Here is a 100,150-nt window from a genome sequence, read left to right on the forward strand (position 1 = left end):
GGCCGCAAGGTCAACGAGCTTTCCGGCGGCATGCAGCAGCGTGTCGGCCTTGCCCGCGCCTTTGCCACCGGCGCCCCGATCCTGCTCATGGACGAGCCTTTCTCGGCGCTCGACCCATTGATCCGCACCCGCCTGCAGGACGAGCTCCTGGAGTTCCAGCGGCGGCTGAAGAAGACCATTCTTTTCGTCAGCCACGATCTCGACGAGGCCTTCCGCATCGGCAATCGCATCGCCATCATGGAGAGCGGCCGCATCATCCAGTGCGGAACGCCCCACGACATCGTCAAGAACCCCGCAGACCAGTATGTCGCCGATTTCGTGCAGAACCTCAATCCGATCAACATGCTGACGGCGGCCGACGTCATGCAGCCGGGCCTTGGCCAGACTGCCGCCGGCATGAGCGTCAGCGCCACGGCCCGCGCCGCGACCCCGCTCATCGATATCCTCGATGCCCTTGCCCGCCAGCCAGGCAGTATCGGCATCGTCGAGAACGGCGCGATCGTCGGCACCATCTCGGCTCAGGATATCGTTGCCGGCCTCACCCGCCATCGCCGCAAGCAGGAAGCTTGATGTTTTCCATCCGCTTTGTCACAAAGTGGATATGAAAGATCAGCCCTCGCCCCTACGCGAAACCGACGACAATGCCCGAAAGCTCGCCCGCGTGCTTCTGCGCTCCGCCAGGCACGCGGCGATTGCCGTTCTCGCCCCCGAGACCGGCTTTCCCTTCGCCAGCCGCGTGCTCGTCGCCACCGATATCGACGGCATCCCCGTCATCCTGGTTTCGCAGCTGTCGGCTCATACCAAGGCGCTCGCCAGAGACCCGCGCGCCTCGCTCCTGACCGGCGAGCCCGGCAAGGGGGATCCCCTTGCCTATCCCCGTCTGACGACCCAATGCCTGGCAGAACCCATCGAGCACAGCAATCCATTCTACGCGCGGATCCGCGCGCGTTTTCTCGCTCGCCACCCCAAGGCGAAACTTTATATCGACTTTCCTGATTTCCTGTTCTTCCGTCTCAAGCCTGAGCAGGCCAGCCTCAATGGCGGTTTCGGCCGCGCCTACCAACTCGATGGGAACGATCTCGTAATCCAGTCGGCCGCGAATGAGGAGATTGCCGCCAGGGCAACAGAGACAGTGCGAGATTTAGTAGAACGCCACCCCGATGTGGAGGAAAGCCTTGCTACTAGGCTAAAGGCGCCGGAATCGGGCTCTTGGCGCATTTGTGGTGTGGATTCCTCAGGTTTCGACATGATTTCCGGCGATTTTCTGCTGCGATACGAGTTCGAAACCCTCGCTGTGGATGCCGATCACATTTGTTCAAACATATCTAAAATAGCATACTCGATACCTTAAATTTAGGTATATACAATCTTCGAGCCCAGTTGCTAATTTTTGATGTCAGTCAAAATCCCGGCTGGCGGCCTGCGCCAACACACTTGATGTACGTTTCGCATTAGGAAGATAACATATGGAAACCTCTGATTTGGCCGATCACACGAACGTGGCGGCAGCTTTATTGTCGGCCATGGCAAACCCGAAGAGATTGCTGATCTTGTGTAGCCTCGTGAAGGGCGAAGTGGCCGTCGGCGTGCTTGCGACGCAGGTCGGGCTCAGCCAGTCGGCTCTCTCTCAACACCTGTCGAAATTGCGCGCTCAAAAGCTGGTCAAGACCCGTCGGGACGCACAGACCATCTATTATTCGAGCACCTCCGAGCCGGTCATGAAGATCCTTGCAACGCTCGAAGATATCTACCTCGTGCAGAACCGGAACAGATCCGCCGCTTAATGATAGCGCTGACATGAAGTCGGCCGATGCCATGCCGCAAGGGAATGTTCCCGGAGGCTTGGCAACGATATTTCAGCACGTGAACCTTATGGCACGACCGGCAAATTTGCGATTTGCCGGTCGTGCCTTTGCGCGCCCGGTCTTTTGCTCCTTTCGCCGGCGGGGAAAGAATTGCAGCCTGATCGCGCTGAAGCGCTCGCCCCGTGATCGACCCAGACAAGTTGAGCCTCCCGTTAGGAACCGTTCTCGGGACTTTTCCCGTTGACGCCTTGGGAAGCCCTGATAATTTGACCGGGCAGTAAAAATATGGGCGTAAAGCCCCCGGGAAAGGGCCGACAGCGGCCAGGAGAACAGCATGTCCAATCGCCTCAACGCACCGAACGATCTTCGCGCCTTCTGGATGCCGTTTACGGCAAATCGCCAGTTCAAGAAGGAGCCGCGTTTGTTCGTTGGCGCCAAGGACATGTACTATACGACCCATGACGGCCGTCAGGTGCTGGACGGCACCGCTGGCCTCTGGTGCGTCAATGCCGGCCACTGCCGCCCGAAGATCACCGAGGCGATCCGCGAGCAGGCCGGCGAGCTCGATTACGCGCCGGCCTTCCAGCTCGGCCATCCCAAGGCCTTCGAACTGGCAAACCGCCTGGTCGACATTGCCCCGGAAGGCCTGAACCACGTTCTCTATACCAACTCCGGTTCCGAATCCGTCGAGACCGCGCTCAAGGTGGCGCTCGCCTATCACCGGGTGAAGGGCAATGGATCACGGTTCCGCCTGATCGGCCGCGAGCGCGGCTATCACGGCGTCAATTTCGGCGGCATCTCCGTCGGCGGCATCGTCACCAACCGTAAGATGTTCGGCACGCTTCTAACCGGCGTCGATCACATGCCGCACACCCACCAACCCGGCAAGAACAACTTCACCCGCGGCGAGCCCGAGCATGGCGGCGACATCGCCACCGAGCTCGAGCGTATCGTCACCCTGCATGACGCCTCTACCGTCGCCGCCGTCATCGTCGAGCCGGTGGCAGGCTCCACCGGCGTCTTGATCCCGCCCAAGGGCTACCTGCAGAAGCTGCGCGAGATCTGCACCAAACACGGCATCCTTCTAATCTTCGACGAGGTCATCACCGGCTTCGGCCGCCTCGGCGCCCCCTTCGCCGCCCAGTATTACGACGTCAAGCCCGACATGATCACCGCCGCCAAGGGACTGACCAATGGTGTCATCCCGATGGGCGCCGTCTTCGTCACCTCCGAGATCCATGATGCTTTCATGAACGGCCCGGAGCACATGATCGAGTTCTTCCACGGCTACACCTATTCCGGCAACCCGATCGCTTCCGCCGCCGCACTCGCCACGCTCGACACCTATAAGGAAGAGGGGCTGCTGACACGCGCCGCCGAGCTTTCCGACTACTGGGCCGACGCGCTGCATTCGCTAAAGGACTGCCCCAATGTCATCGACATCAGGAACACCGGCCTGATCGGCGCGATCGAACTCGACCCGATCGCCGGCGAGCCGACCAAGCGTGCCTTCACCGCTTTCCTGAAAGCCTATGAAAGCGGCCTGCTGATCCGCACCACAGGCGATATCATCGCGCTCTCGCCGCCGCTGATCATCGAGAAGCACCATATCGACGAGCTCTTCGACAAGCTGCGGACCATCCTGCAGAACAACATCTGAGAAGCTCTGAAATTTCCGGCAAAAGGGCATGCAGCACGTCAAAGTGTTATAGCGCCGCGCGTCTGAAAGGACGCGCGGCGCTATAAGTCCACGCAGGCCGGTTTGTTGCCAAGCTGGATAGACCTCAGGTCACGGCGGCGACGGAAAGGCAGAGGGCGAATTTCTTCAACAGCCGGCGATCGAAATGCCCTTCGTTACCAAGCATCCATTTCAGTGCTTGGCTCGCGCTCCATGGCGCCCTGTACGGCCGCACCGAGGTGATGGCGTCGTAGACGTCGCAAATCGCAGCAATACGCGCATGGAGGCTGACCTGCGCCTCGGAAAGTTTGCGGGGGTAGCCTTTGCCGTCGATACGCTCATGATGGTTGAGGCATACGTCGAGAACAATTTCCGAAATGCCTTCCTGGCGCGACAGGATTGCGTGTCCCTTTTCCGGATGGTCGCGGATCATCTTGATCTCGTCCTCGTCCAGGGGGCCCTCCTTGTTGAGTATCTCGAGCGGAATTTCGAGCTTGCCGACGTCGTGCAGCAATCCTGCTGTGCCGAGCATCTGAACAGTTGTCTCGTCAAGTCCGAGATGACGGCTGAAAAGGATCATCAGCGCGCTCACCGAAATCGAATGCAGGAACGTCGCCTCGTCCTTGGATTTCAGACGCGTAACGCTCAGAAAGACCGTGGGATTCTGATCGATAGACTTGGAGACTGAGGAAATCACCGGCGCCACCTGATCGACGCTGATCTCATCGCCATGCTGGAGTCGACCGAAAACGCTTTCCAGCACTTGCATGGATTTCTGGATGGTCTCGCGTGCCGCCTTGGTGTCGATCTCGATGTTGCCACCTGGCAGGCCGTCAATATCCAGGCCTCTGCTGGTGTTGATGATCACGCCTATCATGCCGTTCTTGCGAAGCTTCTGGGCATCGATTTCACGGCGCAGAAGAAATCTGCGCTTGGACAGAAAGGGATCGTGCCATGCACCCTCGATGGCCTCTACAAACATTCCGGTGCGCACCTGCCTGGCTTCGACCCGCTTGAGCATCCAGCTCTCTATTCCTGAAATAACTCTCTGTTTATTGTCGACCGTTCTTTTGCATCGCAGCAATATATGCGCGAATAATGGTTCTACCCTAATTGGTAGAATCAAATGTTAATCTCGAAACAGAATTCGAATATTCAGAAAGACGAAGAGAGCCTCCGCGAAATTCGCCAGGTTTCATCGGCGCATCGCTGACGCGGGGTACCGGCACCCTCTAGAAATCGGCAGACGGCGTCAAAATCGACGATTTCGGACGATTTCGCACGGGATCGGCTCAATTCTCGTTTCATTTTGCTATCAACTTGCGAAATCTCACCAAAATTCCTAGAAATCTTGCCGTTGCACCCATTCGAGCCAAATATGGCCGGAGGGCGCATTGATCGCGCCGATATCGATCGTCCTTGGCACGGCCTTAGGGCCGTTGAACGATCYGGAAAAGCCGGCGCGACGCTTCATCGCGGGTCGAATGACCCCATCCAAGGAGACAGACAATGACCCTCAAGACTTTGACGGCGACCCTCGTCGCGTCACTCGCCTTTGCGCCGCTTGCCCACGCCGATATCACCATCGGCCTGATCGCGCCGCTGACCGGCCCCGTCGCTGCCTATGGCGACCAGGTGAAGAACGGCGCTCAGACAGCAGTCGACGAGATCAACAAGAAGGGCGGGATTCTCGGCGAGAAGGTCGTCCTCGAACTGGCCGACGATGCCGGCGAGCCGAAGCAGGGCGTTTCCGCCGCCAACAAGGTCGTCGGCGACGGCATCCGTTTCGTCGTCGGCCCAGTGACCTCAGGCGTCGCCATTCCCGTTTCGGACGTGCTTGCTGAAAACGGCGTGCTGATGGTCACCCCGACCGCGACCGCCCCTGACCTGACCAAGCGCGGTCTCACCAACGTGCTGCGCACCTGCGGACGCGACGACCAGCAGGCCGAAGTCGCCGCCAAATATGTGCTGAAGAATTTCAAGGACAAGCGCGTCGCCATCGTCAACGACAAGGGCGCCTATGGCAAGGGCCTCGCCGACGCCTTCAAGGCGACGCTGAACGCCGGAGGCATCACCGAAGTCGTCAATGACGCGATCACGCCCGGCGACAAGGATTTCAGCGCGCTCACCACCCGCATCAAGTCGGAAAAGGTCGACGTGGTCTATTTCGGCGGCTACCACCCGGAAGGCGGCCTGCTCGCCCGCCAGCTGCATGACCTCGCCGCCAACGCGACGATCATCGGCGGCGACGGCCTCTCCAACACCGAATTCTGGGCAATCGGCACCGATGCGGTAGCAGGCACCATCTTCACCAACGCTTCGGACGCCACGAAGAGCCCGGATTCCAAAGCCGCAGCCGACGCGCTCGCCGCGAAGAACATCCCGGCCGAGGCCTTCACGCTCAACGCCTATGCCGCCGTCGAAGTGCTGAAGGCCGGCATCGAGAAGGCCGGCAGCGCCGAGGATGCGGAAGCCGTTGCGACCGCGCTGAAGGGCGGCGAAGAAATCCCGACCGCCATCGGCAAGGTCACCTACGGCGAAACCGGCGACCTGACCTCGCAGAGCTTCTCGCTCTACAAATGGGAAGCCGGCAAGATCGTCGCCGCCGAGTAAACCATCGCGGACCGTCGACCACCGGGCGCCCCTATGGCGCCCGGTTTCGTTTTGCGGCACTCGCTTGTGGCGGCAGATCGGTTATAAGTTTCGGAATCGGTTGTAATGTGAGCAATACCATGACCACCAAGCTCGAACGTCTCATCGACCAGGGCGTCGGCCGCGTGCCGGCCGATATCGTGCTGAAGGGCGGCCGTTTCTTCGATCTCGTTACCGGCGAACTCGTCCTGTCGGACATTGCGATCGGCGCCGATCGCATCGTCGGCACCTCAGGCGATTATGATGGCGAGACCGAAATCGATATATCGGGCAGGATCGTCGTTCCCGGCTTCATCGACACGCATCTGCATATCGAATCTTCGCTCGTCACACCGCATGAATTCGATCGCTGCGTTCTGCCCTACGGCGTGACGACCGCGATCTGCGATCCGCACGAAATCGCCAATGTGCTCGGAACCGCCGGCATCGAATTCTTTCTGGAATCGGCGCTGGAGACGATCATGGACATCCGCGTCCAGCTCTCCTCCTGTGTTCCGGCGACGCATCTCGAAACCTCCGGCGCCGACCTGCCGATCGAGCGCCTCCTGCCCTACCGCCACCACCCGAAGGTCATCGGCCTTGCCGAATTCATGAATTTCCCCGGCGTGATCCACAAGGATCCCGTCTGCATGACCAAGCTTGATGCCTTCCAGGGCGGCCATATCGACGGTCACGCGCCGCTACTGTCCGGCAACGACCTCAATGGCTACCTCTCGGCCGGCATCCGCACCGAGCACGAATGCACGACTGCCGCCGAAGCGCTGGAAAAGATCCGCAAGGGCATGCATATCCTTGTGCGCGAGGGTTCGGTATCCAAGGATCTCGCGGCGCTGATGCCTATTATCACCGAGCGGCTTTCCCCTTACCTGGCACTCTGCACCGATGACCGCAATCCGCTCGATATCGCCGAACAGGGCCATCTCGATCATATGATCCGCACGGCGATCGCAAGCGGCGTCGAGCCCCTGGCGATCTACCGCGCCGCCTCGATTTCGGCCGCCCGCGCCTTCGGCCTCAGGGACCGCGGCCTGGTCGCGCCGGGCTGGCGCGCCGATCTGGTGGTTCTCGACAGCCTGGAAAACTGCCGCGCCGACATGATCTTCTCCGCCGGTCGCCGCGTCACCGATGCGCTCTTTTCTTCGCGCAGGCCGGTTGCCCCGATCGGCCTCGACAGCGTCAAGGCCAGGCCCGTCAACGCCGCCCATTTCGGCGTCCCGGTCGCCGAGGGCGAGACGCCTGTCATCGGCGTCATGCCGGGCAAGATCATCACCGAGCATCGCCGCTATCGCCTGCCCGTCAGGGGCAACGAGACGACGGTCGATCTCGCCAACGATATCATCAAGGTCGCCGTCATCGAGCGCCACGGCAGGAACGGCAACCATGCCAACGGCTTCGTCCAGGGCTTCGGCCTGAAGAAGGGTGCGATCGCCTCGACCGTCGGCCATGACAGCCACAATATCTGCGTGGTCGGCGTCAGCGAGGACGACATGGCCTGCGCCGCAAACCGCCTTGGCGAGATCAAGGGCGGCTTCGTCGTCGTCGAAGACGGCAAGGTCACCGGCGAAATCGCCCTGCCCATCGCCGGTCTTATGAGCCTCGAGCCCTACGAGACGGTTCGCGACATCCTCCACCATCTGCGCAAGGCCGCCTTCGCGCTCGGCGCCACGCTGGAAGAACCTTTCCTCCAGCTCGCTTTCCTGCCGCTGCCGGTCATCCCGCACTTGAAGATATCCGACCGCGGCATGGTGGATGTGGACAAGTTCGCGCTCATCGGGTGATGCGATTGAAACAGGGCTGGCTCGGTGGTGGACAACCTCTCGGCGGTCGCCTTCAGAGACACAGCAGTCGAACATCAAACCCGCGCGCAAAACCCGTCGAGCGCCGCAAGCTTCACTGACCCCGCGCCCGCTACCGCCTCGAAGCCCGGCATATCAAGCGGTTCCCCGAGCACGATGCCACCAGGCAGGCGGAATTCCGCCGGTTTGCGCGTCAGGTTGAAAACGAAGAGCAGTTTTTCTCCGTCCTTTTCGCGGGTGAAGGCGAGCAGGTCCTGGTTGGTGCCGATGAAGGCCATGTCGCCGTCGACCAGCGCCGGATGGCTCTTCCGGAATGCAAGCGTCTTGCGGTAGTGGTGCAGCACCGAGCTATCGCTCGCCTCCTGCGTATCGACGGAAAGTGCTGCCTGCTCGTAAGGCACCGGCAGCCAGCTCTTTTCCGCGGATGTGAAGCCCGCATGCGCCTTGCCGGCTTCCCAGGGCATCGGCGTGCGGCATCCGTCGCGGCCCTTGAAGGCCGGCCAGAAGCGGATGCCGTAAGGGTCGCGCAGATCCTCGAAGGCGAGCTCTGCCTCGGGCAGGCCGAGCTCCTCGCCCTGATAGAGGCAGATCGAGCCACGTAGCGCCGCAAGCACCGAGACCGCCAGCTTGGCGATGACAGGCCGTTCTTCCTCCGTCCGCGCGAAACGGCTGACATGGCGCATGACGTCATGGTTGGAAAAAGCCCAGCAGACCCAGCCGTCCGTGACTGCCTTGTGGAAGGCCTCGACGCAGCCGCGAATATGCTCGGCGGTGAAATCCGGCCCGAGCAGATCGAATGTGTAGCACATGTGCAGCTTGTCGCCGCCGCTCGTATAGGCGCCAACCGTCTTCAGCGAACGCGCGCCATCGCCGACTTCGCCGACAGTCGTGCGATCCTCGTACTGATCGAGCAGCGCCCGGAAGCGCTTGAGGAAATCGACATTTTCCGGCTGCGTCTTGTCGTAGAGGTGGTTCTGCATGCCGTAGGGATTGCTGTCGGGCGCATCAAGGCCTGCGTCATCTTCATCCGGCTCGTGCGGCGGATTGCTCCTGAGCAGCTTGTCGCAGAAATAATAGTTGACCGTATCCAGGCGGAAGCCGTCGACGCCGCGGTCGAGCCAGAACTTCACCGTCTCGAGGACCGCATCCTGCACGGCCTTGTTGTGGAAGTTGAGGTCCGGCTGCGAGGTCAGGAAATTGTGCTGGTAATATTGCCGGCGCACGCCATCCCATTCCCAGCCCGGCCCGCCGAAAATCGACAACCAGTTGTTCGGCGCTGTACCATCCGGCTTCGGATCGGCCCAGACATACCAATCCGCCTTGGGATTGGTCCGGCTCGATCGGCTCTCGACGAACCAGGGATGCCGGTCGGAGGTATGCGAGATCACCTGGTCGATAACAACCTTGATGCCGAGCCTGTGCGCTTCGGCCATCATCTCGTCGAAATCGGCGAGCGTCCCGAAGATTGGATCGACGTCGCAATAATCGGAAACGTCGTAGCCCATGTCGGCCATCGGCGACTTGAAGAAGGGCGAGAGCCAGATCGCGTCGACGCCGAGGCTGGCTATATGCGGCAGCCGGCGGGTGATTCCCCTGAGATCGCCAAGACCGTCGCTGTTGGTGTCCTGAAACGAGCGCGGATAGACCTGATAGATCACCGCGCCGCGCCACCAGTCCGCACTCCCGCCTGCCTGCAATGCCATCGGCTACATCTCCTGCCTCGTTTGCGCTCGCCACACTAAAGCGGACAAAACAAAAGACAACCGGGTGAAGCCGTGATGAGAGCGTGGCGGATGTCACGGCGCGTCGTCGCGATCCGACAAGGGGGAGACGTATATAGGCTTGTCCACAACCCGTTTCCACACTCCGGATTTGGGGTTGCAACGCAAAGCCTTTGCGATAATGTGCGCGCTGACCTGCACGTAAGAGGTCAAACACCGGGAACAAATGTCTAATAAAGGCGAAAAGCCTAGAAAGGTGGACCCACCATGAACCATTTCGCGAAAAAATTTCTCGCCTCGGCAATGCTTGGCACATTGCTGGCGTTTTCGGCCCATGCGGCCACGCTCAACATTCACAATGGTGGCGACCCGCAGTCGCTCGATCCGCAGAAGCTTTCCGGAGACTGGGAAAACCGTATCGCCGGCGACATTTTCGAAGGCCTCGTCACCGAGGACGCCAAGGATAATCCGATCCCCGGCCAGGCCGAAAGCTGGACGATTTCGCCTGATGGCAAGGTTTACACCTTCAAGCTTCGCGACGGCATCAAATGGTCAGATGGCCAGCCGGTAACGGCAGGAGACTTCGTCTTCGCCTTCCAGCGCCTCGTCGACCCGAAGAACGCCGCCGACTATGCCTATCTGCAGTTCACCATCAAGAACGCCGAAAAGATCAACAAGGGTGAGATCACCGATCTCAACGAACTCGGCGTCAAGGCGATCGACGACAAGACGCTCGAAATCACCCTTGAAAACGCCACCCCCTATTTCATTAATGCCCTGATGCATTACACCGCCTACCCGCTGCCGAAGCATGTCGTCGAGGCGAAGGGCCAGGATTGGGTCAAGATCGGCAACATCGTCACCAACGGCCCCTACAAGCCGGTCGAATGGGTTCCGGGCTCGCATGTCACCACAGTTAAGAACGATCAGTGGTATGACACCAAGGACCTGAAGATCGACGGAGCGAAGTTCTTCGTGCTCGAAGACCAGGAAGCCGCGCTGAAACGCTACCGCGCCGGCGAATTCGATATCCTCACCGACTTCCCGACCGACCAATACGAGTGGATGAAGAAGAACCTGCCGGGCCAGGCGCATGTCGCCCCCTTCTCCGGCCTCTATTATTACGTCGTCAACTCACAGAAGCCGCCCTTCAGCGACAAGCGCGTCCGCCAGGCTCTCTCCATGGCGATCAACCGTGAAGTCATCGGCCCGCAAATCCTCGGCACCGGCGAGCTGCCGGCCTATTCCTGGGTTCCGCCGGGCACGGCGAATTACGGCGAGCCGGCCTATGTCAGCTGGAAGGACCTGCCCTATAGCGAGAAGGTCGCCGAAGCCAAGAAGCTTCTGACCGAAGCCGGTTTCGGCCCGGACAAGCCGCTGCACGCCGTGCTGAGCTACAACACCAACGACAACCACAAGCGCATCGCCGTCGCCATCGCCTCCATGTGGAAGCCGCTCGGCGTCGATGTCGAGCTCGTCAATGCCGAAACCAAGGTGCATTACGACCAGATGCAGCGTGGCCAGGTCGAAATCGGCCGCGCCGGCTGGCTCGCCGACTATAACGACCCGGACAATTTCCTGAACCTTCTGGTGACAGGCGTCCAGATGAACTACGGCCGCTGGTCCAATCCCGAGTACGACAAGATGATCAAGGAAGGCAACGCCGAGACGGATCTCACCAAGCGTGCCGCGATCTTCAAGAAGGCCGAACAGCTGGCGCTGGATGAATCCGCCGCCCTGCCGATCTACTACTATGTCTCGAAGAACGTCGTTTCGCCGAAGATCGAAGGCTTCGTCGACAACATCCAGGACATCCACCGCACCCGCTGGCTGTCGATGAAAGAGTAAGGGAAAACGGTCCTTTCCGCGCGTTGCGGAAAGGACCGGCCCACGACCATGATCAAATACGCACTCCGTCGCCTTCTGTCGACGATCCCCGTCATGTGGATCGCCGTAACAGCCTCGTTTTTTGTTTTGCGCCTTGCCCCCGGCGGCCCTTTCGATGGCGAAAGGCCATTGCCGCCGGTGATCCTGAAGAACCTTGCGATCCACTACAATCTCGACAAGCCGCTCATCMAGCAGTACCTGATCTATGTCGGTGACCTGCTCCGGGGCGATCTTGGCCCCTCCTTCGCCAGCGAAGATTTCACCGTCGCCCAGCAGATTATGATCGGTCTGCCCTACACCTTCACCATCGGTACGGCTGCCTTCCTGATTGCCATCATCGTCGGTGTCGCCGTCGGCTGTCTTGGGGCGCTCTATCAGAACAAGGCACCGGATTATATTCTGGGCGCGCTCATTCTGATCGGCGTCGTGCTACCGAACTTCCTGATCGCGCCCATCCTGCAGCTCGTCTTCGGCATCCATCTCGCATGGTTTCCAGTCGGCGGCTGGGGTGACGGCTCGATCAAATACCTCATCCTGCCGATCGTCGTTCTCGCCCTGCCGCATGCCGGCCGTATCTCGCGCATTACGCGCGGCTCGATGATCGAGGTGATGAACCAGAATTTTATCCGTACCGCCAAGGCAAAGGGCATCGGCCCTCGACTGACGGTCATGCGCCACGCGCTGAAGCCCGCCTTGATGCCGGTCGTCTCCTATTTGGGTCCGGCAGCAAGCTATCTTCTCACCGGCTCGCTTGTTGTCGAGAGCATCTTCGGATTGCCCGGCATCGGCCGCTATTTCGTCAACGCAGCGCTGAACCGTGATTACGGCATGGTTCTCGGCACGGTCATCTTCTACATGGTGCTGATCGTGTTCCTGAACCTTCTCGTTGATATCGCCTATGCGTGGCTCGATCCGAAAGTGAGAAACAGATGATCCTCAACCCCGCAAAACGCGAGCTGCTCGCCCAGGAGCTGCTGGCGGCGGAAGGCCTGGCACCCGAAAGCCGCTCGCTCACAAAGGATGCGTTGCGCCGCCTCGGCCGCAACAAGGCAGCCGTCCTGTCGATCGTCGTCCTGACGCTGCTGATCCTCGTCGCCTTCATCGGCCCCTGGTTCATTCCCTTCAACTATGAGGATCCAGACTGGGCGGCCTTCCGGATCCCGCCCTCGTTCGAGACCGGTCATTATTTCGGCACCGACCCGAACGGCCGCGACCTTCTCGCCCGCGTCCTCTACGGCACTCGCGTCTCGCTGGCCGTGGCGCTGACGGCGACCGTCGTCTCCGTCTTCATCGGCGTGCTCTACGGTGCGGTATCGGGATATATCGGCGGCAGGCTGGATGCGATCATGATGCGCTTCGTCGATATCATGTATGCGCTTCCCTATATCCTCTTCGTGATCCTGCTGATGGTGATCTTCGGCCGCAACGTCTATCTGCTCTTTGCCGCCATCGGCGCGCTGGAATGGCTGACCATGGCCCGCATCGTTCGCGGCCAGACGCTATCGATCAAACATCGCGAATTCATCGAAGCGGCCCGCGCGTCCGGGCAGCGGCCGTTCAAGATCATCATCAAGCACATCATCCCGAACCTCGTCGGACCCGTGGTCATCTTCGCAGCATTGACGGTGCCTGAAATCATCGCCACCGAAAGCTTCCTTTCCTATCTCGGCTTCGGCGTGCAGGAACCGCTGACCTCGCTCGGCACGCTGATCGCCGARGGGACCGATGCCATGGAAAGCATGCCTTGGCTGCTGGTCTTCCCGGCAAGCTTCCTCGTGGCCCTGCTGCTCAGCCTGCTGTTCATCGGCGACGGCCTGCGCGACGCGTTCGACCCGAAGGATCGTTAAATGACGGATACCCTCCTCGAACTCAAAGACTATTCGATCACCTTCAAAACGCCCGACGGTGAGGTGAAAGCAGTCTCGAACATGAACCTGACCGTCAAGCGCGGCGAGCGCATCGCCATCGTCGGCGAATCCGGATCCGGCAAGAGCCAAACCTTCCTCGGCATCATGGGCCTGCTCGCCAAGAACGGCAAAACGACGGGACAGGCGTTGCTCGAAGGCAAGGACGTGCTGGCGCTGAAACCGCGCGAGCTCGACCAGATCCGCGGCAAGGACATGGCGATGGTCTTCCAGGACCCGATGACCGCCCTCAATCCGTCGCTGAAGATCTCCCGGCAACTGACGGAGCAGCTCGAGGTTCACGGCGGGCTGACGGCGCGCGCGGCATCCGCCGCCGCACTCGACATGCTGAAACGCGTCGGCATCCCCGATCCGACACGACGCTTCCATCTCTACCCGCACGAGCTCTCCGGCGGCATGCGCCAGCGCATCGTCATCGCCATGGCGCTGCTCACCCGGCCGAAGCTTCTGATCGCCGACGAACCGACGACGGCGCTCGACGTCACCATCCAGGCGCAGATCCTCGATCTCTTCAACGACCTGACGGCGGAGATGAACACAGCGCTCGTCATGATCACCCACGATCTCGGCGTCGTTGCCGGCCTCGCCGACCGCGTCGCCGTCATGTATGCCGGCCGCATCGTCGAGGAGGCTCCGGTCGACGAACTCTTCGACAATCCGGCCCATCCCTACACCGCAGCACTGCATGCCTCGATCCCGCGCCCTGACCAGGATGTTGACGACCTCGTCGTCATCCCCGGCCGTCCGCCAAACCTGAAGCACCTGCCGAAGGGCTGCAATTTCTCGCCGCGCTGCTCGCAGGTCCAGGACGATTGCATCGACCGGCCGCCGCCGCTCGAAACGCTGGCACCGCACCATTGCGCCGCCTGTTACCACCCCTTCCCGCGTCGCGAGGAGCTGTTGAACCATGGCTGAACGATCGCTTCTGAGGGTCGAGAACCTGACGACCCAATTCGAACTGCCGGCAAAAGGCCTCTTCAAGCCGCCAATCTTTCTCACAGCCGTCAACAATGTCAGCTTCGACCTCAGCGAAGGCCGCACGCTTGGCATCGTCGGCGAATCCGGCTGCGGCAAGTCCACGCTCGGCCGCTCCATCCTGCGGCTGTTGAAATCGCAGAAGGGCCGCATCCTCTGGCAGGGCCGGAACCTGCTCGACCTGTCGGATGAGGAAATGCGCGCCGCGCGCCGCGACATGCAGATCATCTTTCAGGATCCGATCGCCTCGCTCGACCCGCGCATGACGGTCGGCGACATCATCGCCGAGCCGCTCACCGTCTTCGAGCCGAAACTCTCCAAAGCCGAGCGCACCGAACGTGTCCGCGAGATCATGACCGCCGTCGGCCTGGTGCCGGAAATGATCAACCGCTATCCGCACGAATTCTCCGGCGGCCAGGCGCAACGCATCGGCATCGCCCGCGCGGTCGTCACCAAACCGAAGCTCATTATCTGCGACGAGCCGGTTTCGGCCCTCGACGTCTCGATCCAGGGTCAGGTCATCACGCTCCTACGCAAGCTGCGCAAGGAATTCGGCCTGACGCTGATCTTCATCAGCCACGACCTCTCCGTCGTCCGCCTGATCTCAGATGATGTGCTGGTGCTCTACCTCGGCAGGGTGGTGGAAGCCGGCGACTGCGCCACCGTCTTCGATCATCCGGCCCACCCCTATACGCGGGCGCTCTTTTCCGCCGCGCCGATTCCCGATCCGAAGCTTGCGCGCCTGCGCACCCGCATCCGCCTGCAGGGTGACCCGCCCTCGCCGCTCAACCCGCCGAAAGGCTGCGTCTTCTCACCGCGCTGCTGGAAGGCGACCGACATCTGTCGCACCGAAATGCCGCCGACCGAGGAGGTCCGCCCCGGGCAGAAGGCCGCCTGCTATCATATGGACAGGCCATGAACGGAAAGACGGCCGCCCAGGCGGCCCTCGCCTTGAATGTCCGACCACCGTCCATCCCGGGACGAGGCGGACTATTTTTGGATCTAAAGTCCCCGATAAGAAAGATTTTATGAGCGAATGCTATCCCATTTCGGCCTAATCGCAAGCCAGGGGAACGCATACATGAAATCGAAAATATCAGCTTTGATCGCACTCGCCGCCACGATGATCGCCGCCTCCGCGGTTTCGTCGCATGCCGAAGATCTGAACTTCAAGCTCACCAACGGGACGAACTCCGTCCTGACACGTTTCTACAGCTCGCCGACCGGCGTCGGCGAATGGGAAGAAGACGTCTTCGGTGACGACGTTCTCAATCCGGGCGAAAGCATCGATATCACCATCGCCGATGGCCGCACCGTCTGCAAATACGACATGCGCTTCGAATTCGAAGAAGGCTCAAACCTCGCAACCACGGAAGATACGCAAGATCTTTGCGCGATGGGCAGCTACACCATCCACGAATAGGCGTCCTTCTGAAAGCCCGCCTTCGCCTCGCCCGCGAAGACGGGCTTCATCTCCCGTAATATCGACGCTTGTCACTCTGCCCGGCTCCGCGTATCAGCGAATGAAGACCTGCGGATAATCCGCCAATTCAAAGTGATAGAGTGTCCCTAGCGCGTCCTGTTGGATCCGCAGCGCTCTAATGCCGGGAGGACAAGGTGAGCAGACGGTTTCTATCGATCGGTGAATGCATGGTGGAACTCTCGCAGGCAGGCGACGGCCTGCTGCGCAAAGGCTTTGCCGGCGATACCTTCAACACCGCCTGGTATGCCCGCGCCTGCCTTGCCGCCGACTGGTCGGTCGATTATTTCACCGCCCTCGGTGACGACGCCATGTCGGATGAGATGCTGGCCTTCATCGACACATCAGGCATCGGCACGAGCCTCATCCGCCGCATCAGGGGCAGGACGCCCGGCCTCTATATGATCAATCTGAAGGACGGCGAACGTTCCTTCAGCTACTGGCGTGACAGCTCGGCAGCCCGCAGCCTGGCGGCTGATCCGGACCGCCTGCGTGAGGCGGTGGAGAGCGCAGCCGTCATCTATTTCTCCGGCATCACCCTTGCCATCCTGCCACATGAGGATGCCGAGACTTTGCTTGCCGAAGTCCGTCGCGCCAAGGCCGCCGGCAAGCTCGTCGTCTTCGATCCGAACATCCGGCCGCGCCTCTGGTCGAGCTACGACGTGATGCACACGACAATCAGCGAAGGCGCCCGCTCATCCGTGCTCGTCATGCCGAGCTTCGACGACGAGGCGGCCCATTTCGGCGATGATTCCATTGAGGCAACGATCCACCGCTATCGCGCACTGGGCGCCGTCGATATCGTCGTCAAGAACGGCGCTGACGGTGTCACGCTGAATTTTGCCGGCGAGCAAACCTTCGTTCCGGCTGAAAAGGTGAAGAAGGTGGTCGACACCACCAGCGCCGGCGACAGCTTCAACGGCGCCTTTCTCGCACGATACCTCGAAGCAGGCGATGCGCCTGCCGCCGCCCGCTTCGCAGCAAAGGTCGCTGCCCGCGTCGTCAGCGAACATGGTGCATTGGTCGTAAGGGAAAAGCTCGGATTGGATGGCGGCTAGCCGCACATGCTGACGCGGTACGTCCGCCATGCACAGGCGCTTCCCGCCTTGTCGGCATCGTTTGCTCTGCTGATCCCCCTCAAATCGATTCCGATTTCAGGGTTATACGAAATCAGGACTTCGTCGGCCGATCGGACTCGCGAACTGCCTCGTCATGGTACCAGCAGCTGTCGAGCGCAGCATCGCAGACGTCTGCTGCCTCGCGCTCCATCAGCCTGGCGCGTTCGAACCGGTTGGCGTTTCGTATCGCCTTCACGGGAAACTGGTAGATCGTTGCGGATTCACGATGGAAACCGGTGGGCATGAGATCGCCTCCATTCAGTTCGGCGCATCAACATTTCAGGACCATCTACATAGCACAATGCACATAGTTTATGCAAATTGCATAAAATAAGGGCAATGTTACAATTGTGATCGGTCGGCATGCTGTCTCGGCTAAAAGCTTCCGATAATTTGTTTAACACTTCATCATTTCAGCCTAACGCCGCAATTTTCATCCAGTTCCAGATGGGAAAAGTGCGTTTTGATGGGCGTTACCGCCTGTGAGCGTTAAAAACAGCCCGATTTTCCAAAAGAGAAAAAATCGGCCGGCACGCTGATTCGCGATTTTTCTTTTGCGTGGCGCCAAAACTGGCACGCTACGTGCTTTTAAAGCGTCATCCCTGGCGGTCGGATGCGCTTGCGCGCCGAGATCACCTCCGGATTTGCTCACCTTCGTAGCATTGAGAGAGTCACGATGACAAAATATAAGCTCGAGTATATTTGGCTCGATGGGTACACTCCGGTACCGAACCTGCGTGGCAAGACGCAGATCAAGGAATTCGACGCATTCCCGACGCTGGAACAGCTTCCGCTCTGGGGCTTTGACGGCTCCTCGACACAGCAGGCTGAAGGCCGCAGCTCCGATTGCGTGCTGAAGCCGGTCGCCATCTATCCCGACCCGGCCCGTACCAACGGCGCTCTCGTCATGTGCGAAGTCATGATGCCGGATGGCGTCACGCCGCATGCATCGAATGCCCGCGCTACCATCCTCGACGACGAAGACGCCTGGTTCGGCTTCGAGCAGGAATATTTCTTCTACCAGAACGGCCGCCCGCTCGGCTTCCCTGAGCAGGGCTACCCCGCTCCGCAGGGCCCGTACTACACCGGCGTCGGCTATTCGAACGTCGGCGACGTTGCCCGCGAAATCGTCGAAGAGCATCTCGACCTCTGCCTCGCTGCCGGCATCAATCACGAAGGCATCAATGCCGAAGTGGCCAAGGGCCAGTGGGAATTCCAGATTTTCGGCAAGGGCTCCAAGAAAGCCGCCGACCAGATCTGGATGGCACGCTATCTCTTGCAGCGCCTGACCGAAAAATACGGCATCGACATCGAGTATCACTGCAAGCCGCTCGGCGACACCGACTGGAACGGCTCGGGCATGCATTGCAACTTCTCGACCAAGTACATGCGCGAAATCGGCGGCAAGGCCTATTTCGAAGCGCTGATGGCGCAGTTCGAAAAGAACCTGATGGACCACATCAACGTCTACGGTCCTGACAACGACAAGCGCCTGACCGGCAAGCACGAAACGGCACCGTGGAACAAGTTCTCCTACGGCGTTGCCGACCGTGGTGCTTCGATCCGCGTTCCGCACTCCTTCGTCAAGAACGACTACAAGGGCTATCTTGAAGATCGCCGCCCGAACTCACAGGGCTGCCCCTACCAGATCGCTTCGCAGGTTCTGAAGACGATCTCGGAAGTTCCGACTGCAAGCTCGGCTTCCGCTGCCGCTTAACCTCCCAAACGGCGCCGGTCCTGGACCGGCGCCGTCATTCTTTATGCATGAAAACCGCCGCCCGCCGCCGACATAATCGAGGCGATCAGGCCAGCGAAAGCCCCTGCAATCCTCGCAATATGGGCTGTAATATTTCCATCATGGTCATGCCTCAAAATAAGCAAGCGGGAATCGCCGTTCCGGAACCCCGCTGAGGGGTTGAGCGTTGCCAGATCACTGCGACGCGGATGGAAATCGTGACATGCTGCAACGTCCGGCAAACACTTATAGCGGCGAGAGCTGGGCCAATGCCGCAGCCGCCGGAAACCTGCCCGAAAGGCTGGTGATCGTTACCGATGCCTGGCACCCGCAGGTCAACGGCGTCGTGCGCTCGATCGAGAACACCAATCGCGAATTGGCGAAGATGGGCGTCGAGGTTTCGATGGTGACGCCGGAGCGCTTCAACAGCATCCCCTGCCCGACTTATCCCGAGATCCGCCTATCGATCGCCAATTACCGCCGCATCGCCCGCGAGATCGAAAAGCACAATCCCTCCTACGTGCATATTGCCACCGAAGGTCCGCTGGGGCTGACCGCCCGCCGCTGGTGCCTGAAGAACCGCATGCCGTTTTCGACGAGCTACCACACCCGCTTTCCGGAATACGTCTCCGCGCGCCTGCCCATACCGAAGAGCTGGCTCTATTCCTTTGTCCGCTGGTTCCACAATGGCGGCGCAGGCTGCATGGTGGCGACACCGAGCCTTGCCCGCGAACTGTCGGAAAAGGGCATCCGCAACCTCATGCCCTGGAGCCGCGGCATCGACGCCACGCAGTTCCGTCCGATGGCGCTCGAGGAAAACCCGTTCGGCCTGCCGCGTCCGATCTTCATGACCGTCGGCCGCGTGGCGCTGGAAAAGAACCTGCCGGCCTTCCTCGATCTCGACCTGCCGGGTTCCAAGGTCGTCGTCGGTGACGGTCCGGCCCGCGCCGAGCTCGAAAGGCAATATCCCGACGTCTTCTTCGCCGGCGTGCAGTTCGGCGAGGATCTGGCGAAAGCCTATGCCCAGGCCGACGTCTTCGTCTTTCCCTCGCTCACCGACACCTTCGGCAACACCATCCTCGAAGCACTGGCATCGGGCGTGCCGGTCGCAGCCTACCCGGTCACCGGCCCGCTCGACATCATCGGCGAGGACAGTGACGTCGGGGCGCTCGACGCCAACCTGCAAGCCGCCTGCCTTGCCGCCCTCTCCGCCTCGCGCAGCAAGGCGCGTGAACTCGCCATGCAATATTCCTGGGAAGCGGCGACACTGCAGTTCATCAACAATATCCGCGCCGCCAACGGCGTCATCACGCCGAAATGGAAGAAGGCCTGGCAGTTTGCCAAATCGCTTCCAAGAAGCAGAAAGCCCGGCGAAACCGCCGGGCCCCTCCCGTCCGCAGACTGATTGGTTTTACTTGTGAAGCGCGCTGCGAAGCGTGTCGTTCGCGACCGCAATCGCGCTGCGTGCGGCAGGCGTTTCGGCAATGGCGTTTAGCAGCACGAAGTCATGGATCGTGCCGTTGTATCGCATCGACGTGACCTTCACGCCAGCCTGGCTGAGCTTGCGGGCATAGGCCTCGCCCTCGTCACGCAGCACGTCGTTCTCGTCAACGATGACGAGCGCCGGCGGCAGGCCGTTCAACTGCTCCAGCGATGCCTGCAGTGGCGAAGCCATCGGCTCCTTGCGCTTGGCTTCGTCGGGCAGATAGGCGTTCCAGAACCACTTCATCGCCTCCTTGGTCAGCCACGGGCCATCGGCGAACTGGTTGTAGGAACCATTGTCGAAATTGGCGTCGGTGACGGGGTAGAACAGCACCTGCTGATCGATGGCAGGACCGCCGCGTTCCTTGGCAAGCAGCGTCACCACCGTCGCCATGTTGCCGCCGACGCTATCGCCTGCGACCGCGAGCCTGGAGGCGTCGACCTTGAACTCCTTGGCATGCTCGGCGACATATTTGGTCGCAGCGTAAGCCTGCTCGATGGCAACGGGATAGCGGGCTTCCGGCGAGCGCTCGTAGTCGACGAAGACGACAGCGGCATCGGCGCCGTTGGCGATCTCGCGCACCAGCCGGTCATGCGTATCCGCATCGCCCAGCACCCAGCCGCCGCCATGGAAATAGAGAATGACCGGCAGCGTGCCCTTGGCATGTTCCGGGCGGACGATGCGCAGCTTGATGCTACCTGTCGGACCAGCCTTGATGACCCTGTCCTCTTCCTTGGCGGCAAGTTTCTTCACATCGCCCTTCTGCGCGCCAGCCAGGACATTGCGGGCATCGGCCGGCGACAGCGTGTAGATCGGCTTGCCGCCGGCAAGCCCGTCGATGAATTTCTGCGTTGTCGGCTCGAGTACCGGATCGGCAAGCGCGCCAACGGCGGAGGCTGCGAGCAGTGCTGCTGCGGAAACTACGGTCTTGATGGTCGACATTGTCTTGTCCTCTCGGTTATGTTCGTTGTGAACACTGACTTTATATCGCGCACGATTGTTTATCGCGCAATTTATATTTCTGCATAGCTACCATGCATAAAAAGCGGCTACGATTATTTATCGCACGATGTAAACTTGTGTGATTTTGGAGATTTTCCATGCAGGATCAGTTGAAGCTCGACAATTTCATCTGCTTTGCCGTCTATACGGCAAGCCACGCACTGAACCGCGTCTACAAGCCGCTGCTCGAGACGCTCGGCCTCACCTATCCGCAATATCTGGCGATGGTTTCGCTCTGGGAACACGACGGCCAGACCGTCGGCGGCTTGGGTGAAAAGCTCTTCCTCGAATCGAGCACGCTGACCCCGCTGCTCAAACGCCTTGAAACCGCAGGTTATGTCAGACGCGAACGCAGCAAGGACGACGAACGCGTCGTGATGCTTCGATTGACGGACGAAGGCAAGCGCCTCAAGGAAAAGGCGATCGGCATCCCCGGCTGCATCGCCGCTGCCAGCGGTCGCGATGCAGTCGACCTCACCCGCCTGCAGGCCGAGATCGTGGCGCTGCGTGAGGCGCTGAATCGAAGCGTGGTTTAGCGGCTAACCGGACTGGGTATCACAGCGCTTGTGGTACGCCCCTCTGCCTGCCGGGCATCTCCCCCATGAGTGGGGAGATCAGCAGGAGGCGAACGCTTCGTCCCTCTCTGTCGATATTTTAATCGCCAAGCGGAGTTGTTTTGGGAAGCCTCAACGCCCATCCGATCTCCCCTTGTGGGGAGATGCCCGACAAGGCAGAGGGGGTGTTCCCACCACGGCCCCTGAACCCTACGTCCGCCTCTTCTTGCCTTCGAACGGATTATCAGGCGAGCGGAAATGGATGCGGATCGGCACGCTCGGCATGTCGAAATCGGCGCGCAACCCGTTGATTAGATAGCGTGTATAGGATTCAGGCAGCGCATCCGAGCGGGTGCAGGAGATCATGAAGGCCGGCGGGCGGGCCTTGACCTGCGTCATGTATTTCAGCTTGATGCGGCGGCCGGAAACGGCCGGAGGCGGATGCTGAATCTGCTGCGTCTCCAACCAGCGGTTGAGACGCGCCGTCGAGATGCGCTTGTTCCAGACCCTGTCCGTGTCGATGATCGACTGCATCAGCTTGTCCAGTCCCCAGCCGGTCTGGCCGGAGATCGGCACGGCGCGGATGCCGCGCGCCTGCGGCAGCAGGCGGTCGGTCTTTTCGCGCAGATCCGCAAGCACCGCCTGCCGGTCTTCGATCATGTCCCACTTGTTGAAGGCGAGCACGGCGGCACGGCCCTCGCGCAGCACGAGGTCGACGATCTGCAGATCCTGCTTTTCGAAGGGGATCGTCGCATCGAAGACGATGACGACGGTTTCGGCGAAGCGGATTGCGCGCAGCGCATCGGCAACCGAAAGCTTCTCCAGCTTCTCGATCACCCGCGCCTTGCGGCGCATGCCTGCCGTATCGAACATCTTGATGGTGCGACCGCGCCAGTCCCATTCGACCGAGATGGAGTCGCGGGTGATGCCTGCCTCCGGCCCGGTCAAAAGCCGGTCCTCGCCGAGGAAACGGTTGATCAGCGTCGATTTTCCTGCATTCGGCCGGCCGACGATCGCCACCCTGAGCGGCTTCGTCTCGTCATAGGCCGGCTCTTCGTCCGCGTCGCTGTCCTCGCCTTCCGTCTGTGGAATGTCGACATCCGTAACGGCGACATCCTCCTTGGCGGGATAGGCTCGGTCCTCGCCGATTGCGGCAACGATCGCATCGCGCAAGTCGAGCATGCCCTGCCCATGTTCGGCCGAAATCGGCGTCGGCTCGCCGAGGCCGAGCGTGTAGGCGTCATAGAAGCCGCTGTCGGAGCCCCGCGCTTCGGATTTGTTGGCGACAAGCACCACCGGCTTGCCGCGCCGGCGCAACATTTCGGCAAGGTCGGTATCGACGGGCGTCAATCCGCTCTTGGCGTCGACGATGAAAAGCGAAAGATCCGCCTCGTCGATCGCCGCTTCCGTCTGCGCCCGCATCCGGCCCTGCAGGCTTTCCGCGTCGGCCTCTTCCAGACCAGCTGTGTCGATGATCGTGAAGGTCAGGCCCATCAGCCGCGCATCGCCCGGCCGGCGGTCGCGGGTAACACCCGGCGTGTCGTCGACAAGCGCCAGCTTCTTGCCTACCAGCCGGTTGAAAAGTGTCGACTTGCCGACATTCGGACGACCGACGATGGCGACCGTGAAACTCATATCTTGTCCTTAACGCGATCAGCCCTGAGCGGCGGGCGCCTTGCCGGATGCGGTAATCAGATCAAGCATCATATGGGCGCGATTGGCAACATTGCGTGGGCTGTCGGTATCGTCGACGATCGACTGGAACCACTGCCGCGCCTGCGCCATGTTGCCGGCTTTGTAAGCGGCAAGGCCGAGTGCCTCGCGCGCCGAATGACGGAAGGCGTTTCCGGGAACGGCCATTTCCTCGATCGCGGCCGAAACCTGTTCGTAAGCGCCGTTCTCGATGAGCAGCCAACCGGCACGCATCTTGGCGGCATCGCGCACGGCGGCCGGAACGGCATTGTCCTTGCCGATCTCGTTGAAGGCGGCGATCGCCGCGGCGGTATCACCCATCTGCACCTGGACGGTCGCGGCCCGCATCCGCGCCAGCACCGGATAGGCGCCATGGCCTTCCTTCTCGAGCTTGTCGAGCGCGGCCAGCGCCTGGTCGTTCTTGTTTTCGTCGGCAAGCTTCATCGCCGCCAGGAACTGGTCGCCGGTGCCGGAGGAACGGTTGTCGTCCCAATACTCGTAGAGAACCTTGCCGGCTGTGCCGACGACGATCAGAATGGCGACGACGATGATATAGCGGCCGAACCGGCGCCAGACGCCCTTCATCTGGTCGGATCGCAATTCCTCATTGACTTCACGGATGAAGCTGTCGTCGTTGAATGCCATTCTCGTCTCCGGCCGCGGAAATACCCATACACAATGCAAAACGCATATTATCGGGCCTTCTACCCCATTTTGCAGCCGTTGTAAGGGGGATGTGAAAGATTAGAGCGCCGCGCGTCCAACAGGACGCGCTAAGGACGCTCTAACACTTTGAATCCGCGCATAATCCTTCCCGAAAATCGGAATCGAATTTCGGGGTTATGCGCCGGTCACATGACGAGCGGCGAAACCCCGATCAACCATTCGTGCAGCTTCCAGATGATCAGCGCCCAGACGACGATGCCGGTGACGACGGCATAGAGGTCGTATTTGGCCGAGACGAACGGCCGGAGTGTGATCTCACCCGCCCGCTGCCGCCGTTTCAAGGAAATGCGCAGGATGACGCCCCAGGCGAGAAAGGCGGCAAACAGCAGGACCGACGACGTCTCGCCATTGGCGAGCAGGTGTGCCAGCGCCCAGATCTTCACCGACAGCACCATCGGATGTTTGGTCTTCGTTGCAATATGCCCCGCCGGCAGCAGCGAGGCCACGAGACAGATCATCGCGATCAGCATCAGCGTGATTGTTATATGCGCCATCCAGACCGGCGGATTGTAAAGCATGCCGGTCACATCACGCGCCTGCCCGAAGCCGTAGATCAAAAGTATCAGTGTGGCGATGCTGGCGATCGAATAGGCTACCCGCCAGCCTTTCTCGCCGAGGCTTGCGATCATCGAACGGCGGAAGCCGGGGGACACCACCCGCACCAGATGCACCCCGAGGAAAAGTATGATGCCGACGATAAGCAATGTCATTGCGGATCCCTTCCGTACCGTTTGTCACATCTGACCAGGAAAGGCTCTAACGGCTGGCGTGAAAAAATGCCAGAGAGACCGCAGCTTCGCCGCAATTCTGTCGGAGGGAAACCGCGAACAAATTGTCGCGGTGTCCATGTCCCGTCTTCTCCTCTCCACCTGTCTGGCTGCCTCGTTCCTGCTCCCGGCAATCGCCGAGGCGGCCGACCGGCCGAAACAGCTCGTCATCATTTCCTTCGACGGCGCCCACGACAACGCGCTCTGGCTGAAGAGCCGCGAGATGGCGGCGAAAAACGGCGCCCACTTCACCTATTTTCTCTCCTGCACCTTCCTGATGAACGAGGCGGCGAAGAAGGCCTATCAGGCGCCGCACCAGAAACGCGGAAAATCCAATGTCGGCTTCGCGCAGAGCGACGACGAGATCCGCGAGCGCCTCGGCAATATCTGGCACGCCCACCTCGAAGGACACGACATATCGAGCCATGCCTGTGGCCATTTCGACGGCCGCCTCTGGAGCGAGGCCGACTGGTCGGCCGAATACGCAACCTTTCATGCGACGTTGAAAAACGCCTGGAAGAGCGTCGGCCTGCAGGAGCCGACCGGTTGGCAGGATCTGGTCGATCACGGCATCAAGGGCTTTCGCGCCCCCTATCTCTCGGCAACCGCGGGCTCTGACATGATCGCCGCCGAAAAGAAGGCGGGCTTCACTTATGATGCGAGCCTGGTCACCAAAGGGCCTGCCATGCCTGTCGAGGAAGACGGCATCATCCGCTTCGGCYTGCCGCTGATCCCCGAAGGCCCGAACGAGAAGCCGATCATCGGCATGGACTACAATCTCTTCGTCCGCCATTCAAAGGGTGAGGAGGATACGGCCGATTCCGCGGAATTCGAGGATCGCGCCTATGCCGCCTTTTCCCAGGCCTTCGATCGCCAGTACAACGGCAACCGCATCCCCCTCCAGCTCGGCTTCCACTTCGTCGAAATGAACGGCGGCGCTTACTGGCGCGCCCTCGACCGCCTGGTCAGCGACGTCTGCCACCGGCCGGATGTGGCCTGCGTCAGCTACTCGGAAGCGATCCCGATGATCGAGACGCGCGGGAAGTTGGTGCAGACGTCGGGGCTTTGACGGGGCGTTGCCACATCAGGATTGATGGCGACTGCAGGTAAAGTCCCCGAGACGGCAATATGTCCCCTGGCTTTATTGGACGAAACGGCATGCCGTGCCGCCCCCCTCATCCGCCCTATCGGGCACCTTCTCCCCGCTGGGTAGAAGGGGGAATCGCAACGCCGCAACGAATCTCTTCTCCCCTCGGGGAGAAGGTGCCGGCAGGCGGATGAGGGGGGCGCCGCAAACGCCAACCTTCCGATGGCTGGCACCCCCCGCGCATCAACCGTCGGCGTGAACAACACCCGCCTCACGCTCTAGATAACGCTGGTCGATGTCAGGCAGCGGCTCGTCGTCGATCGCCGCTTCGAAGGCCTTGAGGCGTTTGTGGATGGAGAGCAATTCGATGATCGTTGTCCAGGCATTGACGAGATACTGGAACGAGTTGCTGACCTGGCCGAAGGCGGTCGAGATCTGCTGGAAGATACCGTAGGTGATGGCCCCTGCCACGATCGTCGGCACCAGCATGAAGACCACGAAGAGCGCGTCGGCCTGACTGTAAAAATTGCGGGCGACGTTGAAATACATGTAGTGGAAATACATGCGGTAATAATTGCGGCGGACGTTACCGAAGAGCTCCCTGACTGTCAGCGGCTGGGCGCGCTCAGCATAGTCCTCGCCATAGACCAGTTCCTTGCGATAGGCCGCTTCGACGCGCTGATTGCGGAAATTCAGGCCCGGCAGCTTGATGCCGACGACCGCCAGCAGGACCGTGCCGAACGCTGACCAGAACAGCGCCAGCCAGAAGAGTGAATTCGCGACCGGCCCGATCAGGGGCAGCGACGTAACATAATGCGACAACGACAAAAGAATCGGCAGGAAAACGACGAGCGTCATGACCGAATTGATGAGGCTGATACCGAGCACTTCCAGCGTGCTCGCAAAACGCATCGTATCTTCCTGAACGCGCTGTGATGCGCCCTCGATATGGCGAAGCTTCTCCCACTTCGACATGTAGAAGTTGTTCATCGCCGTGCGCCAACGGAAGATATAGTGGCTGGTAAAGAAATCTGTCATGATCGATACGAACATGGCTAGGAATGCTATCTGGCAGAAAATCCACATTAGGTCGTAGAAATTGTCGACCGTGATACCCGGCTTTTTGTTCAGTGCGTCCTGTAGGAGATCGCCGAACGGCCGGCGCCAATTGTTGATCACGACGCTGATCTGGACGCCAAAATAGGTCACGAAGATGATCAGCGCCGAACCCCAGATCGACCAAAGCTTCCAGGGATGGTTCCGCGCGATCAGATGCCACGCAGCGCAGAAGATCGCCGCCGACAGCAGGAAATAGCCGTAGAACCAGATATTTTCGGGCAGCAGGAAGAACGAGAGATCGATCGGCTGCTGCTCTTCCGGAACCGGCACAAAGCCGAGCGACGCGCCGAGACCGGCAGCGAAAAAATACCAGCCAAATATTGAAATTAGCGTCCACACGGCAAGCGAAATGAAGAACGCCTTTGGCTGCGGAAAAAAGGAATGAAACACGGGAGGCTTTGCTTTCCTGAACTGTGAGTCTCGGGAGTGTCGTCGAACACTGATTGTGCCGGAAACTAAGGCAGTTCGAAGGACGCAGCAATGGGTTCGGCCGATTGTTACGGAGATGTAACCGGTTAAGAGATTTTCTTGACCACTGGCATCACCAGCGCCGCGCAGGCGACGAGTGCCACGGCGGCGATCACCGTCGGGACGGTGAAACTGCCGCTACGCTCGGCGATCCAGCCGGCAACAACGGGCCCGACGATCTGGCCGACGCCGAAGGCGGCCGTCATCATCGCCAGGATCCGCCGCGGACTGTCAGGCGAAAGCTTGCGGCCGATCTGCAGCCCGTAAGCCGTGATCGCCAGGAACGTCGCCCCGAACAGCGCCCCGCCGATCAGCGGTGCGACGGAAGGCGGCAGCGCTACGGTCGCAAGCACACCGGCGGCCTCGACCAGAAGCGCTGCGATATAGACCCCGCCAAGCCCGAGCGGCTTGACCAGCGGCTTCCAGGCAAACAGCGCAACCGCCGCCGTCAGGCCGGCGATGAACCAGCAGAGGAATTCGACGAAGGGTCCTGTTGCAGAAAGGCGCGCGATGGTGACGAGGAAGGTCGCGGTGATGACGTAACCGAAGCCGAACACGCCGTAAGACAACGTCAGAAGCACCATTGGCCGGTTCCAGGTGAGCGCCGGCTCCTTGCCCACCTGCGCCGATTGCGCCGGCGCCGACGGCAATAGCAGGAAGACGACGACAACGCTTGCTGCGCAATAGAGCGCCCCGCCGATCCAATCGGCCCGCCAGCCGCCCGGCCCGTCGTGAAAGCCGAGGCCGATCAGCAGCACCATGACCGAAGACAGCGCGATACCCGCACCCGGCCCGCCGAAATGCGCTGCTTGCACATGATCGTTGCCAGCGGCAGCCCCGTGGCTGAGCACGATCGACGAGGTGAAGACCATCGCAAAGGCGCTGGCGACGCCGGCCAAGAAACGAATAATGGCAAAGACGGCGACGGAATCGGTGGCAGCCATGGCGGCAAGCAGGATCGCCGTTGCCAGCAGCGACAGCAGCGCCACCAGCCGCTCCCGCCCTGCCGCCCAGCCATAGGCTGCAAGCACGGCGCCGACGAGATAGCCGACGAAATTGGCCGACGCGATGAAGCCTGCATCCGCTGCCGAAAGCGRCACGCCGCTGATCATCCCGGGCAGGATCGGCGTGTAGGAGAAGCGCCCGAAGCCCATGGCCGCGGCCATGGCAACGGCGCCGGCAGCGGCGGTGGAGACAAGGTTCGGCGGGGAGTGACGGATGCGCTCGAGCATGCCGCGTTTATCGCGCTGCAGCACCGGCATCACAATCAAGTAATTCTGATCGATCGATCAATTTCCAGAAACGTCAAAAATTTTCGGTCGCGCTTGAAAGCAATATCTTACGATATATATTTTACGACATAGCTAACGATACTTCTAACGATGAAAGGAAGAATCATGAGAGGTTTTAAAGGCGGCATGTTCGGCGGAGATTTCCGCATGGGCCGCAAATTAGCGGCCGGCGATCTACAACTGGTCATCCTGGCGCTGCTCGCTGAGCAGCCGCGCCACGGCTACGAATTGATAAAGATATTGGAAGAGCGCTCGGGCGGCTTCTACGTGCCGAGTCCGGGCGTCATCTATCCCGCCCTCACTTATCTCGAGGAAACCAGTCTTGCCGAGGTGGAGGCTGAGGGCGCCAAGAAGCTCTATCGCATCACCGAGGCCGGCCGCCGCCGCGTCGAGGAAAACCGTGCCATGATCCTGCATACCTTCGCCAAGTTGGAACGCATCGGCGAGAAGATGGCCCACGTGAAGCGTGTCTTCGAAACCGATCGTCACGGCGCCGACGACAGTGATGACGGCGACTTCATGCAGGACGGCGGCGATATCCGTGCAGCCCGTATGCTGCTGCGCTCGGCGATGCGCATGCGCTATCCCTGGTCGAAACCCGAAGCCGCCCGCATCGCCGGCATCCTCGAACGCGCCGCCACCGAAATCCTGCAAGGCGGCAGGCCGGAAACGCGGAGCTGAGACGAAGACTGTACGGCGGGATTTGAGACAGAGTCAGCTCCCGCCGCCTTTCTTCATTGTTCAGTACCGGTCTTACGCCCGCTCATCCGGCAAGGTCAGAACCACCGGCCCGTTGCGCGTTGCGACCACCGTATGCTCATATTGCACGGTCGGCGCCTTCGGATCGGCATAGAGCGTCCAGGCATCGTCGCCGCCTTCGGCCCATGTTGCGCCGAGGGAGAGAAAAGGTTCGACGGTGAAGACGAGACCTTCCGTCATCATCCGTTTTTCCGAAGGGTCCGGCCAGGTCGAGAGCTCGGCCGGCTCCTCGTGCAGCGAGCGGCCGACGCCGTGGCTCGCCAGATTGGCGACCAGCGTATAGCGGTTCTTCTGCGCAAAGGCGCCGACGGCGGTGCCGATCTTTGCCAGTGGCTCGCCCGATTTGACCTGGTTGAGCCCGACCCAGAGTGCCCGTTTGCCGTCGCGGCAGAGCCGCTCGATCTTTGGCTTGATCGGCGGCACCGCGAAGGAAGCGCCAGTATCGGCAAAGAAGCCATCCTTTTCCGCCGAGACGTCGATATTGATGAGATCGCCGGCGCGGATGACGCGCGGGCCGGGAATTCCGTGGGCGATTTCCTCGTTGATACTGATGCAGGTGGCACCGGGAAACTGGTAGCAGAACTCTGGCGCCGAGCGCGCGCCCGAATCCTCGAGCACCTTGCGGCCGATCTGGTCGAGCTCCAGCGTCGTCATGCCGGGCTCCATCGCCGCTGCCATCACTTGGATGGCGTTGGCGCAGATCCGGCCGATCTCCTTGAGCTTTACCAGTTCGTCGTCGTTTGCGATAACCATTCGTCTGTTCCGGCCTTGCGCAGGACGGCCGCGGCCGCCTCAGAGCATGATGCCGAAACGTGTGAGCGGTTTTCGGACAACATGATGCTCTAACTATCTAATTTAGAACCGGATTCAAATTTTAGGCCGACCCGGTCTAAAATCATCCTGTTCTAGACCGCCGCGCGTTCGACAGGACGCGCGAAGGACGCTCATCACGTTGAAGTGGCGCACAATCCTTTTTCGAAAATCGATTCCGATGTTCGACGTTATGCGCTCGTCAGGCCGTGGCTTTCGCCTCTTCGCCCCTTTCAGTCAATGCCTTTCTGACGATCGGCGCGACTTTCGTGCCGTAAAGCTCGATGCCGCGCATGATCTCGGCATGCGGCATCAGGCCGATCGCCATCTGCAGCAGGAAGCGGTCGTTCTTGAAGAGGGCGTGATGGGCGATAATCTTTTCGGCGACCACCTCGGGATCACCGACGAAGAGCGCGCCATTCGGCCCGCGCGACATGTCGAAATGCGCCCGGTTCGTCGGTCCCCAACCGCGCTCACGGCCGATGCGGTTCATCACCTCGGCTTGAGGCCCGTAGAACTGATTGGCCGCCGCCTCCGTTGTATCGGCGATGAAGCCATGGACGTTGATGCTGGTCTTCAGCTTCGCCGGATCCTGCCCTGCCCGGCGCGCCGCCTCGCGGTAGAGATCGAAGAGCGGCGCAAAACGACGCGGCTCGCCGCCGATGATCGCCAGCGCCACCGGCAGGCCCAGCGCGCCAGCGCGCGCCAGCGACTGCGGCGTGCCGCCGACGGCAACCCAGAGCGGCAACGGATCCCGCAGCGGTCGCGGATAGACGCCGCGCCCGTTGATCGGCGCGCGAAGCTCACCCTTCCATTCCACAACCTCGTTGTCGCGCAGCGCCAGCAGCAGATCAAGCTTCTCCTCGAAAAGCTGGTCGTAGTCTTCGAGATTGTAGCCGAATAGCGGGAAGGACTCGATGAAGGAGCCGCGCCCTGCCATGATCTCGGCCCGGCCGTTGGAAAGCAGATCGAGCGTCGAGAACTGCTGGAAGACGCGCACGGGATCGTCGGAGGAGAGCACGGTGACGGCACTGGTCAGCCGGATACTTCTGGTCTTGACGGCGGCCGCGGCCAAGACGACTGCGGGAGCGGATGCGGCATAGTCCGGCCGATGATGTTCGCCGAGCCCGAAGACATCGAGCCCCACTTGATCGGCAAGCTCGATCTCCTCGATCAGGTTCTTCAGCCGCTCCGCCCCTTCGACGCCTCTGCTGCCGGCAGGGTTGGGATTGACGTCGGCGAATGTGTAAAGCCCCAGTTCCATCATCTGCATCCTGTTGAATTCTCGGCTGAGATAAGGATGCCGGGGATAGAGCGCAAATACAAATTCTGGAAAGGAATGTTCGAGAATTTCGATGGGCGGCATGATGTCTTTGGGGATCCGGAAGATCGATCGGCGACCAATTCGAATCTGAATTCAACGACTTCGAAGCGCCGGCGGAATCATCTTTCGAACCGTCTTAGACGATGCTTCAACTGCCAGGACGACGCGGTCTCGCCGCGCCGCCTCGCCCCCGCTTACATCTTCGCCAGCAGTTCCGCCAACTGGTCCGCTGCCTTGCCCCATCCTTCGTGGAAGCCCATCTTCTCGTGCGCTTCCTTGTCCTCGGCGCGCCAGTGCAGCGCCTTGGCCGTATATTTCGTCCGGCCGTTGCCGAGATCTTCGAGCAGGATGACGCCCGTGAAGAAGGGTTTCTCGGACGGCACCCAGGCGCTTGTATAGGCATCGGTGAAGACGATCTTCTCGTTCTCGATGATCTCGAGATAGACGCCGCGGTTTGGGTACTGGTTGCCCTCGGGGTCATGCATGACGACCACACTGGAACCGCCGGGGCGGACGTCGAGCGTCGCTTCCGCCACCCCCCAGGGACGCGGCACGAACCACTGCTTCAGCAGATCAGGATTAGTCCATGCCTTGTAGATCTTCTCGCGTGGCGCGTCGAATTCGCGAACGAGGACGAGTTCATGTTGCGTGCTGGCGGTCATGTCGACATCTCTCCATTTGAATGAAACCTGTCTCCTGTCAGGTTGTTACGAGGACGTGTCGAAGTTCGGCATTCCGACAGCCCGCAGGCCCTATCGCATTTTATTTTGCGATCGGCTGCGTGGTCTCTTCCTGCATCTTGTCGATCTGCCGGCGGATATGGGCTGCCTCAGCCGCCGAATGGGCCAGTGCAATGGCGCGGTCGAAGGCTTCTCGCGCCTGGCTGGTCAAGCCAAGCTGCTTCAGGAGCCCGCCCCGTAAGCCGTGATAGTAGAAATAACCGCCGAGTTTTTCGCCAAGCGGATCGATGAGGTCGAGCGCATCCTGCGCACCCTGGAGCTTGGAGACGACGACGGCCCGGTTGAGCGTTATCACAGGCGACGGCTGGAGACGCTCCAGCGCGCGATAAAGCAGGTCGATCTCTACCCAGTCGGTATCCCCAGCGCGTTTTGCGCGGGAATGAACAGCAGCGATGGCCGCCTGAATCTGATAAGGGGCAGGCTGACGATGGCGCAGCGCCTTGTCGAGCAGCGCTAAGGCCTCATTGATGAAGGGCTGGTTCCACAGCGACCGGTCCTGATCTTCGAGCAGCACGATCTCGTCCCCGGCGTTGAAGCGTGCCGGCCGGCGCGAGATCTGCAGAAGCATGAGCGCAAGCAGCCCCATCAACTCCGGTTCGGATGGGAAGATATGCAGCATCAATCGCGCCAGCCGGATCGCTTCGTCGCTGAAGGCAGCCGCCTCATGCCTGGGATCGGCCTGGCTGTAGCCCTCGTTGAAGATCAGATAGATCATCGTGCTGACGATCGAGAGCCGTTCGGCCCTCTCCTGCGGGCTCGGCGTTTCGAAAGGCACGCCGGCCTTGGCGACGCGCGCCTTGGCCCGGGTGATGCGCTGTTCCATGGCGCTGTCGGAAACCAGGAAGGCACGCGCGATCTGCGGCACCGAAAGACCGGAGACGATGCGCAGCGCCAGCGCGATCTGCTGGGTCGCCGGTAGATCGGGATGGCAGCAGATGAACAACAGCCGCAGAATATCGTCGCGATAATGGGAATCGTCCAGCCGCTCGACGATGTCGCTTTCGGCATCCTCGGTATCGGAGATGACGTCCTCATCCGGCAGAGCCTGGATCTTCGCCCGCTTGCGCACCGCATCGATGCCGCTGTTTCGACCGACGAAGATGAGCCAGGCTGTGGGATCGCGCGGTGGCCCTTTCTCCGGCCATGTTCGGATCGCCCTCAGACACGCTTCCTGAAACGCCTCTTCCGCGGTATCGAGATTGCGGAAATAGCGCAGCAGCGCGCCCAGCGCCTTCGGGCGGGCCGATGCAAGCGCGAGGTCGATCCAGGCAATGTCTGTCATGATGAAGCATCTCCGGGCCTGAAGACGTAGAAAGGCCGAATTTCGTAAGAGGTGGAACCTGGATTGACGGATGAAAGCTGCTTCGAGAAGGTGATCGCCTCGTCGAGCGTTTCAAAGTCGACGACGTAGAAGCCGAGAAGCGCCTCTTTCGTTTCCGCAAAAGGTCCGTCAATGACCAAGGGCTCGTCCTTGCCCTTGCGCACGGTGGTCGCAGCCGTCGTCGGCATCAGCCGGCCGACGGGGCCGAGTTTGCCGGATGCGGCAAGCGGCTCCTGCACGGCGTAGAGTTTCTCCATGACGGCAGCTTCTTCCTCCTTGGACCAGGCGAAGACAGTTTCCTCATGGGCGTAACAAAGGATTGCATAAAGCATCGCTCACTCCTCTTTTTGAATGACGAAGGAGTAACCGCTTACCCGACAGGCCGCATCAAAAAATTATTGACCGGAAATTCGTGATCTTCCGGAGTACGGACGGCGTCATAGCTGAAGAAATGGCTGGGCATCTCCCGGGACGAGCGGAGCTACATGACGGCTCCGATCGCCCCTTACCCCTCGCTCAGCGTCCGCTTGACCGCATTCTTCCAACCCTTGAGCTTCGCCGCCCGCACCTTCTCGTCCATGTCTGGCTCGAACCGCCGATCCCGTTTCCAGGTCGCCGAAAAACCGTCCCTGTCCGGCCACACCCCTGCCCGGCTGCCGGCGAGCCAGGCAGCCCCCAGCGCCGTTGTCTCCAGGATCATCGGGCGATCGACCGGCGCATCGAGCAGATCGGCAAGGCGCTGCATCGTCCAGTCGGAGGCGACCATGCCGCCGTCGACGCGCAACACTGTGTCCTCAGTGYCGTTCTTCCAGTCCTTCTGCATGGCGTCGAGCAGATCGCGGGTCTGATAGCAGACGGCCTCCAGCGCCGCTCGGGAGAGTTCCGCCGGGCCGCTGTTGCGCGTCAGCCCGAAGATCGCGCCCCGCGCCTTGGCATCCCAATGCGGCGCGCCGAGACCGGTGAAGGCGGGCACCAGATAGACCTCCTGCGTCGGATCGGCCCTTTCGGCAAGCGCGTTGGTCTCCGCCGCGCTGCCGATGATGCCGAGCCCGTCCCGCAGCCATTGCACGGCGGCGCCGGCGATGAAGATCGAACCCTCCAGCGCATAGGTCGTCTCGCCGTTCAGGCGATAGGCGATGGTGGTCAGCAGCCGATTTTTGGAGCGCACCATGTCGGCGCCGGTGTTGAGCAGCGCGAAACAGCCAGTGCCATAGGTCGATTTCATCATGCCGGGCGCAAAACACGCCTGGCCGATGGTCGCCGCCTGCTGGTCGCCGGCCACGCCGAGGATGGGGATAGCAGCACCGAAGATATCAGGATCGACGGTGCCGAAATCCGCGGCGCAATCCTTGACCTCCGGCAGCATCGCGGCGGGGACCCTCAGAATATCGAGCAGATCCTCGTCCCACGCGTTTTCGGCAATATTGTACATCAGCGTGCGCGAGGCATTGGTGGCATCGGTGACGAAGCTCTTGCCACCCGTCAGCCGCCAGATCAGGAAAGTGTCGATCGTGCCGAAGCAGAGATCGCCCCTGGCAGCGCGCGCCCGCGCGCCCTTCACGTTTGCAAGCATCCAGGAAAGTTTGGTGCCGGAAAAATAGGGATCGAGGATCAAGCCGGTCTTCTTTGTGAACAGCCGCTCGAGATCCTGCCTTTTCAGATTGTCGCAATAGCTTGCCGTGCGCCGGTCCTGCCAGACGATGGCATTCTGGATCGGCCGACCCGTCTCGCGTTCCCAGACGACCACCGTCTCGCGCTGGTTGGTGATGCCGAGTGCTGCAAGATCCCTAGCCTCGATCCCGGCATCGCGCAGCGCCATGTGGACGGTGGAGACGACCGAATCCCAGATTTCCTCGGGATCGTGCTCGACCCAGCCGGAGCGCGGGTAGATCTGGGTAAATTCCTTCTGGCCCTTGCCGGCGACATGCATGTCGCCATCGAAGACGATCGCCCGCGTCGACGTCGTTCCCTGATCGATCGCCAGAACATATCCGCTCATGAAAACCCTCCCTCAGCATGTCAATTGTCGAAGCAAATCAATAGGACACGGATGGGAGCGAGAAAAGCGAATAAAGCGGAATTGCCAGCCCGCCGGCTTTGGGCATAACCTCGCAGCTAAGCGCTGCACCGCAGCATCGCCATTTCAGGGAGAACAGCATGAGCAGAACAGTCGTCGTCACCGGTTCCACCAGCGGCATCGGTCTTGCGATCGCCACTGCCTTCGCAGAAACGGGCGACAACATCGTCATCAACGGTTTTGGAAAGGCTGATGAAATCAAGGCGATCGTCGAACGGCTTGAATCATTATCCAAAGGCCGGGCGCTCTATCATCCGGCCGACATGACCAAGCCCGCCGAGATCGCCGACCTGATCGAAACGGCGGCCAAGACCTTCGGCGGCGTCGATGTCCTGGTCAACAATGCCGGCATCCAGCATGTCGAGAAGGTCGAGGATTTCCCGATCGAGAAATGGGATCAGATCATCGCGATCAATCTGTCGAGTTCCTTTCATACCATGCGCGCCGCGATCCCGCTGATGAAAGCGAAGAAGTACGGCCGGATCATCAACATCGCCTCGGCCCACGGGCTCGTCGCCTCCCCTTTCAAATCCGCCTATGTCGCGGCAAAACATGGTATATTAGGCCTGACGAAGACGGCAGCGCTGGAGCTCGCCGAATTCGGCGTGACCGTGAACGCCATCTGCCCCGGCTACGTGCTGACGCCGCTCGTAGAGAAGCAGATACCGGATACCGCCAAGGCCCGCGGCATGACCGAGGAACAGGTGAAGAGCGAGGTCATACTCAAGGCGCAGCCGACGCATGAATTCGTCAAGGCCGAAGAAATCGGCGCACTGTCGCTCTATCTCGCCAGCGATGCCGCCCGGCAGGTGACGGGAACGCACATCTCGATTGACGGTGGCTGGACGGCGGCTTAACCATTTGGAAAACAACAACAGGAACATCATGAACGACAGCATCCGCTTCATCCTGAATGGCGAGGACGTCACGCTTACCGATGTCAGGCCAACCGAGACGCTTCTCGATTTTCTGCGGTTGAAGCGACAACTGACGGGCACCAAGGAAGGATGCGCGGAAGGCGATTGCGGCGCCTGCACCGTGCTCGTCGGCCGGCTGGCCGACGGCAAGCTCGCCTATGAATCCGTCAATGCCTGCATTCGTTTCATGGGTTCGCTGCATGCCAGCCATGTGGTGACCGTCGAGCATCTGGCCGGCAAGAACGGCGCGCTGCATCCCGTCCAGCAGGCATTGGTCGATTGTCATGGCTCGCAATGCGGCTTCTGTACCCCGGGCTTCGTCATGTCGCTTTACGGTCTCTGGCTCGCCAAGGAAAAGCCGAGCCGCCAGGAAATTGAAAAGGCGCTACAAGGCAATCTCTGTCGCTGCACGGGCTACGAGCCGATCGTCAAGGCCGCCGAGCAGGTGAGCCTGGTGCGGCCGAGTACGCTCTTCGACCCGCTGGAACGGACGCGCTCGGAAATCGTCGCGCGGCTTTGGGCAATGCAGGCGAGCGGCACGATCAGGATTGGGAATGGCGAAGACCGGCTGATCGTGCCGGCTTCTGTCCAGGCGCTGGCCGAGGTCCTTTCGCAGGAACCCGACGCGATTATCGTCGCCGGCGCGACCGATGTCGGCCTCTGGGTGACGAAGCAGATGCGCAGGCTGAGCCCGGTCGTCTTCATCAATCACCTCAGCGAATTGCAGTCGGTTACGGAAGGCGAGGACGGCGTCACCATCGGCGCCGGCGTCAGCTACACCAGGGCCTTCGAGGCGATCTCCAAGAAAATCCCGGCGCTCGGGCGGCTGATCGATCGCATCGGCGGCGAGCAGGTGCGCAACATGGGCACGATCGGCGGCAACATCGCCAACGGCTCACCGATCGGCGATAGCCCGCCACCGCTGATCGCGCTCGGCGCGACGCTGACGTTGCGGTCCCTGCAAGGCCAGCGCAGAATGCCGCTCGAGGATTTCTTCATCGCCTATGGCAAGCAGGACCGAAAGCCCGGCGAATTCGTCGAGAGCGTCTTCGTGCCCTACCCCGCAGCAATGAGCCGCTTTGCCGCCTACAAGATCACCAAGCGCCGCGATGAGGACATCACTGCCGTGCTCGGCGCCTTCCTGCTGACGCTCGACGATGCCGAGACGATCACCGATATTCGCATCGCCTTCGGCGGCATGGCGGCGACGCCGAAACGCGCCCGCACGGTGGAGGCCGAGTTGATCGGCAAACCATGGACGGAAGTGACGATCGAGGCAGCCCGCCCCGCCTTCGACGCCGATTACCAGCCGCTGACCGACTGGCGCGCGACGGCGGAATACCGCCAGCTGACAGCGAAGAACCTGTTGACGCGGTTCTATCTTGAGACCGTCGGCGCGCCGGCCGAACTGAAGYGGTTCGAGGAGGTGGCGTGATGGAAAAATCGATCTTCAGCCTGATCTCCAAGACCTGGTGGCAAGCTTCGATGGGAACGGTCGCGGTCGCCTCTCCTCACTCCCTTCGCGGAGGGAGGCGCTAATGGACAAGTCCACCTTCGAAGACCGCAAGGCCATCATCGCAGGCCCGATGCACGGCTCGCAGCGACATGATTCAGCGCATAAACATGTGACCGGAACCGCCGATTATATCGACGATATTCCGGAACCCGCAGGTCTACTGCACGGCGCCCTCGGCCTCTCTGACCGGGCACATGCCGAAATCGCCGCTATCGATCTCTCCGCGGTCGCCGCCTATCCCGGCGTCGTCTGGGTCTTCACCGGCAAAGACGTGCCCGGCGTCAACGACGTCAGCTCCAACGGCAGCCATGACGAGCCGCTGCTGGCCGAAACTTTAGTTCAGTTCCACGGCCAGCCGATCTTTGCCGTCATCGCCGAGACGCGTGATGCCGCCCGCTGCGCCGCGCGGCTGGCAAAGATCGACTATCGCGACCTGCCGCATTGGAGCGATATCGACGGCGCGCTCGCCAATGGCAGCCCGCTCGTCATCACCCCGATGACGCTGCGGCGCGGCGAACCGGATACGGAAATGACGAATGCCGCCATGCGTGTGAAAGGTCAGATGCGCATCGGCGGACAGGAGCATTTCTACCTCGAAGGCCATATCGCCGTGGCGATCCCCGGCGAGGACGACGAGGTCACCGTCTGGTCCTCGACGCAGCATCCAAGCGAGATCCAGCACATCGTCGGCCATGTGCTCGATATTCCCTCCAACGCCGTGACCGTCAACGTGCGCCGCATGGGCGGCGGCTTCGGCGGCAAGGAGACGCAGGGCAATCAGTTCGCAGCACTTGCGGCGATTGCCGCCAAGAAGCTCGGCCGCGCGATCAAATTCCGCCCGGACCGCGACGAGGATATGAGCGCTACCGGCAAGCGCCACGATTTCCTCGTCGATTACGAGCTCGGCTTCGATGCCGAAGGACGCATCCACGCGGTCGACGCGACCTATGCGGCACGCTGCGGCTTCTCCTCCGACCTCTCAGGGCCGGTAACCGACCGTGCCCTCTTCCATGCCGATTCCAGCTATTTCTACCCGCATGTGCATCTGACGTCGAAACCACTGAAGACGCACACCGTCTCCAATACCGCCTTCCGCGGCTTCGGCGGGCCGCAGGGGATGCTCGGGGCCGAACGCTTCATCGAGGAAATCGCCTATGCCGTCGGCAAGGATCCGCTCGATGTCCGCAAGCTGAATTTCTACGGCCAGCCGGGCTCCGGGCGCACGCTCACCCCCTACCATCAGGAGGTCGAGGACAATATCATCCCCCGCATCGTCGAGGAGCTGGAGGAAACGTCCGAATACCAGGCACGGCGCAACGCCATCATCGCCTTCAACCGCGACAGCCGCTATATAAAAAAGGGCATCGCGCTGACGCCGGTGAAATTCGGCATCTCCTTCACCATGACTGCCTTCAACCAGGCCGGCGCCCTCGTCCACATCTACCAGGACGGCTCGATCCACCTGAACCATGGCGGCACCGAAATGGGCCAGGGCCTCTATACCAAGGTGGCGCAGGTGCTGGCTGACAGCTTCCAGGTCGATATCGACAGGGTGAAGATCACCGCGACGACGACGGCCAAGGTGCCGAACACCTCGGCCACTGCCGCCTCCTCCGGCTCGGACTTGAACGGCATGGCCGCCTATGACGCTGCTCGCCAGATCAAAGAACGGCTGGTCGCCTTCGCCGCCGAGAAGTGGGATGTTGGGCCTGCCGACGTCGTCTTCCTGCCGAACCGCGTGCGCGTCGGCGAAATCGAGATCCCCTTCCCCGATTTCATCAAGCAGGCCTATTTCGCCCGCGTCCAGCTTTCCGCCGCCGGCTTCTACAAGACGCCGAAGATCCACTGGGACCGCAAGGCCGGCCGCGGCACGCCCTTCTATTATTTCGCCTACGGCGCCTCCTGCACCGAGGTGTCGATCGACACGCTGACCGGCGAATATCTGATTGACCGCACCGACATCCTCCACGATGTCGGCCGCTCGTTGAATCCGGCGATCGACATGGGCCAGGTCGAAGGTGCCTTCGTCCAAGGCCTGGGCTGGCTGACGACGGAGGAACTCTGGTGGGACGACAAGGGCCGGCTCCGCACCCATGCCCCCTCGACCTACAAGATCCCGCTCGCTTCCGACCGTCCGAAGATCTTCAACGTGCGCCTCGCCGAATGGTCCGAGAACACTGAGGCCACCATCGGCCGCTCCAAGGCCGTCGGCGAACCACCCTTGATGCTGGCGATCTCGGTGCTGGAGGCACTGTCGATGGCGGTAGGCAGTGTCGCGGATTATCGGGTCTGCCCGAGGCTCGACGCACCGGCGACACCGGAGCGGGTGCTAATGGCGGTCGAGCGGATGAAGCGGGTGTAGCAGATGCGAATGCGTCCGGCTCGTTTGTTGGCCTCGGCGGCGAACCCATCGGTCAGCCACCCATGACAGACATCCGCCGCTTCCTCGCCGCCCACCCGGACTGCATCCTCATCGACATCACCGGTACGCAGGGCTCCACCCCGCGTGAGGCCGGTACCTTCATGCTGGCATCGCAAACCGCGTTATGGGGCACGGTCGGCGGCGGCCAGTTCGAATTCATGGCGATCGAGAATGCGCGGGACATGCTCGCGGGAACCGGTGGGATGGCGGAGATGGATATCCCGCTCGGCCCTGACATCGGCCAGTGCTGTGGCGGACGCACGCAGCTGCGGTTTCGCCGGGTGACAAAGGCGGTTGCTGAAGAAATCGAAGCCAGGCTAACCAGTGAGATCGAGTGTCTGCCGGAGGTCTATCTTTTCGGTGCCGGCCATGTCGGCCGGGCGCTGGCTGCGGCCTTGGCGCCGCTGCCGCTGTTGGTGACGGTCGTCGAAACGCGGCAGGAAGAGCTCGCCAACCTGCCGGCAGAGACGAAGGCGCGGCTCGTGCCGATGCCCGAAGCACTGGTCAGGGATATTCCGGCCGGCGGCGTGGTCGTCATCCTGACGCACGACCACGCGCTGGATTTCCTCATCGCCCGCGAGGCGCTGGAAAAGACCGACCTCGCCTATACCGGCATGATCGGCTCGGCGACCAAGCGCGCCACCTTTGCAAGCTGGCTTTCCCGCGAAGGTGGCGGAGAGCGCGGCTGGATGGAGCGGCTAACGCTGCCGATCGGCGGCTCGGCGGTCAGGGACAAGCGCCCTGAGGTGATCGCCGCCATGACCGCCGCCGAAATCCTGACGGCGCTCGCGGCCTACCGCATGCGCTCGTCCTCGTAATAGGGATCGCGTCCGTCGAGAAAACCGAGATCGCGCTTGACGCGATCCGGCACCGTGTCGAGATCGAGGCTGGGCATGCGCCAGATCCGCGCCAGCCGACCGCCGATGCGCCGGAAAATTCCGATGGTCTGCTGCGGCGGGCTCTGTTCGATAGCATAGCAATCCATGACATCACCTCGATGGCTTGATGGTATGAGTTGCAGTTTGACGGTAAAAATGCTGCAATTCCAATCGAACGACCGTCTGCCTGCATCAAGAGAACTTATCCATGAAACTCTCCAAGCAATTCCCGCTGAATGCGCTGCGCGTCTTCGAGGCCGCTGCACGGCTCGGAAGTTTCACCAAGGCGGGCGACGAGCTCGGCATGACGCAGACGGCCGTCAGCTACCAGATCAAGCTGCTGGAGGAGAATGTCGGCGAGCCGCTCTTCCTGCGCCGTCCTCGCCAGATCGCACTGACGGAGACCGGCGAGCGGCTGGCGCCGAAGGTAACCGAAGCCTTTGCCATGCTGCACGACGCGATGGCGACGGCGCGCGACAGCGTCGAAGGCACGCTCGCCATCAGCTCGACCCATACCTTCGCCTCGAAATGGCTGGCGCCGCGCCTCGGCTCCTTCCACTTGAAACATCCGGCGATCGCGGTGCGCTTTCAGGCGAGCTCTGATATCATCGACTTCGCCCGCGAGCAGATCGATGTCGGTATCCGCTGGGGCGACGGCAACTGGCCGGGGCTGACGCTGCACCGGCTGATGGGCCTGGAGTTCACCCCGATGCTGAGCCCAAAGCTGGCGGAGACGGCAGGCGGCATCAGCGAGCCGCGCGATCTCCTGAAGTTCGATCTCTTCGACGCCGGCGACATCTGGTGGAAACAATGGTTCGAGGCAGCCGGCGTCACGGAGACGGATCTCGATCGGCGCCCGCGCAACCAGCTTGGCTCCCAGGCGGTGGAAGCCGATGCGGCGATCGCCGGCCATGGCGTCGCCATTCTCCATCCGGCCTTCTATGCGGCCGAGATCGCGCTCGGCCGGCTCTACCAGCCCTTCGAACTGACCCGTAGCGACGGCAAGGCCTACTGGCTCGTCTACCCCGAAAACCGTCGCAACGTGCCCAAGATCAAGGCCTTCCGCAACTGGATCCTTGAGGAGATGAAGGCAGCCGGAAATTGATGCATGCCGCCTGAAACTGTACAGCGGTTTTCGGACAACGACATACCGGACCCGGTTGGTGAGCCGGGTCCGGTGCTGTGGTCCGCCTTCAATATCCCATTTCCGGCGCATAGAAACAGCGCGGCGTATCCTCGTTCGGGAACAGACAGAGATGATAGTCGTTATCGCCGGATTGCATTGCCTTCGTCATTGGCAGCAGGAAGACATGAGCATGCGTCACCAACCGGTGGTCTCCCGGCATCAGCGTCACACGATATCCGCCTGGCGTCACCGCCACGCTTTTCGAAGGGATCATCTGACAATCGCCATTATGACTGTCGCCGTTGCAACAATAGGGGTCATAACTCCACCCCGAAGGTGCGTCGTGAGCCGTCGCCAACGACGCATACGCAATCATCACACACGTCAGAATGCTGCGCATGGGCATCTTCTCCGTCGATGAATGCGCCGCCGATGATCTAAGGGTTCTTATTTTATTCCGGCGGCCTGCAAAAATAACTGTAATCGAGTCGTCGCAGTTCCAGATCTGCTGAATTAGCAGATTCAGTATAAGGCTGAGATAATGCACAGCCTTCTCGGCAGCTTTTAGGCACGCGACAGCAGATCGGCGATCCGTCCGCGATCGGCAGCTTCGGCAAAATTGCTGAAGATCTCGACGAGCGCGGTGATCATTCCATTGCTCCTTTGGCCGCGCCGGTCGTCGCGCGTGTGCAGTTCTTCAATCTCCTCTTCCCTCCCCGCCAAAATTTCCGCAATGTCACGAGTCGGAGGAAGATAGGGGAACTCGATGTATGAATATGCCATAGCATGGGAATGGCTCGCCTTCGCGGCGCGCTGGTTCCATGTCATTACCGCGATCGCCTGGATCGGGTCGTCTTTTTATTTTATCGCGCTCGATCTCGGACTGGTGAAGCGCCCGCATCTGCCGCCCGGCGCCTATGGCGAGGAATGGCAGGTTCATGGCGGCGGCTTCTACCATATCCAGAAATATCTGGTGGCGCCCGCCCAGATGCCGGAGCATCTGACCTGGTTTAAATACGAAAGCTATTTCACCTGGATTTCCGGCTTCCTGATGCTCTGCATCGTCTATTATGGCGGCGCCGACCTCTTCCTCATCGACCGGCATGTGCTCGATATCAGCCCGCCCGTCGCCATCCTGATCTCGCTGGCGTCGCTTGCCCTCGGCTGGATCGTCTACGACCTGCTCTGCAAATCCCCGCTTGGGCGGAATACCTGGGGGCTGATGGCGGTGCTCTATGTCGTGCTCGTCTTCATGGCCTGGGGCTATACGCAGCTTTTCACCGGCCGCGCCGCCTTCCTGCATCTCGGCGCCTTCACCGCCACGATCATGTCGGCCAACGTCTTCATGATCATCATTCCGAACCAGAAGATCGTCGTCGCCGACCTTATCGCCGGACGGGTTCCCGATCCCAAATACGGGCAGGTCGCCAAGCAGCGTTCGCTGCATAACAACTACCTGACGCTGCCCGTCATCTTCTTCATGCTGTCGAACCATTATCCGCTGGCCTTCGGAACGCAGTTCAACTGGTTGATCGCCGCCCTGGTCTTCCTGATGGGCGTCACCATCCGCCACTGGTTCAACACCACGCATGCCAGAAAGGGCCGGCCGACCTGGACGTGGATCGTCACCGTCATCCTTTTCATCCTGATCATGTGGCTTTCAACCGCGCCGAAGCTGCTGACGGGCGAAACGGATGCGGCGGCGGTCGCGCCCGCCTTCCAGCAATTCGCCGGCGATCCGCATTTCCCCGCCGTCAAGCAGCTAGTCTCGACGCGCTGTTCCATGTGCCACGCGGCCGAGCCCGTCTATGAGGGCATCGTACGGCCGCCGAAGGGCGTGCTGCTCGAAAATGACGCGGAAATCGCCGCCCATGCCCGCGAAATCTATATACAGGCGGGCCGCAGCCATGCCATGCCGCCCGGCAACATCACCGACATCACGCCGGACGAGCGCAAGCTGCTCGTCGCCTGGTTCGAGAGCGCAGTCGAAGGCAAGACACAATGACGACGACAGTCCTGCGCGGCCGCCTGCTTTCCTTCCATCGCGCGCCGCTAAGCCTTACCGACAGCCAAAGCTATCTCTACGAGGAGGATGGCGGCCTGCTGATCGAGAATGGGCTGATCGCGGCAGTCGGCCCCTATGCCGACATCAAGGCAAAAACAGGCGAGGACATGGTCGAGATCGACCACCGCCCGCATCTGATCATGCCCGGCTTCATCGACATGCACCTGCATTTTCCGCAAATGCAGGTGATCGCCTCCTATGCGGCCAACCTGCTCGAGTGGCTGAACACCTACACCTTTCCCGAGGAATGCCGTTTCGTCGAAAGTGCGCATGCTGAAAGGATCGCCACGCATTTCTATGACGAGTTGATCCGCCACGGCACGACGACGGCGGTCGCCTATTGCTCCGTGCACAAGACCTCGGCCGACGCCTTCTTTGCCGAGGCGCTGAGGCGCAATATGCGCATGGTCGGCGGCAAGGTGATGATGGACCGCAATGCCCCGCAAGGCCTGCTCGACACGCCCGAGATGGGCTATGATGAGACCCGCCAGGTGATAGCGGACTGGCACGGCAAGGGCCGTAACCACGTCGCCATCACTCCGCGCTTCGCCATCACCTCCACGCCGGCGCAGATGGAGGCGACATCCGCGCTTGCCCGCGAATTTCCCGACCTGCACATCCAGACGCATCTTTCGGAAAACCACGAGGAGATCAAATTCACCTGCGAGCTCTATCCCGACGCGCTCGACTATACCGACATCTACGCCCGCTACGGCCTGCTCGGGCCGAAGAGCCTCTTCGGCCACGCCATCCACCTGTCCGAGCGCGAAGCCGATGCCATGAGCGAGGCGGGTGCCGTCGCCGTCCACTGCCCTACCTCGAACCTCTTCCTCGGCTCAGGCCTGTTTCCGCTGAAGGCGCTGGCGCGGCGCCAAAAGCCGGTTCGCATCGGCGTGGCGACCGATATCGGCGGCGGTTCCAGCTATTCGATGCTGCGGACGATGGACGAGGCCTACAAGATCCAGCAGCTGCTCGGCGAACGGCTGAACCCGCTGGAAAGCTATTACCTGATGACCCGCGGCAATGCCGAGGCCCTGTCGCTGGCGGACCGGATCGGCACGCTGGAACCCGGCACCGAGGCCGATTTCGTCGTTCTCGATGCCACGGCGACACCGGCCATGGCGCTGAAGATGGAAGTGGTGAAGACGCTGCCCGAGGAGCTTTTCCTGCTGCAGACGATGGGCGACGACCGGGCGATCGCCGAGACCTATGTGGCCGGCGTTGCGTCGAAGAAGGAGCTTCAATGAGACGCCCTGTCACCCTTGAAATCGGACCATGAAAGCTGCCCGGCACGGCCAGTTTCCCGTAACACTCCCACGAAATTCATGTTATGGCCGATAGCCGCATTCAGATGTGAAGGTTCAATTCATGGCCGCTCCGCTCACCATCGCTGACCTGAAAAAGCTTGCACAGCGCCGTGTGCCGAAGATGTTTTTCGACTATGCGGATTCGGGCGCCTGGACGGAATCGACCTACGCGGCAAACGAGAGCGATTTCAGCCAGATCAAGCTGCGCCAGCGGGTGATGGTCGACATGACCGACCGTACGCTGGAAACGACGATGATCGGCCAGAAAGTGTCGATGCCGGTGGCCCTGGCGCCGACCGGACTGACCGGCATGCAGCATGCCGACGGCGAGATGCTGGCGGCACGCGCCGCCGAGGAGTTCGGCGTTCCCTTCACGCTCTCGACTATGAGCATCTGCTCGATCGAGGACGTCGCATCGGTGACGACGCGCCCCTTCTGGTTCCAGCTCTACGTGATGAGGGACAAGGATTTCGTCCTCAACCTTATCAATCGCGCCAAGGCCGCCAAATGCTCGGCGCTGGTGCTGACCGCCGATCTGCAGATCCTCGGCCAACGCCATAAAGACCTGCGCAACGGCCTGTCGGCGCCGCCGAAATTCACGCCGAAACATGTCTGGCAGATGGCGACCCGGCCCTTCTGGTGCCTGGATATGCTGCAGACCAAGCGCCGCACCTTCGGCAATATCGTCGGCCACGCGAAGAATGTCTCCAGCATCGCCTCGCTCTCCGCATGGACGCACGAGCAGTTCGACCCGCGGCTGTCCTGGGCGGATGTCGCCTGGATCAAGGAACAATGGGGCGGCCCGCTGATCATCAAGGGCATACTCGATCCGGAGGATGCAAAGGCGGCCGCCGACACCGGCGCCGATGCGATCGTCGTCTCCAATCACGGCGGGCGCCAGCTTGACGGCGCTCCCTCCTCGATCAGCATGCTGCCGAAGATCGTCGATGCCGTCGGTGACCGTATCGAGGTACATCTCGACGGCGGCATCCGCTCCGGCCAGGACGTGCTGAAGGCCGTGGCGCTCGGCGCCAAGGGCACCTATATCGGCCGCCCCTTCCTCTACGGCCTCGGCGCCATGGGCAAGGAAGGCGTATCGCTGGCGCTCGGCATCATCCGCAAGGAGATGGACATCACCATGGCACTCTGCGGCAGGCGCGACATCAATGACGTAAATTCGTCGATCATCGCAGGGCGGCAATGACCTGCTTGAGAAGCCAGCTTGGGAGAGTCACCAATCCCGGAATCGCCGTCGCGATTGCTGAGTCATTGAGCACACGATTCTGAAGAGCATGCTGTCCGGGCGTCCGTTTCTGGTATTCCACCTCGAACGCCAGATAACAGCAAAGAGGCTCAAGGAGAGAAATCGGCACTGGCTGAACGTCCCTGATGGCGTGGGCAAGACCTGCCAGACGCATGCCGGAGAGCACCCGCATCTATCGCCTGCCGTCGTATTCAGCAGAGCGGCTGCCCATCGATCGCATCGAGCAGAAGGATCGCGAAAATCACGAGAGAGACGGCGAGCGCAAAACGCTGCCGCCAGACGATGCGGCGCGATCCGGCAATCCGCCTCTCGAGGTCAGGCGGTATCCCGTCAGGCTTGCGAAGCTGCATTCGGGACAACAGGTCGTCGACGGCGGCAAGACCGGCCGTCTCGGTCTCGTGGCTCGCCGCGAGCCGAAACAACAGCGCATCGAAGAGGAGATGGATCGCCAGCGCAAGAACAATCACGCAGAAAACGAGCATCAAAAGCCAGCCGAGCGGTGGAGCGAGGCCTCGATATCCCACGGTGACCGGGCCGACAATCAGTGGCAACAGCGCTGTCAGCCCGCAGAAGATTGAATTGCGGCCGAGATTTCGCGCAGCCGCCGAGGCCGTGGTATTCCACTGCGTCATTGCACGCCCTCCGCTATGGCATGGATACTTTCCGCCGGCAGATGAACGCGCCACCCCGCCCGTTCGATCAGCCGCAGTGCTTCGGCTGGATTTTCGCAATGTCGGCTGATGAGCAGCCAGCCCACGATGACGCAGGCGCTCCGCTGGAAACCTAGCGCACAGCAGACGAGGATCGGTCCCTGCTGGCGCGCATCCTCGACGAGGTTCGCTGCGGCGAGCGTCTGGATCTTGTCGAGGGCTGTAAGATCAAGGGTGGGAAAGCTGCACCAGCGCGCGCGTGTCCCGCCGGGGCGCAGAAGTTCGCCGGTAATGTCGATCACCGTGGCAAAACGGTCGGCCTCGTGGCGACGCGGAAAACGACCGAGATGGACGCCGTCAGCGATCACAACAGAAGCCGGCATTCTCCGGGTCCAGAGCCGAATGTTGATGAGAGCGCCGAGCCGGTAGGGTGCCAATAGCCAGCGGCTGGCAAGCGTGGCCCGGCCACCGACGCGTTTCTGGAATATCTGCGGGCCGGCGCCGAAATATCCGACTGCGACGATCGCCTGCGCAACAGCCGGCCAGAGCAACAGAAGCGCTGCGGCCGATAGAGGCGTGCAGAGCGCTCCAAGGCCGAGAAATGCGACGGCACCGCACAGATAATAGATGCCGAGACGGCGCGACTTTGGATCGCCGCTCATCGTAAAGTTCGCGAGAGGCGACCCGGCATCGCGCGGAAAAAGCCAGACGGCAGACAGACCGAGCAGCATGCCGGTCGGTATGTCGATGACGTGATGCTGCCACGTGGTCAACACGGAGACACCGATCAGGAGGCACCAAAGGTGCCAAAGAAGCCGTGCCTTCCGCGGCAACCGGCCGCGCAGATGATCCCAGATCACCACCAGGAGTGCGATATGCAGCGACGGCGCCTGGTTGAACGGCTTATCGAAGCCGCCGAGGACGGCGAACATGAAACCGGGCAGGCCGCTCGTTGCCGGCCGCACGAAAGTCGCTTCGAGCGGAAACGCGACGAAGCAGGCGACGGCTACTATCTGGATCGTCAGATAACGTCGCGCGAGCATATCCACGTCGCGCGGCGTCGTGTTGATGAACAGGCAGAGTGCATAGAACAGATTGATCGACCAATATGGAATAATAGTCCATCCAAGGAACGGAATGGCGCTTTCCCATGCGAAGGCGACGTTCGGCACATGAGCGCGTTGCGATGCCAGCCAATTGGCGCCGCCATAGCTCAGATAGAAGAACGGTCCCAGGAAGACGAGCCAGAGCGCCGCCCGCTTCGGGACCGGTGCTGCCGCGGAAAAAGTAGAACGTGCCCTCTCCACGCTTTGCCCTCAGACTCTCTCGGCCAGCGAGACAGTGAAAATGCCCCATTGATCGATGCGCTGTTCGATCTTGCGGAAACCGGCTGCGGCGACCAGTTGGTCCATTTCCTCTTGCGTCCGCCGTCGCATCACCCACGCCTCGCCGCCGCGGTGGGAGGTCAGTGCGCGGGCGATCATCTCCAGTTGTGGATGCCATGGCTGGTTGGTGTAGACAAGCAGACCACCGGGCAGCATCGCGCGGGCGATCCCGTTGAGCGACGCGGCGATCATCGCATTGTCGGAAAACAGTTCGTAAAGGCCGGAGACGATCGCGAGATCCGGAGCCGGCGTGATTGCAGCCAGCCCCTCGCAGTCAAAGGCATCCTGCTGGCGGAAGCTGACGAAATCACTCAGTCCACGCGCCGCAATGCTCTTGCGGCCGGCATCGACGTTGATGGAGGAATAGTCCTGCAACCGCGCACTATCGGGACGCACGGCAGCTGTCTCGATCGCATCAAGGACATAACGGCCGTGCCCGGCCGCTATGTCGAGCATGTGGGTATTGCGGCCGACTGCTTTCAGGCGCTGCAGCGCGCGGTCGATCAGTTCCTGCAAGTGTAGCTTGCGCTGCCTGATGCCGCGCCAGCCGATCGCATCGAGGAACACCTTGTCGATCAATCGCCCGCCGGGACCGAGCCCGCGCGGCTTGTTCTCGTAGACGTAATCGAGGGTCGAGCCGGAATCAAAACCGGTCTTGACCCCTGTCTTTATGCCTTCAGACACCAAAGCACCGATCTTGATGTTGAGGCGGCTGAGCGCCCAGTGGATGCCACGTGGGGATGTGGCGTCCAGCGGGCTCGCGAGCCGGTCGGCCTCGTCCTTTGTATAGCCCTGGATATGGGCGGTGCAAAGGTTGGCAGGCGCCCGGGGCTCGGCGAAACGCGCGTCTATAAAACGGCGGACTTCGGCCAGGGCAATCGCGCGCTCCTTTTCGCCAAGCGTGTCATGGTAGAAGCCGGCAAGCACATGCCGTTCCTTGATCCGGCTGCCGAGATTTTCGTAAAACCGGTGCTGCGKCGCGTGTCGCACCACCCAGTCGCTGCCGGAGATCAGCAATYGGGTCGGGACGGTGATGGCGCGGGCGTCGCCGACAACGCGGGCTGCCGCCTCATAGAGCTGCAACAGGATGTTGGAGGCAATTGGCCTAGATATCAATGGGTCGGATTCGTACGAGGCGATGCGCTCGGGGTCATGCGTCAGGAACCTCGCCTTGACATAGGAATTGACGAAGAATGTCCCCTTAACCTTTTCCCAGAGTGCAATGCCTTCTTTGGCGAAAGGCACGTAGAGCTTGACGCTGAAGGCCGGTGAGGCAAGCACGAGCGCACGGATCGGCGGCGCATAGTCATGCACCCAGGTGGCGGCGAGGACCGCGCCGACGCTCTGCGCAATGACGGCGATGTCTTCGACAGCAGTACCGCTTGTCTCGCTGACATGGCGGACGAAACAATCGAGATCATGCGCCGAGGCAGCAAAGGATGGCGAATAGCCGCGCTCTCCCGGCGAGCGTCCATGGCCGCGTGCGTCCCAGGCGTAGAAGGAAAAATCATCGAGGCCGAGCTCGGTGGCAAGGTGGGTGACGCGGCCGCTATGCTCGTGGCCGCGATGGAGAAGAATGATTACGCCCTTCGGTGCAGCGCCCGTCGAAGGCCACGCCCGATAAAAGAGTCGAGTGCCATCATGCGATGCGAATTCGGATTCATGCATTGGTCTGGCCGTCGAGGACGGTTGCCCACTATCGGCAGTTTGCAGCACGGTCTTCTCCAATTCTGATTGGTGGGTGGGTTACAACCATTGGCGGGAACAGTGATTTGCCTGCATTGCAAAAGTCTAGTTGCAAATGTAAGTCCTTTACGAGAACCGATATGAAGTGTGGCTTTCCTCATAAGTACGATGATCTGCACCCGCGAGAGGCGGGGATAGACTATTTCGATGCACGAAATTCCAATGAGGTAGCATGTCTGTCTATCAATTGAAGTCCCGATTTCAGAATATTCTTCGCCCTCTGGTGCGTTCCCTCGCGGCGCGAGGCGTCACCGCCAATCAGGTGACTTCAGTTGCCGCCGCCGTCTCGGTTGCATTGGGCTTTTTTCTGAGCGTCGCCCCTCTGCCGCATTGGTTCCTGCTGGTGCCAGTATGGTTTCTCCTGCGCATGGGTCTCAACGCCATCGACGGCATGCTCGCGCGCGAACATGGGCAGAAGAGCATTTTAGGCGCGTATCTGAACGAGATCGGTGATGTCGTGTCGGATGTCGCCCTGTATTTGCCGTTTGCGCTCATCGATCCGAACGGCTTGGTGCCGGCGATGGCGGTCATATTCCTCTCGGCGCTGACGGAATTTACCGGCGTTCTGGGTCAAACGGTCGGGGCAAGCCGGCGTTACGACGGGCCGCTGGGCAAGAGCGACCGCGCGGTCCTTTTCGGCGCGCTCGGCATCTTTGTCGCGGTTGGTGGTACATTTGCAGCATGGACTTCGTGGCTCTGGGCGGTGGTGGCTCTACTTCTCATATGGACCACCATCAACCGTATCAGCGCCGGTATTCGCGAGGCGCATACGGCCGCCCGATAGGGAACGGAGCCGATCTGCTGCCGGTTCTTTCATCGGCACATGTGATTTGGAATTGTGTCGAGGCTTTTGTTGCCGGTCACGCGTTGGGCTTCAAGAGTCCGTGACTCTTTTCACAAGGCTGCTCACTGCCGCCAGCTCGCGACATCTCTCGATAATGGACACTGCCTCAGTCCTTCTAACCGCACGTTAAGCCTAGGTTGTATTTTTATCGCCACCCCTTGAAAGCACAAAAGCGGTGCTTTATGTTTTACCTATGGTTATCACAGGCAAGACACCGCATCCATCGCTGCTGCGCTACACGCTGGCGCCTGACGACAACGCCCGGCAGGCGCTGGACGACACCATTGCCGCCTATCTCAGGATGATCGAAATCCTGACTGGCCTCGTCTCCGACAGGACGGGCGCCAATCTCGTCGTGCTGCATGACCTTGCCTATGAAACCGTCCGCGAGCAGACGGGGTTGCCGGCAAGGCTGGTCACGCTCGGCCTTCGCGATTTCGCCGCCAATCGCGGCGTCACCGCCGATCCGCCGCAACTGCCGCTCGATGACAAGCTCTTCGCCATCAAAGGCCCCTCGGACCTGACGATCGCCACGGTGCACGGACGTGTTGCCGTGCCCTTCGATGTCGCGGGTTATTCCAGGGGATGGGAGAGTATTTTTCCGGCCTACCTCGTTGCAGGCCAGGATCGCTACGAGATTCACATCGGCGTTACGCCGAATTCCGCTCGGATGGAGGAAAACATGACGAACGAAGGCATTCTCTCACGCATGGGCCGTCTGATCGCGGGCATCGCGAATGCGGCGATCGACAAGGCGGAAGGCGTAAACAAGATCGCCGTCATCGAACAGGCGATCCGCGAGATCGATGCAGCGGCGGATGAGGCCCGCACCGATCTCGGCAAGGCGCGCGCGGAGGAATACCGCATCCAGAGCCGCAGGGACGAAATCGTCGAAGACCTGAACGCGCTCGACCAGAAGATCCGCATCGCCGTCTCGTCAGAGCGGGATGACCTGGCAAAGGCCGGCGTTGCCCGCCAGATCGATCTCGAATCCCAGATCGCAGCGCTCGACAAGGCGCTGGCCGATGCCAGGGAACAGGTGGACGAAGGCCAGAAAGCCTTGCAGGCCGTCCTCGCCACGCGCCGCGAGGCGGACGCTCGCCTTGCCGATTTTAAGCGCAGCATCGCCCGGCATCCCGAACACGCCGCGACCGGCCACAGCCAGCCCGCACCGGGTGCAGATGCTGCCCGCGCTGCCGCGGCAGTCTCCCGGCTGACCGGGGTTCCCGCTGGCGAGCATGCCCATAGTTCCGAACTGGACGAACTCGACCGGTTGCACCGCGAACAGGYGATCGAGGCGCGCCTCGCACGCTTCAAGGCGGATAACCGGTAACGCCGATGGCCCTTCTCTTCGCTCCCGAATGCGCTCCCTTTGCCATTGCCGCCGCCGTGCTTGCAGGTCTGACCGCGATCGAGATGCTTGCGATGGTCATGGGGTTTTCGATGACGGAATTTCTGGGAAAGCCGGAGGCTCATGGCCATGACGGCATCCTGGCATACCTGTCCTGGCTCAATCTCGGCGGTGTTCCCCTGCTGATTCTTCTGATGATGACACTCGGCTTCTTCGCGATGACGGGGTTTGCCTTGCAGGCCGTCGCCAGCGCCCTCTGGGCGCCGCTGCCGAGCTTCATCGCCGTCATACCTGCCGCGCTCGCAACCATCCCCATGGTCAGGGCATCGAGCAGAACTGTGGCGCGGCTCGTACCGCACGACGAAACCTATGCCGTCGATCTCGACGCCTTCCTCGGCCGGACCGCCGAGGTGTCGATCGGCCCGCTCGATCAGGGACTGCCGGGCCGCGTCCGTGTCAAGGATCAGCACGGAAACTGGCATGTGCTTCGAGCCCGAGCCGCCAAGGGCGAGGGTCCGCTTGGGATCGGCGCTTCGGTTCTTCTCGTCGATCACAAGGCCAATGTGTTTATCGCCATTCCCGCGCCGGTCGACCCCACCGATGCGAACAATCAATCTTTCAGGGAGCAGCAATGATGTACGACGTTATTCTACCAGCCGGCATTGGGATTGTTCTGATCTTCGGCATCGGTTTTGTCCTCGCCTCTCTTTACACGCGCTCCAGCCGCGATGAGGCCTATGTGCGCACCGGTCTCGGCGGCCAGAAGGTCGTGCTCGACGGCGGTTCGGTCGTCCTTCCGATCTTCCATTCGACCGCGCGGGTCAACCTGAAGACGCTGCGGCTCGAGGTTCGCCGCGGCGAAGGCGATGCACTGATCACCAAAGACCGCATGCGCGTCGATATCGGCGCCGAGTTCTATGTGCGCGTCAAACCCGATGCCTCCTCGATTGCGCTTGCAGCGCAGACACTCGGCAATCGCACCAATGACGCCGAGGCCCTCCGCATCCTGATCGAGGCGAAATTCGTCGACGGTCTTCGCTCGGTGGCCGCGACGATGAATCTCGACGCGCTGCAGGAACAGCGCATGGATTTCGTCAAGGCCGTGCAGGAAGCTGTCGGCGCCGATCTCCAGTCGAACGGCCTCGAACTCGAATCCGTGTCGCTGACACGCCTCGACCAGACCGATATCAAGCATTTCAACGCCAACAACTTCTTCGACGCGCAGGGCCTGGCGGCATTGACCCGCATCACCGAGGGACGCAAGAAGGAGCGGAACGAGATCGTTCGCGACACCGAAGTCGCCATCGCCCAGAAGGATCTCGAGGCCCGCCAGCAATCGCTGACCATCGAGCGGACGAAGCGAGAGGCCGAACTCAGCCAGGAAAGAGACATCGCCAACAAATCCGCGGCGACACGCGCCGAAACCGCGCAGCAGGAGCAGGCCGCAAAACGCGCCGAGGAGGAAGCCCGCATCGCCTCCGAACAGGCGATCGCCGAACGCGAGGCATCCGCCAAGCAGGCTCGCGAAAGCGCCAACATCGACGCCGCCCGCGCCGTCCAGCAACGCGAAACCGAAGCCAAGCGTGACCTCCAGATCGTGGCACAGGAGAGCGCGATCGCCGTTGCCAACAAAAGCCGTGAAGAATCCGAAGCGAAGGCGGCTGCGGAAACGGCCCGCGCCCTGGCGATCGCGGCAGAGGAAAAAGTCGGCACAGCCAAGGCGATCGAGATTGCCGAACGCGAGAAGCAGATTGCCGTGATTGATGCGCGCAAGAAAGCCGAGACGGAAGCAACCGCCGTCACCGTCGGCGCGGAGGCCGAAAAGCAGGCAGCAAGCGACCAGGCCGAGGCCATCAAGACGCTCGCAACCGCCGAGGCGGATGCGGCGATCATCAAGGCCAAGGGCATTCTCGAAACCGGCAAGGCCGCGGCCGAGAGCGAAGCATTGCTCAACGACGCTCGCAACAAGCTGAGCTCTGCTATCATCGAGTTCGAGATCACCCGCGAACGGATCCGCATCATTCCGCAGGCGCTCGCCGAGGCGGTCAAGCCGATCGAGAAGATCTCCGATATCAGGATATTCGATACCGGCGGCATGCTCGGCCGCGGAAACGGAGCGACCGGCGGAAACGGCATCGGGCTCGGCGAAGGGCTGGCCAGCCAGCTCCTCTCCTATCAGGCGAATAAACCGATCCTCGACAAATTGCTGAAGGAAGCCGGCTTCGACGGCGACGATGCCATCTCATCACTTCTTGGAAATCTCGATGGCGCAAAACCGGCAAGACCGGCAACCGCCGCAGCCCCGGCAAAGCCGGCAACACCGGCCCCAGCCCCGACACAAACGATCATCCCTCCGGCCGCGAAGCCGGCACCAAAGAAGGACTGATCACCGCGCAAGCGGGTCTGGACTAGAACAGGATGATTTTAGGCCGGTTCGGCCTAAAATCTGAATCCTGTTCTAAATTAAATAGTTAGAGCATGATGTTGCCCGAAAACCGCACATACTTTTCGGCATTATGCTCTATCTCACCCAACCCGTTGCCAGCGCGCCTGCCCAGTCGGCACGGCCCTTTTCGGCGGCCAGTGCCGACATCGCCATATGGTCATAGGCGACGGTTCGGAACTGCCATATCCATCCGGCCGCCGTCTTTTCCAGAATGGCGTAGCTCGCCAGCGGGTGGCCGACTTCCACCTTGTGGTAATAGGGCAGCTCGTCGTCATAGGCCGCGCAGCCGACGCTGCCGGGGTTGACGATGAGACGGCCGTCGGAAAGCCTGATAGCGCGGGGGATGTGGCTGTGGCCGCAAAGGATCAGCGGCAGGTCGATGCCGTCGGCCAGCGCCTCGATTGCCTCGATCGGCTTCAGGAAGACGAAACCCTCCGGCGAAACGGATTCCAGCCAGTAGAGATTGTCGTCCTTCGGCGTCGCATGGCAGAGATAGACCTCATCGCGATAGACGGTATCGAATGGAAGACTACGGATCCAATCGAGATGGGCTGGCGACAATTGGTGATAAGCGGCGGCATCCGAAACATGCAGCGCCGCCGGATCCTGTTCGATCAGGTAGCGGTCGTGATTGCCGCGGATCGAGGTCAGGCCGAGCGGCATCAGCAAGTCTGCCGTCTTGCCGGCTTCGAGCGGCCCGCTGAAGAAATCGCCGAGATTGACGATCTCCTCGATCCCCTGTGCACGAATATCCGCAAGCACCGCCTCGAGCGCCAGATGGTTTCCGTGGATATCGGCAATTGCCGCAAACCGCATTTTTTAGCTCCCTCGATAGGTAGAATAGCCATAGGGCGAAATCAGCAGCGGCACATGGTAATGCGCCGTGACGTCGGCAATGCCGAAGCGGATCGGCACGAGATCGAGGAAGGCCGGATGCGGCAGCGGCGTGCCGCTCGCCCTCAGATAATCGCCGGCGTGGAAGACCAGCTCATAGGTACCCGCTCGAAAATTTTCGCCAATGAGGATTGGGCCGCCATCAACCCGGCCGTCGGCATTGGTCTCGACCGTCTTCAGATGCCTGCGGATCTCGCCGTCGAGCTGGAAAAGATCGATCCTCAGGCCCTCGGCCGGCTTGCCGAGGGCGGTGTCGAGAACATGCGTGGTCAGTCCGGTCATGGGGCTGGCTCTTTGATGATAAAAGGGGTTTGGAAGAAGAATTCTTCCAGATTGTTGCCTGGCCCGTCGCGGTCGACGACCAGGAAGTCTGAGGCTTGGTCGAGCGCCATCAGCGGATGATGCCAGACATTGGGGCGGTAGTTTACGCCCTGGTCGCCGCGCGCCAGAAACACCTGCGGCCTGCCCGGGCGGCCGTTCTCGTCCTCGGAGACGATGACGAGAAAAGGACGGCCCGAGACCGGCGAGAAACTCTGGCTGCCGAGGGGGTGGCGCTCCATCATCCCGACGTCATAGGGGAAGCTGCGCGGCTGTCCGCGAAAGAGGTTGATGATGACGCGTGCGCCCTCGCCCGTCGCATCAGCGGTGGCCAGCGCATGAAAACGCTCCGTCGTGCCGCCATTGATGAACCGCATTGAGGCCGGATCGGCCTCAATCACCTCGCCGAAGGGAGCGAAGGCGGATTTGGTGAGCGGGCGGATCTCGAGAAATTCGGACATGGCTTCATTCGCCTTGGGCATGCCAGTAACGGACAGCATCGATCGCGGAAAGAAGCTCCGGCAGCGTGCGATAGGTCGCCTCCCATATGTTCGACGGACTGAGATCGAAGACTTCCTCGAGGATACGGTTACCCATGCCACAGATTCTCGTCCATGGCAGATCGGGATGCTCAGTCGCAAATTCCGGATGGTTGACGAGCAGTCGGGACGCCGCCGCACCGATGGTGAAGTGGCAGAAGGCAACAGCCTTGAAGGTGAGCTTGTCCCCGGCGAACGCCGCCTCATCCATTCCGCCGACGAAAGACAGCGCTTCGGATGCCGCCTCATACATTTCATTGAGATAGTCGATGGCGCGCCGCTCTTTCATTCAGCCTCCGGCAGCATCGATGTCAGCCGCAGCAGCGCGATCCGTTCGACCTGCGCCGTCGCGGTCACAAATTCCTCATGCCGATCATTGCCGATCCGTGTTTCGAACGCCGACAGGATATCGACCTTGCCAAGCCCCTTGACGGCGATGATGAAGGGAAAGCCGAATTTTCCGACATAGGTCGAATTGAGTTCGGTGAAGCGGGCATGCTCGGCTGGGCTCAAGCGATCGAGACCGGCGCCGGCCTGCTCCTTCCGGCTGTCCTCGGTGAGTTCGCCCGATATCGCGAGGCGCCCGGCAAGGTCTGGATGGGCACGCAGCACGCCGAGACGCTCCTGCGGGCTTGCCGCCCGGAACGCGGCGGTTAGCGTCGCATGCACGCCGGCCGCCGTCAGCGGCTCCGTCACGGGGCCGGCGTCATAGGCGCGCTCGGCGATGAAAGGCGAATGTTCAAAGACGCCGCCGAAGCGGGAGACGAAATCCTCGCGCGACACCATCAAAGCGCTTCCGGCTGATGGTGCTTGTGCCAGTGTTCGGCAATCTCGATGCGGCGTGGAATCCAGACATTGTCGTGCTTCAGCACATATTCGATGAAGCGCTTCAGCGCCGCTGCCCGACCGGGACGTCCGACGAGGCGGCAATGCAGGCCGACTGACATCATCTTCGGGCTGCCCGCCTTGCCTTCCTCATAAAGCGTATCGAAGGCATCCTTCAGATAGGTGAAGAACTGATCGCCGGCATTGAAGCCCTGCGGCGTCGCAAATCGCATATCGTTGGTTTCGAGCGTATACGGAATGATCAGGAAGGGTTTCCCGTCGACGCCCTTCACCCAGTAAGGCAGGTCGTCGGCGTAGGAATCGGAGGAATAAAGGAAACCGCCCTCCTCCTGCACCAGCCGAAGCGTATTGTCGGAAGGCTTGCCCTGATACATGCCGTAGGGCCGCTCGCCGGTGAGTTCGGTGTGCAGGCGCACGGCTTCGAGGATATGCTTGCGCTCCAGATCTTCGGGAAAATCCTTATATTCCAGCCAGCGGTAACCATGGCTGGCGATTTCCCAGCCGGCCTCTTTCATCGCGGCGACGGCCTCGGGGTTGCGGGCCATCGCCAGCGTCACGCCGTAGACGGTTGCCTGCACCTTGAGGTCGGTGAACATGCGCCAGAGCCGCCAGAAGCCGGCACGCGAACCATATTCGTAGATCGATTCCATGTTGAGGTTGCGCTGCCCTGGCCAGGCGGCCGCACCGACGATCTCCGACAGCAGGTTTTCGGAAGCCGGATCGCCGTCGAGGATCGAGCTTTCGCCGCCCTCCTCATAGTTGATGACGAACTGCACGGCGACGCGTGCCTCGTCCGGCCATTTCGGATCAGGCGTCAGACGCCCGTAACCAACGAGATTGCGCGGATAAGTCTCGGATACCATCAAATCACCTTCTGAAAAGACGGGGAACGGTAGCATCCGCAGCCGGAATGTCGAGACGGAAACTGCTCGACCGGATTTTGCCTTTACGGCACAAGCCTTTAGCTCATCAGCAGATTCAAGCGATTTTGCGCGCGCTGACCTTGCCCATCGGATGCAGCGAATGAACGCGGAAAGGACCGCCCGTGCCCTCCTCAATCATCAGCGCCACGTTCGAAACCGTGACAGGCTCGGTGAGGACAGGCTCGAAGATCGTCCGCAACACCGGCTCGATGCGCGGCATGTCGATCGCGTTGACGGGACCCGTCACCGGCATATGAAAGCGGAACTCCTCCATCACGTAAGGGTTACCCCAGCGATGCAGATTGGCAAATTGCGTCGCCGACAGCCCGTCCGGATCGCTGCGCTCGATCTCAGCCTCGCTGAGCGGCGCGCGGAAACGATCGAATTCCTGGACGATCGCCGAAGCGAGATACTGGATCTGCTCGCAGGGAGTGCTCGGCAGCAGGCTGTAGAAATTGCCGAGCCGGGCGACTTCGATACGCGGAATCTGGAAGGGAACAAAGGTCCCGGAAAAACGCATCAGATCGCGCAGGAGTTGCGATTCGGGCATGTCGCGGGACAAGTGGAACGGCGCCTTCAAAACGCCGTGAAATCCGTAGCGCCGCGGCACGGCGGTATGGAAGGCGATCTCGTGAATGCCGAGGCCACGGACGGCAGGAGGCTCCATCATATCGCCCGAAAACACGTTTCGGCCAAGCCAGTTGGCGGCCACGAGCGACAGCGGATCGCTCGCCGGAGGCGTGAAGCAAATGGCATAGCGCATGCAATTTCCTCCATCAAGGAAGTGAGCGCCGGTGAGATCCGGCGCTGTCGATGCGCAAGCAGATAGGTGATTTGCATGACAGAATAACGAAACGCAGCGCCGCCTAATTCACGTTTAACGTGAAGCCGTCGCAATGTGGCTTGAAATTGCGAAGCTTTCCGGCAGCAAAAATCCGCAGTCTGTATCGCCTGCGATACATATCGCCGCCTCCGCCAGCCGGTGGGCGAGGCCGAAGCTGACCTTGAAGCCGCCGGTCAGCGCGATCAGGCGCCGGTGATCGGGATGGCGGCCGATCATTGGATCCCGGTCGATCGCCTTCGGACGAAGCCCGGCCCAGCGCTCGACAACGGGAGCGTCGCGAAGCGTCGGCACGATGCCGCGCGCCGCCTCGATCAGCACGTCGAGCTGGGCGTCGGTCGAGCTGGGATCGTCAAAACTGTTCTCGCTGGTGCTGCCGATTGCCGCGTGCCCGCCCTCATGCGCGATGACATAGAGCCCGTCGAGAAAGATGGTCGGTAGCGCCGGGTCGATATCGGCTTTCAATAATGCTGCCTGCCCTTTGACCGGCTGGCCGAGCGGTTGTTTGAGCCCAGGCGTCAGTTCTTGCAACAGCGGAAAGGACTGATAGCCGGCGGCGAGGATGCAGCGGCTGAAAGCCAAGGTTTCACCGCCTATGTCGGCCGTGCCGCGATCGGGATCGAGGCCGGCAACTCTAGCATGCTCGATGATGCGCACATGTTTTGCCCGCCGCAGGAAGGCGGTGAGCGCCGCGATTAGTAAGCGGGGCGCAACACGGGCGGCGAGCGTGTCGTGCACGAAGCCGCTCTCGCCGGCGGATGCCTCGATCCAGCCATCGACCGGCGGACTATCGAGCACATGCCAATGGAAGCGGCGCTCGCCCACCCGCCAATGGCGCTCGGCGTCTTCGAAATGGCCGCGCGCTATGCGGTTGAGATGCGGCTTCGGCAGCGGGATCAGCCGTCCGGACCTGTTATACCCGGCGGAAAGCCCGGTCTCGGCTTCGAGCGCTGTGATTTCGGCTTCGAGCGAGACCAGTGCATCGAACTGGAACTGCTTCTTCTCCGACCATCGGTCCGGCATATGCGGCATCAGCGCGCCGAGCAGGCCGCCGCTTGCACCTTCGCCCAACCTGCCGGCGTCAGCAACAAGAGTACGGATGCCCCGGCGCTCGGCATGGACGGCCGCCCAGAGCCCCATGATGCCGCCGCCGACGATCAGCAATTCTGAGGACGATTGACCTGAGACCGGCTGAGGACTATCGGCTTTTTCCATGAGAGACGTGAACCCCGATCAGATTGGCGCGGGCGCGCCGCAGCCGCTCGAATGGCGCGACGGCGATATGCCCTATTCCACCGCCTTTGGCGATCATTTTTATTGCCAGACCGATGGGCGGCTGGAATGCGGCCACGTTTTTCTCGCCGGTAACGGCCTGCCGGAACGCTGGAACGGGCAGAGATTCCGGATCGGAGAACTCGGCTTCGGCACCGGCCTGAACTTCGCCGAAACTTGGCGGCAATGGAAGCTCCACCGTGCCGACGGCCAGCACCTGCATTTCACCTCCTTCGAACTCCACCCGATGCGCGGCGAAGAAATCGGCCGGGCGCTGTCGCACTGGCCGGAGATCGATGCCGAACGTCAGGTGCTGACGGCGGCTTGGCCGGAAATACCGGCCGGTATCGTGCGACTCGATCTCGACGCCCAGACGACGCTCAGCGTCGTATGCGGCTATGCCTTGGACGGCGTCGCGGCAGCCGAAGACGACTTCGACGCCTGGTATCTCGACGGCTTCGCCCCGTCGCGCAACAGCGATATGTGGTCGGAGGAACTGATGCGGCTCGTCTGTGAGAAAAGCGCAGCCGGCGGCACTTTCGCCACCTATGCGGCGGCCGGCTTCGTGCGCCGCAATCTCATCGCCGCGGGTTTTGCCGTCGAGCGCCGCCAGGGCTTCGCCGGCAAGCGCGAAATGCTCTGTGGCATCAAGGCATCCCCCAGTCAGCGCGCAGATCAGTAGCTGGTGCGCTCCGGCTGCTGCTCGCTCGTTCCGAGCCACTGRCGGATTTTTTCCTCGAGCAGCTCGGGACTGATCGGCTTCGACATGTAGTCGTCCATGCCGGCATCGAGGCAGAGCTCGCGGTCGCTTTCGAGCGCATGGGCGGTGACGCCGATGATCGGCACCCGGTGCCCCTGCCCGTTTTCGCGCGCGCGGATCGTCTGGGTCGCCTGATGGCCGTTCATGACGGGCATTGAGACGTCCATCATGATAATGCGCGGCGTATACCGCTCCCAGGCGGCGACCGCCTCCTCGCCATTGTCGACGACGAGGAAGGAAAGACCCGTGCCTTGCAGGATCTGTGTGAAGACGATCTGGTTGACCTCGTTGTCCTCGGCGACGAGCACGTCGACGAATTCAGCGGTTCGCTTCTGCGGCGCAGGCGCGGGCGCCTGCACGGCCACTTCCGTCTGCAGCCGGGCAATCTCGGCCTCGGATGCCTGCTTGACGCGGCTGGCGCGCACCACCTCGACGACCGTGTTGCGCAGCACGTTGGCGCGCGCCGGCTTCATCAGATGCGCGTGGCCGTTCAGCGCCGCGAATTCCTTTTCCGTGCCGGAAATATCCATCGACGTCAGGAAGATGATCGGCAGTTCGACGAAGCGGGGATCGGCTCGTAGCCTGCGCGCGACATCGGCGCCGTTCATATCGGGCATGTGATAATCGAGCACGACGGCATCGACGGTGACGCCGAGATTGGCCGCCGCCTCCAGAATCGCAAGACCGGTACCGCCGCCTTCGGCGGCCACGCCGTCGAAGCCCCAAAGGGACAGCTGTTCGGTCAGGATTCGCCGGTTCACTTCATTGTCGTCGACGACGAGGATGCGCGCACCCTGCACGTTGATCGGCAACGGCTTCGGCTCAAGGCGGGCGGCAGCAACCGCAAACGGCAGGTTGACGGTGAAGACCGAACCCTTGCCCCATTCGCTCTCGACATTGAGATAACCGCCGAAGAGGTCGACGAGCCCGGCGGTGATCGCAAGACCGAGGCCTGTACCCTCATGCCGCCGGGTCGATGAGGCGTCCACCTGCGAGAACTTGTCGAAGACCGATTCGAGCTTCTCCGGCGGAATGCCGATACCAGTATCCTCGATGCGGATACTCGCCATGATCTCGCCGCCGGCGGCCGGCTGGAAGCCGACATCGACAAAGACATGGCCGCGCTCGGTGAACTTGACGGCGTTGCCGACGAGATTGGTGACGATCTGGCGGAAGCGCCCGGCGTCGCCAATGACCGCAGCTGGCAAATCGGGCGCGGCTCGCACCAGGAGCTCGATGTTCTTCTCGGCCGCGTGCGAGGACAAGAGTGTCGCTACGTCCTCCACCGCTTCGGTGATATCGAAGGCGGCTTTGCGCAGTTTCATCTGCCCGGCATCGATCTTCGAGAAGTCGAGGATATCGTTGATGATCGTCAGCAGCGCATTGCCCGACTTGACGATGATATCGACGAAGGTCTTCTGGCGCGTATCAAGATTGGTCTTGGCAAGCAGTTCCGCCATCCCAAGCACGCCGTTCATCGGTGTGCGAATCTCGTGGCTCATATTGGCAAGGAATTCGGATTTGGCGCGGTCGGCGGCTTCGGCGCGCGACAGCAGCTGGCGCAGTTCCTCTTCGCGGCTCTTGAGTTCGGTGACGTCGGTAAAAAGCGCCACCCAATGCTGTCCCCGGCTGACCGTTGCATCCATGTTCACCCAGCGCTCGCCGCGGACATGGAAGGCAGTGGAGATGGGCAACCTCGCCGCGATATTGTCGCGCCAACCCTGCAGAATCTCGGCCGCTTCCTCGTGGAAGTCGCCGCGCACCGCGCAGAACTCGAACATGCCGAGCCAACCCTGCCCGGTCTCGATATAGGTGGCGGGAATTTCCAGGATATGAGCCAGCGCCTCATTAGACATCTTGATAATGCCGTCCTGGACGATGGCGAGGCCCTGCGGCATGGCGTGTGTCGCGTCGCGCATCATCTCGCCGAGATGCTCCAGCGCGGCGCGGGCCTCGTGGACTTCATTTTCCCGCTCACGCACGGCCGTGATGTCGGCATAGGTCAGCAGGATCCGGTCGTTTGAGATACGGCGGCTGTCGAAAATGACGGATTTGCCACCCGCCCAGCCGAGCTCGATCGGCTCGGGCTCCTCGGTTTCGAACAGATGCTTGCGGAAAGCGTATATTTCCTCGGGCGTCTGCGCGCCGTCGTAGCGACCGAGCTCATAATTGCGGCGGATGACGTCGATGAACGGGCGGCCGTCGAAGGGATCGTCGAGCGGCAACTCCCAGATGCTGTAGAACTCGTCGTTGACGGAGAGGATCCGGTGGTCGTTATCGAGGATCAGCACGCCGATCGGAAGCGAGCGTAGGATATTCTCGATATCCCGGTGCAGCACCTCTTCCTGCTTCTGCGCCTCGATCAGCGCCTTCTCTCGTTCCTTGAGTGGTGAGATGTCTGAAAAGGAGCCGACGACATAGGGCCGACCATCCGCTGTTACGACGCGGTTGACGCGCGAGAGGACGGAATAGATATGGCCGTCCTTGCTCGGCAGCAGGCTTTCGATCTCCTTCGACTTGCCTCCCTCCAACGCCAGCAGGTTTTCCTGGTAGATCGCCTCGCCCCCTTCCGGACCGAACATTTCGTGTTCGGTCATCCCAAGGACCCGAGAACGGCTATGGCCGCTGAAGGTTTCGTAATATTGATTGGCATAGACGAGGCGATGCTTCTCGTCGCGCACGAAGGCCGCGACCGGGAGGTCCTCCAGGATGGTACGCAGCAGGTCGAGCTCATTGACGCTCTCGTGCCAGGCCGTGTCGCTGACGGCCGCAGGCTTTGCGTCGTTGCGATAGGCGGCGTTGACGACCAGCGGCCGGCCATCCTCGGCAAATATGCCAATCGGATGGTCGAGCTGTTCCAGCGCCTCGCGCACGCGGGCGAAATCGGCGGCGGCGGCGCTATCGTCCGCGGCGCGGCGCGGCGGCGCTCGCACTTCGAAAATGCCGAGCACGTAAGCCCGGTCCAGCGATGGCGAAAAGCTTTCTATCTGGATGCGTTCATGGCTGAGGCCCGCCGCATCGAAGCAGATTGCGTTTTCCTCAGTGGCGAATACCAGCGCGCGGCGCTCCTTGTCCTCACGATCCTCTTCCTCGGGACGGTCGAGAAGCTCGCGGCTGCGCCTGCCGATGAAATCGGAGATTTCGCGACCCAGAAAACGGGCATAGGCCTCGTTGACGGCGACATAGCGCAACTCGCTGTTCTTGACATAGGCCGGGGTATCCAGATCAGCGATCCGGCGGCAAGCCAACTCCAGAAGTTCCCCGGCTGATTTCAAAAAATATCGCTCCCGCAATGAATGAAATATCGACTACAAAAACTATAACGCCAAGGCTTTTAACAAGGTTTTAACCATAAATTTCGACAGCGGAATTTTACGAGCCGGCTCACCAAGCTGAAGATAATTCGAGATTACCAGCCCGGGCTTGCACGAGACTGAAAGAACGCCCGCAATAATTCTTTCGACGTCGGGATCCCTTGAAATCATGACGAAAATTTAATGCCGGAGCCGCTTGCGCGGCCATTGCGCCGCCGCGATCCGGGCCGAGTCTCGGCATGGCTTTATCGAAGCCATGCCCATGAAAGGAAAATACCATGTCCGTTCTTCATAAGACCATGGCGACGGGCCTGATCGCCCTGACCTTCGCCGGCGCCTCGCTCGCCACCGCCACCACTGCCGATGCCCGTCCACGCGATGCCTTCTGGGGCGGCCTTGCCGCCGGCGTCGTTGGCGGCGCCCTGCTGTCGGAGGCCGCCCGTCCCGCCTACCCGGTCTATCCCGCTTATCCCGCTTACCGCCCCTACCCCGTTTACCGGACTTACTATCGGCCGGACTATTGCCATTTCGAATGGTTGCACGACGATTGGGGCAATCCCTATCGCGTCAAAGTTTGCCAGCGATAGCGGAACCGCATCCGGCGTCGCCTGACCTCTCGTCGGCGCCGGTCAAATTACAGCGCCGCGCGTCTTTTCAGACGTACAGAGGATGCTGTAACGTTTTGAATTGCTGCATAATTTTATCCTTAAATCGATTCCGATTTAAGGATAAAATTATGCAGCAGTCGGAACGACAATCAAATGAAACTGGCGGATTTTCATCCGCCAGCTCAAAGCCGATCAGATCGCATTTTCAACCGTTACGGAGAAAGCTCCTCCAGCACGCGATCCTTGGTTTCGACCGCAAACAACACCGTGATGATCGCACCGACGATCAGAATGGCTGCGAAGCTCACAAAGACATACTGGATGCCCATGGAAGACATCACCGTGCCGACGAGGATCGGACCGGCCGATGATCCCAAGCGAAGCCAGGCGCTGCCGGTTCCTGTTCCCAGTGCCCTGAGGCGCGTTGGGTAGATCTCTGCCGAGTATAGGTACAGGGAGAATGTGACGGTCTGGACAATCGCATAAGCGAGACCGGCAAGAACCAGAACCTGGATGGGAGACGTCGCGCCGAGCCATGCGAGAGCCAGCAGCGGCACGGGAGCGAGAAGCAGTGCACCAGTGTACCAGCGCTTGCGTCCCACTTTGTCGATGAGCAGCGCGCAGATGACGGCGGCGATCACGCCGCCGACCGACGTCAGGAAACCATAGAAGATGCTGGTTTGAAGCGGCAGATTGAAGACCTGTCGATACAGGGTCGGCAGCCAGGTGATCGTACCGTTGGCCACCGTATAGGCGGTAAACCACATTGCCCAGATGGAAAGCGTCCGCTTCAGGTAAATGCCCTGGAAGAGCTCGCGCCAGTCCGACTTGCGGCGGACCGGCGCCTGGATGAGCTTCGGCTCGGGCAGTTCCTTGCCGGCTGCGCGGGCACTCTCTTCCATGCGGGTGACGATAGCGTTTGCTTCGCCATAGCGGCCGTTGGCAGCCAGCCAACGCGGTGATTCCTTCAGGAACCAGCGCAGAGGAATCATGATGATTGCGGGAACGAGGCCGACGACGAACATCGCCTTCCAGCCGTAAACCGGTACCATGAAAAAGCCGATCAGCCCCGCGCCGACGAGGCCCAGCAGGAACATGACCTCATAGAGGAGGAAGAACTTGCCGCGCCCCTTCGACCCGATCAACTCGTTGATATAGGCGCTGGCGACCGGAACCTCGCCGCCGGTGCCGATCCCTTGGACGAAACGAAAGGCCATCATCATGCCGGCCCCGGCAGCGAACAGGCATGCGACATCCATGCTGACGAAGAGCAGGATCGTGAACAGAAGAACTTTCAGCCGGCCGACCTTCTCGGCAAGCCAGCCAAACAGGATCGCACCGATCAACTGCCCCAGATAGCCCATCGACAGGATCATGCCTGTCTGTGAGGGTGTCAGGCCCCACTCGCGGACGAGGACGGGCATGGCATAAGCGATGGCGATGACCGTGTAGCCGTCGAAGAATGTTGCCGCGCCGACGATATTGCGCGCCCAGAATACCTCGCGGGTGATGGGAAGGCGCTCCAGACGAGCGCTGATTTCGGCCTGAGGATCAGCGGCATTCGCCGTCTCAGCCGGCATAGGCTGCATGACATTCATTGGTTCCTCCTTCTCGCCCCGTGGCCTACCACTCTCCCGGCCAGGGGCGCTCCTGCTTGATGGTTGCTACTGCGCGTCAGTTCGTCCTGTCAGAGCAATGGCCTGCAAAGACGTTCAAGTCTGCCTCGGCGAGTTTCCATGGTTTCCTCCTCCCTTCGGAATGCGCCCCTGCGACCTGCGCAGGGGCGTCAAAGAGGTCACTCGGCAGCCAGCAACCGGTCAACGCGACCGATACCGGCGGCGTCGAAGGCAGCAAAGATCTCCGCTTCGGCCTTTTCGCCAAGGCTCTTCAGCGGCTCGCGGATCGTAGCGTGGTCAAGGATACCGCGGTGCACGAGGCCGAGTTTCAGGGCCACGGTGCCTTCCATATGAGAGCCGCGATGATAGACGGCACGCGTCACCGGAAGAAGGCGCTCGAAGATCTTGCGCGCTTCCGGATAGTCCTGCGCCTTGCCAGCTTTGATCAGGTCGATGAGCAGCTCGGGCGCGATATTGCCATAACCGACGAGCAGACCGTCGACATCGAACATGGTTGGCAGCAGCCATTCATCGTGGCAGCTCAGAACCTGCAGCTTTGGATTGGCCTTCTTCAGCTCCGGAATTTCGACATACCAGCGCTTCATATTGCGCACGCCGTTCTTGGTGGCGACGACGCCTTCCTGTGTGGCAATCGCAAGCTGTGTATCGAGATCGTATGATGCCTTGGTGGCGTCGGGATATTGGAACAGGATGCACTGAAGGCCAGACTCCTGCCAGATTGCCTTGTAGCGATCCTGAGGCGCTCCCTTCTGAAAGCCGAAACGCAGCCAGCCGTGGTTGGGATAGACGAGTGCGCCGGTGGCACCAGCGGCCTTGCATTTCCTAGCCTCTTCAGCGGCGACCTTCGTGCCTTCACCGGTAATCCCGGCAATGATCGGAACGGCACCGTCGACTGCTTCAACATATGTGTGGATGAGAGCAAGGCGCTCCTCTTCCGTGAGGAAGGTGCCCTCGCCGGCATGACCGAGGATGACGAGGCTTTTGACGCCTTCCATCGAGACCAGCCATTTGGCGAGTTTGGCGTTGGCTTTGTGATCAATTTCACCGTCGCGGGTGAAAGCGGTAACGGGGGCCGGGCTCAGCCCGCGCATATCCATCGGTTGCATGTTGGTCTCCTCCTTCGTGCGATCGCAGTTCGCTCGCGATCGATATAGGATCGTTTACGGGAACGTTCCCACTATCGTTCTCGAAATCTCTGGAGTCAATATCTTTTTTGGTGCATGCTGAGAGAGCGGCGGCGTCTTGCTGACTCGATTGGAAAAGGCTCAATGAATTCAAAGACGGATGAAGTTCCGGGGCAGGCTCGCGTCACTATTCACGGCGTCGCTGCCGCAGCCGGTGTCTCCAAGTCTACCGTGTCCCGCATACTGGACGAGAGGCTACCCCGCTCCGACAGCGAGACCGCGCGGCGCGTGCGCAAGGTTGCCGAAGAACTGGGATACGTCCGGGATGTTTCCGCAGCGAGCCTTAGGCGCGGCAACACAATGACAATCGGGGTGATCGTGCCCAGGTTGACGGATACGGTCATGGCCATGCTTTACGAAGCCCTGGCCAAGGCTTGCAGCCGTAGTGGCCGCTTCGCCATTGTCGCAACGACCGACGACAAGCCAAAGGCAGACCGGCTCGCGGCCGAGTCTCTGCTGAAGCGCGGTGTCGATGGACTGATTCTTTCGACAGCGCGGGAAGACGATGACTTTCCGGACGAGCTGGCAAAACGCGGTATTCCTTATGTCCTGGCACTCCGGACGGATGGCCACAGCCTCTCGTCGGTCGGCGATGACCGGCTCGGTGGTTACCTCGCGGCACGCCACCTCCTCGATCTCGGCCATCGCAAAATTGGCGTCATTGCCGGTCCATCCTATGCCTCCAGTTCGCGGGGCCGAGTGGAGGGTTTCCGGCACGCCCTGGAAGAAGCTGGACTAAATGCGGATCCCTCCTACATCATTCCCTCGACTTTCGGCATCGAGTCCGGTGCGGTAGCCGTCGAGACACTGATGCATCTTAGTCCGCGCCCAACCGCTATTTTCGCCGTCAACGACAACACCGCCATCGGCGCCTTGTCGGGACTGACGAAACTTGGCCTTTCCGTGCCGCAGGACATCTCGATCGTAGGCTATAACGATATTCCGATTGTAAGCCACCTCCCCACACCGCTCACGACGTTGCGGGTGCCGTTTGAGCAAATTGCATCAAACGCCCTTGATCTTCTCGCCGGTGACAACAGCGCTGCCGACGAGCGTATTCGGATCTCGGCTCCAACCCTCATTCCAAGGAAATCGACGGCACCGATACGCTAAAGCTCGCGTCACACGCATCCCGCTATCTCCACACGATCCGATAGCAAATGGCCAGATGTTTCGCAGACCCTCATGCGGGCGGCATCCGGCGGCCGCATAGAGAGGAAGGACCAGCATGCCAGAACCGCTCAAGAACCTGCTGCATGAGGCATTGGTCGGCGATATGGCCGATCGCATTGCCGGCAACGCGCCGACTTTCGATAAAAGCCGCTTCGTGACGCTGGCGACCGAGGGCCTCACCGCGTTGGAGCTGATGGAGCGCTCGGCCCTGATCCGCGACGCACTGTTTGCAACACTTCCCGGTGATTTCCGAGAGGCCGCAGCCATGCTCAAGGCGAGCCTGCCCGCCGCCGGCAGGCCGGGGCTCTCCGGCTGGATGCTGCTGCCCGTCAATCAGTTCATCGCCGCACGCGGCCCCGATCACTTCGATCTCGGTCTTGCTCTCCTGAAGGCGCTGACGCCACATTTCACAGCCGAATACGGCATCCGCCCCTTTATCCACCGCGACCAGCAGCGCGCGCTGGCTATCATTTCAGGCTGGGTCGACGATCCCGATCAGCATGTGCGACGGCTGGCGAGCGAAGGAACGCGGCCGCGCCTGCCTTGGGCGATGCGTCTGCCGCAGCTCGTGAAGAATCCAGCGCCGATCCTGCCTATCCTGACCGCGCTGATGGATGATCCGGAAGATTATGTGCGCCGCTCCGTGGCCAACAGCCTGAACGACGTCGCCAAGGACCACCCGGACCTGGTCGCCGCCTTCATCGCCAGTCATATCGACGGCGCTTCATCCGAACGTCGCTGGCTGCTGAAACACGCCTCGCGCACGCTTCTGAAGAAAGGCCACGCGCAGGCGCTCGCCAATTTCGGCTTCGCCGCGGCCGCTTCGCTCGAATGCGAACTGCGGCTCCGGAATGCTGAGGTGATGTTCGGCGAAGGGCTGGATTTCGAAATCCTGGTAACAAACGCCGGCGAGCGAGCGCAGTCGCTGATGATCGACTACGCCATTCACCATATGAAGAGCGACGGTTCGCTCTCACCCAAGGTCTTCAAGTGCAAGGCAATAATGCTCGCTCCGGGGCAAAGCCATACGATTGGGCGCCGCCACGCCATGCGGCCAATCACGACGCGACGCTATTATCCAGGCGAACATCGCATCGCCATCCTCGTCAACGGCGTTGAGACCGCATCGCAAAGCTTCGTCCTCGTCATGCCCTCCCCTGACCCGGCTTGAGGCTTTCTTGTGCACTGCACTTGACTTTCCACGCGAACTAGCCCAAATGCGGGTCAGCTTTCACCCTTCCGGCCGCCGCGTGAGCGTGCCCCTGCTGAAAAATACAGACGCAGGAAGAAGGGACAAAAGCGCATTTCGATAGAGCGCCGCACTCCCATGAGCGGCCAGAAGCGCTGGAAAGCTTTTTCCAACTCACAAGTTCCCACTTCACGCGGGGTTCTTGACGCCAGAATGAAACCGGATCGCATGGTGCGTTCCGGCGATAGTCATTGTGGCGCCCCGAAAGGTTATACCTTGACTAATTTTGAATCGCTTGGTGTCTCCAAGCCGATCGTCGCTACTTTGTTCCAGCTCGGCATCGAGACGCCGACGCCCATCCAGGAACATGCCATTCCCCTCCTCCTCGAAGGCCGCGACCTGATCGRCCTTGCCCAGACCGGCACCGGCAAGACCGCCGCTTTCGGCCTACCGCTGATCGAAAAGCTGCTCGCCGATGAGCGGCGTCCCGACAACCGCACGACGCGCACGCTGATCCTGGCGCCGACCCGCGAACTGGTGAACCAGATCGCCGAGAGCCTGAAGAAGTTCATCCGCAAGTCGTCGCTGCGCATCAACGTCGTCGTCGGCGGCGTCTCGATCAACAAGCAGCAGCTTCAGCTCGAAAAGGGCACCGACATCCTCGTCGCCACCCCGGGCCGCCTGCTCGACCTCGTCAATCGCCGCGCGATCACGCTGACCACGGTCCGCTATCTCGTGCTCGACGAAGCCGACCAGATGCTCGACCTCGGCTTCGTGCATGATCTGCGCAAGATCGCCAAGATGGTGCCGAAAAAGCGCCAGACCATGCTCTTCTCGGCCACCATGCCGAAGGCGATCGCCGATCTCGCCGGCGAATATCTCGTCGATCCCGTCAAGGTCGAAGTCACGCCCCCGGGTAAGGCTGCCGACAAGGTCGAACAGTACGTCCATTTCGTCGGCGGCAAGAACGACAAGACGGAACTGCTCCGCAAGTCGCTGACCGAAAACCCTGACGGCCGCGCCATGGTCTTCCTGCGCACCAAGCACGGTGCGGAGAAGCTGATGAAGCATCTCGAGAATATCGGCTATTCCGTCGCCTCGATCCACGGCAACAAGAGCCAGGGCCAGCGCGAGCGGGCGCTGAAGGCCTTCCGCGACGGCAGCATCAAGACGCTGATTGCCACCGACGTCGCCGCCCGCGGCATTGACATCCCTGCTGTCAGCCATGTCTACAACTACGACCTGCCTGAGGTGCCTGACGCCTATGTCCATCGCATCGGCCGCACGGCGCGCGCCGGCCGCGACGGTATCGCCATCGCTTTCTGCGCTCCCGACGAAGCCAAGCTGCTGCGTGATATCGAGCGCCTGATGGGCATCGTCATCGCTGTCGCAAGCGGCGAACCGCCGGCCAACATCAGCGGCGGACCCCGCCGTGCCAACGGCAATGGCAACAACCGCAGCCGTAATGGCGGCCAGGGTCGCGAAGGTCAGGGTCGTGGCGAAGGCCGTGGCGACCAGAACCGTTCGGAGCATCGCGGCAACCGTCAGGAACGCCGCCCGCGCCGCGAAGGTGAAGGCAGCGAAGTCCGCGCCGGCGGCGACGAGCGTCGTCCGCGTCCGGAGCGCCCGACCAGCCGCAACGAGGATTTCCGCGGTCAGCGCCGCGGTGAAGCGACCCCGGATCTCGGCCCCGACAACGATCTGGCCTCGACCTCCGATTTCCGCTCCTCTGCAAAGCCACAGCGTCCGGCCCATCACGGCGCCCATGCCAATGGTGAACCGAGCGGTCATCACCGCGGCAACAGCCGTCACGCCCATGGCCGTCCGGCCCGCAAGCACGGCGAGGACCGCGGCCCGCAGCAGGCCCAGGCCGGCGAACCGCGCCGGGATGGCAACGGCGGCAACCGTCGCGGTGGCTCCGGCTCCCGCAACGGCGGCGGCCAGCGCCGCGAACGCGCCTGATAATTGAACGATCGAAAATCAAAAAGGCCGGGGATATCTCCGGCCTTTTTGTTATCCAGCGCATCGGCCCGAAAATCGGAATCGATTTTCGGAAAGCACGATGCGTAGATTCAAAGAGTTAGAGCGTCCTTTGTGCGTCCGAAAGGACGCACGGCGCTCTAAACCTCCGCAGGCCTATGCTCGCTCAACGCCTTGCGGTTGGTGAGATAGACGCCTGTCACGACCACTACGGTGCCGACGATCAATGGCAGGGTCAGCAGTTCTCCGAAGGCGATGAAGGCTTCGAGAGCGACCGCTGGCGGCATCAGGTAGATCAGCGAGGCGGCGCGTGACACCTGGCCCCGACGGATCAGATGAAGCAGCAGCCCGACGCCGCCCATCGACAGGCCGAAGACCGACCAGGCAAGCGCGCCATAGGCCTGTGCGGCGCCGTCGAAATGCTGATGCTCGAAGATCAGCGAAAGCGGCAGGGTGAGGATCAGTGCGCCGATATATTGCAAGGTCGCGATGRTCCTGAGGTCGCCGGATTGCAGGTGCTTCTTCTGATAGAGCGTGCCGTAGGTGACGGACGCCATAGCGACCAGGTTGATCGCCAGCGGCAGGGCGGCATGCGTGAGATCGGCGGTCGCCGGATCGAGCAGCTTCGGCGAAACGGCGATGGCAATGCCGATGAAGCCGAGAGCAAGGCCGAGCTTCTGTGCCTGCTGCAGCCGTTCGCGGATGAGGAAGGGAGCTGCCATCGCCGTCAGCAACGGCTGCAGCGCCGCGATGATGCCCGATATGCCGGCCGGCACGCCATTGGCGATCGCCCACCAGAGACCGGCGAGATAGAAACCATGCAGGAAGAAGCCGGAATAGACGGCGCGCAGCGTCGCCGCCCGGCTGGGCCATTGCGCCCGCACCACCAGGCAGAGCGCCAGGAATGCCGCCGCCGACAGCGCATAGCGTATCGAAAGAAAGGTGAAGGGCTCTGAATGCAGCGAGGCGTATTTCGCCACTACCCAGCCCGTGGACCAGAGCAGGACGAAAACGGCGGGGGCAAGGCGATCGAGAGACATGGGGCTCGGGAGAGAAGGGTTCGCCGTGCTGATAGCCCCACCCGGCGGCTGCAGTCAAAAGCGAAGCGTTGATGCTTATTTGAAATTTAGCTGATGCAACGACCGGATGGCGGTTGCCACGGAGGGCGCCGAAGCTCGCGCACATGACCATATTCGATCGCCCTGGCCGAACGAAAAACGGTCACATGCTCAGATTTTGCGCAGCCCTTGCGATTGATTATCCGCCATGCCGCACCGCATCACCTTAAATGCCCAGATTTTCACCCGTTTCCCGCAGGGCAAAATCTTTTCCTCGAACTGCGCATGGTTCTTGCATTGCCATTTGCGTTGTATTCAAATGAACAAAAAGGGGAGCCGAGCCTTTGGCATTTGACGAAATGATTACCGGGGACGAAAGTCCTCGCGCGCCTTATGAAAAATACTTCGAGTGGTACAACAGCCAAGACCGGGCGCATCTGATATCCAAGTCCCGCGATGCGGAAAACATCTTCCGGAAGACCGGCATCACGTTCGCGGTCTACGGCCACGCCGACAGTTCCGAAAAGCTCATCCCCTTCGACATCATTCCCCGCATCATCTCCGCCCGCGAATGGCGCAAGCTCGCCCAAGGCATCGAGCAGCGGGTGATCGCGCTTAACGCCTTTCTGGACGATATCTACCATAAGCAGGAGATCATCCGCGCCGGCCGCGTTCCGCGTGAGCTGATCGAGAACAACGTCACCTTCATCCCCGAAATGATCGGTTTCCGGCCGCCCGGCGGCGTTTACACGCACATCGTCGGCACCGACATCGTGCGCACCGGAGAGGACCAGTTTTACGTGCTGGAGGATAATGCCCGCACGCCCTCCGGTGTCAGCTACATGCTGGAAAACCGGGAAACCATGATGCAGATGTTCCCTGAACTCTTTCATGAGAACAAGGTGCAGCGTGTCGAGGATTACCCCTATCTGTTGCGCCAGAGCCTCGCCTCGCTCGCCCCTCCTGGCTGCAAGGGCAAGCCGCGCGTCGCCGTGCTGACGCCGGGCATTTACAATTCCGCCTATTATGAGCATTCCTTCCTCGCCGACATGATGGGCGTCGAACTGGTCGAAGGCTCGGATCTGCGCGTCATCGACGGCAAGGTGAAGATGAGGACGACACGCGGTTACGAAGCGATTGACGTGCTCTACCGCCGCGTTGACGACGACTTCCTCGATCCCCTGACTTTCCGGGCCGATTCCGCGCTCGGCATTCCCGGCATCATGGATGTCTACCGCTCCGGAAACATCACCATCGCCAATGCGCCGGGCACCGGCATTTGCGACGATAAGGCGATCTACTCCTATATGCCCGAGATCGTCGAATTCTATACCGGCCGCAAGGCGCTGCTCGAAAACGTGCCGACCTGGCGCTGTTCGGAAGCCGATAGCCTGAAATATGTGCTGGAGCATCTGGAAGAGCTGGTGGTCAAGGAGGTGCACGGCTCCGGCGGCTACGGCATGCTGGTMGGCCCGACGGCATCGAAGAAGGAGCGCGCCGATTTCGCCGAGAAGCTGAAGGCCAAGCCGAACAATTACATCGCTCAGCCGACGCTGTCGCTCTCCACTGTGCCGATCCTCGTCAACAAGGGCATCGCGCCGCGCCATGTCGACCTTCGCCCCTATGTGCTTGTATCCGACAAGGTTCAGATCATTCCGGGTGGTCTCACCCGCGTGGCGCTGAAGCAGGGCTCGCTGGTGGTCAATTCCAGCCAGGGCGGCGGCACCAAAGACACCTGGGTATTGGAGGACTGATGCTCGGAAGAACCGCAAACGGCCTGTACTGGATGTTCCGTTACATCGAGCGCGCCGAAAATATCGCCCGCCTCGTCGATGCTGGGCTGCGCATGTCGCTCACCCGCAGCAGCGCAGGCGATGACAATTGGGATGGCGTGCTGCAAAGCGCTGGGGTGCGCGAGGCATATGACGAGGGCCACACGAAGCTGACGAATGCCGACGCGATCGACTATCTGCTGCGCGATCGCGCCAATCCATCAAGCGTCATGTCCTGCATCGAGTCCGGCCGCAACAATGCCCGCATGGTGCGCACCGCGCTGACGCGGGAGACCTGGGAAGCCACCAACGAATGCTGGATCGACTTGAAGTCGCTGCTCGAAAAGCGCGTCAAGGCGGCCGAAATGCCAGAGGTGATCGATGTCATCAAGCGCCGGGCGGGCCTCATCCGCGGTGCCTTCCATGGCTCGACACTGCGCAACGAGCTCTATAATTTTGCCCGCATCGGCACCTTCATCGAGCGGGCCGACAATACCAGCCGCATCCTCGACGTGAAATATTACGTGCTGCTGCCCTCGGTCTCGGCCGTCGGCTCCTCTCTCGACAATGTGCAGTGGGAATCGATCCTGCGCTCGGTCTCCGCCCACCGCGCCTATAGCTGGGCCTATGACGGCGAATACCGGGCGATGAACATCGCCGACTTCCTGACCCTCAATGTCCAGATGCCGCGCTCGCTTGCCTATTGCTACGAGAAGATCGTCAGCAATCTCGGCTATCTCGCCCAGGATTACGAGGAGCGGCTCCCTGCCCACGATACCGCGGATGCGATCCGCAAGACACTGCAGACGAGAGCGATCCGGGATATCATGGATCAGGGCCTGCACGAATTCCTGGAGGATTTCGTCTCGCGCAATAACAAGCTCGGCGCGGAAATTTCCGACGGCTACCGGTTCTATGTATAAGCGGATAACAATATGAGACTTAAGATCAGCCACCTCACCGAATACCGCTACGACGGACCGACGCAGTTCTCGCTGCAAAGGCTGCGGCTGACGCCGCCGACGAGCCCCGCCCAGAAAGTGCTCGGCTGGGCGCTGAACGTCGAGGGCGCCACGCCCGAAGTGGAATATGACGACCAGTACGGCAATCACGTCAATCTGGTCTCGCTGGAAGGCGAGCAGGATGTGACGCGTATTCTCGCCGAAGGCGAGGTCGAGACGGAGGACAATAACGGCGTCACCGGCCCGCACACCGGCTTCTGCCCGCTTTGGCTCTTCCTGCGCGACACGCCGCTGACCAAGGGCGGCAAGTTGGTCAAGGAACTGATCAAGGGCGTCGGTGGCGATAACGAGCTTGCCCGCATGCACGCGCTGATGGCCGCAATCCACGAAACGGTCGACTACAAGCCCGGCACCAGCAACACCGAGACGACCGCCGAACAGGCGTTAGAGAAGAAGAGCGGCGTCTGCCAGGACCATGCGCATATTTTCATTGCCGCCGCCCGCGCCTTGCAGGTACCGGCGCGTTACATCTCCGGTTATCTGATGATGGAGGAAAAGATCGAACAGGCTGCGACCCATGCATGGGCCGAGGCCCATATTCCCGGCCTCGGCTGGGTCGGGTTCGATCCCGCGAACGAGATTTGCCCGGACGCGCGCTACATCAGAGTCGCCTCCGGCCTCTGCTATCGTGACGCGGCGCCGATTTCAGGCATGCGCATCGGCACGCCGGGCGAAACGCTGTCGGTTACCGTGAAGGTCGAGGACGGCGGACAGATGCAAAGCCAGAGCCAGAGTTGAGCCGACCGCAAAGACAAATGGCCGGCGATCCGCGCACTCTTCGAACATAGCCTCGACAAGGATCCCAGCATGGCCATGTCGAACGGCTGATTGCCGTTAGCCTGGAAAAACCGGCAGACAAGAAAGAGGCGGGGTGATGCCCCGCCTTTTCCAATCTTGGATAACCCGACTAGTGGCTGTCCTTGCCAACCGCGTTTCCGCGACATCCCTTGAGGAAGTCGAGGTCGGCGCCGGTATCGGCCCCCTCGACATGCTGCTGATGCAGGAAGGCATAGCCGGATGTCGGCAGATCATGGTTCGGCTGCCACTCGGCGAGCCGCCGCGCCAGTTCCTCCTCGGAAATGTCGAGATGCAGACGACGGTTCGGCACATCAAGCTCGATCATGTCGCCGTTTTTCACAACCGCGAGCGGCCCTCCAACCGCCGCTTCCGGGGAGGTGTGCAGCACGACGGTACCGTAGGCCGTTCCGGACATGCGGGCGTCGGAAATGCGCACCATGTCGAGGATGCCCTTCTTGAGCACCTTCGGCGGCAGCCCCATATTGCCGACCTCGGCCATCCCGGGATAGCCTTTCGGCCCACAGTTCTTCATGACCATGATGCAGGTTTCGTCGATGTCGAGGTTATCGTCGTTGATCTTGGCCTTGTAGTCGTCGATGTCCTCGAAGACAACAGCCCTGCCCCGATGCACCAGCAGATGCGGCGAAGCCGCTGAAGGCTTCAACACCGCGCCCTTCGGCGCGAGGTTGCCGCGCAGCACGACGATGCCGCCCGAAGCTGTCAGCGCCTTTTCGGCCGGCAGGATAACGTCTTCGTTCCAGTTGACGACGTCCTTGACCTCGTCCCAGACGGTCTCGCCGGATACCGTCAGCGCATCCTTGTGCAGGAGACCCGCCTCGCCGAGGCGCTTCAGTACCACCGGCAGGCCGCCGGCATAGAAGAACTCCTCCATCAGGTACTTGCCTGACGGCATCAGGTTGACGATGGTCGGGACGTCACGGCCACAGCGGTCCCAGTCGTCAAGCGAAAGATCGATGCCGACACGGCCGGCGATCGCGAGCAGGTGGATGACGGCATTGGTCGATCCGCCGATGGCCGCGTTGGTGCGGATGGCATTCTCGAAGGCCTGCTTCGTCATGATCTCGGAGGGCTTCAAGTCGTCCTTGACCATCTGCACGATACGCCGGCCGGTAAGCTGCGCCATGACCTTGCGGCGGGAATCGACGCCCGGGATCGCGGCGTTGCCGGAGAGAGCCATGCCGAGCGCCTCGGCCATGGAAGCCATGGTGGAGGCCGTGCCCATGGTGTTGCAGGTGCCCGACGAACGGCTCATCGAGGCTTCCGCCTCGAGGAATTCCGCCTGCGTCATCTCGCCGGCCTTCACCATTTCGGAAAACTTCCACAGATGCGTGCCCGAGCCGACCCGTTCGCCGCGGAAATAGCCGTTCAGCATCGGCCCGCCGGTGACGACGATCGAAGGCAGGTCGCAGGAAGCCGCCCCCATGATAAGCGACGGCGTGGTCTTGTCGCAGCCGACCAACAATACGCAGCCATCCATCGGCTGGCCGCGGATCGCCTCTTCCACCGCGAGCGCGGCAAGATTGCGGTACATCATCGCCGTCGGGCGGAAGGTGTTTTCGGATGCCGAGAACACCGGCACCTCAAGCGGGAAGCCGCCGGCCTCCCATACGCCCGCCTTCACCTTTTCGGCGAGCTCCCTGAGATGACCGTTGCACGGGGTCATATCCGACCAGGTGTTGAGGATGCCGATCACCGGCCGGCCGTCGAACAGGTCGTGCGGATAACCCTGGTTCTTAAGCCAACCGCGGTGATAGATCACGTCGCGGCTCGTACCGCCGTACCATTCCTGCGACCTCAGCTTGCGCGGCCATTCCGCTTTCTTTTTCATCGTCTCTATCCTTCGGGATATCGCCGGACCGCCTCGTACGGCCCGGTTCATCGCATTTGTCTCAAGCCAGCGTGTAGGCGGTCTTGACGGTTGTGTAGAATTCGGCGGCGTACTTGCCCTGCTCGCGCGGGCCGTAGGACGAGCCCTTGCGGCCGCCGAAGGGAACGTGGAAATCGACGCCGGCGGTCGGCAGGTTGACCATCACCATGCCGGCCTCGGAATTGCGCTTGAAATGCGTCGCATGTTTCAGGCTCGTCGTCGCGATGCCGGCAGAGAGCCCGAACGGCGTGTCGTTGGCCGTCGCCAGCGCCTCGTCGTAATCCTTGACCCGGATCACCGACACAACAGGCCCGAAAATCTCCTCGCGCGAGATCCGCATCTGGTTGGTCGCTTCGGTGAACAGCGTCGGCTGCAGATAGAAGCCGGGCGTTTCGCGGGAGATCACTTCGCCGCCGAAGGCGAGTTTCGCGCCTTCTTTTCTGCCGATCTCGATATAGTCGGTATCGGTCTTCAGCTGCCGCTCATCGACGACGGGGCCGATATGGGTGCCGGCCTTCAAGGCGTTGTCGACGACGAGCGTCTTCAGCTTGTCGGTCAGCGCCGCCACGAACTTGTCGTGGATGCCCTCGGTGACGATGAGGCGCGACGACGCGGTGCAGCGCTGGCCAGTGGAGAAGAAGCCGGAATTGGCGGCTGCCTCGACGGCGACGTTGATATCGGCATCGTCGAGCACGACCATCGGGTTCTTGCCGCCCATTTCCAGCTGGAACTTGCGGTTATGCTCGATCGAGGCAGCGGCGACGCGCCTGCCGGTGCCGGTGGAACCGGTGAAGGTGATACCGTGAACGTCGGGGCTTTCGAGCATGGCCTGGCCGACGACCGAGCCCTTGCCCATGATGAGGTTCAGCACGCCCTTCGGCAGGCCGGCGCGATGCAGGATATCGACGATCGCCCACGAACAGGCGGGCACCAGTTCGGCCGGCTTGAAGACGATGGTGTTGCCGTAGCAGAGCGCCGGCGCGATCTTCCAGGCGGGAATGGCGATAGGAAAATTCCACGGCGTGATGATGCCGATGACGCCGAGAGCCTCGCGGGTGATCTCGATGCCGATATTCGGACGAACCGACGGCAGGACCTCGCCGGCCAGCCTCAGCGCCTCGCCGGCGAAGAATTCGAAAATCTGCGAAGCGCGGATAACCTCACCGGTGGCTTCCGGCAGGGTCTTGCCTTCTTCGCGGGCAAGCAACGCCCCGAGCTCGTCCTTGCGCGCCATGATCTCGTCGCCGGCCTTCTTCAGGATGACGTGGCGCTCCCAGATGCCCGAGCGCGACCAGGCCGGGAAAGCGGCCTTGGCAGCGGCGATGGCGTTTCTCGTGTCATCGGCGCTGCCATCGGCATAGAGGCCGACGACCTCATTCGTATCCGACGGGTTGATGTTCTTCGTCGCGTTCGAGCCGACCCATTCGCCGGCGATCAGATTTTGATAAATGGTCATGGGCTTAACAAGCCTCCTTTACCGTTTACGAGCAAAGATCCGGCCGCCAATGCGGCCAGGCCTTGAATTCAAAGCTGCCTGACGGCGATCTCTTCCTCGGCGGCAACCTTGAGCGGATTACGGAGCGAAAGGCCGAATTCGGCGACTTCGATCTCGAAGACATCGCCCTCTTCCGTCTTGACGCCATCGGCAAAGGAAAGGGTCGCCGTGCCGAACATATGGACGTGAACATCGCCCGGAACACGGAAGAGGCCATATTTGAAGTGGTGATATTCCAGATTGGCGAAGGTGTGCGACATGTTCGCCTCGCCGGACAGGAACGGCTTTTCGAAAATCACCTTGTCGCCGCGCTTGATGCGCGAGGTGCCGCGAATATCGTCCGGGGGCGCGCCGACGCGGATTTCCGGACCATAGGCGGCCGGTCGCAGTTTCGAGTGGGCCAGAAAGAGATAGTTGATCCGCTCGGTGACGTGGTCCGAAAATTCGTTCGACAGTGCAAAGCCGATGCGGAACGGCGTGCCGTCCTTGGCGATCACGTAAATGCCAGCCATTTCAGGCTCTTCGCCGCCGTCGAGCGCGAAAGAGGGCGAGATGAGCGGCGCGCCGGGGGCTGCGGCGCCATAGCCGTTGCCCTTGTAGAACCATTCGGGCTGGACGCCCTTTTCGCCGGCCTTCGGCTTGCCGTTCTCAAGGCCCATCTTGAACATCTTCATCGAGTCCGTGAGGGTTTCCTCGGCGGCTTCGGTGGTCTTCTTGTGCATCGAATCGCGCGTTGCCGCCGATCCCAAATGCGTCAGGCCGGTGCCGGTCAGATGCAAGTGGGCGGCATCGGGATGGGTGATCGGCGGCAGGAAGCGGCCGTCCGCATAGGCCTTCTCAAGATCGACGCCATCGCCGTAGCCATGCGCTTCGATGACGGCGGCAAGCGACTTGCCGCCGTCTGCGGCCTCCATTGCCAGCGCATAGACGCTGACGGCATTCTTGATCGACCTGGCAGCGCCGCCCGCCTCGCGCACGGCGACGATGATCTCTCCGTTTGCACCCTTGATCTGTGAAATAAGCACGTTACTCATCCTTTTCCTTTGGCGATGGCACAGCTACGCCTCTCCGGCTCCATGCGGAGCCGGAATTCAGGTTTCTTATGACTGCGATGCGGGTGCCGAGCTAAGCTCAGCCCTTGTTCTTATTGTAAACGTCGAAGAACACGGCAGCGAGAAGCACCGCACCCTTGACCATCTGCTGCGAGTCGGTGCCGAGACCGTGGATCGACATGCCGTTGTTCATGATGCCCATGATCAGAGCGCCGATAACAGCGCCGGTCACCTTGCCGACGCCGCCCTGGGCGGATGCGCCGCCGATGAAGCAGGCCGCGATCACGTCGAGTTCAAGACCGAAGCCGCCCTTGGCCGTCGCCGAGTTGAGACGCAGGGCAACGATCAGTCCGGCCAGTCCGGCAAGCAGGCCCATGTTTGCGAACGTCAGGAAGGTCAGCCGCTCGGTGTTGATACCGGAAAGCTTCGTCGCCTTCTCATTGCCGCCCATGGCGTAGATGCGGCGGCCAATCGTCGTGCGGCGAGTAATGAAGGCATATGCAGCAACCAGAACGAGCATGACCATCAGCACATTCGGGAAGCCGCGATAGATCGACAGCTGGTAGCCGAGCGCCAGAATGGCGAGGGTGACGAGGGCGTTCTGGATGAGGAAAAAGCCCAGCGGCTCGACGTCATTGCCATGCTTTTCATTCGACAGGCGCTTGCGCCATGCCAGATAGAACAGGGTTACGGCGCCGACGACGGTGAGAATGATCGAGGTCGAGTTGATGCCGCCCATATCGAAAGCGTTCGGCAGAAAGCCGATGCTGATCAGCTGGAAAGCCGGCGGGAAAGGACCGATGCTGGTGCCGGTCCCCGATGCCGTCATCACGAACAGCGTCAGGCCGCGGAAGACCAGCATGCCGGCCAGCGTGACGATGAAGGACGGGATCTTGTGATAAGCGACGAAATAGCCCTGGATGCCGCCGACAAGCGCACCCATGGCGAGACATACGATACCCGCTAGGACATAATTGGTGTGCCATTGCACCGTCATGACGCCGGCGATGGCGCCGATAAAGCCGACGACGGAACCAACCGAAAGGTCGATATGGCCGGCAACGATCACCAGCAGCATGCCGAGCGCCATGATGACGATGAACGAGTTCTGCAGAATGATGTTGGTCAGGTTGAGCGGCCTGAAGAGAACGCCACCGGTCGAGAACTGGAAGAACACCATAATCGCGATGAGCGCGATAAACATGCCGTATTCGCGGATGTTGCCGCGAACGTAGTCTCCGACGGAGACGACACGCCCCTGCTCAGCGATGGGTTGATTGATCGGCGTCATTGTTTCTTCTCCCCTGAGCGCATGATAGCGCGCATGATGGTTTCCTGGCTTGCTTCTCCCTTCGGCAGTTCCGCGACGATGCGTCCTTCGTTCATCACGTAGATGCGGTCACACGTACCGAGCAGTTCGGGCATTTCCGACGAGATCATCAGAACGCCCTTTCCATCGGCGGCAAGCTGGTTGATGATAGTATAGATTTCGTATTTTGCGCCAACATCGATGCCGCGCGTCGGCTCGTCGAGGATCAAAATATCGGGGTCCGAGAACAGCCACTTCGACAGCACCACCTTCTGCTGGTTGCCGCCGGAAAGATTGACCGCCTCCTGGAAGATGCTGGAGGAGCGGATGCGCAGCTTCGACCGATAGTCGGTCGCAACCCTCGATTCCTTGACGCTGTCGATAACGGACGCATTCGACACCGCCTTCAAATTGACGAGCGTCGTGTTGTGCAGGATCGTATCGTTGAGCACGAGGCCGAGCTGCTTGCGGTCTTCGGTAACGTAGGCGAGACCTGCATCGATCGCCTTGCGCACGGTGCTGACGTCGACCGGCTTGCCGTGCATCAGCGCCTCGCCCGAAACCTTGTGGCCATAGGCCTTGCCGAAGAGGCTCATGGCGAATTCGGTGCGCCCTGCCCCCATCAGGCCAGCGATACCGACGACTTCGCCCTTGCGGACGGTGACGTTGATATTGTGCAGGACCTGACGGTCGCGGTGCTGCTGGTGATAGGCGTTCCAGTTCTTCACTTCGAGAATGGTTTCGCCGATCGGCACCGAACGCGGCGGGTAGCGGTCCTCGAGATCGCGACCGACCATGTTGCGGATGATGATGTCTTCGCTGATCTCGTCCGCATGACAGTCGAGCGTCTTGACGGTCATCCCGTCGCGCAGGACCGTGATCTGGTCGGCGACCTTGCGGATCTCGTTCAGCTTATGGGAAATGATGATCGAAGTGATGCCCTGCTTGCGGAACTCGATCAGCAGGTTGAGGAGAGCATCGGAATCGCGTTCATTGAGCGAGGCTGTGGGCTCGTCGAGGATCAGCAGCTTGACGCTCTTCGACAGCGCCTTGGCGATCTCGACGAGCTGCTGCTTGCCGACGCCGATATCGGTGACCAGCGTGTTCGGRGATTCAGACAGGCCTACTTTCTTCAGCAGCTGCTTGGTGCGGTTGAATGTCTCGTCCCAGCTGATGACGCCGCTCTTGGCGTTCTCGTTGCCAAGGAAAATGTTTTCGCCGATCGACAGCAACGGCACGAGCGCCAGTTCCTGGTGAATGATGACGATGCCGATTTCTTCGGAGTCCTTCAGGACCTTGAAGTTGCGCGTCTCGCCTTCATAGACGATGTCGCCTTCATAGCTTCCAGTGGGATAGACGCCTGATAGCACCTTCATCAGGGTCGATTTGCCGGCCCCGTTTTCGCCCACCAATGCGTGGATCTCACCCTGGCGAACCTTGAGGTTCACATTCTCCAGCGCCTTGACGCCCGGGAACGTCTTGGTGATGCTCCGCATTTCGAGGATTGTATTGTCCATAGTCAAAGTTCCAGCGCCTGCAGCCGTCAACCAGCCGGGCGATCATAAAATCGAAGACCGGAACCCGCAAGCGCGGGCTCCGGTCCTTCTCATTACTTCAGCTTGTCTTCAGAGTAGTAACCGCTGTCGACGAGGATCTGCTTGTAGTTGGTCTTGTCGACGGCAACCGGCTTCAGCAGATAGGACGGGACGACCTTGACGCCGTTGTCGTAGGTCTTCGTGTCGTTGACCTCAGGCTCCTTGCCCGACATCACGGCATCGACCATGGCAACGGTGACCTTGGCGAGTTCGCGGGTGTCCTTGAAGATCGTCGAGTGCTGTTCGCCAGCGATGATCGACTTGACCGACGGGATTTCAGCGTCCTGACCGGTGACGATCGGCAGCGGCTGAGCCGCAGTACCGTAACCAACGCCCTTCAGCGAGGAGATGATACCGATGGACAGACCGTCGTAAGGCGACAGAACGGCATCGACCTTGGCGTCGGTGTAGTTGGCCGAGAGCAGGTTGTCCATGCGGGCCTGGGCCGTTGCCGGATCCCAACGCAGCGTGCCGACCTTGTCCATGCCGGTCTGGCCGGACTTCACGACGAGCTTGCCGCTGTCGATGTAGGGCTGCAGAACGGACATTGCGCCATCGTAGAAGAAGAAGGCGTTGTTGTCGTCAGGCGAGCCGCCGAACAGTTCGATGTTGAACGGGCCCTTGCCATCCTTGAGGCCGAGGCCGTCAACGATGGAGCCAGCCTGCAGAACGCCGACCTGGAAGTTGTCGAACGTCGCGTAGTAGTCGACGTTGCCCGAATCGCGGATCAGACGGTCATAAGCAATGACCTTGATGCCGGCGTCGTGTGCCTTCTGGAGAACGTCAGAAAGCGTCGTGCCGTCGATCGAAGCGATGACGAGAACCTTGGCACCCTTGGTGACCATGTTTTCGATCTGCGAAAGCTGGTTCGGAATGTCGTCGTCGCCATACTGCAGGTCAGTGCCGTAACCGGCAGCCTGGAGCTGCTTGACGATGTTGTTGCCGTCGTCGATCCAGCGGGCAGAAGCCTTGGTCGGCATCGCAATACCGACAGTGCCCTTATCCGCGGCCAGAGCCGGTGCAACGAACGAAGCGACGCCGAAGGCAGCCGCGGCCATCAATGAGATAATGGATTTCATTTCTCTCTCCCTTGTTAATAAGCAGCGGACGAAAAATCGCCCGCCCCGAAACTGTGGCAGGTTCCGTATTGGATAGTTACTTCAGATGGTGAGAAACGAAGTAGGTCTCCTCCACGATCTCACACGTGTTGAGTGCCAACCAGCACACGGCGGCAAACTGGTATGGATTCCTATAACTGTCAAATAGAATAAGTGCTAACGTGCATAACAATTTTGGTATATCGTTAAAAAGTATTACTTTTGATGGAGCGCAGCGAGGAGGCTGCAACCATGACGGTTATTTCTGAGTCATTTTCGATGGATCACGTCGATATCCACAGCGATAATTTCGGCGATGACAGCCTTTTGCGTGCAGGACTTAAGTTGAATCACCTGCGGATGATCGTCGCAATCGAAGATAGCGGACAGATTTCCGCAGCTGCGGAGGTTCTGAACATTTCGCAGCCCGCCGCATCGCGGATGTTGTCCGAAATGGAATCAATCACCAAGACATCGCTCTATGAGCGCGTGGCCCGCGGCGTGGTGCTGACGACCTTCGGCGCAGCCCTTGCCCGGAGAGCCCGGAAGATCCTTTTGGAACTGCGCGAGGCGAGCCGCGAGATCGGCGAACTGAAAAGCGGCAAGGGCGGCTCGGTCTTCATCGGCTCGGTGACGGCGCCGGCCATGAGCCTCGTCGTGCCGGCGATCAACAAGGTGCGCAAGGCCTATCCCGGCATCGAGATCAACATCCAGGTGGAGACGAGCAACGTGCTTGCCCGCGAGCTGCTCGCCGCCCGCCATGACTTCATCATCGGCCGCATTCCCGATGATCTCAACCCGCGCCTGTTCGAGGTGACGGAGATCGGCATCGAGCGGGCTTGCCTGATCGTGCGCAGCTGCCATCCGCTCATGAAGCAAAAGACCAGCAGCCTTTCCGACGTGAGGGATTATGACTGGGTGTTCCAGCCGCCGGGCACGCTGCTGCGCCGCACGATCGAGGACGTTTTCCTGTCGCAGGGTGTGGCGCTGCCGGAAAATATCGTCAACACCTCCTCGCTGCTTCTGACCTGCGCCATCATCTGCGAATCCGACGCGATCGCTCCGGTCGCCGTCGACGTCGCCCAGTTCCTTGCCAGCCAAGGCTCGAATGCCTCGGACGTATGCATGCTGCCGATCGATTTCGACATCAACGTCAAGCCCTACAGCATGATCACGGCGAGGGAGCGGGCGCTGCCGCCGAGCGCAAGGCTGCTCTACGACATCATCCTCGAGGAGAGCCGCAAGCAGGCCGGCTGACGACACCCGCAAGCCCTGCGCCATCTTGCTCTCTTCTAATGCGCCTGGAGCAAAAAAAGTGTGCAGCGGTTTTGCGTCCGCAATTGCGTGAACAAGGAGATAGAGCATTTCCGTGGTTCGAAGAAAAACGGAAATGCTCTCAAGGAAGGCGGATGCTGTTCGGGCAGTCGGTATTTCAATCAGTCCTCGAGCGGCTGAAGGCGGAGGACGAGACGGCCGAAGACGCCGAAGCGCCTGCCGCCCATCGCGTGTCCGGCCTCGGCACCGGGCTTGCCTTCGATGTCATGGAGGGGGTCTCAGTCGCGTCGCAGCGCGTCGGCCAGGCTTATTTCGACAATCTGGATCTCGATACTGCCGCTGGGGTCGTGGAGAAACCGGCGTCTGCGCCTCCACCCGAGCCCGTCATGCCGGATCATCTCACCCGCACGGCACCGCAGGAGGTTGCCGCCGAACTGGCGATCTCCGCCGCCGATACGCCACTGACGCTCCGCGAGAAGCGCCGCGCCTTCGCCCGCGCCAATCATCCCGATGGCGTAGAATTGCCCTTCCGTGACAATGCGACGAAGCGCATGATGCTGGCCAATCTGCTGATCGACGAAGCGCTGCGGCGATTGAGCCGCTGACTATTCCGCCTGCCCGTCCTTCGAAGGTTTTTCATCGGTCGCAGCGGGTTCGTCCTCGTCCTCGGCGTCAGGCTGCACGGGCGGCTCGATGGCCGGAGGCTGCGGATTGAAGGTCCAGAACAGCATATAGAAGGAATAGGCGCCTGCCCCGCCGGCCAGCACCGCCCAGAACGGATCGCCGGTGACAAGTTCGACCACGGCCCAGCCGAAGCAAACGGCAACGATGGCAATCCGCACCCAGAGGCGCCGATATGCCGGATGATTCGGATCGATGAGTTTCATTCCTGCCCCGCGGTCGCATGTGTCGCACTGCCTTCGGCCCGTGCCGCGATTGTCTCTAGAGACTTTCCCGGCCAGATTAAAGCATTCTCTTGGCTGAAAGGCCGGGCACTTTCCGCCGGGATCACAGGCGATCGGCTCTGCCCTGACCAAAATCTGCTCCGGCAGAATACGTCAATCCGACCATCAAAGGCTCTGGCCGACCATGAAAGGCTCTGGTTCGAATCTTGCAAATGTGAAAGATCCGCGGGCTTGACGCGGTCCACAGAAGATGGAATGAAAATTCCAGAATATTGGCAATTCGGTTTATTTGTTCCGAATTCAAGGGAGGTTAGAATGACAGTGAGATTTGGTCTTCTCGGCGCCGGCCGCATCGGCAAGGTCCATGCAAAGGCCGTCAGCGGCGACGCCAATGCGACGCTCGTCGCGGTCGCCGACGCCTTTCCGCAGGCCGCCGAAGCGATCGCCTCCGCCTATGGCTGCGAAGTCCGCACCATCGAGGCGATCGAGGCAGCCAAGGATATCGACGCCGTCGTCATCTGCACGCCGACGGATACCCATGCCGATCTGATCGAGCGCTTCGCCCGCGCCGGCAAGGCGATCTTCTGCGAAAAGCCGATCGATCTCGACGTCGCCCGCGTCAAGGCCTGCATCAAGGTGGTGGAAGAGACCGGCGCCAAGCTGATGGTCGGCTTCAACCGCCGCTTCGACCCGCATTTCATGGCGGTGCGCAAGGTCATCGACGAAGGCAAGATCGGCGATGTCGAGATGGTGACGATCACCTCGCGTGACCCCGGCGCCCCACCGGTCGATTACATCAAGCGTTCCGGCGGCATCTTCCGCGACATGACGATCCATGACTTCGACATGGCCCGCTTCCTGCTCGGCGAAGAACCGGTATCGGTTTTCGCGACCGCCGCCGTGCTCGTCGACAAGGCGATCGGCGAAGCTGGTGACTATGACAGCGTTTCGGTGATCCTGCAGACGAAATCCGGCAAGCAGGCCATCATCTCCAACTCCCGCCGCGCCACCTATGGCTACGACCAGCGCATCGAAGCACACGGCTCCAAGGGCCTCGTCTCGGCCGAAAACCAGCGCCCGGTCTCCATCGAAGTCGCAAACGGCGAAGGCTACACCCGCCCGCCGCTGCATGATTTCTTCATGACCCGTTATACCGAAGCTTATGCCAACGAGATCGCAGCCTTCATCGCCGCGATCGAGAAGGGCTCCAAGATCTCTCCATCAGGCGCCGATGGTCTCGCAGCGCTCGCGCTCGCCGATGCCGCGGTCCAGTCCGTTAGGGAAGGCAAGCTTATCAAGATCGGCTGACGGCCCTCTCCCGACCGGAAGCCATGCATGAGATGGCCGGGCACCCGCCCGGCCATTTCGCGTTTGGGGGCAAAGCCCCGAAGCCCGCCCCTCATCCGGCTGCCGCCACCTTCTCCCCGCAGGCGGGGAGAAGGGACAAGCAGCAATCTCTCCGTCCCCACACACCTCTCGCGGGGCACGTCCCCTCTCCCCGTCTTTACGGGGAGAGGGCTAGGGTGAGGGGCAGTCGGCCGCGCGAACCGGACAGCAGTAGCTCCCTCAATCCGCGCTCTGCACGCCAGAGAGAACGATATCCTCGTCGATCACCGACAGCGCCCGGTTCAGATGTCCTTCGAAGACGAGGATCTGCTCGTCGGCCACCACCCTGATCTCGGGCATGCCTTCCATGCGCACGATATGCGACTGCCCCAGACCCTCTTCGATCCCTTGCCGAAGAAGGTCGTAATAGCGCGTGCCCGGCCCGGTGATGGCGATCGGCATGCGCTCCGTCAGGCTCAGCATGCGCGACAGCCCGTTGCCGAGCGCCAGCCCTGCCTGGCGAAAGGCGAAGGCGGGGACGCGGTGCCCCTGGCGCGCCTTGGCGGCGATCTTGTCCAGTTCCGCCACCGGCACGAACTTTGCCGGAATCGTATCGAGCGGCACCTCGAAGGCGCTGCGCAGGATCGCGTAGAAACCGGCATAGGCCTCGATGCAACCGCGGGTGCCGCAGCGGCAGAGCCCACCATTGGCCATGTGCAGCATGTGCCCGAAATTCGGCGCCGATATCTCCTGGCCCGTCTGGTTTCCGCGCCTGACGATGCCGAGCCCGACGCTATGGCCGAGCGAAAGGGCGGCGAGCGAACGGAAATCGGCGCCTTTCACCATCTCTTCACGCGCGCCGAGCGCTGCCGCGACCAGTAGCGTCTCGTTGTCGAGTATCACCTTGGCCTGCCATTCCGGCCGCAGTGCCGATTCGAAATCGATCTGGTCACTGCCGAAAATCGGCGACCAGACGAGAACCGGCTCGGTGGAATTGACCAGCCCCTTGCTGCTGATCGAGATCAGCAGCACCTTTTCTTGGCTGATCTTCGAGCGATCGAGAATGCGCAAAAGCCCGGCCCGCACTGCCGCGACGAAGCGGCCAGCACCCGCAGGATCATGCGAACGTTCCTCGCTGAAGCGGTCGATCAGCTTGCCGGCATAATCGACCAGCGAATATTGCACCGCATCCGAGGAGATGATGACGACGATGAGATAGCCGCAATCGCGTCGCTGCCGCAGCAGCACGCGCGGCCGGCCGCGGCCGCTTGCCGGCTGATGTTCAGATTTTTCGATGATCTGGGCTTTTTCCAGCTCAGTGGTGATGGCCGAGATGGTGGCCGACGACAGCCCGGTGAAATCGGATATTTCGGTATGCGCGAGCGCACCGTGGCGACGCAGCACGGACAGCACGAGCACGCTGTTTCTCTGCCGGACCAGCTCCGTGCTCGACTTGGTCAGCATGAACGCCGCCCTCTCTCCCTGCTTGCTCCACCCTTGGTTTCCACTGCATCTCCAGCCGATGTTTCGCAAGGAAATTAAGCCGGCAGTGCAGTGTTGACAGTTGAAAAAATCTCTGACACTAAATTTCTCGACTGTCGAGAAAAAAATCCGAACCTTTCTCGACAGCTTTTCGCGGTGGCCGGAGGAAGCATGGGCTGGGCCGGTCGCAATCCACTCGGGAGGACATTATGAAGTCGATTTTGAAATTGATGGCCGGTGCGGCCATCCTCGTTTCCGTGCATACCGCTGCCATGGCTGCCGATCTCGTCGTCGGTGTTTCCTGGTCGAATTTCCAGGAAGAACGCTGGAAGACGGACGAAGCCGCCATCAAGAAGGCTCTCGAAGCCAAGGGCGCCAAGTATATTTCCGCGGACGCGCAGTCTTCTGCCGCAAAGCAGCTCACCGACGTCGAATCGCTGATCTCTCAGGGCGCCAACGCGCTGATCATCCTCGCCCAGGACTCCGACGCAATCGGCCCGGCGATCGAAAAGGCCGCCGCTGAAGGCATCCCGGTCGTCGGCTATGACCGCCTGATCGAAAACCCGGCTGCCTTCTACATCACCTTCGACAACAAGGAAGTCGGCCGCCTGCAGGCTGAGGGCGTTTTCAAGGCCAAGCCGGAAGGCAATTACGTCTTCATCAAGGGCTCGTCTTCCGATCCGAATGCTGACTTCCTGTTCTCGGGTCAGCAGGAAGTGCTGAAGGCCGCCATCGACGCCGGCAAGATCAAGAATGTCGGCGAGGCCTATACGGACGGCTGGCTGCCGGAGAACGCTCAGCGCAACATGGAGCAGTTCCTGACCGCCAACAACAACAAGGTTGACGCCGTCGTCGCATCGAATGACGGCACCGCCGGCGGCGCGATCGCTGCTCTCGACGCACAGGGCCTCGCCGGCTCCGTTCCGGTTTCCGGCCAGGACGGCGACAAGGCAGCACTCAACCGCATCGCTCTCGGCACGCAGACGGTTTCCGTCTGGAAAGACAGCCGCGAACTCGGCAAGCGCGCCGCTGAAATCGCTCTCGACCTCGCCGGCGGCAAGGACATGAGCAAGATCGACGGCGCCCAGGCTTTCAAGGGCGGCCCCAAGGGCGTCGAAATGCAGTCGGTCTTCCTGAAGCCGCTTGCGATCACCAAGGAAAACCTGAACGTCGTCATCGACGCCGGCTGGATCTCCAAGGCTGAAGCGTGCCAGGGCGTCAAGGCAGACAGCGTCGCTGCCTGCAAGTAAGCCAAGGGCTGTAAACTGAAATTGCCGGCGCCGCAGCGGAACACCGTTGCGGCGCCGGATGCGGATGAGAATTCCAACGACGAAGTTTTCTCCGCCTCGCCGCACCATCGCGGGTTTTCATTCCCTGCCGGAACGGTGTCGCGACGCCACGCGACCGGTTTCCGGAAGCATCGCGGTGGTGAGTTGAAGAACAGACGCATGACGCTGATGGCAGCCTCTAGCACGCCGGCGCGTCCGTCCAAACAAAGTGGGGGAACGGCAAACCCATGGCCGAAATGGTAAAATCCACAACATCAAGCGGACCGCGAGCGGCGGAAGCCAGTCCGGTGACCCGCTTCTTCCGCGCCACCGAGATCGACACACGTCTGCTCGGCATGATCGGCGCGCTGATCATCATCTGGATCGGTTTCCACATCATCACCGGCGGTCTCTTTCTGACCCCGCGCAATCTCTGGAACCTCTCGGTTCAGACGACCGACATCGCCGTCATGACGACGGGCATGGTGCTGATTATCGTCACCCGCAACATCGACCTGTCGGTCGGTTCCGTGCTCGGCCTCTGCGGCATGATCATGGGCGTGACGCAGGCCAAGATCCTGCCGGAATATATCGGCTTCGACAGCCCCTTCACCTGGGCGATCACGCTGCTGGTCGGATTGGCGGCAGGTTGCCTGATCGGCGCCTTCCAGGGCATTATCATCGCCTTCCTCAACGTTCCCTCCTTCATCGTCACGCTCGGCGGCCTGCTCGTCTGGCGCGGTGCCACCTGGCTCGTCACCAGCGGCCAGACGGTTGCCCCGATGGACCAGACCTTCCGCATCATGGGCGGCGGCGCCGAGGGCTCGATCGGCGCCACCTGGAGCTGGATCGTCGGCATCGGCGCCTGCCTCTTCGTGATCGCCAGCATCGTCGGCTCACGCCGGCAGCGCCGGCGCTTCGGTTTCCCGCGCCGACCGATGTGGGCTGAATATTTCCTCGCCATCCTGAGCTGCGTGCTCATCCTCGGCGCGGTCTGGATTGCCAACAGCTATTACTGGCCGATCAACATCGCCAAGAAATATGCCGAGACCAACAATATTCCCTGGCCCGAAACCGGCCTGGACATTCCCTACGGCATCGCCGTGCCGGTGTTGATCGCGATCGTCGTCGGCATCATCATGACCTTCATCGCGACAAGGCTGCGCTTCGGCCGCTATGTCTTCGCAATTGGCGGCAATCCCGAAGCGGCCGAGCTCGCCGGCATCAAGACCCGCTGGGTCACCGTGCGCATCTTCGCGCTGATGGGCATTTTGGCCGCTATCGCGGCCGCGATTTCCACCGCCCGCCTCAATGCCGCAACGAACTCGCAGGGTACGCTCGACGAGCTCTACACCATCGCCGCCGCCGTCATCGGCGGAACGTCGCTGGCAGGCGGCACCGGCACCATCGCCGGCGCCATGCTCGGCGCGCTCGTCATGCAGTCGCTGCAATCGGGCATGGTGCTCGCGCATGTCGATACGCCGTTGCAGAGCGTTGTCGTCGGCACCGTCCTTGTCGTGGCGGTCTGGCTCGACACCGTCTACCGCGCCCGTGCCAAGTGAGAGGAGCCCTAGACATGGCTGATCAACGCACTCCCCTCGTGGAACTGAAAAACATCTCGATCTCCTTCGGCGGCATTCACGCCGTCGACAATGCCTCGGTCGATCTCTACCCCGGCGAAGTGGTCGCCCTGCTCGGCCACAACGGCGCCGGCAAGTCGACGCTCATCAAGATCCTCTCCGGCGCCTACAAGCGCGATGGCGGCGAGATCCTGATCAATGGCGAGCCTGCTGACATCCGCAATCCGCGCGATGCCAAGAAATACGGCATCGAGACGATCTACCAGACGCTCGCCGTCGCCGATAATGTCGACGCCGCCGCCAACCTCTATCTCGGCCGCGAGCTGAAGACCCGCTGGGGCACGCTCGACGACGTGGCGATGGAGGCCTCGGCCCGCGAGGTGATGGGGCGCCTCAACCCCAACTTCAAGCGCTTCAAGGAGCCGGTGAAGGCGCTCTCGGGCGGCCAGCGGCAATCTGTGGCGATCGCGCGTGCGATCCTCTTCAACGCCCGTATCCTGATCATGGACGAGCCGACGGCAGCACTCGGCCCCCAGGAGACGGCGCAGGTCGGCGAGCTGATCAAGCAACTGAAGAAGGAAGGCATCGGCATCTTCCTCATCAGCCACGACATCCATGACGTCTTCGATCTGGCCGACCGCGTCTCGGTGATGAAGAACGGCCAGGTCGTCGGCCACGCCCGCACCGAGGACGTGACCAAGGACGAAGTGCTGGGGATGATCATCCTCGGCAAGGTGCCGCCAAAGGCAATCCCCGGCCCCGGCGCCATGCAGATCTGACCGCCGCCAGGCGACAGTCGACAACAATCACGCTCCGCCGCCCGCAAGGCCGGCGGAGTTTTCATATGCATTCACCGGACTGACGGATAAAAACGTCCGCCAAATCGCAAGCATCGGTATTTCCGAGAATTTCGCGATTGAAGCCAGCCGCAAGCTAGGCTAAGAACCACCCATCGGACAGGCGATTCAAACCGCCTTCGGCATGCACCCGTAGCTCAGCTGGATAGAGTGTTGGATTCCGATTCCAAAGGTCACAGGTTCGAATCCTGTCGGGTGCGCCAGTCTTTTCAAATCTGCATCGCCACATAAGCGTGGACTGAACACCGCTAAGCGTGGATTTTGAACGCATAAGCGCGGACTGGGGAAAGCAGCCTGGAAACGCCGAAAGGCGTTTTGTGTGGACCTTTGACAGTATACGCCCCTCACCAGAAGTGAAATCAGGCTTTACTTCCCAAGACTGACACGCGCGCCTGCGAGGTGGCTTCCTCCACCGAGGACGCCACGCCACCTCTGAGCGAGCGCGATCAACTGCCGCAATCACGATGGCGCATGTGGAAACGATTGGCTAACCATCCGGCTCGGAATCAGGGCGTTCCGGCAGGGGATTTCTGTCTTCTCTCGCTACTCGCCTTACGTGCAGAAGCAGACACGAGCCGCCAAGGGGTTAAAGCTGATACTTCAAGAAAATTCACGGATGGAAGTCGAACCGATGGCCTCGGTGGCGCCGTCTGTCCTCCTGATGTATCCAATTCGAATCCGCCAAGGTAAAGAGACACTCGACTTGCCAAAGGCACTCTTTACTTAAGAATTAATTGTTAACGGCGCTTCCGGCAAGGACTCCCGTGCTGTCAACAATTATGGAAAGCAAGGACTGGCATTGTGAATAACATGCAGCTTCCGTCTCGCGTTGCTCATAGCGGCAACGTTCGAAGACGTGGGATTCAAGTGATCCCACGCAGCCGAAGAGTAGGCGAGCACTTGGCATGTAAATATCGAGAAACAAGGCGATTTCTGCCCATCTCGCCGTCCCGAAAGCAGTTCCCTCCCATAAAAGATCGCAGTATGCGTCGAATCTTGTGGAGTATTGTTGAAAGCAAGCACTCACTTCGCTGCGAAAGGGCAAGAACCGGATACGTTGGTTGCAGTGATTCGCCTCAATTAATCTAGCGAGAATTGCATGGCCAAGGGCACGACAGCAAAGACCGGGGGAACCTCCAAGATCCGTTTCATCATGGTCGAGGCGGAGATTGCCGATGGCGACATCGGGCAGATCACCCAGGCGATCCAGAACGCCCTGAAAACGTCGTCTCCGGTGACGACCCAGCGCATTGCCGGCCCCAGCGTCAAGGCCGTCGCTCGCGAGGCCGAGATCGACGCAGACGACGAAGTGGAAGAAGCGGAGGTCGTTGAGATCGAGACCCCTGTGCGGGCACCGAGGCCGAAGGTGCAGCGCGCCGCCAAGCCTGCTCCCGAGGTCCTCGAGCTTGATATGACTTCCGGCACGTCGCTCGCAAGCTACGTCCACGGGGCGAATCCCAAGAGCAACAACAAGCGCTTCCTGCTGATTGCGGCCTGGTTCAAGGAGCACCGGGAGACACCGGCCGTGACGGCCGCCCATATCTACACCGGGTTTCGAACCCTGAAATGGCCTGTAAACATCCCGGACTTCGCGCAGCCCCTTCGCGATCTGAAGTTCGCGAAATACATGACCGCACCCGAGAAAGGCCACTACGCCATCAACCACCTCGGCATCGCCGAGGTCGAGGCGATGCTCTCAGGCGGCGATTGATGCTCCTCGCCGATTTCGTGCAGCAGGTCGATGGATTCGACGCGCTCTCGCCGAAGGAAAAGATCAAGGTCTTCGGCTGGTATCTTCACTTCCACAAGGGACTGGCCTCGTTCGACAATGAGGCCATTAGGACGTGCTTCAAGCAGCTTCATCTGACGCCGCCCGACGTATCGGTCTACTTGCCGCGAATGGCCTCCGCAAAGCCGCCAGAGCTTCTGAAGGAGCGGAGCAGATATCGTCTGGCACGCAGCGTGCGTTCGGAACTCGACAAGAAGTATGGCGTGCACCAGAGCGTGGTCCAGGTCAGCAAGCTTCTGTCCGATCTCCCGGACCGCGTGCCGGACATTGCCGAACGCGCCTTTCTGCGCGAAGCGCTGGCATGCTATCGGGCGGAGGCCTTCCGCGCCTGTATCGTCATGTCCTGGAACCTCGCCTTCGATCATCTCCTACGATGGATTCTTGCCGACACCACTCGCCTTGCGGACTTCAACGCGGCGATCCCGCGGCGTTTCCCAAAGAAGGTCGGCATCTCGGTATCGTCCATCGACCATTTCGAAGAGCTGAAGGAAGCGGAGGTCGTCGACGTCTGCCAGAATGCGTCGCTGTTCTCGAAGAACACCACCGAAATTCTTCGGGAGAAGCTCAAGAAGAGGAACATGGCGGCTCACCCTTCGCAGGTGGCTATCCAACAGTCTCAGGCTGACGACGTCATCACCGATCTGGTCAACAACGTCGTTCTTACCTTGGTGTGACGCTGAGCGATGAAGCTGCGCTCGGCGGGCCTTGAAGAATGCCATCGGGATTGAACAGCAGATATGTCGGCCGGCGCAAAAGTAGGACAGCATAACCTCTGAGGTGGTGCGGAGGTGAAAGATCACGTCTTGATCTTCAACTCCTGGTAACCCACAAATCATAAGTTGCTGATGCAACGCAGGGGGGAATCGGTTGCGTCTATCAGAGTTTTCAGATGGAAGGCTTCGGGAGGAGTTCGAGCGCGGACGGGGAAGCCTTTCCACGCTTGAAGCTATCAACCTCGAACTGAAGGGGCGCGACTCGGACGAAGCGTTTGACCTTCAGCTCGAAGTCGTAAGCGTTCTGGCAGTTCTTAGGAAAGCCTCCACGGGCACATCAGGTCCGGCCGACGCCCTCGCACGCTGGACTTCGTCTTATCTGTTCCGACGGAGCCTACAATCACCTGACGGGCGAGCTCTGCACCGATACCGAATGAGCGATGGCGAATACGACGAAGTTCGCGACCTTCTACGCAATTCCACCAATCGACTTCTACAGGAAGACGGGGTCGCTGCGAGCGTGTTCGTCGTGTTCTGCGCCGAGTGGTTTCGGCGGGAAGCAACATCGCTATTCCTGCGATGGGACCAATTGAATTCCGAGGCGCTCGACGCGATTCCGCACGGCACGCGCCGCCGTCTTGCGGCAATCGGGTTGAAGTTTTGGCGACGTGAACTCCTACGGTCCGAAGGCGCACGCGAGTTCCTGCTGACCCTTGCGCTCGAAGGAGGGATCTCGGCACACGTCATCGCGCAGGGCGGATCATCGTGGCTGTCGGACTATCTTCGGACTGTCATGCGTTTTGCACTTTCCGACGCCGCAGCCGAACACGTCAGAGGATATGCTCACGACATGTCCTGGATGGTGCGCGCGTCGTTCCGACAGGAAGGATTCATTGATCTCTGCTGCGAGCTGATCATGAAGCTCGTTGAATGGCGCCGGGCAGCGGATGCTGCGCCCATAGGCATCGATCCGGTATCGTATCTCGATGCGCAGAACCCGGATTGGCGGAACTCTCTTCCCATCCACGTTCCACCTGACAACGAGAAGATCGCCCGCCGCCTATTGGGAGGACTACTTTCAGAGAAGGCGGGGTCTGTCGTGGCCTCCGGCATCACCGTCGAGCGATATCTGTCCTATGACGGGGAGCGCTGGCTACCAGCGGCCCTGCTGAATGCAGAGGGCGAGATACCCGCCGCGAAGCTCCCCGGTCTTTCGACGTTCGGCAGATGGAAGGCCAGCCCTTCTGGCGACCTCGCAAACTTTCTACCAAGCCAGATTGCACTCTTCGAACCTCCGACTGACGACGATCCGACATGGCGTGTCCGGCCAGTGACGCCACTTGGCAAGCTCCTGGTGGGTCTCGATTTTGATCGAAACATCTCGGTCAATCTCACTTGCGGATCGGAGGCAGTCCCGTTCGCATGGCCGGGTGGCTCAGGTTCCAGGTCTCCGATCATGTCTTTCCTGCCCGAGAACGCCTCTGAGGATGGTGAGCCGAAAAAGCTGCGTCTCGTGAAAACTGGGTCAGCGAGCTTACCGGCATCGAAGGTTTATGTGCTTGCCCCCGCCGGATGGATAGCTGTGCCTGGCGAGGGGTCTCCCACCGGACGGCAGTGGCCGGCAACCGGAAGGCGCATTGTCCACGAGGTGATGGGAACGACGTACTTCATGAAGCCCGGTGCAGGTTCGGACGAACGGTACCGGGTCGAAGCTGGCAAGGACGAGCGTCAAGAAAGCCTCGAAATCTCCGGTTCCGGCTCCTCGACCATAGAGACGACCGGCGACCTGGAAATCATGGTCAGTCCGGTGAGCTTCGGAATCCATGGCATCGGAAGCCTTCGGCAGACGCGAGCCGGAGAACTCCGCGTCCGTAAGACAGGTGAGAATTGGCGCGAGCTGACCGACAGAAGGATCTCGACGCCGGGAGTTTGCGAGATATCTTGGCGCGACCCGGTCGCCGATATCCAGCTCGAAAGGCGAAAGATTGCCATCGTTCCAGCAGGCGCTCGAATCCTTGGGGAAATGCGGAGTTCGACACTCGGCGCTATTGTGCTGGATCGCCTTCCCGGATGGGACATCGACGTCACCGAGGCTGGCGTCGAAACCCAACGGCAACCCGATGAATTGCATTTCACCTTCAATGGCCGTCCTCGCTTCCGGATTTCGGCCTCGCTGCGGTCGCCGGGGGGAAGACCTTTCGATGTCCTCATACAACTGAAGGCGCGGCAGGCTTCTATTGTGTTGAGCGACGGGTCGGTTGTTGCTCCCGGCCAGGAGATTGACATAACCGCGCTCCGCGGCGCGGTCGCGGCATCGCCGCACGCGACGGCATTGACGCTCTCCACGCGCAATGCGCGATCAAGCTCTTTGCAGTTCAGGTTCTCGGGAGAGTTTCCGCTCGCGGCGCTCAAACCTGTCGTCGAAGAGTTGATGGCCCCCATGGCCGACCAAGACGCCATGCTCGAGCTGGAGTTCATAGG

Annotated in this window: 90 protein-coding genes and 1 tRNA gene; 48 read left to right on the top strand and 43 right to left on the bottom strand. The window is 61.1% G+C overall.

The genetic code is table 11. The annotated features are described in order from the left end of the window. From AC1D1Z_RS06255 to aptA, 4 genes are all read left to right on the top strand, one after another. On the top strand, positions 1-570 hold a 570-nt coding region (locus tag AC1D1Z_RS06255), incomplete at its 5' end, for an ATP-binding cassette domain-containing protein (RefSeq protein WP_477849857.1). Positions 571-601: 31 nt separating this feature from the next. Beyond that, complete coding sequence (locus AC1D1Z_RS06260) at positions 602-1,351, top strand: HugZ family pyridoxamine 5'-phosphate oxidase (protein WP_026230716.1); 750 nt, start codon at positions 602-604, stop codon at positions 1,349-1,351. A 115-nt stretch (positions 1,352-1,466) separates the two neighbouring features. Beyond that, positions 1,467-1,784: an ArsR/SmtB family transcription factor gene (locus AC1D1Z_RS06265; RefSeq protein WP_003561417.1), complete on the top strand. Its 318-nt coding sequence runs from the start codon at positions 1,467-1,469 to the stop codon at positions 1,782-1,784. A gap of 355 nt (positions 1,785-2,139) precedes the next feature. Continuing rightward, on the top strand, positions 2,140-3,465 hold the full coding sequence (aptA, locus tag AC1D1Z_RS06270) for an omega-aminotransferase AptA (RefSeq protein ID WP_018446724.1): 1,326 nt from the start codon (positions 2,140-2,142) through the stop codon (positions 3,463-3,465). A 124-nt stretch (positions 3,466-3,589) separates the two neighbouring features. Here the strand turns inward: aptA and AC1D1Z_RS06275 are convergent, their stop codons facing one another. Then, on the bottom strand, positions 3,590-4,504 hold the full coding sequence (locus tag AC1D1Z_RS06275) for an HD-GYP domain-containing protein (protein WP_130652852.1): 915 nt from the start codon (positions 4,502-4,504) through the stop codon (positions 3,590-3,592). A 488-nt stretch (positions 4,505-4,992) separates the two neighbouring features. Between AC1D1Z_RS06275 and AC1D1Z_RS06280 the strand changes: the two genes are divergently transcribed. Both AC1D1Z_RS06280 and ade read left to right on the top strand, forming a co-directional pair. Beyond that, the gene (locus tag AC1D1Z_RS06280) at positions 4,993-6,096 is read left to right on the top strand and encodes a branched-chain amino acid ABC transporter substrate-binding protein (RefSeq protein ID WP_018243102.1); all 1,104 of its coding nucleotides are present in this window, start codon (positions 4,993-4,995) and stop codon (positions 6,094-6,096) included. A 119-nt stretch (positions 6,097-6,215) separates the two neighbouring features. Next, complete coding sequence (gene ade, locus AC1D1Z_RS06285; RefSeq protein ID WP_131646729.1) at positions 6,216-7,913, top strand: adenine deaminase; 1,698 nt, start codon at positions 6,216-6,218, stop codon at positions 7,911-7,913. Between the two features lie 74 nt (positions 7,914-7,987). Here the strand turns inward: ade and bglA are convergent, their stop codons facing one another. Beyond that, positions 7,988-9,634: a beta-galactosidase BglA gene (gene bglA, locus AC1D1Z_RS06290; protein ID WP_130758854.1), complete on the bottom strand. Its 1,647-nt coding sequence runs from the start codon at positions 9,632-9,634 to the stop codon at positions 7,988-7,990. Between the two features lie 285 nt (positions 9,635-9,919). On the opposite strand from bglA, the gene AC1D1Z_RS06295 reads away from it, so the two are divergent. The 7 genes from AC1D1Z_RS06295 to AC1D1Z_RS06325 all read left to right on the top strand — a co-directional run bounded on the left by AC1D1Z_RS06295 (position 9,920) and on the right by AC1D1Z_RS06325 (position 16,977). Beyond that, entirely contained in the window at positions 9,920-11,500 is a 1,581-nt protein-coding gene (locus AC1D1Z_RS06295; protein ID WP_047618658.1) for a peptide ABC transporter substrate-binding protein, read from the top strand. Between the two features lie 48 nt (positions 11,501-11,548). Next, positions 11,549-12,472, top strand: a complete 924-nt coding sequence (locus tag AC1D1Z_RS06300; protein WP_477849863.1) for an ABC transporter permease subunit — start codon at positions 11,549-11,551, stop codon at positions 12,470-12,472. Then, entirely contained in the window at positions 12,469-13,386 is a 918-nt protein-coding gene (locus AC1D1Z_RS06305) for an ABC transporter permease (protein ID WP_018243106.1), read from the top strand. Before AC1D1Z_RS06300 ends, AC1D1Z_RS06305 begins: the two co-directional genes overlap by 4 nt. Beyond that, the gene (locus AC1D1Z_RS06310; RefSeq protein ID WP_130652856.1) at positions 13,387-14,379 is read left to right on the top strand and encodes an ABC transporter ATP-binding protein; all 993 of its coding nucleotides are present in this window, start codon (positions 13,387-13,389) and stop codon (positions 14,377-14,379) included. Further along, entirely contained in the window at positions 14,372-15,358 is a 987-nt protein-coding gene (locus tag AC1D1Z_RS06315) for an ABC transporter ATP-binding protein (RefSeq protein ID WP_130758855.1), read from the top strand. Before AC1D1Z_RS06310 ends, AC1D1Z_RS06315 begins: the two co-directional genes overlap by 8 nt. A gap of 162 nt (positions 15,359-15,520) precedes the next feature. Further along, complete coding sequence (locus tag AC1D1Z_RS06320; RefSeq protein ID WP_130652858.1) at positions 15,521-15,862, top strand: hypothetical protein; 342 nt, start codon at positions 15,521-15,523, stop codon at positions 15,860-15,862. A 194-nt stretch (positions 15,863-16,056) separates the two neighbouring features. Then, on the top strand, positions 16,057-16,977 hold the full coding sequence (locus tag AC1D1Z_RS06325) for a sugar kinase (RefSeq protein ID WP_130717443.1): 921 nt from the start codon (positions 16,057-16,059) through the stop codon (positions 16,975-16,977). A 112-nt stretch (positions 16,978-17,089) separates the two neighbouring features. On the opposite strand, the gene gstI is transcribed toward AC1D1Z_RS06325, so the two are convergent. Then, on the bottom strand, positions 17,090-17,281 hold the full coding sequence (gstI, locus tag AC1D1Z_RS06330; protein WP_018243111.1) for a glutamine synthetase translation inhibitor GstI: 192 nt from the start codon (positions 17,279-17,281) through the stop codon (positions 17,090-17,092). A 432-nt stretch (positions 17,282-17,713) separates the two neighbouring features. Here gstI and AC1D1Z_RS06335 point away from each other — a divergent pair, with 432 nt between their 5' ends. Together AC1D1Z_RS06335 and AC1D1Z_RS06340 are read left to right on the top strand one after the other, a co-directional pair. Further along, a complete protein-coding gene (locus AC1D1Z_RS06335) occupies positions 17,714-18,754 on the top strand; it encodes a glutamine synthetase beta-grasp domain-containing protein (RefSeq protein WP_018243112.1) in 1,041 nt (346 codons plus the stop codon). Positions 18,755-18,995: 241 nt separating this feature from the next. Beyond that, positions 18,996-20,177 (top strand): glycosyltransferase family 4 protein, encoded by a 1,182-nt coding sequence (locus AC1D1Z_RS06340; protein ID WP_130758856.1) that lies wholly within the window; start codon positions 18,996-18,998, stop codon positions 20,175-20,177. Positions 20,178-20,183: 6 nt separating this feature from the next. Here AC1D1Z_RS06340 and AC1D1Z_RS06345 read toward each other — a convergent pair whose 3' ends face one another. Further along, positions 20,184-21,197, bottom strand: a complete 1,014-nt coding sequence (locus tag AC1D1Z_RS06345) for an alpha/beta hydrolase (protein ID WP_130759611.1) — start codon at positions 21,195-21,197, stop codon at positions 20,184-20,186. Positions 21,198-21,355: 158 nt separating this feature from the next. On the opposite strand from AC1D1Z_RS06345, the gene AC1D1Z_RS06350 reads away from it, so the two are divergent. Further along, complete coding sequence (locus AC1D1Z_RS06350; protein ID WP_130758858.1) at positions 21,356-21,793, top strand: MarR family winged helix-turn-helix transcriptional regulator; 438 nt, start codon at positions 21,356-21,358, stop codon at positions 21,791-21,793. Between the two features lie 228 nt (positions 21,794-22,021). Here the strand turns inward: AC1D1Z_RS06350 and der are convergent, their stop codons facing one another. The 3 genes from der to AC1D1Z_RS06365 form a co-directional block, all read right to left on the bottom strand. Further along, the gene (der, locus tag AC1D1Z_RS06355; protein WP_130758859.1) at positions 22,022-23,446 is read right to left on the bottom strand and encodes a ribosome biogenesis GTPase Der; all 1,425 of its coding nucleotides are present in this window, start codon (positions 23,444-23,446) and stop codon (positions 22,022-22,024) included. Between the two features lie 18 nt (positions 23,447-23,464). After that, entirely contained in the window at positions 23,465-24,148 is a 684-nt protein-coding gene (locus AC1D1Z_RS06360; protein ID WP_047618673.1) for a tetratricopeptide repeat protein, read from the bottom strand. Between the two features lie 206 nt (positions 24,149-24,354). Next, on the bottom strand, positions 24,355-24,939 hold the full coding sequence (locus AC1D1Z_RS06365) for an NnrU family protein (protein WP_130758860.1): 585 nt from the start codon (positions 24,937-24,939) through the stop codon (positions 24,355-24,357). Between the two features lie 136 nt (positions 24,940-25,075). Between AC1D1Z_RS06365 and AC1D1Z_RS06370 the strand changes: the two genes are divergently transcribed. Then, positions 25,076-26,065: a polysaccharide deacetylase family protein gene (locus tag AC1D1Z_RS06370; protein WP_130758861.1), complete on the top strand. Its 990-nt coding sequence runs from the start codon at positions 25,076-25,078 to the stop codon at positions 26,063-26,065. Positions 26,066-26,326: 261 nt separating this feature from the next. Here the strand turns inward: AC1D1Z_RS06370 and sbmA are convergent, their stop codons facing one another. Both sbmA and AC1D1Z_RS06380 read right to left on the bottom strand, forming a co-directional pair. Beyond that, complete coding sequence (gene sbmA, locus AC1D1Z_RS06375; protein WP_130758862.1) at positions 26,327-27,592, bottom strand: peptide antibiotic transporter SbmA; 1,266 nt, start codon at positions 27,590-27,592, stop codon at positions 26,327-26,329. Between the two features lie 125 nt (positions 27,593-27,717). After that, a complete protein-coding gene (locus tag AC1D1Z_RS06380; RefSeq protein ID WP_477849912.1) occupies positions 27,718-28,902 on the bottom strand; it encodes a YbfB/YjiJ family MFS transporter in 1,185 nt (394 codons plus the stop codon). Between the two features lie 165 nt (positions 28,903-29,067). Between AC1D1Z_RS06380 and AC1D1Z_RS06385 the strand changes: the two genes are divergently transcribed. After that, positions 29,068-29,643 (top strand): PadR family transcriptional regulator, encoded by a 576-nt coding sequence (locus tag AC1D1Z_RS06385; protein ID WP_130758863.1) that lies wholly within the window; start codon positions 29,068-29,070, stop codon positions 29,641-29,643. A 72-nt stretch (positions 29,644-29,715) separates the two neighbouring features. Here the strand turns inward: AC1D1Z_RS06385 and map are convergent, their stop codons facing one another. The 6 genes from map to glpK form a co-directional block, all read right to left on the bottom strand. Further along, on the bottom strand, positions 29,716-30,474 hold the full coding sequence (gene map, locus AC1D1Z_RS06390; RefSeq protein WP_018243123.1) for a type I methionyl aminopeptidase: 759 nt from the start codon (positions 30,472-30,474) through the stop codon (positions 29,716-29,718). A 259-nt stretch (positions 30,475-30,733) separates the two neighbouring features. Next, positions 30,734-31,795: an LLM class flavin-dependent oxidoreductase gene (locus AC1D1Z_RS06395; RefSeq protein ID WP_113542409.1), complete on the bottom strand. Its 1,062-nt coding sequence runs from the start codon at positions 31,793-31,795 to the stop codon at positions 30,734-30,736. A gap of 254 nt (positions 31,796-32,049) precedes the next feature. Continuing rightward, on the bottom strand, positions 32,050-32,517 hold the full coding sequence (locus AC1D1Z_RS06400) for an SRPBCC family protein (protein WP_018243126.1): 468 nt from the start codon (positions 32,515-32,517) through the stop codon (positions 32,050-32,052). A gap of 100 nt (positions 32,518-32,617) precedes the next feature. Beyond that, positions 32,618-33,877 carry an RNA polymerase sigma factor gene (locus AC1D1Z_RS06405; protein ID WP_130758864.1) on the bottom strand — a complete coding sequence of 420 codons (1,260 nt, stop codon included), beginning with the start codon at positions 33,875-33,877 and terminating at the stop codon, positions 32,618-32,620. Continuing rightward, positions 33,874-34,248, bottom strand: coding sequence for a YciI family protein (locus AC1D1Z_RS06410; RefSeq protein ID WP_029872305.1), 375 nt, complete (start codon positions 34,246-34,248; stop codon positions 33,874-33,876). The genes AC1D1Z_RS06405 and AC1D1Z_RS06410 overlap by 4 nt, the downstream gene beginning before the upstream one ends. A gap of 173 nt (positions 34,249-34,421) precedes the next feature. Then, positions 34,422-35,915, bottom strand: coding sequence for a glycerol kinase GlpK (glpK, locus tag AC1D1Z_RS06415; protein ID WP_477849875.1), 1,494 nt, complete (start codon positions 35,913-35,915; stop codon positions 34,422-34,424). A gap of 158 nt (positions 35,916-36,073) precedes the next feature. Here glpK and AC1D1Z_RS06420 point away from each other — a divergent pair, with 158 nt between their 5' ends. The 4 genes from AC1D1Z_RS06420 to xdhC all read left to right on the top strand — a co-directional run bounded on the left by AC1D1Z_RS06420 (position 36,074) and on the right by xdhC (position 41,666). After that, positions 36,074-36,850 carry a 3-hydroxybutyrate dehydrogenase gene (locus AC1D1Z_RS06420; RefSeq protein WP_018243130.1) on the top strand — a complete coding sequence of 259 codons (777 nt, stop codon included), beginning with the start codon at positions 36,074-36,076 and terminating at the stop codon, positions 36,848-36,850. Positions 36,851-36,878: 28 nt separating this feature from the next. Further along, a complete protein-coding gene (xdhA, locus tag AC1D1Z_RS06425; protein WP_477849878.1) occupies positions 36,879-38,345 on the top strand; it encodes a xanthine dehydrogenase small subunit in 1,467 nt (488 codons plus the stop codon). 103 nt (positions 38,346-38,448) lie between these two features. Next, on the top strand, positions 38,449-40,788 hold the full coding sequence (gene xdhB / locus AC1D1Z_RS06430) for a xanthine dehydrogenase molybdopterin binding subunit (protein ID WP_130652867.1): 2,340 nt from the start codon (positions 38,449-38,451) through the stop codon (positions 40,786-40,788). Between the two features lie 62 nt (positions 40,789-40,850). Further along, complete coding sequence (gene xdhC, locus AC1D1Z_RS06435; RefSeq protein WP_130758866.1) at positions 40,851-41,666, top strand: xanthine dehydrogenase accessory protein XdhC; 816 nt, start codon at positions 40,851-40,853, stop codon at positions 41,664-41,666. On the opposite strand, the gene AC1D1Z_RS06440 is transcribed toward xdhC, so the two are convergent. Beyond that, the gene (locus AC1D1Z_RS06440; RefSeq protein WP_047618702.1) at positions 41,642-41,833 is read right to left on the bottom strand and encodes a hypothetical protein; all 192 of its coding nucleotides are present in this window, start codon (positions 41,831-41,833) and stop codon (positions 41,642-41,644) included. The genes xdhC and AC1D1Z_RS06440 overlap by 25 nt on opposite strands. A 101-nt stretch (positions 41,834-41,934) precedes the next feature. Here AC1D1Z_RS06440 and gcvA point away from each other — a divergent pair, with 101 nt between their 5' ends. Then, positions 41,935-42,831 (top strand): transcriptional regulator GcvA, encoded by an 897-nt coding sequence (gene gcvA / locus AC1D1Z_RS06445; protein WP_047618704.1) that lies wholly within the window; start codon positions 41,935-41,937, stop codon positions 42,829-42,831. 88 nt (positions 42,832-42,919) lie between these two features. On the opposite strand, the gene AC1D1Z_RS06450 is transcribed toward gcvA, so the two are convergent. Together AC1D1Z_RS06450 and AC1D1Z_RS06455 are read right to left on the bottom strand one after the other, a co-directional pair. Beyond that, a complete protein-coding gene (locus tag AC1D1Z_RS06450) occupies positions 42,920-43,252 on the bottom strand; it encodes a hypothetical protein (RefSeq protein ID WP_018243137.1) in 333 nt (110 codons plus the stop codon). A 164-nt stretch (positions 43,253-43,416) separates the two neighbouring features. Continuing rightward, positions 43,417-43,635: a hypothetical protein gene (locus AC1D1Z_RS06455; RefSeq protein WP_130758867.1), complete on the bottom strand. Its 219-nt coding sequence runs from the start codon at positions 43,633-43,635 to the stop codon at positions 43,417-43,419. Between AC1D1Z_RS06455 and puuD the strand changes: the two genes are divergently transcribed. From puuD to AC1D1Z_RS06470, 3 genes are all read left to right on the top strand, one after another. Then, entirely contained in the window at positions 43,619-44,857 is a 1,239-nt protein-coding gene (puuD, locus tag AC1D1Z_RS06460; RefSeq protein ID WP_113542391.1) for a urate hydroxylase PuuD, read from the top strand. The genes AC1D1Z_RS06455 and puuD overlap by 17 nt on opposite strands. After that, positions 44,854-46,164, top strand: a complete 1,311-nt coding sequence (gene guaD, locus AC1D1Z_RS06465; RefSeq protein WP_130758868.1) for a guanine deaminase — start codon at positions 44,854-44,856, stop codon at positions 46,162-46,164. The genes puuD and guaD overlap by 4 nt, the downstream gene beginning before the upstream one ends. A 121-nt stretch (positions 46,165-46,285) precedes the next feature. Beyond that, positions 46,286-47,428 carry an alpha-hydroxy acid oxidase gene (locus AC1D1Z_RS06470; protein WP_130759612.1) on the top strand — a complete coding sequence of 381 codons (1,143 nt, stop codon included), beginning with the start codon at positions 46,286-46,288 and terminating at the stop codon, positions 47,426-47,428. Here AC1D1Z_RS06470 and AC1D1Z_RS06475 read toward each other — a convergent pair. From AC1D1Z_RS06475 to AC1D1Z_RS06490, 4 genes are read right to left on the bottom strand one after another with little or no spacing between them, the layout of a single operon-like run. Then, positions 47,409-47,660, bottom strand: a complete 252-nt coding sequence (locus tag AC1D1Z_RS06475; protein ID WP_130759613.1) for a hypothetical protein — start codon at positions 47,658-47,660, stop codon at positions 47,409-47,411. The genes AC1D1Z_RS06470 and AC1D1Z_RS06475 overlap by 20 nt on opposite strands. A gap of 19 nt (positions 47,661-47,679) precedes the next feature. Continuing rightward, complete coding sequence (locus tag AC1D1Z_RS06480; RefSeq protein WP_130759614.1) at positions 47,680-48,120, bottom strand: hypothetical protein; 441 nt, start codon at positions 48,118-48,120, stop codon at positions 47,680-47,682. Next, positions 48,117-49,445 (bottom strand): phosphatase PAP2/dual specificity phosphatase family protein, encoded by a 1,329-nt coding sequence (locus AC1D1Z_RS06485; RefSeq protein WP_130759615.1) that lies wholly within the window; start codon positions 49,443-49,445, stop codon positions 48,117-48,119. Before AC1D1Z_RS06485 ends, AC1D1Z_RS06480 begins: the two co-directional genes overlap by 4 nt. Positions 49,446-49,454: 9 nt before the next feature. After that, complete coding sequence (locus AC1D1Z_RS06490; protein ID WP_477849886.1) at positions 49,455-51,239, bottom strand: bifunctional alpha/beta hydrolase/class I SAM-dependent methyltransferase; 1,785 nt, start codon at positions 51,237-51,239, stop codon at positions 49,455-49,457. 202 nt (positions 51,240-51,441) lie between these two features. Here AC1D1Z_RS06490 and AC1D1Z_RS06495 point away from each other — a divergent pair, with 202 nt between their 5' ends. From AC1D1Z_RS06495 to AC1D1Z_RS06510, 4 genes are all read left to right on the top strand, one after another. After that, positions 51,442-52,053, top strand: a complete 612-nt coding sequence (locus tag AC1D1Z_RS06495; protein ID WP_018446759.1) for a CDP-alcohol phosphatidyltransferase family protein — start codon at positions 51,442-51,444, stop codon at positions 52,051-52,053. Positions 52,054-52,288: 235 nt separating this feature from the next. After that, positions 52,289-53,446 (top strand): PspA/IM30 family protein, encoded by a 1,158-nt coding sequence (locus AC1D1Z_RS06500; protein WP_477849888.1) that lies wholly within the window; start codon positions 52,289-52,291, stop codon positions 53,444-53,446. A 5-nt stretch (positions 53,447-53,451) separates the two neighbouring features. Then, the gene (locus tag AC1D1Z_RS06505; protein ID WP_018446761.1) at positions 53,452-54,099 is read left to right on the top strand and encodes an OB-fold-containig protein; all 648 of its coding nucleotides are present in this window, start codon (positions 53,452-53,454) and stop codon (positions 54,097-54,099) included. Further along, entirely contained in the window at positions 54,096-55,850 is a 1,755-nt protein-coding gene (locus tag AC1D1Z_RS06510) for a flotillin family protein (protein ID WP_130759618.1), read from the top strand. The genes AC1D1Z_RS06505 and AC1D1Z_RS06510 overlap by 4 nt, the downstream gene beginning before the upstream one ends. Positions 55,851-55,985: 135 nt before the next feature. On the opposite strand, the gene AC1D1Z_RS06515 is transcribed toward AC1D1Z_RS06510, so the two are convergent. The 8 genes from AC1D1Z_RS06515 to AC1D1Z_RS06550 all read right to left on the bottom strand — a co-directional run bounded on the left by AC1D1Z_RS06515 (position 55,986) and on the right by AC1D1Z_RS06550 (position 61,486). Beyond that, on the bottom strand, positions 55,986-56,726 hold the full coding sequence (locus AC1D1Z_RS06515; RefSeq protein WP_130759619.1) for a metallophosphoesterase family protein: 741 nt from the start codon (positions 56,724-56,726) through the stop codon (positions 55,986-55,988). Positions 56,727-56,729: 3 nt separating this feature from the next. Next, on the bottom strand, positions 56,730-57,086 hold the full coding sequence (uraH, locus tag AC1D1Z_RS06520) for a hydroxyisourate hydrolase (protein ID WP_003541961.1): 357 nt from the start codon (positions 57,084-57,086) through the stop codon (positions 56,730-56,732). Further along, positions 57,083-57,583 carry an ureidoglycolate lyase gene (locus AC1D1Z_RS06525; RefSeq protein ID WP_130759620.1) on the bottom strand — a complete coding sequence of 167 codons (501 nt, stop codon included), beginning with the start codon at positions 57,581-57,583 and terminating at the stop codon, positions 57,083-57,085. Before AC1D1Z_RS06525 ends, uraH begins: the two co-directional genes overlap by 4 nt. A 4-nt stretch (positions 57,584-57,587) precedes the next feature. Beyond that, on the bottom strand, positions 57,588-57,950 hold the full coding sequence (locus AC1D1Z_RS06530) for a HepT-like ribonuclease domain-containing protein (protein WP_018243152.1): 363 nt from the start codon (positions 57,948-57,950) through the stop codon (positions 57,588-57,590). Continuing rightward, a complete protein-coding gene (uraD, locus tag AC1D1Z_RS06535; protein ID WP_130759621.1) occupies positions 57,947-58,447 on the bottom strand; it encodes a 2-oxo-4-hydroxy-4-carboxy-5-ureidoimidazoline decarboxylase in 501 nt (166 codons plus the stop codon). The genes AC1D1Z_RS06530 and uraD overlap by 4 nt, the downstream gene beginning before the upstream one ends. Beyond that, positions 58,447-59,370, bottom strand: a complete 924-nt coding sequence (gene puuE, locus AC1D1Z_RS06540) for an allantoinase PuuE (protein ID WP_018446766.1) — start codon at positions 59,368-59,370, stop codon at positions 58,447-58,449. The genes uraD and puuE overlap by 1 nt, the downstream gene beginning before the upstream one ends. A 115-nt stretch (positions 59,371-59,485) precedes the next feature. Further along, a complete protein-coding gene (locus AC1D1Z_RS06545; RefSeq protein WP_018243155.1) occupies positions 59,486-60,193 on the bottom strand; it encodes a DUF1045 domain-containing protein in 708 nt (235 codons plus the stop codon). Positions 60,194-60,307: 114 nt separating this feature from the next. Beyond that, on the bottom strand, positions 60,308-61,486 hold the full coding sequence (locus AC1D1Z_RS06550) for an NAD(P)/FAD-dependent oxidoreductase (protein WP_130759622.1): 1,179 nt from the start codon (positions 61,484-61,486) through the stop codon (positions 60,308-60,310). Here AC1D1Z_RS06550 and mnmC2 point away from each other — a divergent pair. Next, positions 61,485-62,225, top strand: a complete 741-nt coding sequence (gene mnmC2 / locus AC1D1Z_RS06555; protein ID WP_130759623.1) for a tRNA (5-methylaminomethyl-2-thiouridine)(34)-methyltransferase MnmC2 — start codon at positions 61,485-61,487, stop codon at positions 62,223-62,225. The two genes, AC1D1Z_RS06550 and mnmC2, sit on opposite strands and share 2 nt — an antisense overlap. Here mnmC2 and AC1D1Z_RS06560 read toward each other — a convergent pair. Together AC1D1Z_RS06560 and AC1D1Z_RS06565 are read right to left on the bottom strand one after the other, a co-directional pair. Continuing rightward, entirely contained in the window at positions 62,219-65,578 is a 3,360-nt protein-coding gene (locus AC1D1Z_RS06560) for a PAS domain-containing hybrid sensor histidine kinase/response regulator (protein WP_130759624.1), read from the bottom strand. The genes mnmC2 and AC1D1Z_RS06560 overlap by 7 nt on opposite strands. 109 nt (positions 65,579-65,687) lie before the next feature. After that, on the bottom strand, positions 65,688-65,897 hold the full coding sequence (locus AC1D1Z_RS06565) for a hypothetical protein (RefSeq protein ID WP_130759625.1): 210 nt from the start codon (positions 65,895-65,897) through the stop codon (positions 65,688-65,690). On the opposite strand from AC1D1Z_RS06565, the gene AC1D1Z_RS06570 reads away from it, so the two are divergent. Continuing rightward, a complete protein-coding gene (locus AC1D1Z_RS06570; protein WP_003561784.1) occupies positions 65,896-66,204 on the top strand; it encodes a hypothetical protein in 309 nt (102 codons plus the stop codon). The two genes, AC1D1Z_RS06565 and AC1D1Z_RS06570, sit on opposite strands and share 2 nt — an antisense overlap. A gap of 233 nt (positions 66,205-66,437) precedes the next feature. Here AC1D1Z_RS06570 and AC1D1Z_RS06575 read toward each other — a convergent pair whose 3' ends face one another. Together AC1D1Z_RS06575 and AC1D1Z_RS06580 are read right to left on the bottom strand one after the other, a co-directional pair. Beyond that, complete coding sequence (locus AC1D1Z_RS06575; protein WP_130759626.1) at positions 66,438-67,823, bottom strand: MFS transporter; 1,386 nt, start codon at positions 67,821-67,823, stop codon at positions 66,438-66,440. A 197-nt stretch (positions 67,824-68,020) separates the two neighbouring features. Next, entirely contained in the window at positions 68,021-68,968 is a 948-nt protein-coding gene (locus AC1D1Z_RS06580) for a dihydrodipicolinate synthase family protein (protein WP_165420884.1), read from the bottom strand. A gap of 162 nt (positions 68,969-69,130) precedes the next feature. Here AC1D1Z_RS06580 and AC1D1Z_RS06585 point away from each other — a divergent pair, with 162 nt between their 5' ends. From AC1D1Z_RS06585 to AC1D1Z_RS06595, 3 genes are all read left to right on the top strand, one after another. Then, complete coding sequence (locus AC1D1Z_RS06585) at positions 69,131-70,159, top strand: LacI family DNA-binding transcriptional regulator (RefSeq protein ID WP_130759733.1); 1,029 nt, start codon at positions 69,131-69,133, stop codon at positions 70,157-70,159. Positions 70,160-70,274: 115 nt separating this feature from the next. Next, positions 70,275-71,390: a DNA alkylation repair protein gene (locus AC1D1Z_RS06590; RefSeq protein ID WP_130759627.1), complete on the top strand. Its 1,116-nt coding sequence runs from the start codon at positions 70,275-70,277 to the stop codon at positions 71,388-71,390. A 246-nt stretch (positions 71,391-71,636) separates the two neighbouring features. Next, positions 71,637-73,370 (top strand): DEAD/DEAH box helicase, encoded by a 1,734-nt coding sequence (locus AC1D1Z_RS06595; RefSeq protein ID WP_477849915.1) that lies wholly within the window; start codon positions 71,637-71,639, stop codon positions 73,368-73,370. 158 nt (positions 73,371-73,528) lie between these two features. On the opposite strand, the gene AC1D1Z_RS06600 is transcribed toward AC1D1Z_RS06595, so the two are convergent. Then, entirely contained in the window at positions 73,529-74,428 is a 900-nt protein-coding gene (locus AC1D1Z_RS06600; RefSeq protein WP_477849899.1) for a DMT family transporter, read from the bottom strand. Positions 74,429-74,790: 362 nt separating this feature from the next. Here AC1D1Z_RS06600 and AC1D1Z_RS06605 point away from each other — a divergent pair, with 362 nt between their 5' ends. The 3 genes from AC1D1Z_RS06605 to AC1D1Z_RS06615 are packed head-to-tail and all read left to right on the top strand — an operon-like array spanning position 74,791 to position 77,978. After that, positions 74,791-76,200 carry a circularly permuted type 2 ATP-grasp protein gene (locus AC1D1Z_RS06605; RefSeq protein ID WP_018446777.1) on the top strand — a complete coding sequence of 470 codons (1,410 nt, stop codon included), beginning with the start codon at positions 74,791-74,793 and terminating at the stop codon, positions 76,198-76,200. Then, complete coding sequence (locus AC1D1Z_RS06610; protein ID WP_018446778.1) at positions 76,200-77,141, top strand: alpha-E domain-containing protein; 942 nt, start codon at positions 76,200-76,202, stop codon at positions 77,139-77,141. Before AC1D1Z_RS06605 ends, AC1D1Z_RS06610 begins: the two co-directional genes overlap by 1 nt. Before the next feature lie 12 nt (positions 77,142-77,153). Next, entirely contained in the window at positions 77,154-77,978 is an 825-nt protein-coding gene (locus AC1D1Z_RS06615; protein ID WP_018243168.1) for a transglutaminase family protein, read from the top strand. 169 nt (positions 77,979-78,147) lie between these two features. Here the strand turns inward: AC1D1Z_RS06615 and araD are convergent, their stop codons facing one another. The 6 genes from araD to chvE all read right to left on the bottom strand — a co-directional run bounded on the left by araD (position 78,148) and on the right by chvE (position 86,456). Further along, complete coding sequence (gene araD, locus AC1D1Z_RS06620; protein ID WP_018243169.1) at positions 78,148-79,887, bottom strand: L-arabinonate dehydratase; 1,740 nt, start codon at positions 79,885-79,887, stop codon at positions 78,148-78,150. 61 nt (positions 79,888-79,948) lie between these two features. Then, entirely contained in the window at positions 79,949-81,382 is a 1,434-nt protein-coding gene (locus AC1D1Z_RS06625) for an aldehyde dehydrogenase family protein (RefSeq protein ID WP_130759629.1), read from the bottom strand. A 68-nt stretch (positions 81,383-81,450) separates the two neighbouring features. After that, positions 81,451-82,446: an AraD1 family protein gene (gene araD1 / locus AC1D1Z_RS06630; protein WP_130759630.1), complete on the bottom strand. Its 996-nt coding sequence runs from the start codon at positions 82,444-82,446 to the stop codon at positions 81,451-81,453. Between the two features lie 106 nt (positions 82,447-82,552). Continuing rightward, entirely contained in the window at positions 82,553-83,764 is a 1,212-nt protein-coding gene (gene mmsB, locus AC1D1Z_RS06635) for a multiple monosaccharide ABC transporter permease (RefSeq protein WP_130759631.1), read from the bottom strand. Continuing rightward, positions 83,761-85,299, bottom strand: a complete 1,539-nt coding sequence (mmsA, locus tag AC1D1Z_RS06640; RefSeq protein ID WP_018243173.1) for a multiple monosaccharide ABC transporter ATP-binding protein — start codon at positions 85,297-85,299, stop codon at positions 83,761-83,763. Before mmsA ends, mmsB begins: the two co-directional genes overlap by 4 nt. 92 nt (positions 85,300-85,391) lie before the next feature. Beyond that, entirely contained in the window at positions 85,392-86,456 is a 1,065-nt protein-coding gene (gene chvE, locus AC1D1Z_RS06645) for a multiple monosaccharide ABC transporter substrate-binding protein (protein ID WP_003561803.1), read from the bottom strand. Positions 86,457-86,726: 270 nt separating this feature from the next. On the opposite strand from chvE, the gene AC1D1Z_RS06650 reads away from it, so the two are divergent. After that, on the top strand, positions 86,727-87,731 hold the full coding sequence (locus tag AC1D1Z_RS06650; protein WP_130759632.1) for a LysR family transcriptional regulator: 1,005 nt from the start codon (positions 86,727-86,729) through the stop codon (positions 87,729-87,731). Positions 87,732-87,883: 152 nt separating this feature from the next. Next, the gene (locus tag AC1D1Z_RS06655) at positions 87,884-88,354 is read left to right on the top strand and encodes a hypothetical protein (RefSeq protein ID WP_130759633.1); all 471 of its coding nucleotides are present in this window, start codon (positions 87,884-87,886) and stop codon (positions 88,352-88,354) included. Here AC1D1Z_RS06655 and AC1D1Z_RS06660 read toward each other — a convergent pair whose 3' ends face one another. Next, entirely contained in the window at positions 88,355-88,636 is a 282-nt protein-coding gene (locus AC1D1Z_RS06660) for a hypothetical protein (RefSeq protein WP_018446782.1), read from the bottom strand. Between the two features lie 333 nt (positions 88,637-88,969). On the opposite strand from AC1D1Z_RS06660, the gene iolG reads away from it, so the two are divergent. Further along, entirely contained in the window at positions 88,970-89,962 is a 993-nt protein-coding gene (gene iolG / locus AC1D1Z_RS06665) for an inositol 2-dehydrogenase (RefSeq protein WP_130759634.1), read from the top strand. A gap of 258 nt (positions 89,963-90,220) precedes the next feature. Here the strand turns inward: iolG and AC1D1Z_RS06670 are convergent, their stop codons facing one another. Then, positions 90,221-91,444, bottom strand: a complete 1,224-nt coding sequence (locus tag AC1D1Z_RS06670) for an ROK family transcriptional regulator (protein WP_130759635.1) — start codon at positions 91,442-91,444, stop codon at positions 90,221-90,223. 227 nt (positions 91,445-91,671) lie between these two features. On the opposite strand from AC1D1Z_RS06670, the gene xylF reads away from it, so the two are divergent. The 7 genes from xylF to AC1D1Z_RS06705 form a co-directional block, all read left to right on the top strand. Then, positions 91,672-92,712, top strand: a complete 1,041-nt coding sequence (xylF, locus tag AC1D1Z_RS06675; RefSeq protein WP_018073829.1) for a D-xylose ABC transporter substrate-binding protein — start codon at positions 91,672-91,674, stop codon at positions 92,710-92,712. A 266-nt stretch (positions 92,713-92,978) separates the two neighbouring features. After that, positions 92,979-94,292: a sugar ABC transporter permease gene (locus AC1D1Z_RS06680; protein ID WP_028733329.1), complete on the top strand. Its 1,314-nt coding sequence runs from the start codon at positions 92,979-92,981 to the stop codon at positions 94,290-94,292. A gap of 14 nt (positions 94,293-94,306) precedes the next feature. Next, positions 94,307-95,089, top strand: coding sequence for an ATP-binding cassette domain-containing protein (locus AC1D1Z_RS06685; RefSeq protein ID WP_003542059.1), 783 nt, complete (start codon positions 94,307-94,309; stop codon positions 95,087-95,089). 204 nt (positions 95,090-95,293) lie between these two features. Next, a tRNA-Arg gene (locus tag AC1D1Z_RS06690) sits at positions 95,294-95,370 on the top strand. A gap of 896 nt (positions 95,371-96,266) precedes the next feature. Further along, entirely contained in the window at positions 96,267-96,878 is a 612-nt protein-coding gene (locus tag AC1D1Z_RS06695; RefSeq protein ID WP_130759636.1) for a hypothetical protein, read from the top strand. Continuing rightward, on the top strand, positions 96,878-97,630 hold the full coding sequence (locus AC1D1Z_RS06700) for a hypothetical protein (protein ID WP_166465880.1): 753 nt from the start codon (positions 96,878-96,880) through the stop codon (positions 97,628-97,630). Before AC1D1Z_RS06695 ends, AC1D1Z_RS06700 begins: the two co-directional genes overlap by 1 nt. Before the next feature lie 193 nt (positions 97,631-97,823). Continuing rightward, the coding region (locus AC1D1Z_RS06705) for an STY4851/ECs_5259 family protein (RefSeq protein ID WP_477849910.1) at positions 97,824-100,150 on the top strand (2,327 nt) is incomplete at its 3' end.

The sequence above is a fragment of the Rhizobium sp. P1_E1 genome (assembly GCF_056406015.1).

What these genes read in the sequence shown, in the direction of transcription:
- AC1D1Z_RS06260 (WP_026230716.1), top strand. Translation starts at nt 602, where the DNA reads ATGAAAGATCAGCCCTCGCCCCTACGCGAAACCGACGACAATGCCCGA.
- AC1D1Z_RS06265 (WP_003561417.1), top strand. Translation starts at nt 1,467, where the DNA reads ATGGAAACCTCTGATTTGGCCGATCACACGAACGTGGCGGCAGCTTTA.
- aptA (WP_018446724.1), top strand. Translation starts at nt 2,140, where the DNA reads ATGTCCAATCGCCTCAACGCACCGAACGATCTTCGCGCCTTCTGGATG.
- AC1D1Z_RS06275 (WP_130652852.1), bottom strand. Translation starts at nt 4,504, where the DNA reads ATGCTCAAGCGGGTCGAAGCCAGGCAGGTGCGCACCGGAATGTTTGTA.
- AC1D1Z_RS06280 (WP_018243102.1), top strand. Translation starts at nt 4,993, where the DNA reads ATGACCCTCAAGACTTTGACGGCGACCCTCGTCGCGTCACTCGCCTTT.
- ade (WP_131646729.1), top strand. Translation starts at nt 6,216, where the DNA reads ATGACCACCAAGCTCGAACGTCTCATCGACCAGGGCGTCGGCCGCGTG.
- bglA (WP_130758854.1), bottom strand. Translation starts at nt 9,634, where the DNA reads ATGGCATTGCAGGCAGGCGGGAGTGCGGACTGGTGGCGCGGCGCGGTG.
- AC1D1Z_RS06295 (WP_047618658.1), top strand. Translation starts at nt 9,920, where the DNA reads ATGAACCATTTCGCGAAAAAATTTCTCGCCTCGGCAATGCTTGGCACA.
- AC1D1Z_RS06310 (WP_130652856.1), top strand. Translation starts at nt 13,387, where the DNA reads ATGACGGATACCCTCCTCGAACTCAAAGACTATTCGATCACCTTCAAA.
- AC1D1Z_RS06315 (WP_130758855.1), top strand. Translation starts at nt 14,372, where the DNA reads ATGGCTGAACGATCGCTTCTGAGGGTCGAGAACCTGACGACCCAATTC.
- AC1D1Z_RS06320 (WP_130652858.1), top strand. Translation starts at nt 15,521, where the DNA reads ATGAAATCGAAAATATCAGCTTTGATCGCACTCGCCGCCACGATGATC.
- gstI (WP_018243111.1), bottom strand. Translation starts at nt 17,281, where the DNA reads ATGCCCACCGGTTTCCATCGTGAATCCGCAACGATCTACCAGTTTCCC.
- AC1D1Z_RS06335 (WP_018243112.1), top strand. Translation starts at nt 17,714, where the DNA reads ATGACAAAATATAAGCTCGAGTATATTTGGCTCGATGGGTACACTCCG.
- AC1D1Z_RS06340 (WP_130758856.1), top strand. Translation starts at nt 18,996, where the DNA reads ATGCTGCAACGTCCGGCAAACACTTATAGCGGCGAGAGCTGGGCCAAT.
- AC1D1Z_RS06345 (WP_130759611.1), bottom strand. Translation starts at nt 21,197, where the DNA reads ATGTCGACCATCAAGACCGTAGTTTCCGCAGCAGCACTGCTCGCAGCC.
- AC1D1Z_RS06350 (WP_130758858.1), top strand. Translation starts at nt 21,356, where the DNA reads ATGCAGGATCAGTTGAAGCTCGACAATTTCATCTGCTTTGCCGTCTAT.
- der (WP_130758859.1), bottom strand. Translation starts at nt 23,446, where the DNA reads ATGAGTTTCACGGTCGCCATCGTCGGTCGTCCGAATGTCGGCAAGTCG.
- AC1D1Z_RS06360 (WP_047618673.1), bottom strand. Translation starts at nt 24,148, where the DNA reads ATGGCATTCAACGACGACAGCTTCATCCGTGAAGTCAATGAGGAATTG.
- AC1D1Z_RS06365 (WP_130758860.1), bottom strand. Translation starts at nt 24,939, where the DNA reads ATGACATTGCTTATCGTCGGCATCATACTTTTCCTCGGGGTGCATCTG.
- AC1D1Z_RS06385 (WP_130758863.1), top strand. Translation starts at nt 29,068, where the DNA reads ATGAGAGGTTTTAAAGGCGGCATGTTCGGCGGAGATTTCCGCATGGGC.
- map (WP_018243123.1), bottom strand. Translation starts at nt 30,474, where the DNA reads ATGGTTATCGCAAACGACGACGAACTGGTAAAGCTCAAGGAGATCGGC.
- AC1D1Z_RS06395 (WP_113542409.1), bottom strand. Translation starts at nt 31,795, where the DNA reads ATGGAACTGGGGCTTTACACATTCGCCGACGTCAATCCCAACCCTGCC.
- AC1D1Z_RS06400 (WP_018243126.1), bottom strand. Translation starts at nt 32,517, where the DNA reads ATGACCGCCAGCACGCAACATGAACTCGTCCTCGTTCGCGAATTCGAC.
- AC1D1Z_RS06405 (WP_130758864.1), bottom strand. Translation starts at nt 33,877, where the DNA reads ATGACAGACATTGCCTGGATCGACCTCGCGCTTGCATCGGCCCGCCCG.
- AC1D1Z_RS06410 (WP_029872305.1), bottom strand. Translation starts at nt 34,248, where the DNA reads ATGCTTTATGCAATCCTTTGTTACGCCCATGAGGAAACTGTCTTCGCC.
- AC1D1Z_RS06420 (WP_018243130.1), top strand. Translation starts at nt 36,074, where the DNA reads ATGAGCAGAACAGTCGTCGTCACCGGTTCCACCAGCGGCATCGGTCTT.
- xdhB (WP_130652867.1), top strand. Translation starts at nt 38,449, where the DNA reads ATGGACAAGTCCACCTTCGAAGACCGCAAGGCCATCATCGCAGGCCCG.
- xdhC (WP_130758866.1), top strand. Translation starts at nt 40,851, where the DNA reads ATGACAGACATCCGCCGCTTCCTCGCCGCCCACCCGGACTGCATCCTC.
- AC1D1Z_RS06440 (WP_047618702.1), bottom strand. Translation starts at nt 41,833, where the DNA reads ATGGATTGCTATGCTATCGAACAGAGCCCGCCGCAGCAGACCATCGGA.
- gcvA (WP_047618704.1), top strand. Translation starts at nt 41,935, where the DNA reads ATGAAACTCTCCAAGCAATTCCCGCTGAATGCGCTGCGCGTCTTCGAG.
- AC1D1Z_RS06450 (WP_018243137.1), bottom strand. Translation starts at nt 43,252, where the DNA reads ATGCGCAGCATTCTGACGTGTGTGATGATTGCGTATGCGTCGTTGGCG.
- puuD (WP_113542391.1), top strand. Translation starts at nt 43,619, where the DNA reads ATGTATGAATATGCCATAGCATGGGAATGGCTCGCCTTCGCGGCGCGC.
- AC1D1Z_RS06455 (WP_130758867.1), bottom strand. Translation starts at nt 43,635, where the DNA reads ATGGCATATTCATACATCGAGTTCCCCTATCTTCCTCCGACTCGTGAC.
- guaD (WP_130758868.1), top strand. Translation starts at nt 44,854, where the DNA reads ATGACGACGACAGTCCTGCGCGGCCGCCTGCTTTCCTTCCATCGCGCG.
- AC1D1Z_RS06470 (WP_130759612.1), top strand. Translation starts at nt 46,286, where the DNA reads ATGGCCGCTCCGCTCACCATCGCTGACCTGAAAAAGCTTGCACAGCGC.
- AC1D1Z_RS06475 (WP_130759613.1), bottom strand. Translation starts at nt 47,660, where the DNA reads ATGCGGGTGCTCTCCGGCATGCGTCTGGCAGGTCTTGCCCACGCCATC.
- AC1D1Z_RS06480 (WP_130759614.1), bottom strand. Translation starts at nt 48,120, where the DNA reads ATGACGCAGTGGAATACCACGGCCTCGGCGGCTGCGCGAAATCTCGGC.
- AC1D1Z_RS06495 (WP_018446759.1), top strand. Translation starts at nt 51,442, where the DNA reads ATGTCTGTCTATCAATTGAAGTCCCGATTTCAGAATATTCTTCGCCCT.
- AC1D1Z_RS06505 (WP_018446761.1), top strand. Translation starts at nt 53,452, where the DNA reads ATGGCCCTTCTCTTCGCTCCCGAATGCGCTCCCTTTGCCATTGCCGCC.
- AC1D1Z_RS06510 (WP_130759618.1), top strand. Translation starts at nt 54,096, where the DNA reads ATGATGTACGACGTTATTCTACCAGCCGGCATTGGGATTGTTCTGATC.
- AC1D1Z_RS06515 (WP_130759619.1), bottom strand. Translation starts at nt 56,726, where the DNA reads ATGCGGTTTGCGGCAATTGCCGATATCCACGGAAACCATCTGGCGCTC.
- uraH (WP_003541961.1), bottom strand. Translation starts at nt 57,086, where the DNA reads ATGACCGGACTGACCACGCATGTTCTCGACACCGCCCTCGGCAAGCCG.
- AC1D1Z_RS06525 (WP_130759620.1), bottom strand. Translation starts at nt 57,583, where the DNA reads ATGTCCGAATTTCTCGAGATCCGCCCGCTCACCAAATCCGCCTTCGCT.
- AC1D1Z_RS06530 (WP_018243152.1), bottom strand. Translation starts at nt 57,950, where the DNA reads ATGAAAGAGCGGCGCGCCATCGACTATCTCAATGAAATGTATGAGGCG.
- uraD (WP_130759621.1), bottom strand. Translation starts at nt 58,447, where the DNA reads ATGGTGTCGCGCGAGGATTTCGTCTCCCGCTTCGGCGGCGTCTTTGAA.
- puuE (WP_018446766.1), bottom strand. Translation starts at nt 59,370, where the DNA reads ATGGTATCCGAGACTTATCCGCGCAATCTCGTTGGTTACGGGCGTCTG.
- AC1D1Z_RS06545 (WP_018243155.1), bottom strand. Translation starts at nt 60,193, where the DNA reads ATGCGCTATGCCATTTGCTTCACGCCTCCGGCGAGCGATCCGCTGTCG.
- mnmC2 (WP_130759623.1), top strand. Translation starts at nt 61,485, where the DNA reads ATGAGAGACGTGAACCCCGATCAGATTGGCGCGGGCGCGCCGCAGCCG.
- AC1D1Z_RS06550 (WP_130759622.1), bottom strand. Translation starts at nt 61,486, where the DNA reads ATGGAAAAAGCCGATAGTCCTCAGCCGGTCTCAGGTCAATCGTCCTCA.
- AC1D1Z_RS06570 (WP_003561784.1), top strand. Translation starts at nt 65,896, where the DNA reads ATGTCCGTTCTTCATAAGACCATGGCGACGGGCCTGATCGCCCTGACC.
- AC1D1Z_RS06565 (WP_130759625.1), bottom strand. Translation starts at nt 65,897, where the DNA reads ATGGTATTTTCCTTTCATGGGCATGGCTTCGATAAAGCCATGCCGAGA.
- AC1D1Z_RS06575 (WP_130759626.1), bottom strand. Translation starts at nt 67,823, where the DNA reads ATGAATGTCATGCAGCCTATGCCGGCTGAGACGGCGAATGCCGCTGAT.
- AC1D1Z_RS06580 (WP_165420884.1), bottom strand. Translation starts at nt 68,968, where the DNA reads ATGCAACCGATGGATATGCGCGGGCTGAGCCCGGCCCCCGTTACCGCT.
- AC1D1Z_RS06585 (WP_130759733.1), top strand. Translation starts at nt 69,131, where the DNA reads ATGAATTCAAAGACGGATGAAGTTCCGGGGCAGGCTCGCGTCACTATT.
- AC1D1Z_RS06590 (WP_130759627.1), top strand. Translation starts at nt 70,275, where the DNA reads ATGCCAGAACCGCTCAAGAACCTGCTGCATGAGGCATTGGTCGGCGAT.
- AC1D1Z_RS06610 (WP_018446778.1), top strand. Translation starts at nt 76,200, where the DNA reads ATGCTCGGAAGAACCGCAAACGGCCTGTACTGGATGTTCCGTTACATC.
- AC1D1Z_RS06615 (WP_018243168.1), top strand. Translation starts at nt 77,154, where the DNA reads ATGAGACTTAAGATCAGCCACCTCACCGAATACCGCTACGACGGACCG.
- araD (WP_018243169.1), bottom strand. Translation starts at nt 79,887, where the DNA reads ATGAAAAAGAAAGCGGAATGGCCGCGCAAGCTGAGGTCGCAGGAATGG.
- AC1D1Z_RS06625 (WP_130759629.1), bottom strand. Translation starts at nt 81,382, where the DNA reads ATGACCATTTATCAAAATCTGATCGCCGGCGAATGGGTCGGCTCGAAC.
- mmsB (WP_130759631.1), bottom strand. Translation starts at nt 83,764, where the DNA reads ATGACGCCGATCAATCAACCCATCGCTGAGCAGGGGCGTGTCGTCTCC.
- chvE (WP_003561803.1), bottom strand. Translation starts at nt 86,456, where the DNA reads ATGAAATCCATTATCTCATTGATGGCCGCGGCTGCCTTCGGCGTCGCT.
- AC1D1Z_RS06650 (WP_130759632.1), top strand. Translation starts at nt 86,727, where the DNA reads ATGACGGTTATTTCTGAGTCATTTTCGATGGATCACGTCGATATCCAC.
- AC1D1Z_RS06655 (WP_130759633.1), top strand. Translation starts at nt 87,884, where the DNA reads ATGCTGTTCGGGCAGTCGGTATTTCAATCAGTCCTCGAGCGGCTGAAG.
- AC1D1Z_RS06660 (WP_018446782.1), bottom strand. Translation starts at nt 88,636, where the DNA reads ATGAAACTCATCGATCCGAATCATCCGGCATATCGGCGCCTCTGGGTG.
- iolG (WP_130759634.1), top strand. Translation starts at nt 88,970, where the DNA reads ATGACAGTGAGATTTGGTCTTCTCGGCGCCGGCCGCATCGGCAAGGTC.
- AC1D1Z_RS06670 (WP_130759635.1), bottom strand. Translation starts at nt 91,444, where the DNA reads ATGCTGACCAAGTCGAGCACGGAGCTGGTCCGGCAGAGAAACAGCGTG.
- xylF (WP_018073829.1), top strand. Translation starts at nt 91,672, where the DNA reads ATGAAGTCGATTTTGAAATTGATGGCCGGTGCGGCCATCCTCGTTTCC.
- AC1D1Z_RS06680 (WP_028733329.1), top strand. Translation starts at nt 92,979, where the DNA reads ATGGCCGAAATGGTAAAATCCACAACATCAAGCGGACCGCGAGCGGCG.
- AC1D1Z_RS06685 (WP_003542059.1), top strand. Translation starts at nt 94,307, where the DNA reads ATGGCTGATCAACGCACTCCCCTCGTGGAACTGAAAAACATCTCGATC.
- AC1D1Z_RS06695 (WP_130759636.1), top strand. Translation starts at nt 96,267, where the DNA reads ATGGCCAAGGGCACGACAGCAAAGACCGGGGGAACCTCCAAGATCCGT.
- AC1D1Z_RS06700 (WP_166465880.1), top strand. Translation starts at nt 96,878, where the DNA reads ATGCTCCTCGCCGATTTCGTGCAGCAGGTCGATGGATTCGACGCGCTC.